This is a genomic window from Streptomyces sp. NPDC048523 (genome assembly GCF_043199815.1).
In the GTDB taxonomy this organism is placed as follows: Bacteria; Actinomycetota; Actinomycetes; order Streptomycetales; family Streptomycetaceae; genus Streptomyces.
In genome coordinates this window covers 1-107,004 of the sequence record NZ_JBICWQ010000010.1, presented here as the reverse complement: position 1 = coordinate 107,004, position 107,004 = coordinate 1, and the positions used below count along the sequence as shown (strand labels likewise).

General features: G+C 70.3%; 92 protein-coding genes and 3 pseudogenes. 35 read left to right on the top strand and 60 right to left on the bottom strand.

The features are described from left to right. Positions 1-328 precede the first annotated feature (328 nt). The 8 genes and pseudogenes from ACGFWE_RS37155 to ACGFWE_RS37120 form a co-directional block, all read right to left on the bottom strand. Positions 329-1,225 (bottom strand): carbohydrate ABC transporter permease, encoded by an 897-nt coding sequence (locus ACGFWE_RS37155; RefSeq protein ID WP_352390505.1) that lies wholly within the window; start codon positions 1,223-1,225, stop codon positions 329-331. After that, positions 1,222-2,157 carry a sugar ABC transporter permease gene (locus tag ACGFWE_RS37150; protein ID WP_352390506.1) on the bottom strand — a complete coding sequence of 312 codons (936 nt, stop codon included), beginning with the start codon at positions 2,155-2,157 and terminating at the stop codon, positions 1,222-1,224. The genes ACGFWE_RS37155 and ACGFWE_RS37150 overlap by 4 nt, the downstream gene beginning before the upstream one ends. A 129-nt stretch (positions 2,158-2,286) precedes the next feature. Further along, on the bottom strand, positions 2,287-4,023 hold the full coding sequence (araD, locus tag ACGFWE_RS37145) for an L-arabinonate dehydratase (RefSeq protein WP_393604550.1): 1,737 nt from the start codon (positions 4,021-4,023) through the stop codon (positions 2,287-2,289). Next, a complete protein-coding gene (locus tag ACGFWE_RS37140; RefSeq protein ID WP_393604548.1) occupies positions 4,020-4,931 on the bottom strand; it encodes a dihydrodipicolinate synthase family protein in 912 nt (303 codons plus the stop codon). Before ACGFWE_RS37140 ends, araD begins: the two co-directional genes overlap by 4 nt. Continuing rightward, entirely contained in the window at positions 4,928-5,584 is a 657-nt protein-coding gene (locus tag ACGFWE_RS37135; protein WP_352390509.1) for a GntR family transcriptional regulator, read from the bottom strand. The genes ACGFWE_RS37140 and ACGFWE_RS37135 overlap by 4 nt, the downstream gene beginning before the upstream one ends. A 161-nt stretch (positions 5,585-5,745) precedes the next feature. Continuing rightward, a pseudogene (locus ACGFWE_RS37130) lies at positions 5,746-6,538 on the bottom strand (MBL fold metallo-hydrolase). A 182-nt stretch (positions 6,539-6,720) separates the two neighbouring features. Further along, the gene (locus tag ACGFWE_RS37125; protein ID WP_352390510.1) at positions 6,721-7,305 is read right to left on the bottom strand and encodes a TIGR03086 family metal-binding protein; all 585 of its coding nucleotides are present in this window, start codon (positions 7,303-7,305) and stop codon (positions 6,721-6,723) included. A 138-nt stretch (positions 7,306-7,443) separates the two neighbouring features. Beyond that, a pseudogene (locus ACGFWE_RS37120) lies at positions 7,444-7,570 on the bottom strand (precorrin-8X methylmutase); the annotation flags it as partial. A 204-nt stretch (positions 7,571-7,774) separates the two neighbouring features. Between ACGFWE_RS37120 and ACGFWE_RS37115 the strand changes: the two are divergent. From ACGFWE_RS37115 to ACGFWE_RS37105, 3 genes are all read left to right on the top strand, one after another. After that, positions 7,775-9,049: a hypothetical protein gene (locus ACGFWE_RS37115; RefSeq protein ID WP_393604546.1), complete on the top strand. Its 1,275-nt coding sequence runs from the start codon at positions 7,775-7,777 to the stop codon at positions 9,047-9,049. A 161-nt stretch (positions 9,050-9,210) separates the two neighbouring features. Continuing rightward, a complete protein-coding gene (locus ACGFWE_RS37110; RefSeq protein ID WP_393604544.1) occupies positions 9,211-12,939 on the top strand; it encodes a helix-turn-helix domain-containing protein in 3,729 nt (1,242 codons plus the stop codon). Positions 12,940-13,006: 67 nt separating this feature from the next. Next, positions 13,007-14,299 carry an MFS transporter gene (locus ACGFWE_RS37105; protein WP_393604542.1) on the top strand — a complete coding sequence of 431 codons (1,293 nt, stop codon included), beginning with the start codon at positions 13,007-13,009 and terminating at the stop codon, positions 14,297-14,299. Here the strand turns inward: ACGFWE_RS37105 and ACGFWE_RS37100 are convergent. Next, entirely contained in the window at positions 14,236-15,396 is a 1,161-nt protein-coding gene (locus ACGFWE_RS37100; protein WP_393604540.1) for a hypothetical protein, read from the bottom strand. The two genes, ACGFWE_RS37105 and ACGFWE_RS37100, sit on opposite strands and share 64 nt — an antisense overlap. Then, on the bottom strand, positions 15,393-16,340 hold the full coding sequence (locus ACGFWE_RS37095; protein ID WP_352390515.1) for a 5-dehydro-4-deoxyglucarate dehydratase: 948 nt from the start codon (positions 16,338-16,340) through the stop codon (positions 15,393-15,395). The genes ACGFWE_RS37100 and ACGFWE_RS37095 overlap by 4 nt, the downstream gene beginning before the upstream one ends. A 185-nt stretch (positions 16,341-16,525) precedes the next feature. On the opposite strand from ACGFWE_RS37095, the gene ACGFWE_RS37090 reads away from it, so the two are divergent. The 7 genes from ACGFWE_RS37090 to ACGFWE_RS37060 all read left to right on the top strand — a co-directional run bounded on the left by ACGFWE_RS37090 (position 16,526) and on the right by ACGFWE_RS37060 (position 23,932). Next, positions 16,526-17,335: an NAD(P)-dependent oxidoreductase gene (locus tag ACGFWE_RS37090; RefSeq protein ID WP_352390516.1), complete on the top strand. Its 810-nt coding sequence runs from the start codon at positions 16,526-16,528 to the stop codon at positions 17,333-17,335. Positions 17,336-17,641: 306 nt separating this feature from the next. Then, positions 17,642-18,409, top strand: a complete 768-nt coding sequence (locus ACGFWE_RS37085) for a DeoR/GlpR family DNA-binding transcription regulator (RefSeq protein WP_352390517.1) — start codon at positions 17,642-17,644, stop codon at positions 18,407-18,409. Between the two features lie 77 nt (positions 18,410-18,486). Beyond that, entirely contained in the window at positions 18,487-19,860 is a 1,374-nt protein-coding gene (locus ACGFWE_RS37080) for a sugar ABC transporter substrate-binding protein (RefSeq protein WP_352390518.1), read from the top strand. Continuing rightward, complete coding sequence (locus ACGFWE_RS37075; RefSeq protein ID WP_352390519.1) at positions 19,857-20,795, top strand: sugar ABC transporter permease; 939 nt, start codon at positions 19,857-19,859, stop codon at positions 20,793-20,795. The genes ACGFWE_RS37080 and ACGFWE_RS37075 overlap by 4 nt, the downstream gene beginning before the upstream one ends. Then, a complete protein-coding gene (locus tag ACGFWE_RS37070) occupies positions 20,792-21,631 on the top strand; it encodes a carbohydrate ABC transporter permease (protein ID WP_352390520.1) in 840 nt (279 codons plus the stop codon). The genes ACGFWE_RS37075 and ACGFWE_RS37070 overlap by 4 nt, the downstream gene beginning before the upstream one ends. Then, the gene (locus ACGFWE_RS37065; RefSeq protein WP_393604536.1) at positions 21,628-22,617 is read left to right on the top strand and encodes a zinc-dependent alcohol dehydrogenase family protein; all 990 of its coding nucleotides are present in this window, start codon (positions 21,628-21,630) and stop codon (positions 22,615-22,617) included. The genes ACGFWE_RS37070 and ACGFWE_RS37065 overlap by 4 nt, the downstream gene beginning before the upstream one ends. 73 nt (positions 22,618-22,690) lie before the next feature. Continuing rightward, on the top strand, positions 22,691-23,932 hold the full coding sequence (locus ACGFWE_RS37060) for a TerD family protein (RefSeq protein WP_352390594.1): 1,242 nt from the start codon (positions 22,691-22,693) through the stop codon (positions 23,930-23,932). A 94-nt stretch (positions 23,933-24,026) separates the two neighbouring features. Here the strand turns inward: ACGFWE_RS37060 and ACGFWE_RS37055 are convergent, their stop codons facing one another. Genes ACGFWE_RS37055 through ACGFWE_RS37040 form a run of 4 tightly spaced genes read right to left on the bottom strand, consistent with a single transcriptional unit; the run spans position 24,027 to position 26,730 of the window. Continuing rightward, positions 24,027-24,593 (bottom strand): helix-turn-helix domain-containing protein, encoded by a 567-nt coding sequence (locus ACGFWE_RS37055; RefSeq protein ID WP_352390522.1) that lies wholly within the window; start codon positions 24,591-24,593, stop codon positions 24,027-24,029. 16 nt (positions 24,594-24,609) lie between these two features. After that, positions 24,610-25,017, bottom strand: a complete 408-nt coding sequence (locus tag ACGFWE_RS37050; RefSeq protein WP_352390523.1) for an NUDIX domain-containing protein — start codon at positions 25,015-25,017, stop codon at positions 24,610-24,612. 19 nt (positions 25,018-25,036) lie between these two features. After that, a complete protein-coding gene (locus ACGFWE_RS37045; RefSeq protein ID WP_352390524.1) occupies positions 25,037-26,053 on the bottom strand; it encodes a 1-aminocyclopropane-1-carboxylate deaminase in 1,017 nt (338 codons plus the stop codon). Positions 26,054-26,082: 29 nt separating this feature from the next. Next, entirely contained in the window at positions 26,083-26,730 is a 648-nt protein-coding gene (locus ACGFWE_RS37040; protein WP_393604533.1) for a GntR family transcriptional regulator, read from the bottom strand. Between the two features lie 198 nt (positions 26,731-26,928). Between ACGFWE_RS37040 and ACGFWE_RS37035 the strand changes: the two genes are divergently transcribed. Further along, positions 26,929-27,114: a hypothetical protein gene (locus tag ACGFWE_RS37035; protein WP_393604531.1), complete on the top strand. Its 186-nt coding sequence runs from the start codon at positions 26,929-26,931 to the stop codon at positions 27,112-27,114. A gap of 59 nt (positions 27,115-27,173) precedes the next feature. Here the strand turns inward: ACGFWE_RS37035 and ACGFWE_RS37030 are convergent, their stop codons facing one another. The 3 genes from ACGFWE_RS37030 to ACGFWE_RS37020 form a co-directional block, all read right to left on the bottom strand. Then, positions 27,174-27,833: an LAGLIDADG family homing endonuclease gene (locus tag ACGFWE_RS37030; RefSeq protein WP_393604529.1), complete on the bottom strand. Its 660-nt coding sequence runs from the start codon at positions 27,831-27,833 to the stop codon at positions 27,174-27,176. A gap of 686 nt (positions 27,834-28,519) precedes the next feature. Further along, entirely contained in the window at positions 28,520-29,962 is a 1,443-nt protein-coding gene (locus tag ACGFWE_RS37025) for an alkaline phosphatase PhoX (protein ID WP_393604527.1), read from the bottom strand. 208 nt (positions 29,963-30,170) lie between these two features. Next, entirely contained in the window at positions 30,171-31,595 is a 1,425-nt protein-coding gene (locus ACGFWE_RS37020) for a hypothetical protein (protein ID WP_393604525.1), read from the bottom strand. A 277-nt stretch (positions 31,596-31,872) separates the two neighbouring features. Between ACGFWE_RS37020 and ACGFWE_RS37015 the strand changes: the two genes are divergently transcribed. Next, a complete protein-coding gene (locus ACGFWE_RS37015) occupies positions 31,873-33,696 on the top strand; it encodes an endonuclease/exonuclease/phosphatase family protein (RefSeq protein ID WP_393604523.1) in 1,824 nt (607 codons plus the stop codon). A 28-nt stretch (positions 33,697-33,724) separates the two neighbouring features. On the opposite strand, the gene ACGFWE_RS37010 is transcribed toward ACGFWE_RS37015, so the two are convergent. The 3 genes from ACGFWE_RS37010 to ACGFWE_RS37000 form a co-directional block, all read right to left on the bottom strand. Continuing rightward, positions 33,725-34,459: an SRPBCC domain-containing protein gene (locus ACGFWE_RS37010; protein WP_393604521.1), complete on the bottom strand. Its 735-nt coding sequence runs from the start codon at positions 34,457-34,459 to the stop codon at positions 33,725-33,727. A 3-nt stretch (positions 34,460-34,462) separates the two neighbouring features. Next, a complete protein-coding gene (locus ACGFWE_RS37005; RefSeq protein WP_352390531.1) occupies positions 34,463-35,059 on the bottom strand; it encodes a helix-turn-helix domain-containing protein in 597 nt (198 codons plus the stop codon). A gap of 81 nt (positions 35,060-35,140) precedes the next feature. After that, complete coding sequence (locus ACGFWE_RS37000) at positions 35,141-35,842, bottom strand: antibiotic biosynthesis monooxygenase (protein ID WP_352390532.1); 702 nt, start codon at positions 35,840-35,842, stop codon at positions 35,141-35,143. Positions 35,843-35,921: 79 nt separating this feature from the next. Here ACGFWE_RS37000 and ACGFWE_RS36995 point away from each other — a divergent pair, with 79 nt between their 5' ends. Beyond that, positions 35,922-36,911, top strand: coding sequence for a YihY/virulence factor BrkB family protein (locus tag ACGFWE_RS36995; RefSeq protein WP_393604518.1), 990 nt, complete (start codon positions 35,922-35,924; stop codon positions 36,909-36,911). Between the two features lie 108 nt (positions 36,912-37,019). Here ACGFWE_RS36995 and ACGFWE_RS36990 read toward each other — a convergent pair whose 3' ends face one another. From ACGFWE_RS36990 to ACGFWE_RS36975, 4 genes are read right to left on the bottom strand one after another with little or no spacing between them, the layout of a single operon-like run. Continuing rightward, on the bottom strand, positions 37,020-37,520 hold the full coding sequence (locus ACGFWE_RS36990) for a DUF3618 domain-containing protein (RefSeq protein ID WP_352390534.1): 501 nt from the start codon (positions 37,518-37,520) through the stop codon (positions 37,020-37,022). Further along, positions 37,517-37,936: a phage holin family protein gene (locus ACGFWE_RS36985; RefSeq protein ID WP_352390535.1), complete on the bottom strand. Its 420-nt coding sequence runs from the start codon at positions 37,934-37,936 to the stop codon at positions 37,517-37,519. Before ACGFWE_RS36985 ends, ACGFWE_RS36990 begins: the two co-directional genes overlap by 4 nt. A 51-nt stretch (positions 37,937-37,987) precedes the next feature. Further along, entirely contained in the window at positions 37,988-38,683 is a 696-nt protein-coding gene (locus tag ACGFWE_RS36980) for a hypothetical protein (RefSeq protein ID WP_352390536.1), read from the bottom strand. After that, positions 38,680-38,808, bottom strand: coding sequence for a hypothetical protein (locus ACGFWE_RS36975; RefSeq protein ID WP_352390537.1), 129 nt, complete (start codon positions 38,806-38,808; stop codon positions 38,680-38,682). The genes ACGFWE_RS36980 and ACGFWE_RS36975 overlap by 4 nt, the downstream gene beginning before the upstream one ends. A gap of 152 nt (positions 38,809-38,960) precedes the next feature. Here ACGFWE_RS36975 and dapA point away from each other — a divergent pair, with 152 nt between their 5' ends. Further along, a complete protein-coding gene (gene dapA / locus ACGFWE_RS36970) occupies positions 38,961-39,851 on the top strand; it encodes a 4-hydroxy-tetrahydrodipicolinate synthase (RefSeq protein WP_393604515.1) in 891 nt (296 codons plus the stop codon). On the opposite strand, the gene ACGFWE_RS36965 is transcribed toward dapA, so the two are convergent. From ACGFWE_RS36965 to ACGFWE_RS36935, 7 genes are all read right to left on the bottom strand, one after another. Then, positions 39,852-41,078, bottom strand: coding sequence for a WD40 repeat domain-containing protein (locus ACGFWE_RS36965; protein WP_352390539.1), 1,227 nt, complete (start codon positions 41,076-41,078; stop codon positions 39,852-39,854). Then, complete coding sequence (locus ACGFWE_RS36960) at positions 41,075-41,644, bottom strand: SigE family RNA polymerase sigma factor (protein WP_352390540.1); 570 nt, start codon at positions 41,642-41,644, stop codon at positions 41,075-41,077. The genes ACGFWE_RS36965 and ACGFWE_RS36960 overlap by 4 nt, the downstream gene beginning before the upstream one ends. Positions 41,645-41,920: 276 nt before the next feature. Next, on the bottom strand, positions 41,921-42,910 hold the full coding sequence (gene dapD / locus ACGFWE_RS36955) for a 2,3,4,5-tetrahydropyridine-2,6-dicarboxylate N-succinyltransferase (RefSeq protein WP_352390541.1): 990 nt from the start codon (positions 42,908-42,910) through the stop codon (positions 41,921-41,923). Positions 42,911-43,021: 111 nt separating this feature from the next. After that, complete coding sequence (locus ACGFWE_RS36950; RefSeq protein WP_352390542.1) at positions 43,022-44,023, bottom strand: CU044_5270 family protein; 1,002 nt, start codon at positions 44,021-44,023, stop codon at positions 43,022-43,024. A 2-nt stretch (positions 44,024-44,025) separates the two neighbouring features. Then, the gene (locus ACGFWE_RS36945) at positions 44,026-44,631 is read right to left on the bottom strand and encodes a sigma-70 family RNA polymerase sigma factor (protein ID WP_352390543.1); all 606 of its coding nucleotides are present in this window, start codon (positions 44,629-44,631) and stop codon (positions 44,026-44,028) included. 85 nt (positions 44,632-44,716) lie between these two features. Beyond that, positions 44,717-45,274, bottom strand: a complete 558-nt coding sequence (locus tag ACGFWE_RS36940; protein ID WP_352390544.1) for a TetR family transcriptional regulator — start codon at positions 45,272-45,274, stop codon at positions 44,717-44,719. Then, positions 45,274-45,594, bottom strand: coding sequence for a multidrug efflux SMR transporter (locus tag ACGFWE_RS36935; protein WP_352390545.1), 321 nt, complete (start codon positions 45,592-45,594; stop codon positions 45,274-45,276). The genes ACGFWE_RS36940 and ACGFWE_RS36935 overlap by 1 nt, the downstream gene beginning before the upstream one ends. A 215-nt stretch (positions 45,595-45,809) precedes the next feature. Between ACGFWE_RS36935 and ACGFWE_RS36930 the strand changes: the two genes are divergently transcribed. Further along, entirely contained in the window at positions 45,810-46,622 is an 813-nt protein-coding gene (locus tag ACGFWE_RS36930; RefSeq protein ID WP_393604511.1) for an AbfB domain-containing protein, read from the top strand. A 67-nt stretch (positions 46,623-46,689) separates the two neighbouring features. Here the strand turns inward: ACGFWE_RS36930 and ACGFWE_RS36925 are convergent, their stop codons facing one another. From ACGFWE_RS36925 to ACGFWE_RS36890, 8 genes are all read right to left on the bottom strand, one after another. Beyond that, positions 46,690-47,022 carry a metal-sulfur cluster assembly factor gene (locus tag ACGFWE_RS36925; RefSeq protein ID WP_028809645.1) on the bottom strand — a complete coding sequence of 111 codons (333 nt, stop codon included), beginning with the start codon at positions 47,020-47,022 and terminating at the stop codon, positions 46,690-46,692. Next, positions 47,019-47,489: a Fe-S cluster assembly sulfur transfer protein SufU gene (gene sufU / locus ACGFWE_RS36920; protein WP_352390547.1), complete on the bottom strand. Its 471-nt coding sequence runs from the start codon at positions 47,487-47,489 to the stop codon at positions 47,019-47,021. Before sufU ends, ACGFWE_RS36925 begins: the two co-directional genes overlap by 4 nt. Before the next feature lie 17 nt (positions 47,490-47,506). Further along, positions 47,507-48,763: a cysteine desulfurase gene (locus ACGFWE_RS36915; RefSeq protein WP_352390548.1), complete on the bottom strand. Its 1,257-nt coding sequence runs from the start codon at positions 48,761-48,763 to the stop codon at positions 47,507-47,509. Further along, a complete protein-coding gene (gene sufC / locus ACGFWE_RS36910) occupies positions 48,760-49,524 on the bottom strand; it encodes a Fe-S cluster assembly ATPase SufC (protein WP_352390549.1) in 765 nt (254 codons plus the stop codon). Before sufC ends, ACGFWE_RS36915 begins: the two co-directional genes overlap by 4 nt. A 7-nt stretch (positions 49,525-49,531) precedes the next feature. Then, positions 49,532-49,849: a non-heme iron oxygenase ferredoxin subunit gene (locus ACGFWE_RS36905; RefSeq protein WP_352390550.1), complete on the bottom strand. Its 318-nt coding sequence runs from the start codon at positions 49,847-49,849 to the stop codon at positions 49,532-49,534. Next, the gene (gene sufD / locus ACGFWE_RS36900) at positions 49,849-51,030 is read right to left on the bottom strand and encodes a Fe-S cluster assembly protein SufD (protein WP_352390551.1); all 1,182 of its coding nucleotides are present in this window, start codon (positions 51,028-51,030) and stop codon (positions 49,849-49,851) included. The genes ACGFWE_RS36905 and sufD overlap by 1 nt, the downstream gene beginning before the upstream one ends. A gap of 62 nt (positions 51,031-51,092) precedes the next feature. Next, complete coding sequence (gene sufB, locus ACGFWE_RS36895; protein WP_352390552.1) at positions 51,093-52,514, bottom strand: Fe-S cluster assembly protein SufB; 1,422 nt, start codon at positions 52,512-52,514, stop codon at positions 51,093-51,095. Further along, positions 52,511-53,254, bottom strand: a complete 744-nt coding sequence (locus ACGFWE_RS36890; protein WP_352390553.1) for a metalloregulator ArsR/SmtB family transcription factor — start codon at positions 53,252-53,254, stop codon at positions 52,511-52,513. The genes sufB and ACGFWE_RS36890 overlap by 4 nt, the downstream gene beginning before the upstream one ends. 160 nt (positions 53,255-53,414) lie before the next feature. Between ACGFWE_RS36890 and ACGFWE_RS36885 the strand changes: the two genes are divergently transcribed. The 4 genes from ACGFWE_RS36885 to ACGFWE_RS36870 are packed head-to-tail and all read left to right on the top strand — an operon-like array spanning position 53,415 to position 57,052. Continuing rightward, positions 53,415-54,272: an aminoglycoside N(3)-acetyltransferase gene (locus tag ACGFWE_RS36885; protein ID WP_393604507.1), complete on the top strand. Its 858-nt coding sequence runs from the start codon at positions 53,415-53,417 to the stop codon at positions 54,270-54,272. 10 nt (positions 54,273-54,282) lie between these two features. Further along, positions 54,283-55,206 carry an ABC transporter ATP-binding protein gene (locus ACGFWE_RS36880; protein WP_352390555.1) on the top strand — a complete coding sequence of 308 codons (924 nt, stop codon included), beginning with the start codon at positions 54,283-54,285 and terminating at the stop codon, positions 55,204-55,206. Next, positions 55,203-55,973 (top strand): ABC transporter permease, encoded by a 771-nt coding sequence (locus tag ACGFWE_RS36875; RefSeq protein WP_352390556.1) that lies wholly within the window; start codon positions 55,203-55,205, stop codon positions 55,971-55,973. The genes ACGFWE_RS36880 and ACGFWE_RS36875 overlap by 4 nt, the downstream gene beginning before the upstream one ends. Before the next feature lie 56 nt (positions 55,974-56,029). After that, positions 56,030-57,052 (top strand): heme A synthase, encoded by a 1,023-nt coding sequence (locus ACGFWE_RS36870; RefSeq protein ID WP_393604504.1) that lies wholly within the window; start codon positions 56,030-56,032, stop codon positions 57,050-57,052. Here ACGFWE_RS36870 and ACGFWE_RS36865 read toward each other — a convergent pair. From ACGFWE_RS36865 to ACGFWE_RS36850, 4 genes are all read right to left on the bottom strand, one after another. Then, on the bottom strand, positions 57,007-57,723 hold the full coding sequence (locus ACGFWE_RS36865) for a nucleotidyltransferase domain-containing protein (protein ID WP_393604502.1): 717 nt from the start codon (positions 57,721-57,723) through the stop codon (positions 57,007-57,009). The genes ACGFWE_RS36870 and ACGFWE_RS36865 overlap by 46 nt on opposite strands. Positions 57,724-57,742: 19 nt before the next feature. Next, complete coding sequence (locus tag ACGFWE_RS36860) at positions 57,743-58,849, bottom strand: amidohydrolase family protein (protein ID WP_352390559.1); 1,107 nt, start codon at positions 58,847-58,849, stop codon at positions 57,743-57,745. Between the two features lie 337 nt (positions 58,850-59,186). Beyond that, positions 59,187-59,519, bottom strand: coding sequence for a hypothetical protein (locus ACGFWE_RS36855; protein ID WP_352390560.1), 333 nt, complete (start codon positions 59,517-59,519; stop codon positions 59,187-59,189). A gap of 44 nt (positions 59,520-59,563) precedes the next feature. After that, a complete protein-coding gene (locus tag ACGFWE_RS36850; RefSeq protein ID WP_352390561.1) occupies positions 59,564-60,517 on the bottom strand; it encodes a heme o synthase in 954 nt (317 codons plus the stop codon). Between the two features lie 355 nt (positions 60,518-60,872). Here ACGFWE_RS36850 and tkt point away from each other — a divergent pair, with 355 nt between their 5' ends. Genes tkt through pgl form a run of 5 tightly spaced genes read left to right on the top strand, consistent with a single transcriptional unit; the run spans position 60,873 to position 67,565 of the window. Beyond that, the gene (gene tkt / locus ACGFWE_RS36845) at positions 60,873-62,960 is read left to right on the top strand and encodes a transketolase (protein ID WP_352390562.1); all 2,088 of its coding nucleotides are present in this window, start codon (positions 60,873-60,875) and stop codon (positions 62,958-62,960) included. 31 nt (positions 62,961-62,991) lie between these two features. Further along, on the top strand, positions 62,992-64,110 hold the full coding sequence (tal, locus tag ACGFWE_RS36840; RefSeq protein ID WP_393604499.1) for a transaldolase: 1,119 nt from the start codon (positions 62,992-62,994) through the stop codon (positions 64,108-64,110). Between the two features lies 1 nt (position 64,111). Beyond that, the gene (zwf, locus tag ACGFWE_RS36835) at positions 64,112-65,638 is read left to right on the top strand and encodes a glucose-6-phosphate dehydrogenase (protein WP_393604687.1); all 1,527 of its coding nucleotides are present in this window, start codon (positions 64,112-64,114) and stop codon (positions 65,636-65,638) included. Beyond that, positions 65,635-66,786, top strand: coding sequence for a glucose-6-phosphate dehydrogenase assembly protein OpcA (gene opcA, locus ACGFWE_RS36830; protein WP_393604497.1), 1,152 nt, complete (start codon positions 65,635-65,637; stop codon positions 66,784-66,786). Before zwf ends, opcA begins: the two co-directional genes overlap by 4 nt. Next, positions 66,783-67,565: a 6-phosphogluconolactonase gene (pgl, locus tag ACGFWE_RS36825; RefSeq protein WP_352390566.1), complete on the top strand. Its 783-nt coding sequence runs from the start codon at positions 66,783-66,785 to the stop codon at positions 67,563-67,565. Before opcA ends, pgl begins: the two co-directional genes overlap by 4 nt. Before the next feature lie 64 nt (positions 67,566-67,629). Here pgl and pgi read toward each other — a convergent pair whose 3' ends face one another. From pgi to uvrC, 11 genes are all read right to left on the bottom strand, one after another. Further along, entirely contained in the window at positions 67,630-69,285 is a 1,656-nt protein-coding gene (gene pgi / locus ACGFWE_RS36820) for a glucose-6-phosphate isomerase (RefSeq protein ID WP_352390567.1), read from the bottom strand. Positions 69,286-69,692: 407 nt separating this feature from the next. Beyond that, positions 69,693-70,028, bottom strand: a complete 336-nt coding sequence (locus tag ACGFWE_RS36815) for an RNA polymerase-binding protein RbpA (RefSeq protein WP_003957010.1) — start codon at positions 70,026-70,028, stop codon at positions 69,693-69,695. Positions 70,029-70,242: 214 nt separating this feature from the next. Further along, positions 70,243-70,473 carry a preprotein translocase subunit SecG gene (gene secG, locus ACGFWE_RS36810; RefSeq protein WP_031057628.1) on the bottom strand — a complete coding sequence of 77 codons (231 nt, stop codon included), beginning with the start codon at positions 70,471-70,473 and terminating at the stop codon, positions 70,243-70,245. A 103-nt stretch (positions 70,474-70,576) separates the two neighbouring features. Further along, positions 70,577-71,353: a triose-phosphate isomerase gene (gene tpiA, locus ACGFWE_RS36805; protein ID WP_393604494.1), complete on the bottom strand. Its 777-nt coding sequence runs from the start codon at positions 71,351-71,353 to the stop codon at positions 70,577-70,579. Between the two features lie 6 nt (positions 71,354-71,359). Further along, a complete protein-coding gene (locus ACGFWE_RS36800) occupies positions 71,360-72,571 on the bottom strand; it encodes a phosphoglycerate kinase (RefSeq protein WP_352390569.1) in 1,212 nt (403 codons plus the stop codon). 122 nt (positions 72,572-72,693) lie between these two features. Further along, positions 72,694-73,704 (bottom strand): type I glyceraldehyde-3-phosphate dehydrogenase, encoded by a 1,011-nt coding sequence (gap, locus tag ACGFWE_RS36795; protein WP_007381239.1) that lies wholly within the window; start codon positions 73,702-73,704, stop codon positions 72,694-72,696. A gap of 214 nt (positions 73,705-73,918) precedes the next feature. After that, positions 73,919-76,870 carry a M14 family zinc carboxypeptidase gene (locus ACGFWE_RS36790; protein WP_393604491.1) on the bottom strand — a complete coding sequence of 984 codons (2,952 nt, stop codon included), beginning with the start codon at positions 76,868-76,870 and terminating at the stop codon, positions 73,919-73,921. A 167-nt stretch (positions 76,871-77,037) separates the two neighbouring features. Then, positions 77,038-78,027, bottom strand: coding sequence for a DNA-binding protein WhiA (gene whiA / locus ACGFWE_RS36785; RefSeq protein WP_352390571.1), 990 nt, complete (start codon positions 78,025-78,027; stop codon positions 77,038-77,040). After that, positions 78,018-79,085, bottom strand: a complete 1,068-nt coding sequence (gene yvcK, locus ACGFWE_RS36780; RefSeq protein ID WP_393604489.1) for a uridine diphosphate-N-acetylglucosamine-binding protein YvcK — start codon at positions 79,083-79,085, stop codon at positions 78,018-78,020. The genes whiA and yvcK overlap by 10 nt, the downstream gene beginning before the upstream one ends. Further along, positions 79,082-80,041 (bottom strand): RNase adapter RapZ, encoded by a 960-nt coding sequence (rapZ, locus tag ACGFWE_RS36775; protein ID WP_352390573.1) that lies wholly within the window; start codon positions 80,039-80,041, stop codon positions 79,082-79,084. The genes yvcK and rapZ overlap by 4 nt, the downstream gene beginning before the upstream one ends. Then, positions 80,038-82,092 (bottom strand): excinuclease ABC subunit UvrC, encoded by a 2,055-nt coding sequence (gene uvrC / locus ACGFWE_RS36770; RefSeq protein ID WP_352390574.1) that lies wholly within the window; start codon positions 82,090-82,092, stop codon positions 80,038-80,040. The genes rapZ and uvrC overlap by 4 nt, the downstream gene beginning before the upstream one ends. Between uvrC and ACGFWE_RS36765 the strand changes: the two are divergent. The 5 genes and pseudogenes from ACGFWE_RS36765 to ACGFWE_RS36745 form a co-directional block, all read left to right on the top strand. Then, a pseudogene (locus ACGFWE_RS36765) lies at positions 82,091-82,591 on the top strand (maleylpyruvate isomerase N-terminal domain-containing protein); the annotation flags it as partial. The gene uvrC and the pseudogene ACGFWE_RS36765 overlap by 2 nt on opposite strands. Before the next feature lie 86 nt (positions 82,592-82,677). After that, positions 82,678-82,809: a hypothetical protein gene (locus ACGFWE_RS36760; RefSeq protein WP_352390596.1), complete on the top strand. Its 132-nt coding sequence runs from the start codon at positions 82,678-82,680 to the stop codon at positions 82,807-82,809. Between the two features lie 330 nt (positions 82,810-83,139). After that, positions 83,140-84,120 carry a hypothetical protein gene (locus ACGFWE_RS36755; protein WP_393604486.1) on the top strand — a complete coding sequence of 327 codons (981 nt, stop codon included), beginning with the start codon at positions 83,140-83,142 and terminating at the stop codon, positions 84,118-84,120. Between the two features lie 114 nt (positions 84,121-84,234). Continuing rightward, positions 84,235-85,311, top strand: a complete 1,077-nt coding sequence (locus tag ACGFWE_RS36750) for a LacI family DNA-binding transcriptional regulator (RefSeq protein WP_393604484.1) — start codon at positions 84,235-84,237, stop codon at positions 85,309-85,311. Continuing rightward, positions 85,308-86,219: a carbohydrate kinase gene (locus tag ACGFWE_RS36745; RefSeq protein WP_352390577.1), complete on the top strand. Its 912-nt coding sequence runs from the start codon at positions 85,308-85,310 to the stop codon at positions 86,217-86,219. Before ACGFWE_RS36750 ends, ACGFWE_RS36745 begins: the two co-directional genes overlap by 4 nt. Before the next feature lie 139 nt (positions 86,220-86,358). Here the strand turns inward: ACGFWE_RS36745 and uvrA are convergent, their stop codons facing one another. Further along, a complete protein-coding gene (uvrA, locus tag ACGFWE_RS36740) occupies positions 86,359-89,397 on the bottom strand; it encodes an excinuclease ABC subunit UvrA (RefSeq protein ID WP_352390578.1) in 3,039 nt (1,012 codons plus the stop codon). Between the two features lie 224 nt (positions 89,398-89,621). Here uvrA and ACGFWE_RS36735 point away from each other — a divergent pair, with 224 nt between their 5' ends. From ACGFWE_RS36735 to ACGFWE_RS36710, 6 genes are all read left to right on the top strand, one after another. Continuing rightward, a complete protein-coding gene (locus ACGFWE_RS36735) occupies positions 89,622-90,308 on the top strand; it encodes a maleylpyruvate isomerase family mycothiol-dependent enzyme (protein WP_352390579.1) in 687 nt (228 codons plus the stop codon). A 9-nt stretch (positions 90,309-90,317) separates the two neighbouring features. Further along, on the top strand, positions 90,318-90,971 hold the full coding sequence (locus ACGFWE_RS36730) for an MBL fold metallo-hydrolase (RefSeq protein ID WP_352390580.1): 654 nt from the start codon (positions 90,318-90,320) through the stop codon (positions 90,969-90,971). A gap of 181 nt (positions 90,972-91,152) precedes the next feature. Then, a complete protein-coding gene (locus tag ACGFWE_RS36725) occupies positions 91,153-91,407 on the top strand; it encodes a hypothetical protein (RefSeq protein WP_393604481.1) in 255 nt (84 codons plus the stop codon). Between the two features lie 329 nt (positions 91,408-91,736). Then, the gene (locus ACGFWE_RS36720; RefSeq protein WP_393604479.1) at positions 91,737-92,540 is read left to right on the top strand and encodes a sulfotransferase family protein; all 804 of its coding nucleotides are present in this window, start codon (positions 91,737-91,739) and stop codon (positions 92,538-92,540) included. A 135-nt stretch (positions 92,541-92,675) separates the two neighbouring features. Beyond that, on the top strand, positions 92,676-93,839 hold the full coding sequence (locus tag ACGFWE_RS36715) for a CaiB/BaiF CoA-transferase family protein (protein WP_352390583.1): 1,164 nt from the start codon (positions 92,676-92,678) through the stop codon (positions 93,837-93,839). After that, positions 93,836-95,005, top strand: coding sequence for an acyl-CoA dehydrogenase family protein (locus ACGFWE_RS36710; RefSeq protein ID WP_393604477.1), 1,170 nt, complete (start codon positions 93,836-93,838; stop codon positions 95,003-95,005). The genes ACGFWE_RS36715 and ACGFWE_RS36710 overlap by 4 nt, the downstream gene beginning before the upstream one ends. Before the next feature lie 99 nt (positions 95,006-95,104). On the opposite strand, the gene ACGFWE_RS36705 is transcribed toward ACGFWE_RS36710, so the two are convergent. The 5 genes from ACGFWE_RS36705 to ACGFWE_RS36685 are packed head-to-tail and all read right to left on the bottom strand — an operon-like array spanning position 95,105 to position 106,974. Continuing rightward, on the bottom strand, positions 95,105-96,091 hold the full coding sequence (locus tag ACGFWE_RS36705; RefSeq protein ID WP_352390585.1) for a phytanoyl-CoA dioxygenase family protein: 987 nt from the start codon (positions 96,089-96,091) through the stop codon (positions 95,105-95,107). A 44-nt stretch (positions 96,092-96,135) separates the two neighbouring features. Beyond that, a complete protein-coding gene (locus ACGFWE_RS36700; RefSeq protein WP_352390586.1) occupies positions 96,136-97,410 on the bottom strand; it encodes a cation:proton antiporter in 1,275 nt (424 codons plus the stop codon). Between the two features lie 5 nt (positions 97,411-97,415). Continuing rightward, positions 97,416-97,625, bottom strand: a complete 210-nt coding sequence (locus ACGFWE_RS36695) for an MbtH family protein (RefSeq protein ID WP_352390587.1) — start codon at positions 97,623-97,625, stop codon at positions 97,416-97,418. 44 nt (positions 97,626-97,669) lie between these two features. Further along, positions 97,670-98,935 carry a crotonyl-CoA carboxylase/reductase gene (ccrA, locus tag ACGFWE_RS36690; protein WP_352390588.1) on the bottom strand — a complete coding sequence of 422 codons (1,266 nt, stop codon included), beginning with the start codon at positions 98,933-98,935 and terminating at the stop codon, positions 97,670-97,672. Beyond that, positions 98,932-106,974, bottom strand: a complete 8,043-nt coding sequence (locus ACGFWE_RS36685) for an amino acid adenylation domain-containing protein (RefSeq protein ID WP_393604474.1) — start codon at positions 106,972-106,974, stop codon at positions 98,932-98,934. Before ACGFWE_RS36685 ends, ccrA begins: the two co-directional genes overlap by 4 nt. Positions 106,975-107,004: the final 30 nt, after the last annotated feature.

Here is a 107,004-nt window from a genome sequence, read left to right as displayed (position 1 = left end):
ACGCGCACCGGCGACCCGGCCCACAAACACCCCGACCCGACCGCGACCGACCACCGCGTGAGCGGGCAGGCACGGCCCCACCACACCTGCAGCAAGCCCGACATGGCCCGACCTCATACCCTCACCCCCCTGCCAGAGCCGCAGACCGGCCGTTGCCGCACACCCACGGCCGGCCCGGAACCACCGGGACGGACCGCCGTTCCCGCCGTTTCGGACAGCCCGGCGGTACCCACTCCAAGGAGCCTTCGGCCGACGGCGCGGCCCTCGGAGCGGACGGCTACGCCGACCAGGCCCAGCACCACGCCACTCAGCGCGATCCGACGGAGGCTCATCCCTTCACCGCCCCCGCGCTGAAGCCGGTGATCAGCCACTTCTGGATGAAGGCGAACACGATCACCACGGGGACGGCGGCGATGATGCCGCCGGCGGCCAGCGCGCCCAGGTCGACGCTGTCCGCGCTCATCAGGGTGTTGAGGCCGACCGGGATCGTCTGCTTGTTCTGGTTGTTGAGGAACATCAGGGCGAACAGGAAGTGGTTCCAGGAGTGCACGAAGGCGAAGGAACCGACGGCGATCAGACCGGGTCGCAGAAGGGGCAGGACGACGATCCGGAACGCGGTGAACCGGTTGCAGCCGTCCACCCAGGCCGCCTCCTCCAGGGAGTACGGAACGTTCTTGATGAAGTTGCTGATCAGGATCATCGACAGCGGCAGCTGGAAGACCGTCTCGGCGATGATGACACTGGTCAGCGAGTTGATCATCTTCAGTTCGGCGAAGATCTCGAACAGCGGCACCAGGAGCAGCGCACCCGGCACGAACTGCGAGCACAGCAGCGCCAGCATGAACGCGTTCTTGACCTTGAAGTCGAACCGGGCGAGCGCGTAGCCGCCGGCCAGGGCCACGAGGGTCGTCATCACCAGCGTGGCGAGGCCGACGTACACGCTGTTCTCGAAGTACGTGCCGAACGCCCGCTCCGTCCACACCTTCTCGAAGTGGTCGAAGGTGATCGGCCAGGGCACGAGCGAGGTCGAGCCGGCCGGACGCAGGGCGAACAGCAGGATCCAGTAGAAGGGGATGATCGTGAAGACGAGGTAGATCGACAGCGGCAGATAGACGTGCCAGCGCGGGACCTCGTCCCAGGTGCGGCGGTGCTTCACCGAGCGGGGCGGCTCGGGTGCCTCGCGCACGGGAGCGGGTGCGACCTCCGTGGCCTCCTTGGTGATCACTTGGAACCGCCTCCGAACTTGCTCAGCCGCAGGTACACCATCGAGCAGAAGAGCAGGATTACGAACGCGACCGTGGTCAGGGCGGACGCGTAGCCGAAGTTGTGGGCGTCGACGCTGGTGTTGGCGATGTAGAGCGGCAAAGTGGTGGTCTCGCCCGCCGGGCCGCCGCCGGTCAACGTGTAGAGCAGGTCGACGTTGTTGAACTCCCACACCGCACGCAGCAGCGTGGACAGGATGATCGCGTCCTTCAGATGGGGCAGCGTGATGTGCCAGAACTGCTTGAAGCGGCTGGCCCCGTCGACCTCGGCGGCCTCGTACAGGTCCTTGGAGACGGACTGGAGGTCGGCGAGGATGAGGATCGCGAAGAAGGGGACACCGCGCCACAGGTCGGCGACGACCGCCGCCGAGAAGACGGTGGAGGTGTCCGACAGCCAGCTGGTGCCGTAGGAGCCGATGCCCATGTCGGCGAGGTAACGGGTGATGCCCGTCTGGGAGTTGTAGAGCAGCACCCAGATCGCGGAGGTCAGCACACCGGAGACGGCCCACGGCGAGAAGACCATCGCGCGCCCCAGCCCCCGGCCCACGAAGCTCTGGTTGACGATCAGCGCGAGCGCCAGGCCGAACAGCAGCTGGAGTCCGACCTCGACGAAGACCCACTTGGCGCTGAACGTCAGCGTGTCCCAGAACTGCGGGTCCTTGGTGAAGATCTGGACGAAGTTGTCGAAGCCCGCGTAGCCGTTCCGCCACGGCTTGGTGGGGTTGTAGTTCTGCAGGCTGTAGTAGAAGACGCTGATGACCGGGTAGGCGATGAAGCCCAGCATCAGCAGGGCCGCCGGCGCGATCAGCAGGTAGGGCAGCTTGCGCGGTGTGGCGGAGCCACGGCGTCGCCGGGGTGGCGCGGGCGGTTTCGCCACGGCTGCGGCTTGGGCCATGACTGTTCTCCGTTCTCAGTACGTCGGACGTGCGACGTGCGTTCGTCGTGCGGGAAGCGCTTTCTCTCTGCACATGGATGTGCCAGGTCGTGCTGTGCGATGGTGCCGCCCGCCCCAGCGGGTCGTGGTTCAGCTCGCGTACGGGTCGGCGACCTTGCCCGGGCGGGCGAGGAACTCGAAGTCGCAGCCGGTGTCGGCTTGGGTGATCTGTTCGTTGTAGAGCGCGCCGTAGCCGCGCTCGTCACGCACGGGCGGCGGCGTCCACTCCGCCCTCCTGCGCTCCAACTCCTCGTCGTCCACGTTGAGTTGGAGCAAGCGCGCCTCGACGTCGAGGGTGATGCTGTCCCCCGTGCGCACGAGGGCGAGCGGTCCGCCGATGTACGACTCGGGCGCCACGTGCAGCACGCAGGCGCCGTAACTCGTCCCGCTCATCCGGGCGTCGGAGATCCGGACCATGTCCCGCACGCCCTGCTTGAGCAGGTGGTCGGGGATGGGGAGCATGCCGTACTCGGGCATGCCCGGGCCGCCCTTGGGCCCGGCGTTGCGCAGCACCACCACGCTGTCGGCGGTGATGTTCAACTCCGGGTCGTTGATGGTGCGTTGCATGGACTTGTAGTCGTCGAAGACGACCGCGGGCCCGGTGTGCTTGAGCAGGTGCGGCTCGGCGGAGATGTGCTTGATGACGGCGCCGTCGGGGCAGAGGTTGCCGCGCAGGACGGCGACCCCGCCCTCGTTCGCTACCGGGTTCTCGCGGGTGCGGATGACGTCGTCGTTGTGGACGACGGCCCCCGCGATCTGCTCGCCCAGGGTGCCGTTGACGGTCGGCCGGTCCAGGTGGAGCAGGTCGGTGATCCGGGAAAGGAAGGCGGGCAGACCGCCGGCGAAGTAGAAGTCCTCCATCAGGTACGTCTGTCCGCCGGGCCGGACGTTCGCCAGCACCGGCACGGTACGCGCGATGCGGTCGAAGTCGTCGAGGGTGAGCTTGATGCCCGCCCGGCCGGCCATCGCGATCAGGTGGATGACCGCGTTGGTGGAGCCGCCGAGTCCGAGCACCGTGGTGACGGCGTCCTCGAAGGCGTCACGGGTGAGGATCTCGGACGGCCTCAGGCCGGTCCAGGCGAGCTCCACCGCGCGGCGCCCGGAGGCGGCGGCCATCCGCTCGTGCGCGGAGTCGACGGCCGGGATCGAGGAGGCACCCGGCAGGGTCATGCCGAGGGTCTCCGCCGCCGCGGTCATCGTGGACGCGGTCCCCATCGTCATGCAGTGGCCCGGGGAGCGGGCCAACCCGCCCTGCAGTTCCCGCAGTTCGCAGTCGGTCAGGTTGCCGGCGCGGTGCTCGTCCCAGTACTTCCACATGTCGGTGCCGGACCCGAGGGTCTCGCCCCGCCAGTGCCCCGGCAGCATCGGCCCGGCGGGCACGAAGAGGGAGGCGACATCGGCCGAGGCCGCGCCCATGAGCAGTGCGGGCGTCGACTTGTCGCAGCCGCCGAGCAGCACCGCCGCGTCGATCGGGTACGACCGCAGCAGCTCCTCGGTCTCCATCGCGAGCAGGTTGCGATAGAGCATCGGGGTGGGCTTCTGGTAGGTCTCCGAGAGGGTGGCGACCGGGAACTCGAGCGGGAAGCCGCCGGCCTGCCAGACCCCCCGCTTGACCGCCTCGGCGCGCTCGCGCAGATGCACGTGGCAGGGGTTGATGTCGGACCAGGTGTTGAGGACGGCGATCACCGGGCGGCCCTGGTACTCCTCCGCCTCGTAACCGAGCTGACGCATCCGGGCGTTGTGCGACCAGGTGCGCAACTGGCCCTCGGCGCCGTACCACTGGTGGCTGCGCAGTTCCTCCGGCCGTAGGCGCTCTCTGTCCGTCATATCGACCACCCGGCGGCTATCGCGGCGACCTCGGAGCGCTCGGCCTCGGGCAGCTCGCGGCTCGGCGGGCGCACGTCGCGGCGGCACAGGCCGAGGGAGGCGAGGGCCTCCTTGACGACGGTGACGTTGTTGGCGGAGCCGTTCGCCGCGCGGAGTTCCTCGAAGCGGCGGATCTGCTCCCAGACCTTCATGGCGGCCGGGAAGTCACCGGCCCGCAGCGCTTCGATCATGTTCAGCGAGACGGCGGGGGCGACGTTCACCAGCCCGGAGGTGAAACCGGTGGCGCCCGCCGAGAAGTAGGAGGGCGCGTAGGGCTCGGCGAGTCCGGCGACCCACACGAAGCGTTCGAGTCCCGCGTCCCGTGCGAAGGCGGCGAACCTGGCCGCGTCCGGGACGGCGTACTTCACGCCGATCACGTTCGGGCAGGCGTCGGCGAGTTCGGCGAGACGGTCGCCGCCGAGCTGGGCGTTGCGGATGTACGGGACGACCCCGAGCTCCGGGACCGCCGAGGCGATGGCGCGGTGGTAGTCGATCCAGCCGCCCTGTGAGACGTAGGGGTGGACGGGCTGGTGGACCATGATCATGCTCGCGCCGAGTTCGCGGGCGTGGCGTGCGGAGGCGACGGCGGTGGGGACGTCGTGTCCGACCCCGACGAGGATGTCGGCCCGGTCCCCGCCCTCGTCGACGGTCCACTCGGTGACCAGGCGGCGCTCTTCGGGGCTGAGGGCGTAGAACTCGCCGGTGTTGCCGTTGGGGGTGAGGGTGGTGATCCCTCCGTCGAGCAGCCGACGCAGCAGGGCCCGGTGGGTGTCCTGATCGACGGTGCCGTCCTCGGCGAACGGGGTCACCGGGATCGCCACCACGTCGGCCAGGGCCGCCCGCTGGGTCTCGAACGTCTCGCTGCTCATTCCTGACCTTCCTCGTCCAGCACTCCGGGGAACGCTCGTTCCACGAAGGACGCGATGTGGGCGTGCAGGGCGCGGGCCGCGCCGTCCGCGTCGCCGTCCAGGGCGAGCCGCAGGATCTCCCGGTGCTCGCCGGCCTCCCGGTCCCAGGACGGCGAGGCGGCCCAGGCGACGGCGGAGACCAGGGCGGCCTGGTCGCGGACCTCGTCGAGCATCCGGCCGAGCAGCGGGTTGCCGCACGGCAGGTAGAGGGCGCGGTGGAACTCCCGGTTGGCGAGGGAGCGTTCGGCGGTGTCGGTGGCGTCGTCGGCCCGGGTCAGCGCGTCTCGTGCGGCGTCGAGGGAGGCCCCGCGCCGCACGGCCCGCTTGAGTGCCTCGGGTTCGAGGAGCAGCCGGACGTCGTAGACCTCGCGCGCCATGTCCGCGTCCACCATGCGCACCGTGACGCCCTTGTACTGGCTCATCACGACGAGCCCGGTCCCGGCCAGGGTCTTGAGCGCCTCGCGCACCGGGGTCTTGGACACCCCGAACTGTGCGGCGAGTTCGGTCTCGACCAGGGCCTGACCAGGCGTCAGGCGCCCGGTGAGGATGCGGCGTTTGATCTCCTCCAGCACGTACTGCGTGCGGGAGGGGATCGGCGTGGGCACAGAGGTCATGCGCGCCTCTCGGATCTCGCGTATCGGATCTTGCGTATCTGATCTCGCATATCGCGTCTCATATATGACGTACGAAGTACGACGCGTTGAAGGTAGGGAGGACCGCGATGTTTCGTCAATGCTTCTGGCAAAAGAAGCTGAAGTTGCGATGAGGGCGAGGGTCAGACGAGCCGGGTGGCGCCCTCGAAGGCCGTGCTGGTGCGCCCGGCGAGGGCGACGGCAGCGCGCGTGGTCGCCTCCTCCCTGGTCAGCGTGGGTCCGACGGGGGTGACGATCAGCTCGCGCGCCCCGGCCTCGCGGGCGATGTCACCGGCGTCCTCGGGGGACAGATGGACCTGTTCGCCTTCGCGATGACGGTCGATGTCCGCCTCGCACAGGAACAGGTCCGATTCCGCGGCGAGCTCGACGAGGGCGGCGCAGGGCCCGCTGTCCCCCGAGTACGCGAGGACCCGTCCGGCACACTCGGCGCGCAGACCGTACGCCTCGGTGTCGTGGACGACGGCCCGGGAGGCGAGCCGGAGGTTCCAGTGCCGGACCTCATGGCCGTCGTACGGGGGGTGGAAGGTGAGAATGCCGTCGAGGAAGCGCACGTCGGACCGTCCGAAGAACCCGGCGAGGCGGTGGGCCCAGCCGGGTGGCGCGTACACCGGGATCGGGGCGGGCGGGGTGAGTCCGCCGTACGCGAAGGCGTAGACGGCGGACAGCAGGTCCGCGGTGGGGGCACCGCCCGGTCGAGCGAAGCCGAGACTGGGGGAGGTCGGCGTGGAGGTGGGAGATCCAGATCGCCGTCAGCCGGGAGGGGTCCGTGTGCCGCTGCAACTCCGCGAAGGTGCCGGGCCCGGCGTCCACCCACACCTCGGCGCCCCCGCCGCGCAGCAGATAGCCGGAGCAGGGGCGTCCGGGCCCCGGGTGCGGGGAGGCGGTACCGAGGACGGTGAGGCTCAGCGGCGGCATGGTGGGGACGTACGGTCCGGGCCTGCCGCCCGCCGCCCGTTTCCGTTCCTCTACGGCAGGGTCGTACCGGTGTCTACGTCAGCCGGGCGCGGCGCGTCGGAGAAGGCCCGTGTCGAAGGCAGCGAGAAGGGACGCCGACCGGGGGCGCCTCCCGCGACGGCGTCCACGAGACCTGGTTCCCGTTACGGCGTCCAGCCCGGGTCCCGCCCGCTGAGGCCGATCGCCCGGTCCAGCAGCGACGCGTCCTGTGCCACGGGGACGATCGGGCCGAAGATGGTGTCCCGGCTCGGATCCTCCGCAGAGGCGAGGAGGAAGTCGTAGCAGGCCCGGAGCGCTGCGGGGTCCGGCTCGTAGGCCTGGCCGGTGGCGCGGGCCAGGTCCCAGCCGTGGACGACCAGTTCGTCGATCGCGACGGCGGCGGCGACCTCGGCGGGCAGGTCCACGCCGCCCGCACGGGTCATACCGGTCCAGGCGGCCGGGTCGCGCCAGGCCTCGGCGAGTTCGTCGAGGACCTTGGGGAGCTCCTGGCGCCAGCCGGGGCCGATGTCCGGGACGGAGTCGGTCGGCGGGGTGTCGGTCGTGGGGCCGAGGTCCTTGCGGGCGGCGTCACGGAAGGCCGCGGCGAGGCCGAGCAGGTGGCCCAGCAGATGGCGCACCGCGAGGTCGGGACACGGGGTCGGGTCCGCGAGCCGCTCGTCGGTCACGGCGTCCGCCAGCCGGGCGATGATCCGGGTCTGGGGCTCGAAGTCGATGATCGTGCCGGTCATGCGTCACTCCTCACGGTGCCCGGGGCGCTGTTCCCGGGCACGACTCCCGGGCGCGGTGCGCGGGGCCGTGCAGGGTGGACCGCCGGCGTTCCGGAAAGTCATCGGTGCCACCGGCGCATGGTGTGGCTTCCGGCGGCGTGTTCGGGCTCGCGCAGTCACCCGGCTCGCCCCCGGGCCGACCTGCTCGTGGGCGGGACGGATCGCGTGGACCGAACGGGTCGGCCCCGGCCCCCGGCTTTGCGTCCCTCAACCGGCAGACGGTCTCCCCGCCCAGGTCAGGGAGTTGTTTCCGGCCCGGCGAGGGGCTTGGGCAACAACCTCGGCGACATGAGGATCGAGCTTGTTCCGGGCCCCTGCCGGGGTCCAGGCGTGCCGGCGACACCCGCACCGCCACGGCCGCTGATCCGACTCATCCCGACCAAGGAGCTCATCAGTGCTGACCTGGTTCAGTGGGCGCCCATTCACACGGGTGCCGATACGGACACTGCTCATCGCCGTACTGGTCGCCGCCGTGGCCGCCACGGTCCTCGACGCGCGGGCACCGGCCCTCAGGGCCGCGGCCCCCAAGATCTCGGTCTCGCGGATCTGTGACGACTCGGTCGACGCCATCGAGGCGGCGTACGGAAGACCGGACCGTTCCGTGATCACCGGTCCGGTCCTCGCGCGGGCCGCCTCCTACCCGCTGACGGCCCCACCGGCGAGACCGCTCGGGGCCCCGCAGGCGAAGATCGTCGCCACCAAGGAGAAGCAGGCCACCGCCGACTGCGCGAGCAGGCTGCACAAGGCGCAGACGGCGGGCTGGTCCTATCTGTCCGCGCGGGCGGTCGAGATCGCCGTGGACGCGGTGGTCACCATCCTCGCCTCCACCCTGATCTGCTCGCTGACCGGCCCGGCCGGCTGCAAGTGGGGCGTGCGGATCGCGTCGTTCACCGGCGGTTTCGTCGGCGCCCTGGCCTTCCAGTACCTGACCGACGGCTTCCTCAACTGGAAGAGCGTCGGCGGCGCCTTCTTCGACGCCACGGTCTCCATGATCGCCTTCTCCGGCCTCGACAAGCTGGACGAGAAATACGTCGGCCAGGGCGTCCGGGCCACGTTCAAGGAGCTCGGCAACGTCCTCAAGACGGTGGGCAACCGCATCGGCAGCGCCGGACCCGCCATGGTCGGCAGCATCCAGAACGCCGCGGACTACATCCTGACCCACGCCACCACCTGGGCCTTCCCCGCCGCGTACGCCGGCGGCGGGTCCGTCGAGCCGGTCATCGCCGAGAGGCGGGGCCAGCCGATCGCCGACGGCCTGCAGTTCCGCATCCCCGGCCACGCCTCCGGCTCCGACGTGCACGACGACCTGTGGTCGGGCAGCTGGAACTCGCCGTACTACAACTGGGACGTCGCCGAGACGCCGCACACCAACCGGGACGGCGCGGTCGGCTACCTGATCGGCCAGGGCAACTCCTGCCTCGGCTACGACTCCTCCGGCAAGGTGGTGCTGAAGTCCTGCAACTACAGCGACTCCACCCAGTGGTGGTTCGTGGACGGCGACGAGCTGATGTCCAACAGCGGCAAGTGCATCGACGAGGTCGAGAACGCCTCCGAGCGCCTGCTGGTGAGCTGTGACGGACTGAACTACCGGGCCGACCCGAACACCAAGGACGACCAGTTCATCGTGACCCCGCCCGGCGGCACCTTCATCCCGGACACCGTCGGCAACTGGAAGCGCCACCTGTCCTCCTACGAGCACGCGTGACCGGATCCCGGCGCCGAGCGCGCTGAGAGACGGGGCCCGGGCCGGTGACCGACGTCACCGGTCCGGGCATTGTTCGGGTACCGGTCACTCCGCCATAGTTCGGGGCAACACAGGGTTTGTTGCTTTCTGGGGAGTTTCGATTGGGCCGTCCCGAGCGCCCGGTGGACCCTGACGCCGGTCCGGTCCAGAGGCTCGCGCACGACCTGCGTCGGCTGCGCCAGGAGGCCGGCAACCCCGCGTACCGGGAGATGTCCCGGCGCACCGGCGTCTCGGTGACCACGCTGTCGAGGGCCGCGGCCGGCGAGCGACTCCCCTCGACGGCGGTCGTACGGGCCTACGCGCAGGCCTGCGACGCCGACCCGGACGTGTGGGAACTGCGCTGGAAGACCGCCGCCGAGGAGGCCGCCGACGAGGACACGGCGGCCCGTTCCCGCGAGGACGACACGACGTCGCCGTACCGGGGGCTGGTGCGTTTCGAGCCGGGCGACCGTGAGCTGTTCTTCGGCCGCGACCGCCCGGTGGCCGACCTGCTGGGCCTGGTGCGGGAGCATCGTTTCGCCGCGGTGTTGGGGGCCTCCGGCAGCGGCAAGTCCTCGCTGCTGCGGGCCGGGCTGATCCCGGCCGCCCAGGAGGCCGCGCAGGGCCTGGGACGCCCGGCGGCCCTGCGGATCGTCACCCCCGGCGAGCGGCCGGCGGCCACGTACGGCCGGCTGCTGGCCCCCCGGGACGGTGAGCCGGACAGCTGGCTGATCGTCGACCAGTTCGAGGAGGTCTTCACCCTCTGCCGGGACCGGGCCGAACGCACCCGCTTCATCGAGCTGCTGCTCACCGCCAGGGACCCGGACTCCCGGCTGCGCACGATGATCGCGATGCGCGCCGACTTCTACGGGCAGTGCGCCGAGCACCCGGAACTCGCCGACGCGCTGCGCCACTGCGGCCTGCTGCTGGGGCCGATGAGCCCGGCGGAGCTGCGTGCGGCCGTCACCGGTCCGGCCGGCGCGGCCGGCCTCGTGGTCGAACGCGAGCTGACCTCGCGTCTCGTCGAGGAGGTCGTCGACCAGCCCGGCGCGCTGCCCATGCTCTCGCACGCCCTGCTGGAGACCTGGCGCCGGCGGCGCGGGCGCATCCTCACCCTCGCCGCGTACGAGGCGGCGGGCGGTGTCCACGGCGCGATCGCGGCCACCGCGGAACAGGCGTACGGCACGCTGACGCCCGCCCAGGAGGTCACCGCGCGCCGGCTGCTGCTGCGGCTGATCGCCCCGGGCGAGGGCACGGCGGACACCCGCCGCTCGGCCGGCCGCGCGGAACTGGACGAGTGGTCCGACCCCGAACTCCCGCTGGTCGTGGAGCGGCTGGCCGCCGCCCGGCTGCTGACCCTCGACGGCGACACCGTGGAACTGGCCCACGAGGCGCTCATCAGCTGCTGGCCGCGGCTGAGCGGCTGGATCGACGAGGACCGCGTCCGGCTGTCGGAGCACCGCAGGCTGAGGGAGGCAGCGCTCGCCTGGACGGAGCTGGGCCACGACCAGGGAGCCCTGTACCGGGGCGTGCGACTGGAGCGGGCCGCCGAACTGTTCGGCACACCGGATGAACGGGAACTGACCGCGACCGAGCGGGCCTTCCTCACCGCCGCCCTCGACACCCGCGAGGCCGAGCGGCACGCCGCCGCGCAGGCCCGCCGCCGGACCCGACGCTTTGTCAGCACGCTCTCCGCGTTGCTCGCCGTCGCGCTGGTCATCGGTCTGGTCGCCTGGCAGCAGCACCGCACCGAGGTGCGCGACAGCCAGGTCGCCGCGGCCCGCCGGGTCGCCGAGGTGGCCGCCACCATGGCGACCACGGATCCGCGGACCGCCAAGCTGCTGAGCCTGGCCGCCTGGCGGATCGCGGCCCTGCCGGAGACCCGCGCGGCGCTGCTGGGCTCCCTGGCCCAGTCCGAACAGGACGCCTTCACCGATCCCAAGGAGGGCAGCACGGCCGCCCGCTTCCTCGTCGGCTCCGGCCGGGTCCTGCTGAGCGTCAGCGGCCGTACCTGGCGCACCTGGAACACCGTCACCCACCGTGCGATCGCGTCCGGGCGGCTCCCGGCGGGCACCACGTGGGCCGAGGCGGCCGGCCGGGACGGCACGCTCCTCGCGCTGGACGGTGACTGGGGCGTGCGGCTGTGGGATCTCTCCGCGGGCCGCTGGGCCACGACCGCCGATGCCGTGCCGGACGCGGACATCGTCACCTTCGAGGCCGACCCGCGAAGCTACCTGGTGAGCAACCCCGATCGGCCGCGGTCCGAGCTGCGCGCCGTCCCGGACGGCCGGCTGCTGGTCCAGGCGCCGGTGGACTCCGAGACCGACGTGGCCACCACCGGGGACGGCCGTCTGGTCGCGGTGTGCCCCGTCGGCGGGAGGGTCCGGGTCCGTGACACGGTCGGACACCGTGACCTCGCGGGCGGCTGGACGAGCAGCGGCGGCTGCGCCGACGACAACTCACGGCTGGAGTTCGACCGCGACGGCCACCGGCTCGCGGAGGTCTTCCGCACCGGCGTGCGGGTGTGGGACATCGCCTCGGGGCGGCGGATCGCCGACATCGCCTTCCCGGGCGCCGACTCCACCGTCTTCAGCGAGGACGGAGGCTTCCTGGCCACCGTCGGTCCCGCCGAGCTCACGGTCTGGCGGCTGTCCGCGCCGGGTTCGCCCGTCTTCCGCCATGCGCTGGGCGGGCAGCGGCCGACCGACCGGATCGCCTGGGATCGCGAGGGGCCCGTGCTGCGGTACCTCGAAGGGGGCACGGTGCACTCCCTCGACCTGGGCGCGGCCGTCACCTCCCGGTGGCGGGCCGGCCCGCTGTACGACGCGGTGCTGAGCCCGAACGGCCGTACCCTCGCCACCGCCGAAGTGTCCGGCGGGGGCTATGAGTTCCGGCTGCTGGACCCGGGCAGCGGCCGCCTGCTGCGCACGCTGCCCACCGCGCGCCTTCCCGTGGCCGCCGACGGCGGCGGTCCGGTGGTGGCGGCGGACACCGTGCCGGTCATGGCCTTCGGCCCGGAGGGCACGTCCTTCGCGTACGGCGTCTCGGCTCCGGGCCGGGCCGCCTCGGCGCAGTCGCTGACCCTCTGGGACACCGCCTTGGGCCGGGTGCGGTCCACGCCGGACCTGGCACCCTCGGGACCCGAGGCGGCGGTGGAGAGCCTCGCCCTCGGCCCCGGCGGGCGGACGCTGGTGGCCGTCCGTGACACGGCCGAGGGGCAGATCGGCGAGGTGTGGGACACCGCGACCCGTCGCCGGACCGCGGTACTGGGCGAGGTGAACCCCACCGCGCTGGGCCTGCGCCCGGACGGCCGCCTGCTGGTCGGCGGGGACCGGCTCGCCCGGCTGCCCTCCGGTCCGACCGGGGCGAGGACGCTGGGTCTGGGTCAGGAGACCGAGGCGATCGCCTTCAGCGCGGACGGCTCGCGCGTGGCCGTGGGTGACGCGTCGGGGCGGGTCGCCCTGTGGGACGGCGACCTCGGCCACCGGCTCGGAGTCCTGCCCAGCACCTTCCCGGCGCCCCTCCCGGACGGCGCCCCCGAAGCCGTCAGCGCCCTGGCCTTCAGCCCCGACGGCGGCACCCTCGCCGTCGCCGGTGACTCCGGCACCCTCCAACTCTGGGACACCGCCGGCCAGGAGCCCCTCGGGGACGGCCTGACCACCCCCGGCGAGGGCATCGTCTCCCTCGCCTTCACCCCCGGGGGCGGCACCCTCTACGCCACCAGCCCGCACGCCCCCCTCCAGCGCTATCCCGTCACCTCCTCCCACGCGGCCGCCGCGATCTGCGCGGGCACGGCCACGACGCTGTCCCCGGCCCAGTGGCACACCTACATCCAGGACGCCCCTTACCGGGACGTGTGCCCGGGGGGCTGATCCGCGAGGACATCCAGGGCATCTGCCCGATGCCCGCACCGGGGCCTCAGATCCACGATGTCCAGGCATGACGAGAGCACGCAGGACAGCCAGAACACCCAAGACGCACAAGAAGCCCAGGACATGGCCCGCGCCGCGCGTCGTGCGCGACCGCGACGCGGGGTTCTTCCTAGCCGCGGTCGTGGTCTCCGGCTTCGGCACCTCGGCGTTGTGGCTGGTGTCGGGCGTGTGGGTCAAGGACCTCACCGGCTCGGACGGACTGGCCGCGCTGTGCTTGGTCGCGATGTGGGCGCCGACCGTGGCGGGCCCGCTGCTGGGCGCGCTCGCCGACCGTGTCCCCCGCAAACCCCTGCTCATCGGCGCGAACCTGCTCCCGGCGGCCCTCCTGCCGCTGCTGTTCACCGTCGACTCACCGGACCGCGTCCCGCTCCTCCTCGCGGTCCTCTTCCTGTACGGCGCGGCAGGCGTCGTCCATGACGCGGCGGAGTCGGCCCTGGTCGCGGGCGCCGTCGCCCCGTCGCTGCTCGGCGACTTCAACGGTCTGCGCACGGCGGTCACGGAGGGCATGAAGCTGGTGGCCCCCCTAGCGGGCGCGGGCCTCTACGCCCTCTACGGCGGCCCGGGCGTGGCCCTCCTCGACGCGATCACCTTCGTACTCGCCGCGGTGCTGTACGCCGGGCTGCGCGTCCGCGAGAGCGAGTTGCGGTCGGCCATCGACGGCCGACGGAAGTCACCCGAGCGCACCCCCGCCTCCGAGGGCGTCCGCCACATATGGGCCCACCCCACACTGCGCCCCCTGATCCTGGCCGGCGGCACCACCATGCTCTTCGCCGGGCTCAACGGCGCGCTGACGTACGCCGTGATCGACGGCCTCGGCCACTCCCCCGCGTACGCCGGTGCGCTGTACGCCGTCCAGGGCGCCGGTTCCGTGGCGGTGGGGCTGCTGTCCGGGCCCGCCCTGCGCCGCCTGGGCGAGCGCCGGTTCGCCGCGTACGGCATCGCGTTGACGGCCGTCGCCGCCGGGTTGCGGGCGGTCCCCTTTGACCCGCTCGCCCTCGCGTGCAGCGCGGCGAGCGGGGTGGGCCTCCCGTGCGTGCTGATCGCCGCGCTCACCGCCGTGCAGCGACAGACGCCGGACGAACTGCTGGGCCGGGCGGTCGCGACGGCCAACACCGTGGTGTTCACGCCGAACGTGCTCGGCCTCGCCACGGGCGCCGCGCTGGTCGAACTGGTCGACCAGCGGCCCCTGTCGGCCGTCCTGGGCGTGGTGTGGCTCGCCACGGCCGTACCGCTGTTTCAGAGGCCGGCCAGCGCCTCGCGGATCGCGTCCAGGTCGCCGTCGGACGCCAACCCGGCGTGATAGAGCCGGATTTCGGTGGCTCCGAGTTCCCGCGCCCGGGCCGCGTCCGCGGCGAGCGTGCCCGGGCTGCCGCCCATCTGGGAGACGACGGGGAAGTTGGCGGCGATCACCGCGTCCTCGCGGGCCCGCGCGAAGGGCGTGAGCAGGTCCGGTCCGCCCGCGCAGGGCACGACGACGCCGTCCGCGACGGACAGGATGTGCCCGGGGTCGACGCCCGGGTTGGCGCCGACGTGGTAGGTCACGGGGTCGGCGTGCAGCAGGATCTGGAAGCCGTCGGGTGCGGCCGCGCGGACCGCCCGGACCGCCGACTCCTGGAGGGTGCGGGCGGTTTCGTCGCGCCACGCGCGGGTGGCCGCCGCCGTCCCGGAGCCGAGCAGCTTCTCGACGCCGGCCCAGCCCTCGTCGTCCGGCGCGCCCTTCCACAGCGGCTCCAGGGCGGTGCGTACGGCGGCCGCCAACTCGTCGGCGTCGACGCCCTGTTCGCCGTACCCCTCGCGGCAGGTACCGCAGAAGCAGAGCGCCATGAGGTACATGCCGGCGTCGCCGAGGGGCACCCCGCCGGTCTTGTCGTGGGCGTGCAGGTGCTGGAGTCCGTACCAGCCGAGGGACTCCAGTTCGGTGCCGGCCGCGCCCGGGCGCAGTGCCGCCTCGACGGCGAGATCGACGAGGTACGCGCGCGTGGCGGGCTGCGCGATGCACGGGGCCCAGGGATAGCGGTCGCCGTAGGCGTTGACGACGGAGGTGTCCGGATGTTCCGCGCCCAGGCGGGAGTTGTGCGCGAGGACGACCCAGGTGTGCACCTCGAGCCCCGCGTCCGTCAGGGCCCGCGCCGCCTCGCCGAAGGCGTCGCCGGGGGCCCAGTCGCCGGCCGCGTAGGGGCGCAGTTCGCGGCCCGTCCAACGGTCGTCCACGGGGTAGAGCACGGCCGCGTGCTCGGCGGTGACGATGCGGTGGCGGGGGTGGCGGGGGGTCAACGCGCGCGTGGAGTGGTAGGCGGAGGCGAGGGTCGCCTGCTGTACACCGAGCGCGGCGATGCGCTCCGCGGCCTGCGGATCCCCGTTGACGTCCCAGGGGTAGACGAACGTAGCGGCCTTCACTGCTCCTTCTCCTCCTCCAGCAGCGCGTACCCGCGCTCGGTGATCTGCGCGAGCTGCTTCACATGGTCCTCGCCCGGCTCGTGCAGCGGCGGGCGGACCTCCCCCACGTCGAGTCCGCGCATCCGGACTCCGGCCTTCACCAGGGAGACCGCGTACCCGCGGCCTCGCGCGCGCAGTTCTACGAAGGGACGGTAGAAGCCGTCGAGCAGACGGTCCGCCGTGGCCCGGTCGCCGTCGATGAGCGCGCGGTGGAAGGCGAGGGCGATCTCGGGGGCGAAGCAGAACACGGCGGACGAGTACAGGGGGACGCCGATGGCCTGATAGGCGAGCTGGGTCTGCTCGGCGGTCGGCAGTCCGTTGAAGTAGAGGAAGTCGCCGGGGACCTCGGTGCGTACGGCGCTGACGATCCGCTGCATGAGGTCCAGGTCGCCGAGGCCGTCCTTGAGGCCGATGATCCCCTTGCTGCGGGCCAGTTCGACCACGGTCTCCGGTGTGAAGACGGCGTTGTCGCGCTGGTAGACGATCACCGGGAGCGCGGTCGCGGCGGCCACCTCGCGGTAGTGCCGCAGCAGCCCCTCCTGCCCGGCCACGACGAGGTAGGGCGGCAGGGCGAGCAGTCCGTCGGCGCCGGCCGCCTCGGCGAGCCGCGCGTACCGTACGGCGAGCGCGGTGCCGTATCCGGCGCCCGCGACCACCGGCACCCGGCCCGCCGTCTCCTCGACGGCCGCCCGGACGCACGCCTGGAACTCCTCGGGCGTGAGCGCGTGGAACTCCCCGGTGCCGCAGCAGGCGAACACGGCCGCGGCCCCCGCCGTCACGCCCTCGCGCACATGCGCGCGATAGGTGTCGAGGTCGACCGAGCCGTCGGCGCCGTACGCCGTGACCGGGAAGAACAGCGGCCCGCTGGGGATGCCGAGTCGATGGACGAGGTCGGCAGACGTCACAGGCTCTCCCTAGAACAAGTGGAACGGGCGGACAGAACGGAAGGGGCGTGCGGGATTCTGATCGGAGTTTATATTTATGAACATGGGTCGCGCCACCCTTGACGAGGTGGGGCAATGATCCTTAACTTGTCCACGAATGTGAATACCGTGCACTCATACGGCCGTCGCCCCAAGGAGACCCGAGGATGCCCGCTCCCCGTACCGTTCTGCTCACCGGTGCCGCCGGCGGGCTCGGCACCCTGATGCGGGATCTGCTCCCGGCCTACGGCTACGACCTGCGCCTGCTCGATCTGCGGCCCGTGGAGGGCGAGCCGGACGCGATCGTCGCCGACCTCGCCGACAAGGACGCCGTCCGCGAGGCCGTACGCGGTGTCGACGCGATCATCCACCTCGCGGGCATCTCCCTGGAAGCCCCCTTCGAGAAGATCCTCAAGGCGAACATCGAGGGCACCTACAACCTGTACGAGGCCGCGCACGCGGAGGGCGTGGGACGGATCGTCTTCGCCTCCTCCAACCACGCCGTCGGCTACACCCCGCGCCCGCGGGGCGACGACCCGCTGATCCCGATCGACACCCCGCGCCGCCCGGACACCTTCTACGGCCTGTCCAAGTCCTTCGGCGAGGACCTCGCGCAGTTCTACTGGGACAAGCACGGTGTGGAGACCGTCTCCGTGCGCATCGGCTCCTGCTTCGCCGAGCCCACCAGCGTGCGCATGCTCTCGGTGTGGATGAGCCCGGCCGACGGCGCCCGTCTCCTCCACGCGGCCCTGACCGCCGAGGACGTCGGCCACACCGTGGTCTACGGCTCCTCCGCCAACACCCGCCTGTGGTGGGACCTGACCACCGCGCGGTCCCTCGGCTACGACCCGCAGGACGACTCCGAGCCCTACGCGGAGAAGCTCATCGCCGAACAGGGCGAACTCCAGGACGGCAACGAGGGCCACGCCTACCTGGGCGGCCAGTTCGTGACGGACCCGCCGATCTGGCCGTACTGACACCCACGAGAGGAGCGGGCGGGCACCGAACGGGCCCGCCCGCAGCCATATCCGGGCACGGGGAACAGCCGCTGATTGTCGCGCGAAGCGCACAATCAGGGGCGCGGGGAACTGCGCGACCAGCCACAACGAACCCCAAGCCGCCACACAACCGCACCGCCCGAGCCCGTAGGCCCGCCCCGCCCGAACGGGCACACGCGGTCACTATCACCCCCGCAACAGACCTGGTCACCGCCACCCACCCGCTGTAGAACTTCCCCCAGAGCCCGAACGGGCAGACAGCACAGCAGCAAGGCGGGTGAGCCCATGACCAACAGCGCGGAAGACCGCCAGCGGCACATCGTACGGACCGCCCGCACCACCGGCTCCGTAGACGTGAACACCCTCGCCACCCAACTCGGCGTAGCCAAGGAAACCGTGCGCCGAGACCTCCGCGCCCTGGAGGACCACGGCCTGGTCCGCCGTACGCACGGCGGCGCCTACCCCGTGGAGAGCGCCGGGTTCGAGACCACGCTCGCCTTCCGGGCCACCAGCCATGTGCCCGAGAAGCGCCGGGTCGCGGCCGCCGCGGCCGAGCTGCTCGGGGACGCCGAGACGGTCTTCGTCGACGAGGGCTTCACCCCGCAGCTCATCGCCGAGGCCCTGCCCCGGGACCGGCCACTGACCGTGGTCACCGCGTCCCTTCCGGTCGCCGGCGCCCTCGCCGAGGCCGAGAACACCTCCGTCCTGCTGCTCGGCGGCCGGGTCCGCCCCGGCACCCTGGCGACCGTCGACCACTGGACGACCAGGATGCTGGCCGGCTTCGTCCTCGACCTGGCCTTCATCGGCGCCAACGGCATCTCCCGCGAACACGGCCTCACCACCCCCGACCCCGCGGTCAGCGAAGTCAAGGCGCAGGCGATCCGGGCCGCGCGCCGCACGGTGTTCGCCGGCGTGCACACCAAGTTCGGCGCGGTCAGCTTCTGCCGGTTCGCGGAGATCGGCGCGCTGGAAACGATCGTGACGAGCACGCTGCTGCCCTCTTCCGAGGCCCACCGCTACTCACTGCTGGGACCACAGGTCATCCGGGTCTGACTCTCGAATCGGCTTGGTCAGCAGGTTCTTTGTGCCACAAAACACCCTTTATGTCCCTCTATGTCCAGGAGCGATCCATGCGAACCCAGAGCCGACGACGGCCACCGCGAGCCACGCTCGCCATGGCCGCCGCAGGGACGCTGCTCGCCCCGCTGCTCTCCGGCTGCTGGGTCGGAGCGGGCGGGGCCGGGTCGGGCGGTGACGCCATCAACGTCCTGATGGTCAACAACCCCCAGATGACCGAGTTGCAGAAGCTGACCCGGGCCCACTTCACCAAGGAGACCGGGATCAAGGTCAACTTCACCGTTCTGCCCGAGAACGACGTCCGCGACAAGATCAGCCAGGACTTCGCCAACCAGGCGGGCCAGTACGACGTGGCGACCCTGTCCAACTACGAGATCCCGATCTACGCCCGCAACGGCTGGCTCCACGAGATGAACTCGTACCTGGCCAAGGACCCCTCGTACGACGAGAAGGACGTCCTGGCCCCGATGCGCCAGTCGCTGACCGGCGACGACGGCAAGCTCTACGGCCAGCCCTTCTACGGCGAGTCGTCCTTCCTGATGTACCGCAAGGACGTCTTCGAGAAGGAGGGTCTGACGATGCCGGCCCACCCCACCTGGACCCAGGTGGCCGACCTGGCCGCGAAGGCGGACGGCGCCGAGTCCGGCATGAAGGGCATCTGTCTGCGCGGCCTGCCCGGCTGGGGCGAGGTCATGGCCCCGCTCACCACGGTCGTGAACACCTTCGGCGGCACCTGGTTCGACAAGGGCTGGAAGGCCCGCCTGGACTCCCCCGAGTTCGAGAAGGCGGTGAAGTTCTACGTCGGCCTGGTCCGCGACCACGGGGAGTCCGGCGCCGCCCAGTCCGGCTTCGCCGAGTGCCTCAACAACATGACCCAGGGCAAGGTCGCCATGTGGTACGACGCCACCTCCGCGGCCGGTTCCCTGGAGGCCAAGGGCTCCCCGGTCAAGGGCAGGATGGGCTACGCCCCCGCCCCCGTCGAGGAGACGAAGTCCTCCGGCTGGCTCTACACCTGGGCCTGGGGCATCCAGGACGCCTCACGCAACCCCGACAACGCCTGGAAGTTCGTCTCCTGGGCCTCCGGCAAGCAGTACGAGCAGCTGGTCGGCGACGAGATCGGCTGGTCCAACGTGCCGGCCGGCAAACGCGCCTCGACGTACACCAACCCCGCCTACGTCAAAGAGGCCGCCGCCTTCCAGGAGATGACCAAGGAGGCCATCGAGCAGGCCCGGCCGAACGATCCGGGGGTGCAGCCGCGCCCCGCACCCGGCATCCAGTTCGTCGGCATCCCCGAGTTCACCGATCTCGGCACCAGGGTCTCCCAGGAGATCAGCGCGGCCATCGCCGGACGCCAGTCCGTCGAGTCGGCCCTGAAGAAGTCCCAGCAGCTCGCCGAGAAGATCTCCGAGGAGTACGAGGGACGATGACCGCGACAACCATGGCCCCGCCGGCCACCGAGACCGTACGCACCGCGGACCCGTCCAAGGCCCGCCTCCGCGCCTGGGCCACCCGCGGCCCGCTGCTCCCCGCCCTGATCTTCATGATCGTGGTCACCCAGCTGCCGTTCGTGGCCACGGTGGTGATCTCGTTCTTCGACTGGAACTCCCTCTATCCCAAGGCCCGTCACTTCACCGGCGTCGACAACTACCAGGAGGTCCTCACCGACGCGGACCTGCGCCACTCGGTGTGGACGACGGTCCTGCTGACGGTGACCGTGGTCCTGGTCAGCCTGATCCTCGGACTGCTCCTGGCCCTGCTCCTCGACCGTCGCTTCAAGGGCCGGGGCGTGGTCCGCACCCTGCTGATCGCTCCCTTCCTGGTGGTCCCGGTGGCGGCAGCGCTGCTCTGGAAACATGTCCTCTACAACCCTGAATACGGCCTGCTCAATGGGTTGTTGCACTATGTGGGCGGCCCACAGCCGGACTGGATCTCCAGCACCCCTCTGCTCGCCGTCGAGGCCTCCCTGGTCTGGCAGTGGACCCCGTTCATGATGCTCATCCTGCTGGCCGGCCTCCAGAGCCGCGACCAGCAGCAGATGGAGGCCGCGCGGGTGGACGGCGCGAGCGACTGGCAGATCTTCCGCTATCTGACGCTCCCGCACCTGCGCCGGTACTTGGAGCTGGGCGCGCTGCTGGGCTCGATCTACATCGTCCAGAACTTCGACGCGGTCTTCACGATCACGTCCGGCGGCCTGGGCACCGCCAACCTCCCCTACACCGTCTACCAGAGCTTCTACCAGGCCCACGAGAACGGCCTCGCCTCGGCGGCCGGCGTCCTGGTCGTCATCGGCTCCATCATCATCGCGACCTTCGCCCTGCGCGTGGTGTCGTCCCTGTTCCGTGAGGAGGTAGGCCGGGCATGAGCAGCACAATCGCCGTGAAACGCAAGGGACTTGGGCTGGGTCTGGTGGCCTGGTTGCTGGGGATCGTCTTCTTCCTGCCGATCGCCTGGATGGCCCTGACGTCCTTCCACTCGGAGACGGACGCGGCCACCAACCCGCCCTCCTTCGGCGCCGCCCTCACCCTGGACGGCTACCGCGAGTTCTTCGGCACCGGCGGCGGCGCGAGCCCCTGGCCCGCCCTGATCAACTCGACGGTCGCCTCGTTGGCCTCGACCCTCTTCGTCCTGCTCCTGGCCCTCCCGGCGGCGTACGCGCTGTCGATCCGCCCGGTGAAGAAGTGGACGGACGTCCTGTTCTTCTTCCTGTCGACGAAGATGCTCCCGGTGGTGGCGGGCCTGTTGCCCATCTACCTGTTCGCGAAGAACACCGGCATGCTCGACAACATCTGGCTGCTGGTCATCCTCTACACGTCGATGAACCTGCCGATCGCCGTCTGGATGATGCAGTCCTTCCTCGCCGAGGTCCCCGTGGCGGTGATCGAGGCCGCGCGCGTGGACGGCGCCCGCCTTCCCACGATCCTCGCGCGCGTGGTCGCCCCGATCGCCCTGCCCGGCATCGCGGCGACGGCCCTGATCTGCTTCATCTTCAGCTGGAACGAACTGCTGTTCGCGAGGGTGCTGACCGGCGTGGTGGCCGAGACCGCCCCCGTCTTCCTGACCGGCTTCATCACCAGCCAGGGCCTGTTCCTGGCCAAGGTGTGCGCCGCGTCGCTCGTCATCTCCCTGCCGGTGCTCGCCGCGGGGTTCGCCGCCCAGGACAAACTGGTCCAGGGCCTGTCGCTGGGAGCCGTGAAATGAAGGCCGCCGTCATCGAGTCCGTGGGCCGTGCCGTCGTCGCCGAGGTCCCGGATCCGACGCCGGGCCCGCGCGAGGTCGTCGTCGAGGTCGCCGCGTGCGGCCTGTGCGGCACCGACCTGCACATCCTCCAGGGCGAGTTCGCGCCCAAGCTGCCGATCGTGCCGGGCCACGAGTTCGCGGGCGAGGTGGTCGGCGTCGGCACCCAGGTCACCGAGCTCGCGGTCGGCGACCGGGTGGCGGTGGACCCGTCCCTGTACTGCCACGAGTGCCGGCACTGCCGTACGGGCCACAACAACCTCTGCGAGCGCTGGGCCGCGATCGGCGTGACCACGGCGGGTGGCGCGGCACAGTTCGCCGTCGCGCCGGTGGCCAACTGCGTACGGCTGCCGGAGCACGTCCGCACGCAGGACGCGGCCCTCGTCGAGCCCTTGTCCTGCGCGGTCCGGGGCTATGACGTGCTCCAGTCCCGCCTGGGCGCCCATGTCCTGATCTACGGCTCGGGGACGATGGGCCTGATGATGCTGGAGCTGGCCAAGCGGACCGGCGCGGCGAGCGTGGACATGGTGGACGTGAACCCGACCCGCCTGGAGACGGCCCGCCGGCTCGGCGTCTCGGCGTCCGCCGCGAACCCGGACGAGCTGGACCGCCCCCAGGGCTGGGACCTGGTCATCGACGCGACGGGCAACGCGGCGGCGATCCAGGACGGCCTGGACCGGGTGGCCAAGGCGGGCACCTTCCTCCAGTTCGGCGTGGCCGACTACGCGACGCGGGTGACGATCGACCCGTACCGCATCTACAACCAGGAGATCACCATCACCGGCTCGATGGCGGTGCTGCACAGCTTCGAGCGGGCGGCGGAGCTGTTCGCGAACGGCGTCCTGGACCCGGAGATCTTCATCAGCGACCGGGTCCCCCTGGACCGGTATCCGCAGGCGTTGGAGCAGTTCGCGGCGGGGGTGGGCAGGAAGATCGTGGTGGTGCCGTAGCCCCGCTCGGCCATTTGGCCGTCGGGTAAGGGAACGGCAAAGTGGGCCCGATCGTTCACGGGGCATGACAGCTATGACCCCCGGCTCGAACATCCCCCTGTCCGCCGCCCGCGTGACGGTGGACGTCGCCGCGCCCGTGCGCCTCGACGTATCGGGCCTGCTGCTCACCGCCGACGGCAAGGTGCGCTCCGACGACGACTTCATCTTCTACAACCAGCCCTCCGGCCCGGGGGTGACGTACCGCTCGGGCGGCGGTACGTCCCCCGACGCGATCACCGTCGACACGTCTTCCGTACCGCCCGGCATCGAGAAGATCGTCGTCACCGCCAGCCCGGACGCCGCGGGCCAGACCTTCCAGGGCATCGAACCGACGGCCACGATCCGCAACGCGGACGACAACAGCGTGCTGGCCACGTTCACGCCGCCGCAGCTCGGCACCGAGACAGCGCTGGTGATCGTGGAGGTCTACCTGCGCAACGGCGCCTGGAAGGCCCGGGCGGTGGGGCAGGGGTACGCCAACGGGCTGGCGGGCATCGCGACGGACTTCGGCGTGACGGTGGAGGAGCCGGCCCCCACGGCCGCCGCTACGCCCGCTCCGACGCCTGTGGCTCCGCCGGTCGCGCCCACCGTGCAGACCCCGGTGGCTCCGCCTGCCCCGGCCGTGGACCCCAGGATCGCCCCGCCGCCGGCCCCCGCCGCGCCCCCGGCTCCGCCCGCCCCGCCCGCTCCCGGTGCCGGGAAGATCAACCTCGACAAGGGCCGGGTCAGCCTCCAGAAGAACCAGACGGTGTCCCTGGTCAAGGGCGGGCAACCGCTGCTCTCCCAGGTCAAGATGGGTCTCGGCTGGGAGCCTGCCTACCGCGGCAAGGACATCGACCTCGACGCGTCGGTCATCGCCTACGGGCCGCAGCGCAATCACATCGACAGCTGCTACTTCGGCAAGCTGTCCATCGTCGGCGGCGCGATCAAGCACTCCGGCGACAACCTCACGGGTGAGGGCGGCGGTGACGACGAGGTGATCGTCGTGGACCTCGGTCGGCTCCCCCAGGAGGTCACCGGTCTCGTCTTCACGGTCAACTCCTTCTCGGGGCAGAAGTTCACGGAGGTCGCCAAGGCGTACTGCCGCCTCATCGACGCCGCGAGCGGAGAGGAGCTGGTCCGCTTCGACCTCACGAACGCCGAGGCGCAGACGGGCGTGATGATGGCCAAGCTGATCAAGCAGTTCTCCGGCGAGTGGGAGATGACGGCGATCGGCGACTTCGTGAAGTCCCGCACGGTGCGGGGAATGGTGAAGCCGGCGGCGCAGGCGCTCTGAGGGGCGCCGGGGTGGTTGTTCGGCTGCGGGCCGGTGGGGGCCGGTCGCGCAGCCGCACCCCGAGATCACACAGCGAGCCACCTCCCTGGGCGCCCTACGCCCGCAGCCCCTCCATGAGCAGGGACAGGTACCGCCGGACGGACTCGCCCCCGCCGTCCGCCAACTCCGCCGCACCGGCGACGCCGTGCGCCAGCCGAAGCAACTCGATCGGCTCGACGTCCGGCCGCAGCGTCCCCTCCGCCCGCGCCGCCGACACCAGCCGCGCAGCTGCCCCGCGAACATGCGTCCCGCACACCGTGAGCACCGCTTCGCTCCCGTCCGCCATCGCGGACCCCAGCAGCGTCCTCAGCCCCCGCACCTGGATCGTCCCGACGCACAGCTCGTAGAGCCACTCCGCCAGCGCCCGGCCCGGCGGCAACTCCTTCGCGAGCTCGTCTGCACGCCGGGCCAACCCCTCGACGCGGTCCAGGTACGCCGCCTCCAGCAGGGCCCGCCGCGTCGGGAAGTGCCGGTACAGCGTCCCGGACCCCACACCGGCCCGCTTGGCGATGTCGTCGAGGGATGCGCCCTCGCCACGCTCGGCGAACGCCTCCGCGGCCACCTTCAGCAGCCGCTCGTAGTTGCGCCGAGCGTCCGCGCGCATGGGCCTGACCTGCGTCATCCGGGTGCTCCTCCCCTCAGGGCAGTTGGCCGGAGGCGTGCAGCGCGTCGAACACCATTTGATCCACTGCCGAGACGCGCGCACGATCGCCGTAGCCGAACCAGTCCGACTCCTCGATCTCGCTCGAGGCGACCAGCGGGCCGGTGTACTCGGCGGTGTAGCAGATCATCCGGAACTCGGTGCTTCCGTCGCCATCCCTTTGCGTCTCGAAGGTACCGACGTGCACCATCGTCGCCGTATCGACCCGGGACCGGAGTTCCTCGGCGATCTCGCGGGCCAAGGTCTCGGCGTCGGACTCACCCGGCTCCCGTTTCCCGCCCGGGAAGTAGAAGACATCCAGACCGCGGCAGCGTGTCACCAGCACCCGCCCGTCACGCACCAGAACCCAGGCCACCTTCTCCGGAACGCCCTCGCTCTTCCCCATCCCGGGACCATACCCACAGCTAGAACAACGCGCTGTACCCGTTGAGCGCCGGCTGCCCGCCCAGGTGGGCGTAGAGCACCGTGGAGTCCGCGCCGATCTCCCCGCGCCCGACGAGGTCGATCATCCCGGCCATGGACTTGCCCTCGTACACGGGGTCGGTGACCATCCCCTCGGTGCGGGCGGCGAGGCGCATCGCCTCCAGCGTGGTCTCGTCGGGGATGCCGTAGACGCCCGCGTGGTACCGCTCGTCCAGCTCTACGTCCTCTTCGGTCAACTCCTTGTGCACGCCGATGAGTTGCCCGGTGCGGTGGGCGATCCGTGCGATCTGTTCCCGGGTGGTGACGGGCTTGGCGGAGGCGTCGATGCCGAGGACGCGTCGGGGCCGGCCGCCCGCCTCCTCCAGCGCCCGGAACCCGGCGACCATGCCGGCCTGGGTGGACCCGGTCACCGAGCAGACCACGACCGTGTCGAAGAAGACGCCCAACTCACGCTCCTGGTCGGCCACTTCGTACGCCCACGCGGCGAATCCGAGACCCCCTAGCGGGTGGTCGGAGGCGCCGGCGGGAATGGCGTACGGCTTGCCACCCCCCTCCTCGACGTCCCTGAGCGCCTGCTCCCAGCTCTCCTTGAACCCGATCCCGAACCCGGCCTTCACCAGCCGCACGTCGGCCCCGGCGAGCCGGCTGATCAGGATGTTGCCGACCTTGTCGTAGACGGCGTCCGGCCAGTCCACCCAACTCTCCTGCACCAGGACGCACTTGAGCCCGGCCCGGGCGGCGCACGCGGCGACCTGACGGGTGTGGTTGGACTGGACACCGCCGATCGAGACCAGGGTGTCGCAGCCCTTGGCGAGGGCGTCCGCGACCAGGTACTCCAGCTTGCGCGTCTTGTTGCCGCCGTACGCGATCCCGGAGTTGCAGTCCTCACGCTTGGCCCACAGGGCGGCACCACCGAGGTGCGCGGTCAGGCGCTCCAAGCGGTGGACGGGGGACGGCCCGAAGAGGAGGGGGTAACGGTCGTAGGACGAAAGGGGCATGAGGACCTCCCGGGTCGGTCGCTGTGGGCTCAGTCGCTGTCGGCCAACTCGGCCAGGCCCCGCCAGATCTCCGCCGTGACCCGGACCGCCTCGTCCACGTCACCGGCCGCGCAGGCCTCGATCAGCCGGTCGTGCAGGCCCGCCGACCGGCAGTTGCCGCCCTCGCCGAAGCGCCTGCGCTCCAGTCGGCGGATGAGCGGGGTGTAGCGGGCGGTGGTGGCGGCGGCCGCGCGGTTGCCGCTGACTCGGACGAGGACGTCGTGCAGGGCGTCGTCGGCGCGCAGGGCCTCGTCCACGTCGCCGGCGCTGACGGCGGCCGCGAAGCGTTCGTTGGCCGCGCGCATCGTCTCGATGTCGGCGGCGAACAGGCGTGGCACGGCGACCCGGGTGACCAGTTCGTGCATGGCCCCGACCACGGCGGCGGCGTCCCGCACGTCGGCGGCGACGACCTGGGTCACGCGGGTGTAGCTCTGCGGCTTGCTCTCCAGCAGCCCCTCGTCGACCAGCCGCGCGAAGGCCTCCCGCACCGGCGCCCGCGACAGTCCGAGCCGCTCGGCGAGATCGGCGTCCCGCACGACCTCCCCGGGCTCGATCTCGCCGGCCACGATGGCGTCCCGGATGGACGCGTAGGCACGGTCGCGGAGAAGGGTGCGGCCGAGGGGTCGTAGGGCTTCCATGAACTGAAATGTTAGATGTCAGTTCCGCTCGCACACAAGGGACAATGCGCCCTCCTGTCTGATGACCGGTCAGTACGCGGCGACAGCTGCGGGACGACACCTGCTACCGTGGGCTCCAACGCTTACTTCGGGTCAAAGTTCAGCCTTTAACCCCGTGCCTGGTACGCAGAGCTTCGCGAGCTCCCCTTAATCTCAGGCATGAGGCCTTCCTTCGACATGTCGGTACAGGCACTCATGCTGGAAATTCATATCGTGGCATCCGGAGATGTGGCGTACCCCGCTCTGATGGTGATCGCAGCCATCCTCTACCGCCACAAGAAAATCATCAAAGCGATCAAGAAGCTCATCAAGGCGATCCGAAAGCGGATCGGCGGTCGGAAGTAACCGACCAGCCTGAGCGCCCTTTCCGTTAACCATAAGGAAAGGGCGCTCAGTGCCGTTCTTCACGGGGCCACAGGACCTGGCTCAAGCATCGCCCCTACCACAAGACCATTGACCACGAACAAACTCGAGGGATTCACCGTCACCCCGAACACCCGTCGGACCGCTGACGCCGAAACGCCTTTCACCCGATCCAATGCCACAGATTCGTCGTACCCATGCATCTCACTCTTTGCGGGAGCCACATGACCGACCGTACGCGCCAGCCCTTTTAATTTGAGCGCCTTATATCCAATACGAAGGTTGAGAATCCCAGCCAGGCGGACCAACGCTGTTGCTCGTGAAATCTCCACGATATTAATCGGCCGTCTACTCGTAATTACATAACCGTTCACCAAGTGCCCATCGTTCCTCTTCCTCTCGACCACCCGTACCCTGTTGGCGACCCCGAGGCGAAGGAGTGTGTCGGACACCTGCATCGCCAGCACAGGTGACACCGTGGCGAATTCGACAGAACCATGCGCTGTGCCGCGCGGGTTGACCCGCTCGCGAACACAGCCATCGGTGTCAATAAGCCCTGAAAGGCACCCGATCCAGAATTCGCGACTCAACCGCAGGTCGGGGAGCTGCTTCTCGTCGCACCGCTGACCCCACACACCGAAAACGCCTGAGACAATCGGTGATGGGATTGCGATGACCCGCCCGGAAAGGGAACCGTACACGGACGATGCTCCCCTGCGGGATCTCACGCACACCGCACCCATGTTCTGCAGCAAACACGCGCATGAACTGCACGGCACCATCCAGAGGGTCACCATGAAATTCGGGTGTGCAAGATGTCATCCCGCCATCACCGAGCATGGCACCGACAAAATATCCGTCGCGAGCTTCCCCCTCTGATCCAAAGCGCCCAGTCGTCAGCGGAAACGGGATTCGATCTCCTGCAACCAGATCACTGGTTCGTTTCCACTCCCAAGCTTGTCGCCCTGTCCGTCGCTGTGTAATCCAACGCTGGTCCAGCGAAGCTTCAATAATGCGACCGGAAACGAAACTGACGCTGCGCACCTCTCTCAGGTCGCCCCCCTGCCAGGCATCGGGGGAACTTGAGACGAGCTCGCCAACCGAATGGTCGCGTGGTCCTTGATTCGCTCCATACCGAACCGGCCTGGAGTCCCATTCCTTACTGAAGGAAAGCACAGGGAGGCGTTGCGCCACTACCTCTTCGATCGCGCGCACCGAGCCATCGGGAAGCCATACCCGAGACCCCACGGCGATTCCTCCCTGTGCTTGCACTCTCACAACCCCCGCCCACCTCGGCCAACAAGCAGTTCGATGAGGGAACGATATTTCGATGGAGTGATGAGTTCAGTGCCTTCGGGTGAAGGTCACTAGATCGAGGGACGGAGCGTCAGCGACGCTGCCGCTTCCACGGCCCCGTGATCGCCAGCATGATCCCCGGGGTCTGGATGTTGGCGTACAGCGTCCGGCCGTCAGGGGAGAAGGTGACGCCGGTGAACTCGCTGTACTCGGGCTCGTCTTCGGTGCCGATGTTCAGTTCGTTGCGGGCGATGGGGTAGGTGCGGCCGCTCTCCGTGGCCCCGAACAGGTGCTGGACGCCCTCGCCGTCCTCGGCGATGACGAGTCCGCCGTAGGGGGAGACGGTGATGTTGTCGGGGCCGTCGAAGGCGCCGTCCTTGGACGGGTCGGGGTTGACGCCGAGGAGGACCTTCAGGGTGAGGGTGCGGCGCTTGGGGTCGTAGAACCAGACCTGTCCGTCGTGCTGGACGGGGCTCTCCTCACGGGCGTACGAGGAGACGACGTACGCGCCGCCGTCGCCCCACCACATGCCCTCGAGCTTGCGGGCGCGGGTGACCTGGCCGTCGGTGAACTGCTTGCGGACGGAGACCGTCCTGGCGTCGCGGTCGGGGACGTCGACCCAGTCGACGCCGTAGACCGTACCGATCTTCGTGGCGCGGGAGAGGTCGTCGACGAACTTGCCGCCGGAGTCGAAGCACTTGAAGGCCTGCAGGACCCCCGCGTTGTCGGCGAGGGTGCGCAGCTTGCCGCGGCCGTGGTGGAAGCCCGCCGGCGGGGTCCAGCGGAAGAGCAGGCCGTTGGGGCCGGAAGCGTCCTCGGTCAGGTAGGCGTGGCCGCGCTTGGGGTCGATGACGACCGCCTCGTGGGCGTACCGGCCGAACGCCTTGACGGGCTTGGGGTCGCGGTTGGCGCGGCGGTCCTCGGGGTCGACCTCGAAGATGTAGCCGTGGTCCTTGGTCATGCCGTTCTGGCCGGCCTTGTCCTCGGTCTCCTCGCCGGTGAGCCAGGTGCCCCAAGGGGTGCTGCCGCCCGCGCAGTTGGTGGAGGTGCCGGCGATGCCGACCCACTCGGCGACATGCCCGTGGCGGACCTCGACGACCGTGCAGCCACCGGAGGCGGCGGGGTCGTAGACGAGGCCCTCGGTGAGCGGCACGGGGTGGGGCCAGTTGGCACGCGGGCCCTTGAGCTCGTGGTTGTTGACCAGGAGGGTCGCGCCGCGGGGGCCGCAGAAGGTGGCCGTGCCGTCGTGGTTGGAGGGGGTGAACTCGCCGGACTCCAGCCTGGTTTTGCCGCTGTAGGTGATGACGCGGTACGTGAACCCGGCGGGCAGCGCGAGCAGGCCGTCGGGGTCGGCGATCAGCGGGCCGTAGCCGACGCCGCCGTGGGCGCCCGCGGACTGCGCGTCCACGCTCTCGACGTCGGTGGCCGCGAGCGCGTTGGGGGCGGTGGCGAGAGCGCCGACCGCGCCCGCCAGTGCGACACCGGCCCCGGTGATCGCGGATTTCGCGGCAAAGTCCCTGCGGGTGAGCGACATGGTGTCTCCTGAGACGGTGGGTATGCCGTGGAGGGTGGGGGACCTCGGGTCGGCGCTACGCTCCCGCCCACATCTGAACACCGGTTGAACGCCAGGAGACTTCAGTGCACCCGGTTCCATGAATCAACAAAGGGAACGGAAAGCGCCCCTCTAGGGGCGCGGGGAACGGCGCGACCAGCCCCCACTCACCCGCACCCGCGACACAACCTCAACCCCCTTGCTGCGACCGTGCCTTGAACGCCGCCTTGCGGGCTTCCTTCGCCACCTTCTTGTCCGGATGCAACCGCCCCATCGCCTCCAGCACATCCGCCGTGGCCGGGTGATCCACCCGCCAGGCCGCCGCGAAGAACCCGCCGTGCTGCTGGGCCAGTCCTTCCACCAGCCCCTGGAGCTCCTCGGAGTTCCCCTCCGCGGCGAGCTGCGCGGCGATCGTGTCGACGGTCAGCCAGAACACCATGTCCTGGGACGGCGCGGGCACGTCCCCGAACCCGCGCTCGGTCAGCCAGACCCGGGCCAGCCCGCCCAGCTCGGCGTCGTCGAGGACCTCCCGCAACGCGGGCTCGGCCACCGCGCCGACCAGCGACAGCGCCTGCTGACACCGCAGCCTGCGCAGCGGCGCCCCGGCGTCGCTGCCCCGGGCTGCCGCCAGCAACTCCCGTGCGGCGGCGAGAGGTTCGCGCCGGTCCAGCCACTGCTCGGTCTCGGCCTGGGCGGCCGAAGGAGGAAACCCGGCGGTCCCGTCCAGGAGCGCGTCCGCCCCCTTGTCGGCGAGGTCGCCGACGGCCGGGGCCGCGATTCCGGCCTCCAGCAGCCGCGAGCGCAGCCCGTACAGCCCGAGCGGGGTGAGGCGGACCATGCCGTACCGGGAGACGTCGGTGTCGTCGACGACCGCGGCGGGCTCCTCGTCGGTGTCGGCCATCAGCGCCTCGTCGACGGGCTGGTACTCGACGATCCCGACCGGCTCCAGGACCCGGAACTGGTCGTCCAGCCGCATCATCGCGTCGGACACCTGCTCCAGGACGTCGTTGGTGGGCTCGCCCATGTCGCTCGGCACGATCATCGACGCGGCGAGGGCGGGCAGGGGGACCGGCCCGTCGCCCGGGCCGTCGGCGCCGACCGTGAGCAGGTAGAGGTTGCCGAGCACGCCGTCGAGGAACTCCTGCTCGGCCCGCGGGTCCCAGTCCAGGGAGGCGAAGTCGACCTCGCCGTCCTCGTCCAGGGCGTCGACCAGATCGTCCAGATCCGGCACGCTCGCGTCGGCCAGCGCCGTCTCCAGGACCGTCAGCCATACGCCGAGCACGTCCTGGGGGGCTCCGGACAGCAGGGCCAGGTCCGCGCCCGCGGTGACCGTGCCCTCTTCCTCGTCGACGATCTCGACGAGCCCGGTGTCGACGGCGATCCGCCAGGCCTCGCTCGCGTGGGCGGCCGCGTCGTCCCCGGTCAGCTGGAGGTGCGCGGCCGCCGCGGGCAGCTGCTCCTCGACGAGTCCGCCCCCGGCGTCGACCCGCGTGTCCTCGCCGGCCCAGCGGGCGAGCCGGGCGGCCCGGGCGAGCAACGGCGTGGACAGGGCGTCCCGCGCCAGCTCCGCTTCGGGGTGCAGCCGCACCGGCGGCAGGGGGGAGCTGTCTGACATCGGCTGGTTCTCCTCGGACGCGTCGTGCCACTCAGCCGCTCAGCGTAGACGGATATCCACCTATGCCGCCCGGTTCATCTCCCCGACGGGGTCCGTACCTGGCTGAAACCTTGACAACTGGACTGACCAGGCAGGAGATTGACGCGCGTAGAAATCCGGCGGACATCTGTTCACTGTATTTTTCTACGCGCGTCGCCACCGCCCCACAGGTCGCGGCTCCCCCGTTTCACGTTCACCCTCGTCCCAGGCGCCTACGTCCGTCCCCGGAGGGATCCCGTTGCCGAGCAAGAAGTCCGCGCGTCTCGCCGCGCTCACCGTCGCCGCCCTGTCGGCGGCCTCCACCGTCGTCCTCGTCTCGCCCGCCCACGCGGCCGCGGTGAGCATCCATGACATCCAGGGCGCGACCCGGATATCCCCGTACGCCGGTCAGAAGGTCACGGATGTGGCCGGAATCGTCACCGGTGTGCGTACCTACGGCTCCTCCAAGGGTTTCTGGATCCAGGATCCGAACCCCGACGCCGACCCGGCCACCAGTGAGGGCGTCTTCGTCTTCACCAGCTCCGCCCCGAAGGTCGCCGTGGGTGACGCCGTGACGGTCACCGCCACGGTCTCGGAGTACGTCCCGGGCGGCACGTCGACCGGGAACCAGTCGGTGACCGAGATGACCAAGCCGACCGTCACGGTCGTCTCCAGCGGCAACGCCGTCCCGGCGGCCACGGTGATCGACGCGAGGTCGGTGCCGGCCGCGTACGCCCCGGAGGGCGATGCCGCCGCGGGCAACTCGATCAACGGCCTGACGCTGCAGCCGAAGAAGTACGCCCTGGACTTCTACGAGTCCCTGGAGGGCATGAACGTCAAGGTCGCCGACACCCGCGTGGTCGGCGCGAGCGACCCGTACACCGAGCTGTGGGTGACGGTGAAGCCGCGCGAGAACGCCACCGCGCGGGGTGGCACGCTCTACGGCTCCTACAGCTCGCAGAACACCGGCCGGCTGCAGATCCAGTCGCTGGGCGCGACCTCGGCCTTCCCCGTCGCGAACGTCGGTGACGTCCTCACCGGCTCCACCGCGGGCCCGCTGGACTACAACCAGTTCGGCGGCTACACCCTCGTGGCGAACGAGATCGGCACGCTGAAGAGCGCCGGCCTCGCGCGGGAGACCACGCAGAAGCAGAAGAACGGCGAGCTCGCGGTCGCGACGTACAACGTCGAGAACCTCGACCCGACCGACGCCACCTTCGAGGAGCACGCCTCCGCGATCGTGAACAACCTGAAGTCGCCCGACATCGTGTCCCTGGAGGAGATCCAGGACAACAACGGCGCGAAGGACGACGGCACGACCGCCGCCGACGTGACGGTGAACAAGCTGATCGACGCGATCGTCGCGGCGGGCGGCCCGAGGTACGAGTCGCGCTCGATCGACCCGGCCAACGACACGGACGGCGGCGAGCCGGGCGGCAACATCCGCCAGGTGTTCCTGTTCAACCCGGAGCGGGTCTCCTTCACGGACCGCGCGGGCGGCGACGCCACCACGGCGGTGGGCGTCACCAAGGTCCACGGCAAGGCGCAGCTGACGGCCTCCCCGGGCCGTATCGCGCCGACGGACGCGGCCTGGAAGTCCAGCCGCAAGCCGCTGGCCGGTGAGTTCGTCTTCCGTGGCCGCACGGTCTTCGTGATCGCCAACCACCTCAACTCCAAGGGCGGCGACCTCGGTCTGACCTCGGCGACCCAGCCGGTGCCGCGCAGTTCGGAGATCCAGCGCCACCAGCAGGCGGCCCTGGTCAACGCCTTCGTCAAGGACATCCTCGACACCCAGAAGAACGCGGACGTCATCGCCCTGGGCGACATCAACGACTTCGAGTTCTCCGACACGGCGAAGATCCTGGAGGGCGACGGCGAGCTGTGGTCGGCGATCAAGTCGCTGCCCAGGAGCGAGCGTTACAGCTACGACTACCAGGGCAACCAGCAGGTCCTGGACCAGATCCTGGTCAGCCCGTCGATCCGGCGCGGCTGCGACTTCGAGTACGACAGCGTGCACATCAACTCGGAGTTCCACGACCAGATCAGCGACCACGACCCGCAGGTGCTGCGCTTCAAGCCGTAACTCCCCGAGGGCCGTAACTCCCCGATGGTCAGGCCTGGTTGAACACCCCGTTCAGCCAGGCCTGCCACTCGTTCTCGCACTCCTTGATGTCGGCGTCCGCCGAGAAGTCGTGCAGGGAGATCCCGATCGGGTGGCCCCAGTGGTTGCGCCCGAAGACACGGGTGAGTGACCGGTCGGTGCGCAGCCCGATGAAGTAGGGGTTGCGGAAGTCGACCACGGCGTCGAAGGTGTCCGGGCCGTGGACCGTCACGCGCGTACCGGCGGCCACGTCCTCGCCGACGCCGAGGGCCCGTCCCACGACGGCGAGGGCGTCGGAGGCCTTGGACGCCTCGGGTCCGTCGAAGGTCGCGAAGGCGGCCGGGCGGGGCGCGAAGTGGGTCAGGTACTCGCGCAGGGTGTGCAGATAGAAGTCGGTGTGCTTGGCGGCACCGTCGTACTGGTTGTCCCAGTCGTCGACGAAGATCCCGCTGTGCACGTACCGCACCCAGGCCCGCCGGCCCTCGTCGCGGGGTTCGACGGTGTAGTCGAGCTGGTTGAGGCTCTGCTCGGAGATGCCCTCGACGTCCTCGACCCGGTTGGTGTAGCGGTGTGGCGGGTCCCAGGCGGTGACCGTGGACCCGAAGGGGCCCTTGCCGCCGACGCGGGGCTCGGGCGGCTCCATCGGCCACAGATAGCCGCCGGTGCCGGTGGTGATCGCCTCCCACACCTGCTCGGGCGTGGCGTCGACCTCGAACTCGCGGGCGATCTCGAACTCTCTGGACATGATCTACTCCAACTCGCTCTGTTTCAGCGTGGGATGGACGGCCACCACGATCCGGTGATCACGTCCCCCCTCGGCGTCCGGGGCGTCGTACTTGCGGATCAGGCCGGTGACTCCGACCGTCAACTCCTCGATGAACGCGGCCCGTTCGGCGGCCGAGGCGAAGCGCACCTCGCCGTCCAGCGCGTACGTCGCCAGCCGCTTGCGGGCCTTCGTCGCGCCGGTGATCAGCGAGCCGACGTCCCGCACCAGGCGGGCGCCGAGCGCGAGGAGCCAGCGCGCGGAGAGCTGGTCGCGGAAGCGGTCCGGGTCGGGCTGCACGGCGGCGAGGGCGAGCGGTGAGATCACGTACGACGCCGCGGTCGCCCGCATCAGCCGCTCGGTGACGTTGCCCTTGCGGCGCTCCCCCGCGAGCTCGACCAGGCCGTGCCGCTCCAGCGCCTTCAGGTGGTAGTTCACCTTCTGCCGGGGCAGTCCGACCTTGCCGGCCAGCATGGCGGCCGACGCGGGGCCGGCCGCCAGCTCGGCGAGCAGCCTCGCCCGTATGGGGTCCAGGGAGACGGCTGCGGCCTCGGGGTCCTCGATCACGGTGACGTCCAGCATGGGTCCACCGTCTCACCGAACACTTTTTTTGTCCAGACGGTTCGAGTTTTCGGTGAGACGCCTGGGACGCCCTGGGACGCCCTAGCCGGGAATCAGCCCGAGGGCGTGGTCGTACCGGCTGACCACGCTGCTCTTCAGCCCCGGCCAGGTCTGCACGCGCTCCCAGCGGTCCGAGGCCGAGCCGATACCGTCCCCCGGCGCGGCGAGCGCGTCGAGGTGGGCCTGGGCGCTCTCCCACTCGGCGTAGTTGAGGACGCGGGTGCCGTCGGTGCTGAGGTGGAAGTGGCCGCTGATACCGCCGGGGTGCGGATCGGGCTCGCTCTCCAGTGCGTCGAGGACGGCGTCCACCCAGGCGCGCTGCCGGTCGGGGTCGGGTCCGTCGAACTCGATGTCGACGATCACGATGCAGCCGGGGACGCGCGGGTCACCGTCCCGGGCGGCGCTGCGGTAGTGCCGGTAGCGGCCGAGGCTGAGGCGCTCGATGCCCGGAACGACGGTGTCGATCTCGTCCACCCGCTCCTGCCGGTGCGTCTTGACGAAGGCCTCGTAGGCCTGCTCGCTCACCCACTGCGAGTAGTGCATCAGGGTGGCGGCGTCGTGCCCGCTGTAGAGGTGATAGCCGAGCAGGCCGTCGGTGGGCCAGGGCCGTCGCTCCCAGACGGCGGCGATGGCCTCGACGGTCTGCCGCTGGCGCAGGGGGGTGCCCACACGCCAGTGGCTGAAGAAGGGAGCACCGACGCGAGGGTCGGTCAGGTCGGGGTGGGTGTCGGTACGACGTGTCATGCCGACCACCCTCCGACCTCAACCACGATTCAGGTCAAGTCGGCGATTCGGAAGGGGGTTTCGGGAGACCCGCCACGACATGGACGAGCAGGCCGACGACCAGCCCAGCAGCCCTTCCAAGTTGCCCGCGAGCTCCTGGCGCGCGGTGCTGCAGCGCACGGGGAAGGAGTTGCTGGACGACGAACTCGCCGACCGCGCGGCGGCGTTGACGTACTACGGCGTCCTGTCGCTGTTTCCCGCCCTGCTGGTGATGGTCTCCCTGCTGGGCGTGGTGGGACAGCGCGCCACGGACAAGATGCTGGACAACATCGGGGACCTCGCACCGGGCCCGGCCCGGGACATCCTGCGGGACGCGGTGGTCCAGCTCGGCGACAGCGGCGGCACGGGCAGCGTCCTTGCGATCCTCGGACTGCTCGCCGCGCTGTGGTCCGCCTCCGGGTACGTCGCCGCGTTCATCCGTACGTCCAACGCGGTGTACGACCTTCCCGAGGGCCGCCCGGTGTGGAAGCTGACACCGCTGCGGCTGGCCCTGACCGTGACGCTGATGCTGATGCTGGCGGCGAGCGCGCTGATCGTGGTGTTCACGGGCCCGCTGGCCGAACGGGCGGGCAGGGCGGTGGGGTTCGGTGACGCGGCGATCGCGATCTGGGGTGTGGCCAAGTGGCCGGTGCTGCTGCTCCTGGTCGTCATGATGATCGGACTGCTGTACTGGGCCGCCCCCAACGTCCGCGGCCGCGGCTTCAGTTGGATCTCCCCGGGCAGCGTCATCGCCACCCTGGTCTGGCTTGCCGCCTCCGCGGGTTTCGCTCTCTACGCCGCCAACTTCGGTTCGTACAACAAGACGTACGGCACCCTCGCCGGTGCCATCGTCTTCCTGGTGTGGCTCTGGCTGACGAACCTGGCGATCCTGCTGGGTCTGGAGTTCGACGCGGAGCTGGCGCGGGAGCGGGCGATCGCCTCCGGCGCGGCCGGGCCGACTCAGGAGCCGTATGTGGAGCCCCGGGACACGCGGAAGTGGCCGCCGAGGTTGCGGGCGGCCCGGGCGGCGCGGGCCGCCCGGAGCAAGTGAGCCGACCGCGACCATCCGGCACGCGCACGCGCGGACGTGGGCGGCACCCTGGCTCCGGGTGCCGCCCACGTCGGGCCTTCGGCGTACCGAGGCCTACTTCTTCGGGACCTACTTCTTCGGGTACCGCCACGACACGACGACGATCGCGGCCAGGGCCGCGCCGACGATCAGCGCCGGCCGCGGATTCCGTACCACCGCCATGACCAGCGGCCGGGCCGGCCCGGGCACGTGCTCCGCCCTGCGCTCCAGCGCGGCACTCGTCTCCGATGCCTTGCCCTGGGTGATCCGGCCCGCCCGCTGCGTCCGGTCCTGGACCTGGTGACCGGTCCTGGCCGCCCGGTCCTGGACCTTGTGGCCGGCCTGCGTGGCCTTGTCGTGCACGGTGTGACCTGCCTGCGCCGCGCTGCTGCGCAGCTGCACGGTCATCGCGCCCGCCTTGTCCCTGAGGTCTGCCGCACGGGCCCGCGCGCGCCCCTTCACGTCCATCTTCCCTGCCAGCTCCTCCACCGTGTCGCCGAGTTCACTGCGGGTCCGCTCGATCTGGCGCCGCAGCTCGTCGGGTCCCTTGGCCCCCGTCGCGGGGGGCTCGCCGCTCGTCCTGTCCGTCATCGGTGCGCCCTTTCCCTGATCTCCTCGACGTCCGCCTTGACGCTGCCGAGGGCCTCCTCGGGCGTCGGGGGTGTGGCACGGCGCAGCTGGGCGCGGCCGAGGGCGGCGAGCACCCCCGCGATCACGAACAGCACAGCCGTCACGATCAGCGCCGAGGCCCACACCGACAGCACCAGTGAGAGCGCGGCGGTGGCCGTTCCGGCCAGGGCGAGCAGACCCGCGTAGGCGAAGGCACCGGCGGCACCGAGCAGCCCGCCGCCCTTCCCGGCCCGCCGACCCTTCTCGGCCAGCTCCTCCTTCGCGAGGGCGACTTCCTGCCGTACCAGCCGGGAGACCTGTTCGCTGGCCTGTCCGACGAGTTCGCCCACCGAATGATGTTCGTCGTGCGCCGGCCTGGGGGCCGTGGTTCCGGTCACGTGTTCCGCCTCCTCTCGGTCGGACCACCCGGGTACCCGGCCCGGCCCCCGCTACCCCACCTGCGGGCCGCCGTCCGGGCCGCGCTGTCCGAGCCGGGCCAGCTGGCTCTGGAACCAGTCGAGCCGGGCCTGCAACAGGGCTGCCTCCGCGGCGAGTTCGGGCACTCCGAGCTCCTGGGGCAGACCGGGATCGCCGGGCTCGAGGACGGTGGCCGGCCGTGCCACCACCCGCAGCCCCTCTCCGGCCAGCCGGGCGAACCCGGCGAGCGAGACGGCCGTACGTCCGCGCAGGCAGCCCGCGCAGGAGGGGACCAGGGCCCGCCAGCCGGGTCTGCCCCAGCCGGCGTCGGCCAGGGCCGCCGCGACGGTGCCGCAGGCGCAGGGTCCGACGGTGGCGGTGCGCACCCGCTGGCGGGCGTAGCGGAAGCCGAGCTCGAAGCGGAGGTAGCGGCCGAGGACCAGGACGTCGAGGAGGACGGCCGTGCGGTGCTCGGCCGTACACAGCAGGGCCTCCGCCGCCGCGCGGTCGTGCACGCAGTGGAAGCCGCAGTCGCAGCGGCGGTTCGGCGCCCGGTGCCGCAGGCCGTAGACGCAGGACGCGTCGGCCAGGACTCCGTACGGCCGCGCGCCGCCGAGCGACACACCGGTGAACCCGGCCCGGGTGCCGTCCTGGGACAGCACCGGGTGGGCGATCTTGTATCCGGTCGGCGGCTCCGTCGGTCGTTCCTCCGGAAGCCGCAGCCTCATCGGGCCGCCGGAACCTCTTCGGGGGCCTTCAGTTCCTTGATCTCCTCCGGAAGTTCGAGCTCCTCGTCCTGGATCTGCGGCCGCTCCTCGGCGACTCCGGTGGCCAGTGCCTTGCCGAGCTTCATGACGCCTCCCACACAAAGGGGTCCTTCTCGCCATGGTGACCCATGAGGGCCGCAATGCCCATAGGGCCGCCCCGGACGCCGTAGCAACCCTTCGCATTGTCTCGTAGAAGAATTAAGTGGAGCTTCACCGTCGGCGGGCCGAGACTGCTGCCATGACGACTTCGCCCCCTTTCGGCCGCGCGCTCTGCGCCATGATCACCCCCTTCACCGAGGCGGGCTCGCTCGATCTCGACGGCGCTCAGCGGCTGGCCGCGCGGCTGGTGGCCGAGGGCTGCGACGGCCTCGTGCTGTCCGGCACGACGGGTGAGTCGCCGACCACGACGGACGCGGAGAAGGCGGCGCTGGTGACGGCGGTACGGGAAGCGGTGGGCGCGGGGGCGTCGGTGGTGGCGGGGGTGGGCACCTTCGACACCCGGCACACCGTGGAGCTGGCCCTCGCCGCCGAGAAGGCGGGCGCGGACGGGGTGCTGGTGGTCAGCCCCTACTACAGCCGGCCGCCGCAGGACGCGCTGGAGGCGCACTTCCGCGAGATCGCGGACGCCTGCGCACTGCCCGTCATGCTCTACGACATCCCGGGCCGCACCGGCACCCGCATCGAACCCGAGACGATGATCCGGCTCGCCGAACATCCCCGGATCGTCGCGGTCAAGGACTGTTCCTACGACTTCCTGGGCGCCCAGAAGGTCCTGGACCGCACGGAGTTGGCGTACTACGCGGGCTGCGACGAGCACATCCTCGCCCTGTACGCGGTGGGCGGCACGGGATACGTCAGCACGGTGGCCAACGTGGTCCCGGCCGAACTCCGCGCGGTCCTGGACACGTTCGAGGCGGGCGACACCCCCGTGTCCGCCCGCCTCCAACAACGGGCCACGCCGCTGATCGAGGCGATGATGTCGGCGGGCCTGCCCGGCACGGTCACTGCCAAGGCCCTCCTCAACGCGCTCGGTCTGCCGGCGGGCCCGGTCCGCGCCCCGCTGCGGCCCGCCGACCGGGAGACGGCCGACGGGCTGCTGGCGGAGTACGAACGCCTCGTGGCCGCCTGATCAGGGCTGGGCGAACAGCGGCTCCCAGCGCCGGGCGTCCCCGTCGTTGCCCGCCCGGAAGCCGCTGAGCGGGACCTCCTTGTCGCTGCCGACGGTGACGAGCACGAGCCGGTTGTGGAACTCGTTCTTGTCGTTCTCGCCGATGTCCCAGGCGATGAGCTGCTTGTTGCCCACCCAGGCCAGCAACTGCTGCCCACGCACCTCGGTCTTGGCGCCGGTCCTGGCGTCGAGGACCCAGGACGAGGTCTTCCACTTCGCGCCCGCGAAGTCACCGGCGACGAGCATGCCGCTGGGCGACTTGCCCGCGTCGACGAACCACTCCAGGTACCTGTCCTGCGCGGGCGTGGGGACCTTGACTCCCTTGAGGTCCCAGAACTCCTTGCCGATGTCCCCCATCGGGTTCCCGGCCCAGACGTGCCGCCCGTCGTCGGTGAGAGCGAAGTCCTGGCGGGAGTTGAGGAAGCCACTCCCGAACTCACCGTTGTCGGAGGCGAGTTTCACCTCGTTCCAGGCGCCCTTCCCGGAGGCCACGTCGAGGACGTAGAAGCCGGTGCGGCTCGATGTCCGCTCCTGATCCCAGTCGTCGGAGCCCTGCGTCTTGATCAGCAGATCGGGGTTCTTGCTGTATGTCGTGGCGACGAGCTTGCGGCCGTCGCGGGAGAAGGCGAGTCCGCCGACGCCGTGGTCGACCGGGATCCACCGCGCCACCTTGCCGGTGGCCAGGTCGAGCAGGCCGATCCGGGAGGCGGGCAGGTCCTGTTCGAGGACGGCGGCGGTCTTCGCGCCGGGGGCGACGGCGACCCAGGACCAGTCCGCGGCCCTGGCGTACTCGCCGGTCCTCGGGTTCAGCAGGTGGTAGGTGCGCCGGTGGACGGCGGTCTCCGCGGTCTTCTTGACCGTCCCCGGGACGGAGTACCCGGCCAGGGTCGTGCCCCCGACGGAGATCTCCTCGCGCGGCGGGGACTGGTCGGGGTGGGCCTTGGTCTTCTTCTCCACCACGACCCCGCCGCCGCCCGAGGGCCGCACGTCCTCCTTGCCGGAGTCCAGCAGCGGCACCGCCACCCCGACGGCGACCACGGCGAGGGCGGTCACGGCGGCGGCCGCGATCCTGCGGTTGCGGCGGCGGCGCCGGACGGCGAACACCCGGTCGGCGAATCCCACAGCCGCCGGGGACTCTTCGGCGGCCTGTTCACGCAGTGCGTCGCGCACGATGTCGTCGACGTTCACGGACGCACCTCCACGGGCGAATAGTCACGGGCGTCGAACCGCTCGGCCTCCGCGGGCCCGAGGGCCGCCAGTTCGGGGGCGAGCTGACGCAGCCGGGCCAGCGAACGGTGGGTGGTGGACCGCACGGTGCCGACCGAGCAGCCGAGCAGGCGGGCCACGTCGGCCTCGGGCAGGTCCTCGAAGTAGCGCAGCACCAGCACGGTGCGCTGGCGTGCGGTGAGCCGGGAGAGGGCCTCGCGTATCACCAGGCGCAGTTCGGCCGCGGCGGCGGTGTCGGGGCCGGGCTCGCCGGTGCCCGGCGGTTCGGGCGGCTCGGCGACACTGACCTCCCGGCGGGGCCACTTCAGCCGCCAGCGGCTGACCTGCTGGCGGTAGAGGACCTGCCGTACGTAGGCCTCCGGTTCGTCGATCTTCTGCCACCGCCCGGCCGCCTTCACCAGGGCGTTCTGCAGCAGGTCCTCACCGGCGTGCCGGTCTCCGCCGCACAGCAGCACGGCGGTCTTCAGCAGAGCGGACGACCTGCTGTCCACGAAGTCCCGGAAACTCTCCAGCCCTTCGGCATTCATCGTCACCTTCTCTTCCCCGGCGACACCTGTGCGCCGCCCCTCCGATCCTTGTGACGCGTGCGGGTCGCCGCCGCTATGCCACCCCCACGAAAAAAAGTCGCCGCGGAGGAACTCTGTCCTCTGCGGCGACTTTCGGTGGCGCGGGATCAGTTACAGGAGTACCCGTGACCCACCCGGGGGCTGTTGTGGGAGGCGGTGCCGGTCTCGGCGGCGTGTGCGCTGCCGACGGGCAGCAGACACGACACGGCCAGGACCGCCAGACCGCCCGTCGCGGGGTCAGTTGTGGCTGTGCAGGACGTCGTTGAGGCCGCCCCAGACCGCGTTGTTCGGGCGGGCCTCGACCGTGCCGGTGACGGAGTTGCGGCGGAAGAGGATGTTCGAGGCGCCGCTGAGCTCGCGGGCCTTGACGATCTGGCCGTCGGGCATGGTGACCCGGGTGCCCGCGGTGACGTAGAGACCGGCCTCGACGACGCACTCGTCGCCGAGCGCGATGCCGACGCCCGCCTCGGCGCCGATCAGGCAGCGCTCGCCGATGGTGATGCGGACGTTGCCGCCGCCGGAGAGCGTGCCCATGGTGGAGGCGCCGCCGCCGATGTCCGAGCCGTCGCCGACCACGACACCGGCGGAGATGCGGCCCTCGACCATCGACGTGCCGAGCGTGCCCGCGTTGAAGTTGACGAAGCCCTCGTGCATGACGGTGGTGCCCGCGGCGAGGTGCGCGCCGAGGCGGACCCGGTCGGCGTCGGCGATGCGGACGCCCTTGGGGGCCACGTAGTCCGTCATGCGCGGGAACTTGTCGACGCTCGTCACCGCGAGGTGCAGGCCCTCGGCGCGGGCGTTGAGGCGCACCTTCTCGATCTCGTCGACGGCGACCGGGCCGAGCGAGGTCCAGGCGACGTTGGGCAGGAGGCCGAAGATGCCGTCCAGGCTCTGGCCGTGCGGCTGGACCAGACGGTGCGAGAGCAGGTGCAGACGCAGGTACGCGTCGTGCGTGTCGAGCGGCTTGTCGTCGAGGGAGGCGATGACCGTGCGGACCGCGATCACCTCGACGCCACGGCGGGCGTCCGGTCCGATCGCCTTGGCGGCGCCTTCGCCGAGCAGTTCCACGGCCCGGTCGGCCGAGAGCCGCTCGGTGCCGGCCGGGCCGGGCTCGGCAGAGAGCTCGGGAGCGGGGAACCAGGTGTCGAGGACGGTGCCGTCGGCGGCGACGGTGGCGAGGCCTGCGGCGATGGCGCCGGTGGTGCGCGGAGCAGTCGTGTCGGTCATGAGGGAAACCTAACCGGCGCGGGGCACGGTACGCGAACCCGTACACGGGGCGTCTCGGGTGATGGGCGGCCCGCACTCCCCCGTGGTGCGGGCCGCCCGGTCCGGGGCGGGTCAGCCGCGTTCCCCCGCCTTGTCGACCACCGCCCTCGCGAGGAGCGAGTTGCCGCCGACCACCTTCTCGCCGAGGACCAGGCGCATGCCGACGATCCGGTAGGTCTGCGGATCGATCAGCCACTGGTCCCGCATCGTCGCCCCGCTCTCGGCGTCGGCGGACCGCGCGTGGTGTTCCAGGGCGATCACCCGGCGTCCGGAAGCGGTCTCGACCAGGTGGTCGACGACTGTGCCGCCCGGCAGGGTCGCGAGCGCCCGGTAGAGCGAGGCCAGCCCCTTGGACGGCAGCACATCGGCGCCGAGGAGGACACTGATCTCGGTGTAGTCGTTCTCCGCCTGGGACGCCTCCTTGGGATCGGCGATGGCGTTCTTCTCGCGCAGTGCCCGCAGGGTCTGCTCACCGTCGGCGGGCAGCGCGGCCAGGACCCGGTACATCTCGCGCGCCGACCGGTCGTCCCCCTCCCCGCCGTTCTCCAGATGCATCGCCCTGGTGGTGAGGTGGAGCTCGGAGCCCGTGCGGTCGAGCTCCATCGTGGCCATCGCGGTGCCGTCGTAGCGGATCCAGTTCTCCTGCGGACCCGCCAGCAGCTTCACCGCGCCCTCCGCGTGCTGTGCCTGCTCGTCGAGCGGTTCCTGCGCCGCCTTGGTGTAGATCCACTGCCCGGCGGCCGGCACCGGGCCGTCCGGCTCCGCGGCGACCACGTCGGCGGCCCGCCGCAGGAGCTCGGCCGCGCTCACGCCCTTCAGGGACACCGTGGGGGTGACAGCGGGCTGTACCTTCCGTCCGCCGCCCCCGCCCGCCAGCAGGGCCGCGGTCACGGCGACGGCGGTCACCGCGGCCACGACGGCGACGATCACGAACTCCCGGCGCCGCCACAGCGTCCACCGCCGTTCTCCGGTCCGCGCCGCCTCCAGCAGCCGTGCCCGTCCCGGCGCGAGCCGCGCGCGGTCGGGCACCGGCGCCTGGGCGCGCAGTTCACGCACCTTCGTCATCTCGTCCATCGCTACGCCACCTCCGCCGCGTCGCTCACGAATGCGGGATCGGCGCCCAGCGTCGTACGCACCTTGCGGCGCGCCCGGTTGAGCCGGGAGCGCACGGTGCCGACCGGGATGTCCAGGGCCTCGGCGACCTCCTGGTAGGTGAGGTCGGCCCAGGCGACGAGCAGCAGGACATGCCGGTCCGCGGCCGACAGGGCGGCGAGGGCGCCGGCGAGCGGTCCCTGGGCGGCGATCCTGCTGTCCGTGTCCTCGACCCAGGACTCGCTCCAGGACGCGGCGAGGGGGTCCTGCCCGGTGCGGGCCAGCGCCTTCAGTGCCCGGACCTCGGAGCGGCGCTGCTTGCCGATGAGGTTGCCCGCTATGCCGTACAGCCAGGGACGGGCGTTGGGGCGGGCCAGGTCGTAGCGGGAACGGATCCGGAACGCGACGAGGAAGGTGTCCGACGTGATGTCGTCGGCCGCGCCGTCACCGAGGCGGCGGGCCGCGTACCGGTGGATGTCCGGCGCGTAGCGGTCGTAGAGCCGCGCGAACAGCTCCGGCTGCGCCAGCGACCGGGCGACGACCTCCGCGTCGTCCTCCGTCCGTGCCGTGGACGACGGTGGCCCACTCACAAGGCTCCCCCTGGTTCGTCGGTGTGTGCGTGACACCTCCTGTTGCCCGATGGGCCGCGAAGAGTTCACGGCGGGCGCGGGAATCTCAGCGCGTCACCGGGGTCCCGTCCGGGATCACCCGCGCCAGCACCTCCCGCGCATACTCCTCGTCGTACGGCACCCCGGTCAGCAGCACCTGGAGACAGATCCCGTCCATCAGCGCGACCAGCGCCCGTGCCGTGACCCGGTCCGTGCGGCGGGCGAGGCGTTCGGCGAGGTCGTCGGCCCACTCGGCGGCGACGGGGCGCAGGGCGGGGCGGCGCAGGGCGGCGAGGTAGAGCTCGTACTCCAGCTCGACGCCGGTGCGGTCGCCGCCGAGCCAGTCGCCGAGGATCCGGGCGAGCCCGGCGGCCAGGTCACCGCCGGGGTCGTCCAGGGCGCCGTGCGCGGCGACCGCCTTGGCGAAGCCCTCGCTGGCCTGGCGCAGCGCGGCGACCATCAGCTCGTCGAGGCTCTTGAAGTGGTACGTCGTCGATCCGAGCGGCACATCGGCCGCGGCGGCGGCGCTGCGGTGGCTCAGTCCCGCGAGCCCCTTCTCCCCCACGACCCGGATGGCGGCGTCGATGATCCGCTGCCGGCGCTCGGGGTCGTACCGCCGGGCCATCAGTGCGCCCCGCCCAGGTTCAGGACCACGACGCCGACGATGATCAGCGCGATCCCGGCGGCCTTGGTGACCGTCATCCCCTCCCCGAGGAAGACCATCCCGATCGCGGCGATGGCCGCGGTGCCCGTTCCGGCCCAGATCGCGTAGGCGGTGCCGACCGACACCGTCTTCAGCGTCTGGGCGAGCAGCGCGAAGGAGAGGACGTACCCGAGCACGGTCAGCAGCGAGGGCCCGAGCCGGCTGAAGCCCTCGGTGTACTTCATGGCCGTGGTCGCTCCGACCTCGGCGGCGATGGCTCCGGCGAGCAGCAGGTATCCCATGTGTACGAGCGTACATAACGGCGGGTCGCCGTCGCCGCATGTGAGCGGGCTGAGAGTCCGCTGAGCGGGGAATGTGGAAACCGGCCGGTTCAAAGGGCTGCTCGGGACCGCCGGTAACCACTAGTGTTCCTCCGAACCACTTGTGTTTCACCATTCACATACCGCGCCACCACAGCAGCGGCACGTCGCCTCGCGTCGCGCCGGAGGAACAGCGCATGCCCGAAGAGAAGTCCCGGCCGCCCCAGAACCGCCCCTGGGAGAACGGCTGGACGTTGGACACCTCCCGCACGCCCGGCACCCGACGGCTCTATCTCGCCGGGGCGCTGGCGGTGGCCACGATCATCGCCTGTGTGGCGGCGATAGCCGCCACCGACAACAGAGGTGACGATCCGTCAAAAACCGCACGGGACGAGGGAGGCCTGATCTCCTTCTCCTCGCAGCCCGCGGCGACCACGGCGCCGCAGGGCGACAGCGGCCTCTCCTCGGTGTCCCCCACTCCCCGGGGCCCGAGGCAGCAGGGCACCGGCCCCACCGTCGCGGTCACGGCCACCCCGAAGCCGCCCAAGCCCACGGCTTCCAAGGGCAGTTCGGCCAAGCCGAAGCCCTCGGTGACCTACCGCTCGATCCACTCGGTCAACTACCCCGACCGCTACTGGCACGTGGACGACGGCTATGTGGGCCTGGACCCGGTCCGCGGTTCGGAATCCCGCGAGGATTCCACCTTCAAGCAGGTCAAGGGCCTGGCGAACGCCTCGTGTTACTCGTTCACCACCCATGACGGCAAGTACCTGCGCCACCGCAACTTCGTCCTGCGGGCCGACCGCAATGACGGCTCGTCACTCTTCCGGCAGGACGCCACGTTCTGCCCCAGGGACGCCGCCTACACCAGCGCGACGATGCTGGAGTCGGTGAACTACCCCGGCTACTTCCTGCGCCACAGCAACTTCGTGATCCGTCTGGAACGCTTCGAGTACAGCTCGCAGTATCTGTCGGACTCGTCGTTCCAGCTGGTGGGCGGCCTGGCCTGAGCCGCGTCCGAGCACGGGAAAGCGGCGGCACCCGGAAGGTGCCGCCGCTTTCCCACGTGCACGTCTGTCAGACGTTGAACCCGAGCGCCCGAAGCTGCTCGCGTCCGTCGTCCGTGATCTTGTCCGGGCCCCACGGCGGCATCCACACCCAGTTGATGCGGAGTTCGCTGACGAGGCCGTCCGTGGCGGACTTGGCCTGGTCCTCGATGACGTCCGTCAGCGGACAGGCCGCCGAGGTCAGGGTCATGTCGAGGGTCGCGATGTTCGCGTCGTCGATGTGGATGCCGTAGATCAGGCCGAGGTTGACGACGTCGATGCCCAGCTCGGGGTCGACGACGTCGTACAGCGCCTCGCGGACCTCTTCCTCCGAGGCCGGCTTCATCTCAACGGTCTCGCTCATGCCGTCTTCCTTTCGGCGTCGGCTCCGGCGTCCAGCGCCTGGGCCGTCGCGTCCTTCCATGCCATCCAGCTGAGGAGGGCGCACTTGACCCGGGCCGGGTACTTGGAGACACCGGCGAACGCGACCGCGTCCTCCAGTACCTCCTCCATCGCGTCGTCGGGCTCGATCCTGCCCTTGGACTGCATCAGCTCGAGGAAGGTCTCCTGGATCCGCTGCGCGTCCGCCAGGTCCTTGCCGACCAGCAGATCGTTCAGTACAGAGGCGCTGGCCTGGCTGATCGAGCAGCCCTGGCCCTCGTAGGAGACGTCCTCGATCGTCGTGCCGTCGTACTTCACTCGGAGGGTGATCTCGTCGCCGCACGTCGGGTTCACGTGGTGCACCTCGGCGTCGCCATCCCTGAGACCACGCCCGTGCGGGTGCTTGTAGTGGTCCAGGATGACTTCCTGGTACATCGAGTCCAGCTTCATGCGATAGCCCGTTCCCGTCAGCCGAAGAAGTTCCGTACGTGCTCCAGCCCCTCGACCAGTGCGTCGATCTCGGCCGGAGTGGAGTACAGATAGAACGACGCTCGCGTGGTCGCGGGAATTCCGTACCTCAGGCAGACCGGCCGCGCGCAGTGGTGGCCGACCCGGACCGCGACGCCCTGCTCGTCCAGGACCTGGCCCACGTCGTGCGGGTGGATGTCACCGAGCGTGAAGGAGATCGCCGCGCCCCGGTCCTCGGCCGTGGTGGGGCCGATGATCCTGAGGCCGGGGACCTCCGCCAGGCGCTGGACCGCGTACTCGGTCAGCGCGTGCTCGTGGGCGAGGATCTTGTCCATGCCGATGGCCTGGAGATAGTCGATCGCCGCGCCCAGACCGACCGCCTGCGCGATCGGGGGGGTGCCCGCCTCGAACTTGTGGGGCGCCGGAGCGTACGTCGACGAGTGCATCGACACGGTCTCGATCATCTCGCCGCCGCCGAGGAACGGGGGCAGGTCCTCGAGGAGTTCCTGCCGGCCCCACAGCACGCCGATGCCCGTCGGTCCGCACATCTTGTGACCGGTGAAGGCCACGAAGTCGGCCTGGAGAGCCTGTACGTCCAGCGGCATGTGCGGCGCGGCCTGCGAGGCGTCGATGCAGACCAGGGCACCGACCTGCTGTGCCCGGCGCACTATCGCCTCGACCGGGTTGACCGTGCCCAGGATGTTGGAGACCAGCACGAAGGAGACGATCTTCGTCTTCTCGGTGATGATCTCGTCGATGTTGGACAGGTCGAGGCGGCCGTCGTCGGTCAGCCCGAACCACTTCAGCTTCGCGCCCGTGCGCTGCGCCAGCAGCTGCCACGGCACGATGTTGGAGTGGTGCTCCATCTCCGTGATGACGATCTCGGTCTCGGAGTCCACGCGGTAGGGCTCGTCCGCCCAGCCCAGCATGTTCGCCACGAGGTTGAGCGACTCGGAGGCGTTCTTGGTGAAGATCACCTCGTTGCGCGAGGGCGCGTTGATGAACTCGGCGACCTTGTCGCGCGCGCCCTCGTACAGCGCCGTGGCCTCCTCGGCGAGCACATGCACACCGCGGTGGACGTTGGCGTTGTACCGCTCGTAGTACTCGCTCAGGGCGTCCAGCACCTGGCGCGGCTTCTGCGAGGTCGCCGCGTTGTCCAGGTACACGAGCTTCCGGTCGTCGTGGACCAGGCGGTCCAGGATCGGGAAGTCCTTGCGGATCGCCTCGGTGTCGAGGAGGCCCGGCAGCTGCGTCACGCGGATACGCCACCCTTCGTGTATGCCTCGTAGCCCTCGTTCTCCAGCTTGTCGGCGAGCTCGGCGCCGCCGGACTCGACGATGCGACCGCCGGAGAAGACGTGGACGAAGTCGGGCTTGATGTAGCGCAGGATGCGCGTGTAGTGCGTGATCAGCAGGGTGCCGACCTCGCCGGTCTCGCGGACGCGGTTGACGCCCTCGGAGACGACCCGCAGGGCGTCGACGTCGAGGCCGGAGTCCGTCTCGTCGAGGACCGCGATCTTCGGCTTGAGCAGTTCGAGCTGGAGGATCTCGTGGCGCTTCTTCTCACCGCCGGAGAAGCCCTCGTTGACGTTGCGCTCGGCGAAGGCCGGGTCCATGTGGAGGCGCTCCATGGTCTCCCTGACCTCCTTCACCCACGTCCGCAGCTTGGGAGCCTCGCCGCGGATGGCGGTGGCGGACGTACGGAGGAAGTTGGAGACCGAGACGCCGGGGATCTCGACCGGGTACTGCATCGCCAGGAACAGGCCCGCGCGGGCGCGCTCGTCGACGGACATCTCCAGGACGTCCTCGCCGTCGAGGGTGACGGTGCCGCCGGTGATGGTGTACTTCGGGTGACCCGCGAGCGAGTAGGCGAGCGTCGACTTGCCGGAGCCGTTGGGGCCCATGATGGCGTGCGTCTCGCCCTGCTTCACGGTGAGGTCGACGCCCTTGAGGATCTCCTTCGTGGCGTTGTCGGCCTCGACGGTGACGTGCAGGTCGTGGATTTCAAGCGTTGCCATGGGTGCCTCAGGACTCCTGGTTGAGGGAGACGAGCACGTCGTCCCCTTCGATCTTTACGGGGTATACGGGGACGGGGCGCGTCGCGGGAAGGCCGGACGGTTTGCCGGTGCGCAGGTCGAAGCTGGAGCCGTGCAGCCAGCACTCGATCTGGCAGTCCTCCACCTCGCCCTCGGAGAGCGAGACGTTCGCGTGGGAGCAGATGTCGTGGATGGCGAACACCTCCCCCTCGGTACGGACGACCGAGACCGGCGTGCCGTCGAGTTCCACTCGCTTCGGGGTGTCCTCCTCCAGCTCGCTCAGCCCGCAAGCGCGTACGTAGGCCATCAGACGGTGGCCTCCAGCTCCTCGTCGATCTTCACGAGAAGGCGCTCCTCGATGTCGTCGACACCGATCTGCTGGACCAGCTCCGCGAAGAAGCCGCGGACGACCAGGCGCCGGGCCTCGTCGGCCGGGATGCCACGGGCCATCAGGTAGAAGAGCTGCTCGTCGTCGAAGCGACCGGTCGCCGAGGCGTGTCCCGCCCCGACGATCTCGCCGGTCTCGATCTCCAGGTTCGGCACGGAGTCGACCCGGGCGCCGTCGGTGAGGACGAGGTTGCGGTTCATCTCGTAGGTGTCGGTGCCCTCGGCCTTGGCCTCGATGAGCACGTCACCGATCCACACCGCGTGGGCGCCCTCGCCCTGGAGCGCGCCCTTGTAGGCGACGTTCGACTTGCAGTGCGGGGTGTTGTGGTCGACCAGGAGACGGTGCTCCTGGTGCTGGCCGGCGTCCGTGAAGTACAGGCCGAACAGCTCGGCCTCGCCGCCGGGGCCGGCGTAGGCGACGCGCGGGTGCAGCCGGACGAGGTCGCCGCCGAAGGTGACCACGAACGACTTGAAGGTGGCGTCCCGGCCGATGAGCGCGTTGTGCTGGGCCACGTGCACGGCCTTGTCGTCCCAGTCCTGGACGGAGACGACGGTCAGCTTGGCGCCGTCGCCCAGGATGTAGTCGACGTTGGAGGCGAGTACGGCGTCACCGGTGTGGTCGATGACGACGACGGCCTCGGCGAAGGCTCCCAGCTCGACGACCTGGTGGCCGTAGCGGACCCCGCCCTCGCCGTGCACGGCGATGCGGATCGGCTCGGTGAGCACCGTCTCCTTGGGGACGGTGACCACGCCGGCCTTCTCGAACGCCGAGTACGCCTGGGCGGCGATGCGGTCCACCGGCGTGCCGGCCCTGCCGAGCCGGGCGTCGTCGCGGCCGACGGTCTCGATCACCACGCCCTCGGGCGCCGTGATGTCGACCTTCACGCCGCCGCCGGTGGCGACCGCGGTGCCGTCGTGCAGCCCGCGCAGGCGCTCCAGCGGGGTGAACCGCCACTCCTCCTCGCGGCCGTGGGGGACCGGGAAGTCCGCCACGTCGAAGGACGGGGGCGCGCTCATGCGCGTGGCGACGGTCGACTCGGCGGCCACCGCGATCTGGCCGGCGGTCGTGCTGCCCACCGGGATGTTCTGAGCCTCAGCCATGGCTGTCGGTCTGCTCTCTTCCTACGTCAGTTTCGCTAGCTGTGTCCGAAAGGGGGCGGGCGTCAGCCGACCGCGCCTTCCATCTGCAGCTCGATCAGCCGGTTGAGCTCCAGCGCGTACTCCATCGGCAGCTCCTTCGCGATGGGCTCGACGAAGCCGCGCACGATCATCGCCATCGCCTCGAACTCGCTCAGACCACGGCTCATCAGGTAGAAGAGCTGGTCCTCGGAGACCTTGGAGACGGTCGCCTCGTGGCCCATGGACACGTCGTCCTCGCGGACGTCCACGTAGGGGTACGTGTCGGAGCGGGAGATGGTGTCGACGAGCAGCGCGTCGCACAGCACGTTGGACTTGGAGCCGTGGGCGCCCTCGCCGATCTCCACCAGACCGCGGTAGGAGGTACGGCCACCACCGCGCGCCACCGACTTGGAGACGATGTTGGAGGAGGTGTTCGGCGCCATGTGGACCATCTTGGAGCCGGCGTCCTGGTGCTGGCCCTCGCCCGCGAAGGCGATGGACAGGGTCTCGCCCTTGGCGTGCTCGCCCATCAGGTAGACGGCCGGGTACTTCATCGTCACCTTGGAGCCGATGTTGCCGTCGATCCACTCCATGGTCGCGCCCTCGTACGCCACGGCGCGCTTGGTGACCAGGTTGTAGACGTTGTTCGACCAGTTCTGGATGGTCGTGTAACGGCAGCGGGCGTTCTTCTTGACGATGATCTCGACGACCGCGGAGTGCAGCGAGTCCGACTTGTAGATCGGGGCCGTACAACCCTCGACGTAGTGCACGTAGGCACCCTCGTCGACGATGATCAGGGTCCGCTCGAACTGGCCCATGTTCTCCGTGTTGATACGGAAGTAGGCCTGGAGCGGGATCTCCACGTGCACGCCCTTCGGCACGTAGATGAAGGAGCCGCCGGACCACACCGCGGTGTTCAGCGACGCGAACTTGTTGTCGCCGACCGGGATGACGGTGCCGAAGTACTCCTTGAAGAGCTCCGGGTGCTCCTTGAGAGCGGTGTCGGTGTCCAGGAAGATGACGCCCTGCTCCTCCAGGTCCTCGCGGATCTGGTGGTAGACGACCTCGGACTCGTACTGGGCCGCGACACCGGCGACGAGGCGCTGCTTCTCCGCCTCGGGGATGCCGAGCTTGTCGTACGTGTTCTTGATGTCCTCGGGCAGGTCCTCCCAGGACTCCGCCTGCTTCTCCGTGGACCGCACGAAGTACTTGATGTTGTCGAAGTCGATGCCGGAGAGGTCCGAGCCCCAGTTGGGCATGGGCTTCTTGCCGAACAGGCGCAGACCCTTGAGGCGGAGCTTGGTCATCCACTCCGGCTCGTTCTTCTTCGCGGAGATGTCGCGGACGACGTCGTCGTTGATACCGCGCCGCGCGGAAGCGCCGGCCGTGTCGGAGTCGGCCCAGCCGTATTCGTACTTGCCCAGGCCCTCGAGCTCGGGGTGGGCAGTCTCCGTGGGGAGAGTCATGCGGGGTTCCTCCCGGCCGTGCTTGCAGATGCGTGATCAGACATGTGGGAAATCTTGGGGATGAACGTCGTGCAGACGCCGTCGCCGTGCGCGATGGTGGCCAGTCGCTGGACGTGCGTTCCGAGCAGCTGGGAGAAGATCTCGGTCTCCGCCTCACAGAGCTGGGGGAACTTCTCCGCGACATGGGCCACCGGGCAGTGGTGCTGGCAGAGCTGCTCGCCGACCGGTGCGCTGCGCGCCGTAGCAGCGTACCCGTCCGCGCTCAGGGCCTTGGCCAGGGCTTCGGTGCGCTCCTCGGGGGCGGCGGCCTCGACGACCTTGCGGTACTCCTCGGCCTGCGCGGCGATTCTCGCGCGTGCGAAGGCGACGACCGCCTCGTCCCCGCCGAAGCGCTCCTGGATCCAGCTCAGGGCGTCCGCGGCGAGCTTGTCGTACGACTGGTCGAAGGCATCCCGGCCGCAGTCGGTGAGCGCGAAGACCTTGGCGGGTCGGCCGCGCGTGCGCGCGCCGTAGACCCGCTGCTCCCGCGCCTCGACGACGACGTCGGCCACCAGCGCGTCCAGATGACGTCGTACGGCTGCCTGGGTGAGCCCCAGCCGTCCGGCCAGCTCGGCGACGGTCGACGGGCCGTGGTCCAGGATGGATCGCGCGACGCGGTTGCGGGTGGACCGCTCACCGGTCGCGAGCTCCTCCTGAGGGGCCCCCGTGGGGGTCTCCCGAGCCTCGCCGACGTTTTTCACAACGCCATTGTTGCGTAATTCCTCAGGACCGGGCAACCCGCGTCCGCCACGACGGACGGTGCCCTACATCACTTAGGTACTCCTAACCTGACCTGGGGAAACGATCTTTGATCGATCAAACGGGTGGCTTTCGGCGGTCCTGTCGGGAACACTCGCGAGGATGCCGATACCACCTCCCACCGGCCCACTTGTCACTCGCGAGACCCTCGCCGGACACCTGCGCGAGCTAGGTGTGAAAAGCGGCGAGATCCTGCTCGTGCACTCCTCCCTGAGCTCCCTGGGCTGGGTCTGCGGCGGCCCGGTCGCGGTGGTCCAGGCCCTCCTGGACGTCCTCGGCCCGGACGGCACCCTGGTGGTCCCCACCCAGACCGGCGACCTCTCGGACCCGGCGGTGTGGAGCAACCCCCCGGTGCCCGAGGAGTGGTGGGACACCGTCCGGGCGACCATGCCCGCCTACGACCCCCTCGTCACGCCCTCGCGCGGAGTCGGCGTGATCCCGGAGACCGTACGCACCTGGCCCGGCGCCCTGCGCAGCGCGCACCCGCAGACCTCCTTCGCGGCGCTGGGACCACACGCGCGTGCGGTCCTGGACGGCCATGCCCCCGACTGCCGTCTCGGCGAGCAGAGCCCCCTGGCCCGCCTCGAGGCGCTCCACGCGCGTGTGCTGCTCCTCGGCGCGGGCTACGACACCTGCACCAGCTTCCATCTCGCCGAGTACCGCGTCCCGGCCCCCCGGGTGCGGGTCGGCCGTCCTGGACCGGACGGCTGGGAGGTGGTCACCGAGGTCTCGATCACCTCGGACCGCTTCGACGAACTCGGGTACGACTTCGAGCGGGACAGCGGCGTCGTCGTACGGGGAAGGGCGGGCGCGGCCGACGTACGGCTGTTCCCGGTGGCGGACGCGGTGTGGTACGCACAGCGGTGGCTGACGCTGCACCGCTCACGGGAGGACGTTCCCGGACATGCCCCGGGTGGAGATCCTGCACCCGCCCGACTGCGGCGCGGGCCGCGAACCTAGACTCGGGCGCATGCGAAGTGAGCCCGTGGTCCAGGTCCACGCCCTGGTGAAGCGGTACGGCACGAAGACCGCCGTGGACGGCCTCGACCTGGTGACCCGGGCGGGCGTGACCGCCGTCCTCGGGCCCAACGGGGCCGGCAAGACGACGACGGTCGAGACCTGCGAGGGATACCGCAGGCCGGACTCCGGCACGGTACGCGTCCTGGGCCTCGACCCGGTGCGGCAGGCCCGTGAGCTGCACCCGAGGATCGGCGTGATGCTCCAGTCCGGGGGCGTGTACTCGGGCGCCCGGGCCGACGAGATGCTGCGGCACATGGCGAGACTGCACGCGCACCCGCTCGACGTGGACGCGCTGATCGAGCGCCTCGGCCTGGACGGCTGCGGCAGGACGACATACCGCAGACTGTCGGGCGGCCAGCAGCAGCGCCTGGCTCTCGCCATGGCCGTCGTGGGCCGGCCGGAACTGGTGTTCCTGGACGAGCCGACCGCGGGGCTCGACCCGCAGGCCCGCCGCGCGACCTGGGACCTGATCCGCGACCTGCGCGCGGACGGTGTCTCGGTGGTCCTGACCACGCACTACATGGACGAGGCCGAGCAGCTCGCCGACGACGTGGCGATCATCGACGGCGGCCGGGTCATCGCCCAGGGCACCCCGGAGGAGCTGTGCCGGGGCGGCGCGGAGAACACCCTGCGCTTCACGGGCCGCCCCGGGCTCGACGTGGGCTCCCTGCTCAAGGCCCTCCCGGCGGACTGCTCGGCGGCCGAACTGACCCCCGGCTCCTACCGGGTCGTGGGCAAGGTCAACCCCCAGCTGCTGGCGACGGTGACGTCCTGGTGCGCCCAGCACGGCGTGATGCCGGAGAAGATCTCGGTGGAACGGCACACCCTGGAAGACGTCTTTCTCGAACTGACCGGCAAGGAGCTGCGCGCGTGACGGCCACCGGTACGTACACCCCGAAGCCGGGCGCGGCACCCCTGGGACGCATGATCGCGACCCAGGCGGTCCTGGAGACGAAGATGCTCCTGCGCAACGGCGAGCAGCTCCTGCTGACGGTGGTGATCCCGGCCCTGGTGCTGGTCCTGTTCAGCTCGGTGGACATCATCGACACGGGCCGGGGCAAGGCCGTGGACTTCCTCACCCCCGGTGTCCTCGCCCTCGCGGTCATGTCCACGGCGTTCACCGGACAGGCGATCGCGACCGGCTTCGAGCGCCGCTACGGCGTCCTGAAGCGCCTGGCCTCCTCCCCGCTCCCCCGCTGGGGCCTGATGACGGCGAAGACGGCGTCGGTCCTGGTGACGGAGATCCTCCAGGTGATCCTCCTGACGGTGATCGCCTTCGCGCTGGGCTGGTCCCCGCACGGCAACCCCTTCGCCGTTCTGCTGCTCCTGATCCTCGGCACGGCGGCCTTCTCGGGCCTCGGCCTCCTGATGGCCGGCACCCTGAAGGCGGAGGCGACCCTGGCGGCCGCGAACCTGGTCTTCCTCCTGCTGCTGGTGGGCGGCGGCGTGATGGTCCCCCTGTCCAAGTTCCCTTCAGGCACCCAGGACGTACTGAGCCTGCTCCCCATCACGGCCTTGTCCGACGGCCTGCGGGACGTGCTCCAGCACGGGACCGGGATGCCGTGGGGCGATCTGGGGATCCTGGCGGTGTGGGCGGTGGCGGGCCTGGCCTTGGCGGGACGCTTCTTCCGCTGGGAGTAGAGGGCCGCTGGGAGTGGGGGGCCCTCGTGAAAGCGTGCACAAGCTGGCCCCCTACGATGGAAAGCGTGCCGAACCTGACCCGTGCCGACGCCGTAGCGGCCGTCCGCAACCCGCTCGCCTTCATCGCCGCACGCTGGACCCCGGCCCCCCGGACGGTTCAGCGGGCGGCTCTCTCCGCGCTCGTCATGGCGGTGGTCATCGTGGTCACCGGCGGGGCGGTGCGGCTGACCGGGTCGGGGCTCGGGTGCCCGACCTGGCCCAAGTGCACGGACGATTCGCTGACCGCGACCAGCGCGATGGGCTTCCACGGCGCCATCGAGTTCGGCAACCGGATGCTGACGTATGTGCTGTGTGCCGCCGTCGGCTGGGCGATCATCGCCGCGCGCTCCGAGAAGCCGTACCGGCGCAGCCTGACCCGGCTGGGCTGGGCGCAGTTCTGGATCGTGATGAGCAACGCGATCCTCGGCGGCATCGTCGTCCTGGTGGGTCTCAACCCGTACACCGTCGCGGCGCACTTCGTGGCGACGACGGCCCTGATCACGGTCGCCGCGGTGATGTGGCAGCGCACCCGTGAGGGCGACACGGCACCCCGCCCGCTGGTCGGCAGGCCCGTGCAGCAGCTGGTGTGGTTCATGGTCGCGGCCGCCGCCCTGCTGATCCTGGTCGGCACGGTCGTGACCGGCGCCGGACCGCACGCCGGTGACTCCAGCGAGGTCGACCGGATGCCGCTGGACTGGGAGACGGTGGCCAAGGTGCACGCGGTCCTGGCCTGGATCGTGGTGTCGCTGACCTTCGCCCTGTGGTTCATCCTCAAGGCGGTCGACGCCCCCAAGGGCCCCCTGCACCGCACCCGCGACCTCTTCCTGGTCCTCCTCTCCCAGGGCGTCATCGGCTACGTCCAGTACTTCACCGACCTGCCCGAGTTCCTGGTCGGTCTGCACATGCTCGGCTCGGCCCTGGTGTGGATCGGCGTCCTGCGCGTCCTGCTGGCCCTGCGGGAGCGGTCCGAGGGGGAGCCGTCCGAGGTGCCCGCTCAGTCGTACGCCGCCACCAGTTCGTCGATCGCCGGGCCCAGGTAGCCGCGGGTCAGCGCCGCCCTGTTCTCGACGGCGGGTCCGGGCTCGCCGTAACGGCGCCTCCGGATGTCCTCGACGAGCTCCACGGGCGCCCCGAGCCCCGGCAGCAGTTCCAGCGCCTCGCGCTTGCTCATCAGTCGCCCTTCCCTCAGGGTGACGCTCGCGCGGGCGAAGGTCAGCAGCCCCCCGTCGATCCACACGTCCCGGGTCCACAGCGGGGCGTTGTCGAGCGCCGGGCGCCAGAAGTCGCGCTGGTCACGGACGACGAAGTCGGCGAGCTCGCGGTCCGACACCGGCGGCAGCAGTTCCGCGGGCGGTTTCCCCAGCAGCACCCGCCCGAAGCTGTGCAGTTCGCGCTGGGTCACCGCGGTGACCGGCCGCTTGAACAACTCCTCGTACGCCCAGGTGAGGTGGCGGCGGCCCGGATCGGCCAACGGTGTCAGGTAGGTGCAGTGCAGCTGCCCGGACAGCGGCTCGGCCCGCAATCGCGCGTGCAGCTTCGCCAGCCGCCAGACCGTCCGCGGCCCCAGCCGGTCGAGTACGGCGATCAGGTCCAGGTCGCTGCGGCCCTCCTGGTAGTCGCCGCCGGCCAGCGAGCCGTGGGCCCAGACGGCGACGGGCTCGAGCGGGGCGAGCTCGGTCAGGAAGCGGTCGAGTAACACCTCGGTCTGCATGCATCCCATCCTGTACAGCTCACTCCAGCCCGTAAACCCTGCGCGCGTTCCCCGCCGCGATGAGCCCCGCCACCCGCTGCGCGTCGGCCAGCGACCAGGCCCCCTCCGTGACCCAGCCGCCCAGCACCCGGGCCAGCGCCTCACGGAACAGGCGGGCGCCCACCACATGCAGTTCGGGCAGGCTGTGGGCCCCGCTGGAGAAGACGATCTTGCCGAAGGGGGCCAGTTCCAGGATCTCCGCGAGGACGGTCGCCGCACGGGCGCCGGTGCGCGCGAGGGCGGCGCCGGAGTCGGCGTAGACGTGCGGGAAGACACCGGCGAGGTGGGCGGCGTGCCGGTGGTAGGGGTAGCTGTGCAGCAGGACGAGGTCGGTGCCGAGGCCCGCGGTGGCCCGGACGAAGTCGGTGAGCAGGACGGGGTCCGTGCGGTCGATGCGCAGGCCCGGTTCGCCGAGCCCGGCGTGGAGTTGGAGGGGCAGGCCGGAGGCGGCCGCGATCCACAGCAGGTGCCGTAGCAGGACGGGGTCGGACAGCTCGCCGCCCACCCGGCGGCCCGCCAGCCACCGGCCGGCCGCGCCCCGCACCTCTCCGGGACCCGGCGGCTCGGGCGCGAGCGCCAGTCCGTGGCGTACGCCCGCCACCGAGGTGAAGGCGACCGCGCTCGCGGCGGCTCCGTGCACCGACTCGGCGAGGTTGGCGAGGAAGGACTCGACGGTGCCGGAGGTGTCGGCGACCTGCTCGGCGAGGAGTTCCAGGCGCACGATCTCGCGGGCCTCGGCGGCCGCGGCGGAGGCCAGTTCGGTGGGTCCCGTGAGGTCGCCGGGCAGTCCGGTGTCGACCAGATAGGTCGTGATGCCGCTGCCGCGGAGCAGCCTGCGGCCCGCTTCCAGGACACCCAGTTCACGGCGCCGGGCCAGATAGCGGGCGGGCGGACAGTGCGGTTCCAGGCCGAGCAGGGGCGGGCACCATCGCCGTACGGCGAAACCCGTCTGGGTGTCGAACAGGGTGGTCCCCGGGGCCGGCGGGCCCTCGGTGCGGGCCAGCTGGGCCTCGAAGGTGCCGAGACCCAGCTCCGTCCTCAGTACGCCGTGGCAGTACTGGTCCACGAGGGACGGCGTTTCGATCATCCGGGCTCCCCGTGGCAGGACTGTGCGCTTGCTACAGGTCCTAACGGGTGAACCGGGCGTCAGGTGTTGCTGTCACACACCCCGTGCGAAGCGCGCCGCGGGTTGAGCCGTTTCGCCCACGCGGAGGGACCCCGCCGGCCTTCGCACGACCGCGGGTCCGTCGTGGCCGGTCAGGCCCGCGCGACGAAGCCGCACGCCGAGCGCGGCGGCGACACCGTCACCGTCACCGGCAGCCGTACCGCATCTGGGTCGCCGACGTGCGCTCGGGAGCGCTGACCGGGCTCACCCCGGCACCCCGAACAGCGCTACAACCCCGCGCCCTTTCGGGGCGCGTTGATCAGTCGTTCGAGGGGCCGCCGACCTGGATGCCCGCCATCCGGCTCCACTCGTACGGCCCGGTCTTCACCTTCGCGGCGAACTCGCCGTCGAACTCCTCGTGAACGGTGATGCCGGACTTCTCGACGGCCTTCTCGGCGATCTCGTACGAGGGGGCCACCAGGTCGCCCCAGCCGCCGTCCTCGCCGACGAGGACGATCCGGGTGCCGCGCTCGCCGATGTAGGCCAGCTGGCCCTCGGCGCCGCCGTGCTCCTTGGAGAAGGCGCTGATCTGCTTGGCGAGCCGGGCGACCTTGCGCTCGGCCTTCGCGTCAACCTGCTGCGTGTCTGCCATGACCAGGATGCTACCGACGGGTAGAGGGGACGGCGACGTGACCCTCACCTCAGGAAGGGGTCGACCGCCACGGCGACGAAGAGGATCGACACATAGGTGATCGACCAGTGGAACAGCCGCATCTCCTTGAGCTTCGCGCCCGTCACCTCGGCCCTGGCCCGGTTCTGCAGGCCGTGCGCCTCCCACAGCCAGAAGCCGCCCGCGAGCAGCGCGACCGCCGTGTAGAACCAGCCGGTGTAGCCGAGCGGCTGCAGCAGCAGCGACACCCCGACCATCACCCAGCTGTAGAGGACGATCTGCTTGGCGACCACCTTGTTGGAGGCGACCACCGGCAGCATCGGCACGCCCACGCGCGCGTAGTCCTCGCGCACCTTCATGGACAGCGGCCAGTAGTGCGGCGGCGTCCAGAAGAACATGACCAGGAAGAGGATGATCGGCGCCCACGCCATGGAGTTCGTGACGGACGACCAGCCGATGAGGACCGGCAGGCAGCCGGCGATGCCGCCCCACACGATGTTCTGCGAGGTACGACGCTTGAGGATCATCGTGTAGACGACGACGTAGAAGAGCAGCGCTCCGAGCGACAGCCAGGCGGACAGCCAGTTGACGGTGAGGCCGAACAGCAGCGTCGAGACGACCGCCAGCGTGATGCCGAAGGCCAGGCACTCGCGCGGCGACACCATTCCGGTCACCAGTGGACGCTGCGAGGTGCGGTCCATGAGCGCGTCGATGTCGCGGTCGATGTACATGTTGAGCGCGTTGGCGCCGCCGGCCGAGAGATAGCCGCCGACACAGGTCAGCAGGACCAGCTTCAGATCCGGCACACCCTGCTGCGCCAGGAACATCACCGGAACGGTGGTGATCAGCAGCAACTCGATGATCCGGGGCTTGGTCAGCGCCACGAATGCCTTGACACGGGCCCCGAACGGCCGGTGACTCGAGCTCTTGCTCTCCCCCAGCACTCCGGCTGGACGGGATTCGACGGCCGTCACGCACACCCCTACAGAGACATCCCAGCGAGCCTCACCCGTGTGAAGTACCGGTAAAGGCTCGCGCGTACCACGCCACTGTAGACGTTGCCCATACCCGGGCATTCGCGGGGGTCGGGTCGTGTCCGGGGACGGCCCCGGAAGAGCTCGGCGCCACTCGGTTGAGCACTCGTACGAGCGGCTGCGTATTCACTTGCCGAATGCCGGTACGGGCCAGTGGGGAGGCGGATCCCTGCCCGGCCCGGCAGTCTGGAATGACTCGAAAAGACGCACGTACTTGCGGGGGTAGGCTCGACAACGGCCGGGCGTCCCGTGCACCGGCATTTCGACATGCGTGACATGTGGAGAGGAGCCCTGACCCAGGGTGAGCACCAAGCCGACCACCACAGACCTCGAGTGGACCGAGCTGGACCAGCGGGCCGTCGACACCGCCCGCGTCCTGGCCGCCGACGCCGTACAGAAGGTCGGTAACGGCCATCCCGGTACGGCGATGAGCCTGGCTCCCGCCGCCTACACCCTCTTCCAGAAGGTGATGCGGCACGACCCGGCCGACCCCGACTGGGTCGGGCGCGACCGCTTTGTGCTGTCCGCCGGCCATTCGTCCCTGACCCTCTACACCCAGCTGTACCTGGCCGGCTTCGGCCTGGAGCTGGACGACCTCAAGGCCTTCCGCACCTGGGGCTCGAAGACCCCGGGCCACCCGGAGTACGGCCACACCAAGGGCGTGGAGACCACCACAGGTCCCCTCGGCCAGGGTGTCGCCAACGCGGTCGGCATGGCGATGGCCGCCCGCTACGAGCGCGGTCTGTTCGACCCGGAGGCGCCCGAGGGCACCTCCCCCTTCGACCACTTCGTCTTCGCCGTCGCCGGTGACGGCTGCCTCCAGGAGGGCATCTCCGCCGAGGCGTCCTCGATGGCCGGCCACCAGAAGCTCGGCAACCTGATCCTGCTGTGGGACGACAACCACATCTCGATCGAGGGCGACACCGAGACGGCCGTCTCCGAGGACACGGTCAAGCGCTACGAGGCGTACGGCTGGCACGTCCAGCGTGTCGAGCCGCAGGCCAACGGCGACCTGGACCCGGTCGCGATCTTCGAGGCGATCGAGAAGGCCAAGGCGGTCACCGACCGGCCGTCCTTCATCGCGATGCGCTCGATCATCGCCTGGCCCGCCCCGAACGCCCAGAACACCGAGGCCGCCCACGGCTCGGCGCTCGGCGACGACGAGGTCGCGGCGACCAAGCGGGTGCTGGGCTTCGACCCGGAGCAGTCCTTCGAGGTGTCCGACGAGGTCATCAACCACACCCGGCAGGCGCTGGAGCGCGGCCGTCAGGCGAAGGCCGAGTGGGAGAAGTCCTTCCAGGAGTGGCGGAACAACAACCCCGAGCGCGCGGCCGAGTTCGAGCGCGTCGCCGCGGGTGAGCTGCCCAAGGGCTGGGAGTCGGCGATCCCGGTCTTCGAGCCCGGCAAGGGCGTCGCGACCCGTGCCGCGTCCGGCAAGGTCCTGCAGGCCCTCGGCGCCGTGATCCCCGAGCTGTGGGGCGGCTCCGCCGACCTCGCGGGCTCCAACAACACGACGATCGACAAGAACAGTTCGTTCCTCCCGGCGGACAACCCGCTGCCGGAGGCGGACCCGTACGGCCGCACGATCCACTTCGGCATCCGCGAGCACTCCATGGCCGCGGAGATGAACGGCATCGCGCTGCACGGCAACACCCGTATCTACGGCGGTACGTTCCTCGTCTTCTCCGACTACATGCGCAACTCCGTCCGGCTCTCGGCGTTGATGCACCTGCCGGTGACGTACGTGTGGACGCACGACTCCATCGGTCTCGGCGAGGACGGCCCGACGCACCAGCCGGTCGAGCACCTGGCCTCGCTGCGCGCGATCCCCGGTCTGAACGTGGTCCGCCCCGCGGACGCCAACGAGACCGCGATCGTCTGGCGCGAGATCCTGGGCCGCTGGACCAAGGAGTTCGGCAAGGGTGCCCCGCACGGCCTGGCGCTGACCCGTCAGGGCGTGCCGACGTACGAGCCCAACGAGGACGCCGTCAAGGGCGGTTACGTCCTGTTCGAGGCCGAAGGCGGTGACCCGCAGGTCATCCTGATCGCCACCGGTTCCGAGGTGCACGTGGCCGTCGAGGCGCGTGAGCAGCTCCAGGCCGACGGTGTGCCGACGCGTGTCGTCTCCATGCCGTGCGTGGAGTGGTTCGAGGAGCAGGACCAGGGGTACCGGGACAGCGTCCTGCTTCCGTCCGTGAGGGCCCGTGTCGCGGTCGAGGCGGGCATCGGTCTGACCTGGCACAAGTACGTCGGGGACGCCGGCCGCATCGTTTCCCTGGAGCACTTCGGTGCTTCCGCGGACGCCAAGGTCCTCTTCCGGGAGTTCGGCTTCACCGGCGAGAACGTGGCCGCCAAGGCGCGGGAATCTCTCGCCGCCGCCCAGCGCTGACGCTCACATACGACTTAGGAGATGTAATTCCATGACAGACGCACTCAAGCGCCTCTCCGAGGAAGGCGTGGCGATCTGGCTGGACGACCTGTCGCGCAAGCGGATCACGTCCGGCAACCTCGCCGAGCTGATCGACCAGCAGCACGTCGTGGGCGTCACCACCAACCCGTCGATCTTCCAGAAGGCGATCTCCGAGGGCGACGGTTACGACCAGCAGCTCTCCGACCTGGCCTTCCGCAAGGTGTCCGTCGAAGAGGCCATCCGCATGATCACGACGGCGGACGTCCGCGACGCCGCCGACATCCTGCGCCCGGTCTTCGACGCGACGGGCGGCCAGGACGGCCGGGTGTCCATCGAGGTCGACCCGCGCCTGGCGCACAACCTCAAGGCGACCGTCGCCGAGGCCAAGCAGCTCGCCTGGCTCGTCGACCGCCCCAACACCCTCATCAAGATCCCGGCCACCCAGGCCGGCATCCCCGCGATCACCGAGGTCATCGGCCTCGGGATCAGCGTCAACGTCACGCTGATCTTCTCGCTGGAGCGCTACCGCCTGGTCATGGACGCGTTCCTGGCCGGTCTGGAGAAGGCCAAGGAGCGGGGTCTGGACCTGTCGAAGATCCACTCGGTGGCGTCCTTCTTCGTGTCCCGCGTGGACACCGAGATCGACAAGCGCATCGACGCGCTCGGCACCGACGAGGCCAAGGCCGCCCGCGGCAAGGCCGGTCTGGCCAACGCGCGCCTGGCGTACCAGGCGTACGAGGAGGTCTTCTCGGGCGAGCGCTGGGCGAAGCTGGAGAACGCCGGCGCGAACAAGCAGCGTCCGCTGTGGGCCTCGACCGGCGTCAAGGACCCGGCGTACAAGAAGACCATGTACGTCGAGGAACTGGTCGCGCCGAACACGGTGAACACCATGCCGGAGGCGACGCTGTTCGCCACCGAGGAGCAGGGTGAGATCCGCGGCGACGCCGTCTCGGGCACCTACGAGCAGGCGCGCGCCGACCTCGACGCGCTCGAGAAGCTCGGCATCTCCTACGACGAGGTGGTCCAGCTTCTGGAGGACGAGGGCGTCGAGAAGTTCGAGTCCGCCTGGAACGACCTGCTCAAGTCGACCGAGGCGGAGCTTCAGCGCCTCGCCCCCTCGGAGGGCTGAGATCTTGTCGAGCAGCAACCCGCTGCGTGACCCCGCCGACCGACGGCTCCCGCGTATCGCGGGGCCGTCGGGCCTGGTCATCTTCGGCGTCACGGGCGATTTGTCACGAAAGAAGCTCATGCCCGCCGTGTACGACCTCGCGAACCGGGGTCTGCTGCCGCCGGGCTTCTCACTGGTCGGCTTCGCCCGGCGGGACTGGGAGAACGAGGACTTCGCGGAAGTCGTCCACGACGCCGTCAAGGAACACGCCCGGACGCCGTTCCGCGAGGAGGTCTGGCAGCAGCTCATCCAGGGGATGCGCTTCGTCCAGGGCACCTTCGACGACGACGACTCGTTCGAGCGGCTGCGCGACACCATCGACGAACTCGACAAGGCACAGGGCACCGGCGGCAACTTCGCCTTCTACCTGTCCGTGCCGCCGTCGGCCTTCCCCGTGGTCATCCAGCAGCTGAAGAAGCACCGGCTGGCCGACCAGTCGAGCGGCTCCTGGCGGCGCGCGGTCATCGAGAAGCCCTTCGGCCACAACCTGAAGTCGGCCGAGGAGCTCAACGCGACCGTCGAGGAGGTCTTCGCCCCGGACCAGGTCTTCCGCATCGACCACTACCTGGGCAAGGAGACCGTCCAGAACATCCTGGCGCTGCGCTTCGCCAACACGATGTTCGAGCCGATCTGGAACCGGTCCTTCGTGGACCACGTGCAGATCACGATGGCCGAGGACATCGGCATCGGCGGCCGGGCCGGGTACTACGACGGCATCGGCGCCGCCCGTGACGTCATCCAGAACCACCTGCTCCAGCTGATGGCCCTCACCGCGATGGAGGAGCCCGCCTCCTTCGACGCGGACGCGCTGGCCGCGGAGAAGACCAAGGTGCTCGGCGCGGTGAAGCTGCCGAAGGACCTGGGCCTCAACACCGTGCGCGGACAGTACGCGGCGGGCTGGCAGGGCGGTGCGAAGGCGGTCGGCTACCTCGAAGAGGACGGCATCGACCCGCAGTCCAAGACCGACACCTACGCGGCCATCAAGGTGGAGATCGACAACCGCCGCTGGGCGGGCGTCCCCTTCTACCTGCGCACCGGCAAGCGGCTCGGCCGCCGGGTCACCGAGATCGCGGTGGTCTTCCAGCGGGCACCGCACTCCCCCTTCGACACGACGGCCACCGAGGAGCTCGGCTCCAACGCGATCGTCATCCGCGTCCAGCCCGACGAGGGCGTCACCGTCCGCTTCGGCTCCAAGGTGCCGGGCACCTCGATGGAAATCCGGGACGTGTCCATGGACTTCGCCTACGGCGAGTCGTTCACGGAGTCCTCTCCCGAGGCGTACGAGCGTCTGATCCTCGACGTCCTGCTCGGCGACTCGAACCTCTTCCCCCGTACGGAGGAGGTCGAGCTGTCCTGGAAGATCCTCGACCCGATCGAGGAGTACTGGGACACGCACGGCAAGCCCGCCCAGTACCCCTCCGGTACCTGGGGCCCGGTCGAGGCGGACGAAATGCTCGCACGAGAGGGACGGAGCTGGCGCCGGCCATGAAGACAGACCTCACGGACACCACGGCCAGCAAGATCAACAAGGCCCTGGTCAAGGCCCGCCGCGCCATCGGCACACCGGCCGTCGGCATGGTGCTCACCCTCGTCATCGTCACGGACGAGGAGAACGCCTACGACGCCCTCAAGGCCGCCAACGACGCGTCCCGCGAGCACCCTTCGCGGACGCTGGTGGTCATCAAGCGGGTGTCGCGGAGTTCTCGTGACCGCACCCAGTCCCGACTCGACGCCGAGGTGCGGGTGGGCGCGGACGCGGGCACCGGCGAGACGGTGGTACTACGGCTGTACGGCGAGGTCGTCGACCACGCCCAGTCGGTCGTCCTTCCGCTGCTGCTGCCGGACGCGCCGGTCGTCGTCTGGTGGCCGTCGGACGCACCGCTCGACCCGGCCGGGGACCCGCTCGGGGCGCTCGCCCAGCGGCGGGTCACCGACACGTACGCCTCGGAGCAGCCGGTGCGTGAGCTGACGGCACGCGCCGACGCCTACACGCCGGGCGACACCGACCTCTCCTGGACCCGGATCACGCCGTGGCGCTCGATGCTGGCCGCCGCGCTCGACCAGGTCACCTGCAAGGTGGAGGCCGTCGAGGTGGAGGGCGAGGAGTTCAACCCGAGCTGCGAGCTGCTGGCGATGTGGCTGGCGGACCGGCTGGACGTGCCGGTGAAGCGGTCGCTGTCGAACGGCCCCGGCCTCACGGCGGTCCGCATGCACACGGACAGCGGCCCGATCGTCCTGGACCGTGCCGACGGCTCGCTGGCCACGCTCTCCATTCAGGGGCAGCCGAACCGTGCGGTGGCGCTCAAGCGCCGGGACACGGCCGAGCTGATCGCGGAGGAGCTGCGCAGGCTGGACCCGGACGACACATACGCCTCCGCGCTGCGGTTCGGGGTGGAACGGCTGAACCCGTCGGTGCCCTTTCCGGAACCTGCTGCCAAAGGAGAACCCGGCTCCGATGCCGGCGGATCCGGCTCCGGAGATTCCGTCTCCGCGGAGCCGGCCGCAGCCGGAGCCTCCGCGGAAGTCGCCGTCAAAGCCCCTGTCGAGGGCCCTGCGAAAGCTTCCGGGCGGGAAGCGGCGCCGTCGGCATCGCTGAAGCCGGTCCCTTCCGGCCTGTCCGGGAAGGCGGCGAAGTGAGCACTCCGCAGCTGGTCGTGCACCACGACAAGGAGCTGATGGCGCAGGCCGCCGCGGCCCGTCTGATCACGAAGATCGTCGACGCGCAGGCCTCCCGGGGCTCGGCGTCGGTGGTCCTCACGGGCGGCCGCAACGGCAACGGGCTGCTCGCCGCCCTCGCCACGGCCCCCGCCCGGGACGCCGTCGACTGGGGCCGCCTGGACCTGTGGTGGGGCGACGAGCGCTTCCTGCCCGAGGGCGACCCGGAACGCAATGACACACAGGCCAGAGAGGCCCTGCTCGACGCCGTACCGCTGGACCCGAAGCGCGTGCACGCCATGCCCACGTCGGACGGTCCGCACGGGGACGACGTCGAGGCCGCCGCGGCGGCCTACGCCGAGGAGCTGGCCCGTGCGGCCGGCCCCGAGAACCACGGCGCCGTGCCGACCTTCGACGTCCTGATGCTGGGCGTCGGCCCGGACACCCACGTGGCGTCCCTGTTCCCCGAGCTCCCGGCGGTCCGGGAGACGGAACGTACGGTCGTCGGTGTCCACGGGGCCCCCAAGCCCCCGCCGACCCGGATCTCCCTGACCCTGCCCGCGATCCGCTCCGCCCGCGAGGTGTGGCTGCTCGCGGCCGGCGAGGACAAGGCACAGGCCGCGGCGATCGCCCTGTCCGGCGCGGGCGAGATCCAGGCCCCGGCGGCGGGCGCACGCGGCCGGGCCCGCACCCTGTGGCTGCTGGACTCGGCGGCGGCCTCCCAGCTGCCGAGGTCGCTGTATCCGCCGGCTTCGGCGTAACTCCCGCCTCGCGTACGGCAGTCGACGCCGGGTCCCTCTCGGAAGGGGCCCGGCGTCCGCGTTCTCACTGCCGCCCGCGCAGCTCCCGGTACGTCGCCACCAGGGCCTTCGTGGACGCGTCCAGGCCCGGTACCTCGGCGCCCCCGGTGAGTGCCGGTTCGACGCGCTTGGCGAGGACCTTGCCGAGTTCGACGCCCCACTGGTCGAAGGAGTCGATGTTCCAGACCGCGCCCTGGACGAACACCTTGTGTTCGTAGAGGGCGATGAGCTGGCCGAGGACGGACGGGGTGAGTTCCTTCGCGAGGATCGTGGTCGTCGGGTGGTTGCCCCGGAACGTCTTGTGCGGAACCAGCTCCTCGGCCACCCCCTCCGCCCGCACCTCGTCCGGCGTCTTGCCGAAGGCCAGCGCCTGGGTCTGGGCGAAGAAGTTCGCCATGAGCAGGTCGTGCTGGGCCTTGAGCCCGTCGGAGAGCTCGGCGACCGGCTCGGCGAAGCCGATGAAGTCCGCCGGGATCAGCTTGGTGCCCTGGTGGATGAGCTGGTAGTAGGCGTGCTGCCCGTTGGTGCCGGGAGTGCCCCACACCACCGGTCCGGTCTGCCACTGGACCGGGTTGCCGTCCCGGTCCACCGACTTGCCGTTGGACTCCATGTCCAGCTGCTGCAAGTAGGCGGTGAACTTGGACAGGTAGTGCGAGTAGGGCAGAACGGCGTGCGACTGCGCGTCGTGGAAGTTGCCGTACCAGATACCCAACAGGCCGAGCAGCAAAGGTACGTTGGCCTCCGCCGGGGCGGTGCGGAAGTGCTCGTCGACGAGGTGGAAGCCGTCGAGCATCTCGCGGAAGCGGTCCGGGCCGATGGCGATCATCAGTGACAGGCCGATCGCCGAGTCGTAGGAGTAGCGGCCGCCGACCCAGTCCCAGAACTCGAACATGTTGGCTGTGTCGATGCCGAAGTCCGACACCTTCTCGGCGTTGGTCGACAGCGCCACGAAGTGCCGGGCGACGGCTTCCTGACCGGCCTTCAGCTCACCGAGCAGCCACTCGCGGGCCGAGGTGGCGTTGGTGATCGTCTCGATCGTGGTGAAGGTCTTGGAGGCGATGACGAACAGCGTCTCCGCGGCGTCCAGGTCGCGGGTGGCCTCGTGCAGGTCGGCACCGTCGACGTTCGACACGAAGCGGACGGTGAGGTCGCGGTCGGTGAAGCCGCGCAGCACCTCGTACGCCATCGCGGGGCCCAGGTCGGAGCCGCCGATCCCGATGTTGACGACGTTCTTGATCCGCTTGCCGGTGTGGCCGGTCCACTCGCCGGAGCGGACCCGGTTCGCGAAGTCGCTCATCCTGTCGAGCACGGCGTGCACGCCCGGGACGACGTTCTCCCCGTCGACCTCGATCACCGCGTCGCGCGGGGCGCGCAGAGCGGTGTGCAGCACGGCCCGGTCCTCGGTCGTGTTGATCTTCTCGCCGCGGAACATGGCGTCCCGCAGGCCGAAGACGTCGGTCGCGGCGGCGAGTTCACGCAGCAGCCGCAGCGTCTCGTCGGTGACCAGGTGCTTGGAGTAGTCGACGTACAGGTCACCGACCCGCAGTGTGTAGCCGGTGCCGCGCCCGGGGTCGGCGGCGAACAGCTCCCTCAGCCGCACCTCGCCGAGCTCCTCGCGGTGCTCGGCCAGCGCGGTCCATTCGGGTGTCCGGTTGAGCCTGGTACGGCCGTCTGCGTTCATGTCCGACTTCAGCCTTCTTTCGTGCCTGTCCCAGCTGTTCCAACCTAGTTGATCATCGCGAGGCGCGAGCCGTGCCGGCGTCGGCGCCCGGCGCAACCACAGGTACGTGCGCGCGGCGCACGGGTATCAGCGAGGGGACGGAGAAGGCCACTGCGGACCGGGCGGTGAGGCGATGTCGAAGAGCTGGCCGGAACACGCCAGGGCAGGCAGCCGCGGGCGATGACGCGTCCCGGTGCCGCACGGGCGCGCACCCGCCCGCCATCTCGACCGCCACCACGGCTCCCCTCCCGACCCGCGCATCACGAACCCATGCACACACCGTAGAGGTCACCACTGACAACGGCCGGGCGGCGGCCGTGAAACCGCTCCGGCCAGGCACCCCTCGGTGCCCGGCCGGTTCTCGACTCCTAGATCTCGCCCCGCAGTTTGGCGAGCGCCTCGGCGAGGATCGCCTCGCCGTCCGCGTCGCTGCGCCGCTCCCGTACATACGCGAGGTGCGTCTTGTACGGCTCGGTGCGCGGCGGGTCCGGCGGGTTGTCCCGGTCCTGTCCGGCGGGAAAGCCGCAGCGCGGGCAGTCCCAGGTATCGGGGACCTGCGCGTCGCTGGCGAAGCTGGGCTGCGTCTCGTGCCCGTTGGAGCACCAGAAGGAGATGCGCAGACGGGGCGCGGACTCGCCCCGCTCGGCTTCGCCCATCGGCCCCGCCCCGACCCGGCTACCTCGGATCGCGTTGCCACTTGCCACGGTCGTAACTCCCTGCGTGATGGTGCCGCGAAGCGAGTCGACGTGTCGCTTCGTTGCGAGCGCCTCAGTCTACGTAAGGCCCAACGCGCGTCCAGTGATTGGAGTTACAGCTCCCACACCTAGACGCAAGCCCCATGATAGGCCGCGCTCAGGTGCGCGTACCGAACATGGGGCCTTACGTGCGGAATGGACGTGCTGTGTGTGGTGTGACCGCTCAGCTGTTCGTCTTCATGAGGAGACCGAGCACGATGATGCACGCGAACCAGAGCAGACCGACCACGATGGTGATCCGGTCGAGGTTGCGCTCGGCGACCGAGGAACCACCGACGGACGACTGCATGCCGCCACCGAACATGTCGGAGAGGCCGCCGCCCTTGCCCTTGTGCATGAGCACCAGCAGCATCATCAGGCCGCTGAAGATGATCAGGGCGATCGAGAACCCCATAACCACGGCTGGACCAACTCTCTCGGATTCGGGTGAACGACGGGGGCACGGCCTTCAGGGCCATGCCCCCGCAAGGGTACGACGGATCGCCGCTAGGGCCTACTCACTGGTCCCGGAAGCGCACGATCTTGACGAACTCTTCGGCGTCCAGCGAGGCACCGCCGACCAGGGCGCCGTCGATGTCGGCCTGCGCCATGATCTCGGCGACGTTGCCGGACTTGACGGAGCCGCCGTACTGGATGCGGACCTGGTCGGCCAGCTCCTGCGAGTACAGCTCGGCGATCTTGCCGCGGATGGCGGCGCAGACCTCCTGGGCGTCCTCGGCGCCGCAGACCTTGCCGGTGCCGATGGCCCAGACGGGCTCGTAGGCGATGACGACGGACTCGGCCTGCTCGGCCGGGAGGTCCTTGAGGCCACCCTCGACCTGGGCGAGGGTGTGGGAGACGTGGTTGCCCGCCTCGCGGACGTCCAGCTCCTCGCCGACGCACAGGATCGGGGTGAGGCCGTGCTTGTAGGCGGCCTTGACCTTGGCGTTGACGATCTCGTCGGTCTCGGCGTGGTACTGGCGGCGCTCGGAGTGGCCGACCGCCACGTACGTGCACTTCAGCTTGGCCAGCATCGAACCGGAGATCTCGCCGGTGTAGGCGCCCGAGTCGTGCGCCGAGAGGTCCTGGGCACCGTACTTGATCTTGAGCTTGTCGCCGTCGACCAGGGTCTGCACGGAGCGCAGGTCGGTGAAGGGCGGCAGGACGGCGACCTCGACGGCCTCGTAGTCCTTGTCCGCGAGGGCGAAAGCGAGCTTCTGGACGTGCGCGATGGCCTCGAGGTGGTTGAGGTTCATCTTCCAGTTGCCCGCCATGATCGGCGTGCGAGTGGTCATGCGGGGTCAGTCCTCCAGTGCGGCGAGGCCGGGGAGCGTCTTGCCCTCGAGGTATTCGAGGGAGGCGCCGCCACCGGTCGAGATGTGGCCGAATGCGTTCTCGTCGAAGCCCAGGATGCGGACGGCCGCGGCGGAGTCGCCACCGCCGACGACCGTGAAGGCCGAGGAGTCGAGGAGAGACTGGGCGACCGCCTTGGTGCCCTCGGCGAATTCGGGGTGCTCGAAGACGCCCATCGGGCCGTTCCAGAAGACGGTGGCGGCGTCGGTGATCTTCGAGGCGTACAGCTTGCCGGACGCCGGGCCGATGTCCAGGCCCATCCGGTCGGCCGGGATGGCGTCCGCGGCGACGGTGGTGGCGTCGGCCGGGGCCTTGGTCTTCAGGTCCGGGAACGCGGGGGCGACCACGGCGTCGACCGGCAGGACCAGCTCGACACCGGTCTTCTCGGCGCGCTCGATGTACTCCAGGACCGCCGGGATCTGGTCCTCCTGGAGGAGGGAGGCGCCGACCTCGTGGCCCTTGGCCTTGAGGAAGGTGAAGGCCATGCCGCCGCCGATGAGGATGCGGTCGGCCTTGCCGAGCAGCTGGTCGATGACGGCGAGCTTGTCGGAGACCTTGGCGCCGCCGAGCACGACCACGTAGGGCCGCTGGACCTCGTCGGTGAGCTTCTTCAGGACGCCGACCTCGGTGGCGATCAGGTAGCCGGCGTAGTGCGGCAGCCGGGCCGGGAGGTCGAAGACGGAGGCGTGCTTGCGGTGCACGGCACCGAAGCCGTCACCGACGTAGACGTCGGCGAGGGCGGCGAGCTGGTCCGCGAAGGCGCCGCGCTCGGCGTCGTCCTTGGCGGTCTCGCCGGCGTTGAAGCGGAGGTTCTCGACGACCGCGACCTGGCCGTCGGAGAGGTCCGCGACCGTGGCGCCGGCCGATTCGCCCACCGTGTCGGTCGCGAAGGCCACGGAGGCGCCCAGGAGTTCACCGAGACGGGCGGCGGCCGGGGCGAGGGAGAAGGCCGGGTCCGGGGCGCCCTTGGGGCGGCCCAGGTGGGAGGCGACGACCACGCGGGCGCCCGCCTCGGCGAGGGCCTTCACGGTCGGCAGGACGGCGCGGATACGGCCGTCGTCGGTGATGGTGGTGCCGTCCAGCGGCACGTTGAGGTCGGCGCGGACGAAGACCCGCTTGCCGGCCACGCCTTCGGCGAGCAGTTCGTCGATCGTCTTCATGAAGGGGACTCCTGAGGAGGGCTCTGGATCGAAGGAAAGCTGATCACGTGAGTCAGGGCTCGGGCAACGCGTCCTCGCGCTGCCCGAGCCCTGCTCACACACCTAGGTGCCTGATCGGTCGATCAGAGCTGGTTGCCGACGAAGACCGTGAGGTCGACGAGGCGGTTGGAGTAGCCCCACTCGTTGTCGTACCAGCCGAGGATCTTCACCGTGTTGCCCTCCTGGACCATGGTCAGGGAGGAGTCGAAGGTGCAGGACGACGGGTCGCCGACGATGTCCGAGGAGACGATCGGGTCCTCGGTGTAGGTCAGGAAGCCCTTGAGGTCGCCGTCGTCGGAGGCCTTCTTGAACGCGGCGTTGACCTCGTCCTTGGTGACCTCGCGCTGCAGCGTCACGACCAGGTCGGTGGCCGAGCCGGTCGGGACCGGGACGCGCATCGCGATGCCGTCCAGCTTGCCCTTGAGCTGCGGGAGCACCAGCGCGGTGGCCTTCGCGGCACCCGTCGTGGTCGGGATGATGTTCTCGGCGGCGGCGCGGGCGCGGCGCAGGTCCGAGTGCGGGAAGTCCAGGATCCGCTGGTCGTTCGTGTACGCGTGCACCGTCGTCATCAGGCCCTTGACGATGCCGAAGTTCTCGTCCAGAACCTTGGCCATCGGCGCCACACAGTTGGTGGTGCAGGAGGCGTTGGAGATGACGTGGTGGTTGGCCGCGTCGTACTTGTCCTGGTTGACGCCCATCACGATGGTGATGTCCTCGTCCTTGGCCGGAGCCGAGATGAGGACCTTCTTGGCGCCGCCGGCGATGTGCTTCTCGGCGTCGGCCTTCTTCGTGAAGATGCCGGTCGACTCGATGACGATGTCGACACCGAGGTCGCCCCACGGGATGTCGGCGGGGTTGCGCTCGGAGAGCACCTTGATGGTGTGACCGTCGACGGTGATCGTGTCGGCGGTGTGCGACACCTCGGCCTTCAGGCGGCCCAGGATGGTGTCGTACTTGAGCAGGTGAGCGGTGGTCGCGGTGTCACCCAGGTCGTTGACAGCCACGATCTCGATGTCAGCACCCTGCTCCAGCAGCGCGCGGAAGTAGTTACGACCGATGCGGCCAAAGCCGTTGATGCCTACGCGGATCGTCACGAAACCGATCTCCTCGTTGGTACGCCGGGTTCGAATCCGGCGAGCTGTATGGGATGTCCCCGACCACCCCCGACCCTACCTCCCTGAGCCCGGCGCAGTGACATCGAGATGCCCCATACACGGCAGGGCGGTCCGTACCCGCCAGTAGGGGTACGGACCGCCCCGGACCGAAAGCTCCGGTCACCCGGAACGACCGCGTCGGGTCATCCCGGGTTCACCCGCCGATGGCCGCGAGCGCCTTGGTGAGAAGTGCCGTGCGGTCGGCCGCCGCGGTGACGTGCTCCAGGCCGAAGCCCAGCAGCACGGTGTCGTCCGTGGTGACCGCGCCGTACGTCTTGAACAGCTCTCCGGCGCGTCCCCAGTCCTTCACGACCGCGGGGCTGCCCGCGGGTGGTCCGGGCACGCTCCACGCGCCGAGCGAGGTCTCGAAGCCCTCGGTCTCCACGGCCTGGCCGCCGATGACCACGGACGCGTTGTCGGCGAGGACACCGCGGCCGCCGGAGCCCGGGTCGGTGATGTAGCTGAGGGAGACCTCGACCTTCTTGCCCGCGTACGCGGATAGGTCGAAGGAGACCTCCTGCCAGCCGGCCGACGCCCCGGTCAGGCTGTTCCACCGGCCGCTGGTGCCGGAGGCCGTGCAACCGTCGGCGCCCTGCGTCAGATACCGCTTGAGCGCGGGGTGGGCGGCGATGAAGAACCCGGCCTCGCACTCGGCGGGTACGGCGTTGCTGGTGGCGCCGTTCTTCTCCGGGAGCGTGGTCCAGTCGTCGGCCCCGGCGGTGTGCGCCTCCAGGACCGCGTGGTCGTAGCCCTCCTCGGTGTCCCACAGGAGCCGGGTGCGCAGGGTGGGTGCCTGCGCGGCGGTGACCTGGGTGAGGTCGACGGTGCGGGCGAGGCGGTTCCAGGCGTAGTCGCTGTGCGTGACGGCGGCCATGGAGGCACCCTCGTACGGTCCGTACGGGTTGGGCGTGCCGGGGTAGGTGCCGGCTCCCGCGCTGGTGAACTGCGGGAAGGTCGCCGCGGGCAGGTTGTCCGAGGTGACGCTGAAGGATCCGGCGGCGTCCAGCGGGTTGCCGGGGGCGGCCCCGAGGCCGGCGCCGGCTCCGGCGAGCTTGCCGGTGCCCTGGAAGGCGGTGGCTCCCGGCAGGGTCGTACGGGTGTAGGCGCCCAGGTAGTACTGGCTGAAGTCGTTCGACAGGGTGCCGCCGCCCAGGTCGACGCTGCCGCCGGCCCGCTCGCCCGCCTCGATCAGCTTGCCGCCCTCGTTCAGGAAGGCGCGCAGCTGGAGCTGGGTGGGGTTGCCCGGGACGGTCGCGCCCGTGTAGTGGACGACGGTTTTGAAGTGGTCGAGCACACCGAGCGCGTCGGGCGCGCCCTGCGTGGCGACGTTCCAGACGATCGCCTTGCGTCCGGCCGCCTTCAGCGCGTCCACGTACGTCTGCGCCTGCGTGGCGGTCGCGCCCTCCTCGGCGACCACGAGCACGTCCGCGCGGGGCCGCTCGGCCACGGTGTAGGTGAAGTGCGCGCTGGAGGTGGGCTTTTTGCCCTTCGTCCGGCCGGTGAACCAGACCTCGACCTTGTCGCCGGGATCGCCGTCGGGGACCTTGGCCCGGTACTCGTCGAAGTACAGGTTGTCCTCACCGCCGTACGTCTCGCCGCCCTTCCAGGCCCTGAGCGTCCTGTCCTTGGTACGGCCGCCGTTGACGCGGTACTTGAGCTCCTTGTCGCCCACCGACTTGCGGACGACGACGGAGACCTCCTGGTCGGCGCCGCGCGAGTAGGACGTGGTGAACGTCTTCGGGGTGAAGTCGGCGGCCTTCAGGCCGAGCGAGGACTTCGGCTGGTCGGGCCTGGCCGCGGACTCGGCGACGGAGAGCGCGAAGGGGATGTTCTTCTCGAACTCCTGCTGGATCAGCTTCTCGTCGTCCGGGAAGTTGAAGACCGACTGGCAGTCCGCCGCGTTCCACTGGTCGTTCGGGTCGAGGTTTGAGGCGGTCTGGCAGGTCGACATCTCGGGGGTGAACATCGCCAGGCCGTTGACGTTCGACGCGTGGCCGTCCGCCTCGCCGTTGGTGGTGTACAGCTCCGAGGAGACCTGCGGACGGTAGCCGGGGATCGCGGAGTTGTCCGGGGTGCCGGCGAGCGCCTTGTACATGACGTCGTCGGGCGTGTCGGTGGCCACCTGCCAGCCGACGCCGTAGAGGAGGAGTTCGGCGGCGGAGTGGTAGTTGATGCCGTACGTGAAGCCGATCCGCTTCTCGAAGGCGTCCAGCGCCTTGGTCTCGGGCTCGGAGGACGGGGCCGTGCCGCGGTAGGTCTCGCTGGTGGGGTTGGGGGACGAACCCTCGTTGTCGTAGCCCCACTTGTAGGAGAAGTTGCGGTTGAGGTCGACGCCGTCGCCGACGGCGATGGTGCCGTCGCCGTTGTTGTCGTGCAGGTTCTTGCGCCACAGGCGGTTGTCGTCGTGCCGGAAGGTGTAGTCGTAGCCGTCGGGGTTGGCCGACAGGACGAACCACAGCTCGGTGGAGTCGACGATTTTCTTGAGGCGCTTGTCGGTCCGGTAACCGTCCACGTAGTGGTGGAGCAGCCGCCTGGTCATCTCCGGCGTGATCCACTCGCGCGCGTGCTGGTTGGACATGTAGAGGACGGCGGGTTTGGCGCCGTCCTTGGACTTCTTCGCGTTCTTGGTCAGTTTGAGCGCGAGGATGTCCTGGCCGTTGACGGTCTTGCCGATGGAGACGACCTTGGTGAGGCCGGGGTTGGCGCGGGCGGTCGCGAGGATCTCCTCCCGGAGCCCGCCGCTTCCGCTGTACGGCCGGAACACGCCCTCGGCGGCATTGTCCACGCGCGCCTCGGCCTTGGCGGTCAGGGTGTGTTCGGTGAGCTCGACGCCCTGCCCTTCGAGCTTGTGGGCCTCCTGGTCGGTCAGGTAGACCTCGACGGTCGCGGTGCCCTTCGCGGGCACCTGTTCGCTCAGTTCGTGGCCGTCCTGCCCGGCCGCCAGCAGCAGGGGTACCTGCCCGCTGGTGACCTCGGCGCGGAAGACCTTGACTTCGTTCGGATCAGGAGAACTGGCGCTCTGCGCGGCCTGGGCGACGGGCGCGAGGCCCGCGCCGCCGAGCAGGAGCACGCCAACGGCGAGGATCGGTCTCGCTCTTCGTCTCATGAGCCCCCCTTGCGGTGGTCCGCCACAGCAGCGAACAGATGCCAGGCTCATGACAGTTCATGATCCAGTCAAGGGTGCCTCACGGATGCGTAAACGTCGGCGCGGGACACACGAACGCCGGTGCCGACCACCCAAGTGGGCGTCGGCACCGGCGAGGTGACGAAGGGTCAGCCGACCAGGTTGTCGGCCATCTCCTCGGTGATGCTGGATTCCGTACCCGGGATGCCGAGGTCGGAGGCGCGCTTGTCGGCCATGGCCAGCAGCCGGCGGATCCGGCCGGCGACGGCGTCCTTGGTCAGCGGCGGGTCGGCGAGCGCGCCCAGCTCCTCGAGGGATGCCTGCTTGTGGTCCATGCGCAGTCGGCCCGCGGCCGCGAGATGCTCGGGCACGTCGTCGCCGAGGATCTCCAGGGCGCGCTGGACCCGGGCACCGGCGGCGACGGCCGCCCGCGCGGAGCGGCGCAGGTTGGCGTCGTCGAAGTTGGCGAGACGGTTCGCCGTGGCCCGCACCTCGCGGCGCATCCGGCGTTCCTCCCAGGCGAGCACCGACTCGTGGGCGCCCAGCCGGGTGAGCAGGGCACCGATCGCGTCACCGTCCCGGACGACCACGCGGTCCACGCCGCGCACCTCGCGGGCCTTCGCGGGAATCTGGAGGCGGCGGGCGGCGCCGACCAGGGCGAGCGCGGCCTCGGGGCCGGGGCAGGTCACCTCCAGGGACGAGGAGCGGCCGGGCTCGGTGAGCGAGCCGTGCGCCAGGAAGGCTCCGCGCCAGGCGGCCTCGGCGTCACAGGTGGCACCGGAGACGACCTGCGGGGGCAGCCCCCGGATCGGGCGGCCCCGGCCGTCGACCAGGCCGGTCTGGCGGGCCAGCTGGTCACCGCCGGCCACGACCCGGACGACGTAACGCGAACCGCGGCGCAGTCCGCCCGGTGCCATCACGATCAGCTCGGAACTGTGGCCGAAGATCTCCAGGATGTCCCGCTTGAGTCTGCGGGCCGCCATCGCGGTGTCCAGCTCCGCCTCGATCACAATGCGCCCGCTCACCAGGTGGAGGCCGCCGGCGAACCGCAGGATGGCGGAGACCTCCGCCTTTCTGCAGCAGGTCCGGGTGACGGGGAGCCGGGAGATCTCGTCCTTCACCGCTGCCGTCATCGCCATGGGCCGATCCTTCCATGCATCCGAAAAATACGGTCGTACGCGGCGGCCAACAGCTCCGGGTCGTGCCTCGGGGTCCCGTCGGGCCGGGCCACCGGCGCCAGCTCGACCGCGGCGCCGAACCGCTTGGCGGCATCGGTCAGGGAATCGCGGTCGGGCACGGCGGCCTGGTCGGCCAGCACCACGTCCAGGGCGAGTTTAGGGGCGTGTCGTCCCAAAACCTCCAAATGACGCTGCGGGGAGAAGCCATCGGTTTCTCCCGGCTGCGGTGCAAGGTTCAGGGAGAGTACCCGGCGCGCCTTCGTCTGGGTGAGGGCGTCCAGGAGTTCGGGCACCAGCAGGTGCGGGATGACCGAGGAGAACCAGGAGCCGGGGCCGAGGACGACCCAGTCGGCGTCCCGGACCGCCTCCAGCACCTCGGGGACGGCCGGCGGGTCGTGCGGCACCACGTGCACCGACTGCACCTCGCCCGGGGTCAGGGCCACCGTGGCCTGTCCCCTCACGGTCTCCACGTCCTCGGGCCGGTCCGGGTCGTGTCCCTTGACCAGGGCCTGGAGCTCCAGGGGTACGGCGGACATGGGCAGCACGCGCCCGTGCGCGCCGAGGAGTCTGCCGACCAGGTCGAGGGCCTGGACGTGGTCGCCGAGCTGCTCCCACAGGGCGACGATCAGCAGATTGCCGACCGCGTGTTCGTGCAGGTCGCCCTTGGACTGGAAGCGGTGCTGGATGACCCGGGCCCAGGTCTGGCCCCATTCGTCGTCACCGCACAGCGCGGCCAGCGCCTTGCGCAGGTCGCCGGGCGGCAGCACGCCCAGTTCGTCGCGCAGGCGCCCGCTGGAGCCGCCGTCGTCGGCCACGGTGACGACGGCGGTGAGGTCGCCGGTGATCCGGCGCAGGGCGGCGAGTGAGGCGGACAGGCCCATGCCGCCGCCGAGCGCCACCACCTTGGGCTGGGCACCGCGCCGGCGGGGCCGGGCACCGCGGATCTCGACGGTCCGGGTCGCCCGCCCTTCGGGGACGACCCGGCGCAGCCTGCTCAGCCGCGGACTACGTGCGGTCATTCCCGTCCCATGTCCCGGTGTACGACCACCGTCTCCACACCCTCGGCCGCGAGGCGCGCGGCGAGCTTCTCCGACGTGGCGACCGAGCGGTGCTTGCCGCCGGTGCAGCCGATGGCGATGGTCACGTACCGCTTGCCCTCGCGGCGGTAGCCGGCCGCGATGAGGCGCAGCAGCTCCGCGTACCGGTCGAGGAACTCCTTGGCGCCGGGCTGGTTGAAGACGTACGCCGACACCTCCTCGTTGAGGCCGGTGAAGGGGCGCAGCTCCGGGACCCAGTGCGGGTTGGGCAGGAACCGCATGTCCGCGACCAGGTCGGCGTCGACCGGGAGGCCGTACTTGAAGCCGAAGGACATGACGGTGGCACGGAGCTCGGGCTCCTCCTCGCCGGCGAACTGGGCGTCCATCTTGGCGCGCAGCTGGTGCACGTTGAGGCTGGAGGTGTCGATGACCAGGTCGGCGTCGCCGCGCAGCTCGCGCAGGAGCTCGCGCTCGGCGTCGATGCCGTCGACGATGCGGCCGTCGCCCTGCAGGGGGTGCGGGCGGCGCACGGACTCGAAGCGGCGCACCAGGGCCTCGTCGGAGGACTCCAGGAAGACGATCCGCCGGGTGACGTGCTTGGCCTCCAGGTCGGCGAGGGACTCGCGGAGGTTGTCGAAGAAGCGCCGGCCGCGGACGTCGACGACCACCGCGATCCGGGCGACATTGCCCTGGGACCGGGCGCCGAGCTCCACCATGGTGGGGATCAGCGCGGGCGGGAGGTTGTCGACGACGAACCAGCCGAGGTCCTCGAGACACTTCGCGGCGGTGGAGCGGCCGGCACCGGACATGCCCGAGATGATCACCAGCTCGGGGATGGCCGCCTCCGGGACTCCGGCCGCATCGGCGGGCGCGCCCGTACTCACCTGTGCGTCGTCTCCGCTCTGGCCCTGTTGTTCTTCGTGCTCGTTCACATTCATGTCTCCTGCCCCCGTCGTTCGTCCGGGGCGCCCGCCGTCACGGGGTCCCCGCCGGAACCCGTGGTGCCGGGTTCCTCCTCATCCATGATCTCTCCAGTCGCCGTGTTCACGGCGGGCGCGGCCGGGGCCGCCTGGGCGAGGGCCACGGCGATCGTCTCGGCCGTCTTGCGGCCTATGCCGGGGACCTCGCAGATCTGGTCGATGGTGGCGGATCGTAGTTTCTTCAAGGACCCGAAATGTTTCAGCAGGGCCTGCTTGCGTGTGTCCCCGAGACCGGGGACGTCGTCGAGCGGGCTCGACCGGAAGCGCTGGGCCCGCTTGGTGCGCTGGTAGGTGATCGCGAAGCGGTGGGCCTCGTCACGGACCCGCTGGAGAAGGTACAGGCCTTCGCTGGTGCGGGGCAGCACGACCGGGTCGTCGTCGCCCGGCAGCCAGACCTCCTCCAGGCGCTTGGCGAGGCCGCAGACGGCGATGTCGTCGATGCCGAGCTCGTCCAGGGCCTTCTTCGCGGCGGCGACCTGGGGCTGTCCGCCGTCGACGACGACGAGCTGGGGCGGGTAGGCGAACTTCTTGGGGCGGCCGTCGTCGTCCTTGAGGCCGTTCTCGGTGGTGCCTTCCTCGGGGAGGTCGTCCACCCACTCGCCCGTCTTCTCCTTCTCGGCGAGATAGCGCCGGAAGCGACGGGAGATCACCTCGTGCATGGACCGGACGTCGTCCTGTCCGGCGAAGCCCTTGATCTGGAAGCGGCGGTACTCGCTCTTGCGCTGGAGTCCGTCCTCGAAGACGACCATGGACGCGACCACGTCGTCGCCCTGGAGGTGGGAGATGTCGTAGCACTCGATCCGGAGCGGTGCGCTGTCCAGGTCGAGGGCCTCGGCGATCTCCTCCAGGGCACGCGAGCGCGTGGTCAGGTCGGAGGCGCGCTTGGTCTTGTGGAGGACGAGGGCCTGCTGCGCGTTGCGCTGCACGGTCTCCATGAGGGCCTTCTTGTCGCCGCGCTGCGGGATGCGCAGGGAGACCCCCGAGCCGCGGCGCTCGGTCAGCCACTCCTGGACCGGCTCGACCGGCTCGGGCAGGGCCGGGACGAGGACCTCCTTGGGGACCGAGTCGCCCTTCTCCTCGCCGTAGAGCTGCTGGAGGGCGTGCTCGACGAGGGCGCCGGTGGTGATCTCCTCGACCTTGTCGGTGACCCAGCCGCGCTGTCCGCGCACGCGTCCGCCGCGCACGTGGAAGATCTGGACGGCGGCCTCCAGCTCGTCCTCGGCGACCGCGATCAGGTCGGCGTCGGTCGCGTCGGCGAGCACGACGGCGCTCTTCTCCATGGCCTTCTTCAGGGCCCCGATGTCGTCGCGCAGCCGGGCCGCCCGCTCGTACTCCATCTCCTCGGCGGCATCCGTCATCTGCTTCTCCAGACGGCGGATGTAGGTGCCGGTACGGCCGGCCATGAAGTCGCAGAACTCCTCGGCGAGGTCGCGGTGTTCGTCGGCGGAGACGCGGTCGACGCAGGGTGCCGAGCACTTGCCGATGTAGCCGAGGAGGCAGGGGCGGCCGGTGCGGGTGGCGTTCTTGAAGACGCCGGCGGAGCAGGTGCGGACGGGGAAGACACGCAGCAGGAGGTCGACGGTGTCGCGGATCGCCCACGCGTGCCCGTAGGGCCCGAAGTACCTCACGCCCTTGCGTTTGTGGCCGCGCATCACCTGCACGCGCGGGAACTCCTCGTTCATCGTCACCGCGAGGTACGGGTAGCTCTTGTCGTCGCGGTACTTGACGTTGAACCGGGGGTCGAACTCCTTGATCCAGGAGTACTCCAGCTGGAGGGCCTCGACCTCCGTGGACACCACCGTCCACTCCACGGAGGCGGCCGTGGTCACCATCGTGCGGGTGCGGGGGTGCAGGCTCGCCAGGTCCTGGAAGTAGTTCGCCAGGCGCTGGCGCAGGCTCTTCGCCTTTCCGACGTAGATCACCCGGCGGTGCTCGTCGCGGAACCTGTACACCCCGGGAGTGTCCGGGATCTCCCCGGGTTTGGGGCGGTAGCTGGAGGGGTCGGCCATGTCTCACACCCTACTGGCGAGGGCTGACAGTCCGGTGAGCCTGTGGACAACGGCCGGTGGCCACGCATCGGGCCGGCCGCCGGCCTCCCGGGGTGATCTCCGCCTTTCTCGACACCGCCGAGGTCACGTCCGGGCTGCTGCGTTCGCCGGCACTGGCCGAACGCTGGGAGCGGCCGAGTGCACCGGACCGTTTCCGGTCAGCGGCCTGGCCGGCCATCTGGCCCGAGCCGTTCTCAACGTCGAGCGCCGGCTCGCCTCGCCACCCCCCGCAGATCGGACTCCCGTTGACGCGGTCACGTACTTCCTGGCCGGTGTCGGCCCGGCGCCGGATCCGGACGACGCGGTGCCGCTGCGGATCCGCGAGCTGGGCGAGCAGGAGGCGGCCGGTGGACCCGACGCCCTGGCCGAGGCGTTCGACACCGCTCGTGCCCGGCTCGCGGCGCAGTTGCCGGCCATGCCGCCCGACCGGCCCGTCGGTGTGTTCGTCCACGTCCTGCCGCTCGACCAGTGCCTGCTCACCCGTCTCGTGGAACTCGTGGTCCACCTCGACGACCTGGCCGTCAGTCTGGAGGTCCCACTCCGTCGGTGCCCGCCGGGGCCTCCGCCGCGGTCACCGACTGCCTCACCCGTATCGCCGTGGCCCGTCACGGCTTCCTTCCGGTGCTGCCCGCCCTCGCCCGCCGGGAACGCGCCACCGCTCCGATCGCGGCGTTCTGACGCCCGCCTCCGCCGGACGGCCCCTGACGCCACAGGCGGCGGCCGATGCCGGCGTTGGAGCGGCCCTCGGCCATCAGGGCGTCCTCGACCTGGACGGCGAGAGCGGCTTCGACGTGGCGGTGGAACCGGCCCGCAGGCGGCCGGGAGTGCACCACCGTTCGGCGACAGGTGTTGTCGGGACTTGGTCAACACGCTTCAATGCGGGGGAACTCGGGGCCGGGAACGACGGCGTACGGATGTGAAGCCTCCCCGGCACTGCCACGGACGGCCCCGGCACACCCTCGCGAACGGCCTGACCAGCCGCCCGGACCTGCACAGAAAGGCCCCTGCATGCCGCACGCCACACAGCACGCGGACGACGTGAGCGTCGCCGACGCGGAACTGGACTCGGCCCTGCGCGGCGGCCCCTTCCATGTCGCGCTGCGCGCGGCGATCGCCGCGCGGGGGCTGCCGCTCCAGCGCGTCCAGCACCATCTGTCGCGCTACGGGGTCAAGGTCGGTGTCACCAGCCTCAGTTACTGGCAGCAGGGCGCCCGGCGCCCGCAGCGTCCCGAGTCGCTACGGGCCGTACGGGCGCTGGAGGAGATCCTTCAGCTGCCGGAGGAGTCGCTGATCCGGCTGCTCGCCGAGGACGAGGAGCGGTCGGCCGCCGAGCGGCCCGCGACCCGCTCCTACCGCTCCCTCCTCGCGGCCTCGGACATTCTCGGACAACTGCTGGGCGAACTGGACGCGCCGCCCGACGGCGGGCTGCACACCCTCGGCCATCACGAACGCATAGGCATCGGGGCGCGCCGTGAGCTGCGCAGCCGCGAGTCGCACCACATCGTGCGCGCCCACCGCGAGGGCGTCGACCGTTTCATCGCCGTCCACCACGGCGACCCGGGGTGCGTGCCGGAGCGCATGACCGTGCACGCCCTGGAGAACTGCCGTACGGGACGCGTGCGTTCGCACCACGACACCGGGGTGCTCGTGGCCGAGCTGCTCCTCGACGCCCGGCTGCGGGCCGGGGACACCTTCCTGTTCCGCTACGGCGTCGAGGACGGCACGGCCGGGGTGTCCCGCGAGTACACGCGCGGCTTCGGCTCGCCCGGCGGGCAGTACGCGCTCCAGGTCCGGTTCGACGAGAACGCCCTGCCGGTGCGCTGCCACCGCTTCGCCCAGCACTCCCCCGCCGCGCCCCGCAGCGGCCGCCAGGAACTGTCCCTCACCGGCCGCCACCACTCGGTCCACCTGGTCGAGCCACGGGTGCGGTCGGGGGCCGTGGGGATCGGGTGGGACTGGGAGCAGGAGGCGGTGCCGTCGGACCGGTGACATGACGTAAACGTTTGCGCAAGCGTTTACGTGCACCGCTGAATGGGATACCTTCCCGGCCGTGGGCCACTGTTCCGGTGCCCCGCAAGTGCGCCGTTCCGGGAGGGGAACCCGATGCCGACCATGGCCGACGTGGCACGCAGCGCCGGAGTCTCCGTGGCGACCGTCTCGCACGTCCTCAACGGCACCCGGCCGGTCCTGCCCCACACCCGCCAGGCCGTGCTGGACGCCGTCGACGAGCTCGGCTACACCCCCAACACCCTCGCCCGCTCCCTGGTGACCTCCCGGACCCGCTCCATCGGGCTCGCGGTGTCGGCGATCAGCAATCCGTACTTCACGGAGATCCTCCAGGGCGTCGAGGCGGGCGCGCTGGAACACGGGTACAGCCTGCTCATCGCCGATCCGCACGACGACCCCGTGCACGAGCGCAAGGTCGCCCAGCTGCTCCACGAGCGGCGCGTGGACGGCATGATCGTCGCGCCCTCCGCCGACCCGCGCGAGCTCGTGTCCTACCTCGGGCGCCACGAGGTCCCGACGGTGTTCCTGGACCGGGTGATCGACGATGTGGGCGGGAGCGGCCCGCAGCGCTTCGACCAGGTCTGCGCCGAGAACACCGAGCCGACGGCCGGGCTGGTCACCCACCTCGCCGGACTCGGGCACCGGCGCATCGGCCTGGTGGCCGGCCTGCCCGGCCTGAGCACCACCGCCGAGCGGATCGCCGGATACCGGCAGGGCCTGACCGCCGCCCGTCTCCCCCACGACGACCAGCTGGTCGTCCACGGCGACTCCGAGGCCGCCGGAGCCGAACGGGCCACCGGCGCCCTGCTGGCCCTCGCCGCGCCGCCCACCGCCCTCGTCACCGCCAACAACGCGATGACCATCGGCACCCTGCGCGCCCTGCGCGAACACGGCCTCTCGGTACCGGAGGACCTCGCCCTGTGCTGCTTCGACGACTTCGCCTGGGCGGATCTGTTCTCGCCCCGCCTCACCGCCATCGCCCAGCCCAGCAGGGAGATCGGCGCGCAGGCGGTCCGTGTGCTGCTGGAACGGCTCGAAAGGCCGGACCGGCCCGCCCGGACCGTGCGCCTCGACTGCACGTTCGTGCATCGCACGTCGTGCGGCTGCTCCGACTCCGGACAGCGGGCGCGGCCCTCGCAGCCCTCGCATTCTCAGAAAGGAACGGTTTCGTGATCGTCGTCGCTGGTGAGGCCCTCATCGATCTGGTCCCGCAGGGCACGGGTGCCCTGGCAGGTCTCAAGCCGGCGCTCGGCGGCGGCCCCTACAACACCGCCGTGGCCCTCGGCCGGCTCGGCTCCCCCACCGCCTTCTGTTCGCGTATCTCGTACGACGCCTTCGGCGAGGCCCTGCTCGACGGGCTCCGGGAGGCGGGGGTGGACGTGTCCGCCGTGCAGCGCGGTACGGAGCCGACCACGCTCGCCGTCGCCACGGTCGACACCAACGGCTCGGCCGCCTACTCCTTCTACGTCGACGGCACCGCCGACCGGCTGTTCGCCGCCCCCGCCGAACTTCCCGCCGGTACGCGCGCGGTGTCCTTCGGCACCTGCTCGCTCGTCCTGGAGCCGGGGGCGAGCGCCTACGAGGAGCTGCTGGGGACGGCGGCCGCGCAGGGTGTGTTCACCGCGCTGGACCCGAACATCCGGACCGGGTTGATCCCCGACGCGGACGCCTATCGGGCCCGGTTCAAGAGCTGGCTGCCGTCGGTGTCGCTGCTCAAGCTCTCCGAGGAGGACGCGCGGTGGCTGGGCGGCACCCCGCGTGAGTGGCTGGCCGCGGGGCCCTCGGCCGTCGTCGTCACCCAGGGCGGGGACGGGCTGACCGTGTTCACCCGGGACGGGGCGGTGCTGCCGGTGCCGGGCGAGAAGGTCGACGTCGTGGACACGATCGGCGCGGGCGACACGGTGAACGCCGCCCTGCTGCACGGCCTGGCCGGCCTCGACGCACTGTCCCCGGAGGCGGTTGCCTGCCTGGGGGTCGAGGACTGGGCCCGGCTGCTGCGGTTCGCGGCACGCGCGGCCGCGATCACCTGCTCACGAGCCGGTGCGCAGCCGCCGTACGCGTCCGAGCTGGGCGAGCTGTAGGCCGGAGAGGGGTGCCGGTGGACGGGGCCGGTGCGTCGATCCGGGGCTGATGACAGAGCGAGCGGTGCCCCGCGGGAGTTCCCGCGGGGCACCGCTCCTGTCTGTTCCAGATGTGCTCGGGCTCGCCGCCCCGGGCGACTCAGGCCTTGCGGGCCCGGGTCGCCTTCTTGGCCGGCGTGGCCTTCTTGGTGGCTTCGGCGGCCTTCTTGGTCGCCGTCGTCCTGGCCGTCGCCGTCTTCTTCGCCGTGGACTTGGCGGCGACCGTCTTCTTCGCCGCGGCCGTCTTCCTGGCCGGTGCCTTGCGCGGGGCCTTCACCGAGGTCCCGTCGCTGATCCGGTCGGCGCCGAGGATCTCCCTCAGGAACTTGCCGGTGTGGCTGGCCGGGACTCCGGCGACTTCCTCAGGCGTGCCCTCGGCGACGACGAGACCGCCGCCCGCGCCGCCCTCGGGCCCCATGTCGACGACCCAGTCGGCCGTCTTGATCACATCGAGGTTGTGCTCGATGACGATGACGGTGTTGCCCTTGTCGACCAGGCCCGACAGGACCTTCAGCAGCTTGCTGATGTCCTCGAAGTGCAGACCGGTGGTCGGCTCGTCCAGGACGTAGACGGTACGGCCGGTGGACCGCTTCTGGAGCTCGCTGGCGAGCTTCACGCGCTGGGCCTCACCGCCGGACAGGGTGGTCGCGGCCTGGCCGAGACGGACGTAGCCGAGGCCGACGTCCTTGAGGGTGTTGAGGTGGCGGGCGATCGCGGGGACGGCCTCGAAGAACTCCGTGGCCTCCTCGATCGGCATGTTCAGGACGTCGGCGATGGACTTGCCCTTGTAGTGGACCTCCAGGGTCTCCCGGTTGTACCGGGCACCGTGGCAGACCTCGCACGGGACGTAGACGTCCGGGAGGAAGTTCATCTCGATCTTGATGGTGCCGTCGCCCGCGCAGTTCTCGCAGCGGCCGCCCTTGACGTTGAAGGAGAAGCGACCGGGCATGTAGCCGCGGACCTTCGCCTCGGTGGTCTCGGCGAACAGCTTGCGGACGTGGTCGAAGACGCCGGTGTACGTCGCCGGGTTCGATCGCGGGGTGCGGCCGATGGGCGACTGGTCCACGTGCACGACCTTGTCGACGAGGTCGTCGCCGTCCACGCGCGTGTGCCGGCCCGGGACGCTCCTCGCGCCGTTGAGCTCGCGCGCCAGGTGGGTGTACAGGATGTCGTTGACCAGGGTCGACTTTCCGGAGCCCGAGACGCCGGTGACCGCGGTGAACACGCCCAGCGGGAAGGACACGTCGATGTCCTGGAGGTTGTTCTCGCGGGCCCCGTGCACGGTGAGCTGCCGGGACGGGTCCAGGGGGCGGCGGATGTCGGGCAGCGGGATGGCCTTCTTGCCCGACAGGTACTGGCCCGTCTCCGACTCGGCGTTGGCGAGCAGCTCCTTCAGGGAGCCGCTGTGCACGACCTTGCCGCCGTGCTCGCCCGCGCCGGGGCCGATGTCGACGATCCAGTCGGCGATCTTGATGGTGTCCTCGTCGTGCTCGACGACGATGAGCGTGTTGCCCATGTCGCGCAGCCGGACCAGGGTCTCGATGAGGCGGTGGTTGTCGCGCTGGTGCAGACCGATGGACGGCTCGTCGAGGACGTACAGGACGCCGACGAGTCCTGAGCCGATCTGGGTGGCCAGGCGGATGCGCTGGGCCTCGCCGCCGGAGAGGGTGCCGGCCGCGCGGTTCAGCGAGAGGTAGTCCAGGCCGACGTCGACCAGGAACTTCAGCCGCTCGTTGACCTCCTTGAGCACCCGCTCGGCGATCTTCTTGTCACGGGCGCTGAGCTTCAGCTCACCAAGGAAGTCCGCGCAGTCGCTGATGGACATGCCGGAGACCTCGGCGATCGACTTGCCCATGACGGTGACCGCGAGGACGAGCGGCTTCAGACGTGTGCCCTCACAGGTGGGACAGGGAACCTCGCGCATGTAGCCCTCGAAGCGCTCGCGGCTGGCGTCGCTCTCGGACTCGCTGTGCCGGCGCTTGACGAAGGGGACGGCCCCTTCGAAGGGGGTCGTGTAGACCCGCTCGCGGCCGTACCGGTTGCGGTAGCGGACCTCGATCTGCGTCTTGTGGCCGTAGAGAAGTGCCTTCTTGGCGCGCTGGGGCAGCCCGGCGAAGGGGATGTCCGTCCGGAAGCCCAGCGCGTCCGCGAGGGCGCCGATCAGACGGCCGAAGTAGTCCTTGGTGTGCCCGTGCGACCAGGGGTGGATGGCGCCCTCGTCGAGGGACTTGTCCTCGTCGGGGACGATCAGCTCCGGGTCGACCTCCATGCGCGTGCCGATGCCGGAGCAGTCGGGGCAGGCGCCGAAGGGCGAGTTGAAGGAGAAGGAACGGGGCTCCAGCTCCTCGAAGGACAGGTCGTCGTACGTGCAGTACAGGTGCTCCGAGAACATGCGCTCGCGCTCGGGGTCGTCCTCGGGGAGGTCGACGAAGTCGAGCACGACCATGCCGCCGGCGAGGCCGAGGGCGGTCTCCACCGAGTCGGTGAGACGGCGCTTGGCGGACTCCTTCACCGTGAGGCGGTCGATGACCACCTCGATGGTGTGCTTCTCCTGCTTCTTCAGCGTGGGCGGGTTGGAGAGCTGGACGGTCTCGCCGTCCACCCGCGCGCGGCTGTAACCCTTGGTCTGGAGATCGGCGAAGAGGTCGACGAACTCTCCCTTGCGCTCCCGCACCAGCGGCGAGAGCACCTGGAAGCGGCTGCCCTCCGGCAGCTCCAGGACCCGGTCCACGATGGCCTGCGGCGACTGGCGCGAGATCGGGCGGCCGCACTCGGGGCAGTGCGGCTTGCCGATGCGCGCGAAGAGCAGACGCAGGTAGTCGTAGACCTCGGTGATGGTGCCGACCGTCGAGCGCGGGTTGCGCGAGGTCGACTTCTGGTCGATGGAGACCGCGGGCGACAGGCCCTCGATGAAGTCGACGTCGGGCTTGTCCATCTGACCGAGGAACTGGCGGGCGTACGAGGAGAGCGACTCCACGTAGCGACGCTGGCCCTCGGCGAAGATGGTGTCGAAGGCCAGGGAGGACTTGCCCGACCCGGACAGGCCCGTGAAGACGATGAGCGAGTCGCGAGGCAGATCGAGCGAGACGTTCTTCAGGTTGTGCTCGCGCGCGCCACGGACGATGAGACGGTCGGCCACGCCGGTCCGCACCTTTCTTTGAGAGAAGTGACAGGGGCGGGGCCCCCGTGCTTCTTCAGACTAGGGGGAGCCACTGACAACGCCGGTCGGATTCCCGGATGCATAACAATCCCCGGCCTTCCAGCATGCCCGACGCCGCATCCGACCATATAGCACGTGCATTCGATTTACGGCACAGCTTCACCACCTTCACCCAAAGGTGTGGCGGAGCTAGGGTCAGCAGCATGATTGATCACGCTCATGACCTGGAGTCTGTACGGGGTGCGACCGAGCGGCTGCTGACCGCAGCCGCCACGATGGACAACGCGGCCGTGACGCAGTCGTCACGGCTGCCGGGCTGGAGCCGCGGCCATGTCCTCGCGCACCTCTCCCGCAATGCCGACGCCCTGGTGAACGTTCTGCGCGGGCAGCCCATGTACCCCTCGGCGGAAGCGCGCGACGCCGACATCGAGCGCGACGCCCCGCGCCTCCTCGACGTCCAGCTGGCCGACCTTCGCGCGAGCGCCGCCCGCTTCGACAAGGTCGCGGCCGCCCCGGCGGACTGGTCGCGCACGGTGGAGCTGCGCAACGGGGTCACCGATTCGGCGTCGCGGGTGCCGTTCCGGCGGTGGGTCGAGGTGGAACTGCATCACGTGGACCTCGGGATCGGGTACGAGCTGGAGGACCTCTCGGAGGAGTTCACGCAGCGCGAGATCAACTTCCTGACGGAGCGGTTCCGGGGTCATCCCGAGGTACCCGCGCTCTTCCTCCAGGAGGACGACGGCCGCAGGATCCCGACGGGCGGCTCCGGTGATCCCGCGCTCGTCGTCACCGGCCGCCAGGCCGACCTGCTCGGCTGGCTCGCCGGCCGCCGCGACGGCTCGGCACTGACCGTTCACGGCGGCACCCTCCCCTCGCTGCCGCCGCTATAGGCTGCCGCCATGACGTACAGCGGACAGGTGACGGTCGGCGGGCCCGCCGACGTGCACGAGCTCAAGGACCTGATGATCACCAAGATCGCGGTCGGCCCGATGAACAACAACGCCTATCTGCTGCGCTGCCGGGCCACCGACGAGCAACTGCTGATCGACGCCGCCAACGACGCGGACACCCTGCTGGGCACGATCGGTGACGACGGCATCGCGTCCGTCGTCACCACCCACCAGCACGGCGACCACTGGCAGGCCCTCGCGGCGGTCGTCGCGGCCACCCACGCGCGTACGTACGCGGGCCGGGACGACGCCGACGGCATCCCCGTCCCCACCGACGTGCCGGTCGACGACGGCGACGTCATCCGCGTGGGGCACGTCGAGCTGACCGCGCGTCACCTGGTCGGCCACACGCCCGGCTCGATCGCCCTCGTCTACGACGACCCGCACGGGCATCCCCATGTGTTCACCGGGGACTGCCTGTTCCCGGGCGGCCCTGGTCGGACAACACGTCCGGAAGAGTTCAACTCCCTGATGGACGGCCTGGAGACCAGGCTGTTCGATGTCCTGCCCGACGAGACGTGGATCTACCCCGGCCACGGCAACGACACCAGCATCGGCACGGAGCGGCCCCACCTCGCGGAGTGGCGCAAGCGAGGCTGGTAGTTCCGCCCCAGGGGTTGGCAACCTAGCCGCTCACCCTGCCGGTTTCCCTTGGTGAAGTTGACTCCGGATCCACGGGGGTCCTCCACGGATGCTCTGCGGATACGAGCTGCCCACTCTCAACGAAATCCACAGCAGCGAGATCGGCGCTAAGCAAGTTAGTTGCCGCATCGATCAGGTTGTCATGAGCTTCGATGAAGTCATTGGCAGGGTCGAGGGCTTGGCCGAGGGCGTGGGCATGGGCGTGGTCGAGTCCGAGGTCGAGGTCGCGGGCACGAGCGAGGGCGTGGTCGCGGGCGCGGACGAGATTGCGGTCGAGGTCGCGGGCAAGATTGAGGGTCTGGTCGAAAGCGAGGCCATGTTCGAGATCGAGGTTGCGGACGAACTCGCTGGCGCGCTCGAGGTCGCGGGCGAGGTCAAGGGCGTGGTCGAGGTCTAGGTCGAAAGCGCGATCGAACTCACGGGCGCGGCCGCTGGCGCGGGCAAGGTCGTGGGCGAAAACGAAGACCCGGGCAGCAGCCTCCACGGAAGCTGCGGCTGCCAGAAGGTCGCTTCGACGCTGGAGCCGCTTCTGCGGCGACATCGATTTCCACAAATCCGTTGCGTCAGCCAGGCCCAATCCCGTCGTGCCCTTTCGCCCGTACCATGCACTCCCGGAAGAGGCAGTTTCGAATACAGGGCGGGTCCAGCCCTGATCCGCCCCTCCCCGGTAGCGTCCCGTGACCCAGGCGGATCCCTGCTCTCGGATCGTTTACCAAGGAGCTCATTGTGAACACCCCCGCGGACGCATCCCGCGAGTCCGCTGCCAGGCTCGTAGAATCTCCGGTATTCATCATTTCCACCGTACGGTCGGGGTCCACGCTGCTCCGATGTGTACTCAATACACATTCCCAGGTTCACGCCGGACACGAGCTGCACCTGGGTGGGATCGAGGTCAAGCTCGCCACGGAACCCGCGAACGCGGCGGCAGCCGAACTGGGTCTCTCGACCACCGACTTGGAGCACTTGCTCTGGGACCGCCTTCTCGATCACCAGCTCAAGCAGAGCGGGAAGGACGTCCTGGTGGAGAAGACACCGGGGAACGTCGCCATGTGGAGGCGGATCGCCGAATGCTGGCCCCGGGCCCGGTACATATTCCTGCTCCGCCACCCGGTACACGTCATGGACTCCCTGTCCAATATCTTCCGCGACAGGGCGGTCGATATGGCGCTCCCCCACAGTCCCGAGGAAATCGAGGCGAGGATCCGAAGCAGCGCCTTCGGACAGATCTCTCCGATGATCGAAGAGTTGACAGAGGCTCGTGCACACCTGGACGGCATCACCGTCCGGTACGAGGATCTGACGAAGTCTCCCGATGTCGTCACCAAGGATATTTGCGAGTACCTGGGAATACCGTGGGAGGCCGGCATGCTGAACTACGGAAGTCAGGATCACGGATCGTTCCGGATGTTCCTCGGGGACTGGCACGAGAAGATCTCCTCCGGCGTGATCCAGCCCCACCGCGGACTGCCGGACATCAACGGGCTTCCCGACGATCTGGCCGGTCTCTGCCGCGGCCTGGGTTACGTGTAGGAACGGCGGCGCGCTCCGGCCGCACCGGCAGCCACTCGTGCAGGGACCGTCCAGTGCCCCGGACCGCCGCGCCACTACGGTGCGGTCAGCGTAGGCCGCCATCACACGGAGGGCGGCGGTTGGCAGGAGGTGCTCATGCCGGTCGAACCGACGGCTGGTTGGCCGGGGCTGCGCGGGGTGCGCGTCCTGGATCTTTCACGGTTGCTGCCGGGCGGCTTCGCCACCCTCACGATGGCGGACCTCGGTGCCGACGTCATCAAGATCGAGAGCCCGAACGGGGGCGACTACGGCAGGACTGTGGACCCCGACGTCTTCGCCGCCCTGAACCGCAACAAGCGGTCGGTCATACTCGACCTGCGCGAGCCGGCCGGCCGGGAGACCCTGCTGCGTCTCGTCGAGCGCAGTGACGCGGTCGTGGAGAGCCACCGCCCCGGTGTCCTCGAGGGCATGGGCCTCGGGTACCGGCAGCTGCGCGCCGCGAATCGCGGCATCGTGCTCTGCTCGATCACCGGCTACGGCCAGACCGGCCCCTACGCGGAGCGGCCCGGCCACGACCTGAACTTTCTGGCTCTGTCCGGCTTCTTCGCGGTTCCGCACCGCGCGGACGCGATCGTGGACCGGGTCGGCGTACGGGTGGCCGACATGGCAGGCGCGATGTACGCCGCGCTCGCCGTCACGGTGGCGGTCTCCTCGGCCCGGCTCACGGGCGAGGGCCAGCACCTGGACGTATCGCTGCACGAAGCGGCCGCGGCCTGGTCCGGTGCGCTCGCCCCGCCGTCGGCGCAGAGCCGGCCCCCCGCCGACAGTCCGCTCCTCACCGGCGACAACGACGTGTTCCGGCTGGCCGACGGGCGCCGGATCGCCTTCGCCACCTTCGAGGACAAGTTCTGGCTCACCTTCCGGCACTCCCTCGCCGTGGAGTTCCCGGTGCTCGACGACGCCAGGTACGACCGCCGAGCGGACCGAACGCGCGCCAAGCGGGAGGTGCGAGCCCTGCTCGCGGAGGTCTTCGCGCAGCGCGACCTCGCCTGGTGGTCCGCGGCGCTGTCCGAACTGGACCTGCCGTGGGCGCCCCTCTACGAGAGCACCGCCGAGTTCCTCGGGGACGAACACGTGGCGGCCCGCGACTTGGTGGGTACCCTGCCCGGCTCCGCCGGCGAACATCCCCGGCTGCAGGTCCGTTTCCCGGTCGTCTTCGGCTCCGGCCTGGACTCCTTGCGTGGCGCCGCACCCGGACACGGTGAGCAGACGGCCGAGGTGCTCTCCGAGGTCCTCGGCGAAGGGACCCGTACCGCATGAACACCTCATCGACGTCCGGGTTCAGCGGCCCGTTCCTGGAGAGCGCCGAGCAACGGGTCCTGCGCGAAGCCGTGGCCGGCCTCGCCGGCCGCCGCGACCGGCCGGCCGACGGCACGTGGGCCGAGGAACTGTGGGCCGAGGCCGGGAAGCTCGGATACTTGGGTGTCAACCTCCCCGAGGAGTTCGGGGGCGGCGGCGCCGGGATCACCGAACTGTCCATCGTCCTGGAGGAACTGAGTGCGGCGGGTTACCCGTTGCTGATGCTCGCCGTGTCCCCGGCCATCTGCGGCACGATCATCAGCCGGTTCGGTACCGCTGAACAGAAACGGCGGTGGCTGCCCGGCCTGGCCGACGGCACGGTCCGGATGGCGTTCGGGATCACCGAACCCGATGCCGGGTCCAACAGCCACCGGCTCACCACGACCGCGCGCCGGGACGGTACGGAATGGGTCCTGACCGGCCGCAAGGTGTTCGTGTCCGGCGTGGACACCGCGGATGCCACTCTCGTCGTGGCCCGCGCGGCGGGGGGCAGCGACCGCAGGCTGAAGCCCTGTCTCTTCATCGTGCCGCGCGGGACGCCCGGGTTCGAGATGCGCGAGGTACCGATGGAGCTCTCGGCCCTGGAGCGGCAGTTCCAGCTCTTCCTGGACGACGTACGGCTCCCGGCCGAGGCCCTGGTCGGCAACGAGGGGGCGGGCCTGCCGCAGTTGTTCGCCGGCCTGAACCCCGAGCGGATCATGATGGCGGCGTTCGCCGTCGGAATGGGCCGGCGCGCCCTCGACACGGCGGTGCGGTACGCGCGTACCCGCCAGGTCTGGTCGGGCCCGATCGGGGCGCACCAGGCCATCGCCCATCCGCTCGCCCAGATCCACATCGAACTGGAACTCGCCGCGCTGATGATGCGCAAGGCCGCCCATCTTTATGACCGTCAGCACGACCGGGCCGCCGCCGAAGCCGCCAACATGGCCAAGTACGCCGCCGCCGAGGCCGTTGTCAGAGCCGTGGACCAGGCGGTGCAGACCCTGGGCGGAAACGGGCTCACGGCCGAGTACGGCATGGCCGCTCTGCTGCCCCTCTCCCGGGTGACGCGGATCGCGCCGGTCAGCCGCGAGATGATCCTCAACTTCGTCGCGCAGCACACCCTCGGCCTGCCGAAATCCTACTGAGGTCCGGCCCCGGGCTGCCCGGGAACCACTGAGGACGAACCCCGAGCGGGGTGCCCCGGTCCGGGGCACCCCGCTCGGGGTTCTGTCATCGGGGTTCTGTCAGAGGTACAGGTTGGCCGGGTTGAAGCCGTCCCCCAGCACCGGAACACACCTGTGCTGCTTGATGTCGAGGTTCGAGCCGTCGAAGGTGTCGCCGGTGACTCGCTGCGGGTAGACCCACGTGTCGCCGAGCGTGTAGCGCGCGTTCACGGCGAGGCGCATCCGCGCGTCCGGCTTGGACGCACGGGAGCGGTGCATGCAGCGCTCGCTGAAGATGACGTACTCACCAGCCTTCAGCGGCATGGTCTCGGTGGCCCCGGGCTCCAGCTCGAAGGGCTCCGTGACCACGGCCAGCAGGCCGGCGCAGCGTTCGGTGAGCAGGTCGAAGAGGTCGTCGAGCGAGTGTTGGTCGGGGTCCACGCCGTCGAACACCCGGCGGGTGTCGATGTCGAGGATCAGACTGTTGTTCTTCGCCCGGGTCAGGAGCTCTTCCTTGGTCTTGATCCGGTTCCGCGGGTCGACGTAGGCCCCGGACTCGGTGAGCGTGACCATCCGCTTGGGGTACGCCGTCCGCTGCGACCCCTTGACGAACTCCATCACCCCGTCGTCCTCGGAGACGTCCGTGAGCGGCAGCCACAGGGTCCAGTCCCACTCGCTGGAGGGGTTCATCGGGAAGAGTGCCGGCCGGTGGCCGCCGACCTCCTCGCCGTCGAAGTATCCGTACTCCTGGTGCCAGTCGATGGCGCCGTCGCCGGGGAACTTCTCGAAGAGCTTGCTGCGCCACAGCACCAGCGAATCCGCGCCGGTCGCCTGCTCCAACGACTTGATGAGCTCCGGTGCGGTCAGGAGCTCGCGCACCGTCTCGTTGACCAGGTGCCAGTCACGGACCGAGTACCGGTTGTACAGCGGGTGCACGGGCGGGTGATCGAGCATGTCCTGGAAGAACTCGCGGAGTTCCCCGATGGTGTCCTCCGAGGCGAAGCGCGGGAACGGTCCCGTGAAGCCGTTCTTCTGCAGGGACTCGCGGGGAGATATGTCGGTCGTCATCCTCATGCCTTTCACGAACGAGTGGGAATCGAGGGGGAAGCCGGTCAGGAGATCCGCGCGAGCTCCGGGGCCGGCGGCGCTTTGGCCCGCCGTTTGCGCTGCCAGTTCTCGAGCAGGCTCAGGCCCGGGCTCGTCATGACTGTGGTGATCACGGCGACGACGACCAGTTGTGCGAACACGGTGTGGGTGATCAGGCCCGCTTCCAGGCCGATGTTCAGGGCGACGAGCTGGATCAGCCCGCGGGTGTTCATCAGCACCCCGACCTGGGCGGCCTGCACCCAGTCACGGTCGTGCCACAGCTGCACGGCCGTGCAGGCGCCGAGCTTGCCCAACACGGACGCGGCGAGGAAGAGGAGCACCCCGGTCACCATGGCGGCGGACCCCAGCAGTTGGATGTCGGTCCGCAAACCGGTGTAGACGAAGTAGAAGGGCAGCAGGACTCCCACGGCGAAGGGCCGCACGCTCGCCGACCACCGGGACAGCGCCTCGCTCTTGGGGAAGGCCAGACCGAGGGCGAAGGCGCCGATCACCACGTGCAGTCCGAGGAACTCGGTCGCCGCGCACGACGCGAACAGCAGGGCGCAGACCAGCGTAAGGAAGCCGGTGTCCTGCTGGTCGCCCTTCCGCTCCAGGAACCATCGCAGGCCGGGGCGCACCACACCGAACAGGACCGCCATGAAGACTGCGAAGCCGAGGGCGGTGACCACGGGGCTGACCTCGCCGGTGGCCGTGAGGGTGAGAATCAGGCCGATGCCCAGCCAGGCGATGACATCGTCGAGGGCTCCCGCGCCGAGTGCGATCGTACCCACACGGGAGCCGAGCAGTCCGCGCTCCTCGATGATGCGGGCCAGCATGGGCAGCGCCGTGATGGAGACGACGATGCCGATGTAGAGGGCGCCGGAGGTGGCACCGACCTCGGGGACCATGGACGGCCGGCCGCTGAAGAGCCAGGCGGTGACACCCATTCCGAGGACGAACGGCACGGAAATGCCCGCCACGGAGACGGTGATGCAGCGCCGGAGCAGTCCGCTGCCCTTGGTCAGTGAGCTGCTGAACTCCAGGCCCACGAGGAACATGTAGAAGGCGATGCCCAACTGACCCAAGGCGTACAGGACCGGTCGCGACTGATCCGGGAACATCCACTTCTGGACGTCCGGCAGTAGCAGACCGAACAGGGACGGACCGAGCGCTATGCCGGTGAGCATCTCCGCCACCACGGGCGGCTGGTTCAACCGGACCATGACGGCCGTGAGCAGCTTGCACACGACGATCATCGTCACCGCGCACAGCAGGAACTTGGTCAGTACGTCGTCGGGCACGAGCGTCAGCCGCCCATCGCCGCGATGAGGCTCTTGGGCCGCATGTCCGTCCAGTTCTGCTCGATGTGGTCGAGGCATGCCTGGCGCGTGTCGGCGGCCTTGACCACCTCCCATCCGTCGGGGATCTCGGCGAAGTCCGGCCACAGGGAGTGCTGGCCTTCGTCGTTGACCAGAACCAGGTAGGTGGCTTCGGGGTCCTCGAACGGGTTGCTCATGATGTCGATTCCTTTTCTGGAGGGGATGACGGACGTGCCTCGCGTCAGAACGGCAGGCCGGTCAGGCCGGCGGCGGGCGCGTTGACGAGGACGGCCATGTTTCCGGCCGGGTGCCGGTTCTCATGGACGAGTTGGTGTGCGTGGGCGATGTCCCGGAACGGGAGGGTGCTGCTCAGGCAGGGATCGACCCGGCCCGCACCGACGAGGTCGATGATCGCCTTGGTCTCCTGGACGCTCGCAGCGTGCGAACCCTGGAGCCTCTTCTGGAACATCCACAGGTAACGGAGGTCCAGGTCACCGTTGTAGCCGCTGGTGCCCGCGCAAGTCACGACCATTCCGGCGTGGTCGCACAGGTAGACGGACGTGGGCAGGGTGTCCGCGCCCGGGTGTTCCAGCACGATGCGGGGCGAACGGCGTTCCCCGAGGGCGTGCCAGAAGGCGCGGCCGAAGGCACGGGCTCCCTGGAGCCAGGCGCCGTACGCCTCAGTGTCGTCGGAGTCCGGCAGCCGGCCCCAGTGGGTGAACTCGCGGCGGTTGATGACCCCCTTGGCACCGAGCTTCAGACAGTACTCGGCCTTGGCGTCGTCGGAGACGACGGCGATGGGTATGCCGGCGAAGTGCCTGACGATCTGGATCGCCATGGAGCCCAGACTGCCCGAGCCGCCCCAGATGAGGACCGGGTCGCCGGGGCGCACCACGTTCGGCGCCCAGCCCGACAGCTGGCGGTACGAGGTCGAGCCCCCGGCGAGGAAGCAGCCGGCCTCCTCCCAGGTCAGGTGGGCCGGTTTGAGGTGGCACTGGTATTCGTCGGCGACCGTGAACTGGGCGAAGGAGCCGTAATTCAGCTCGTACCCCCAGGCCCGCTGCGAGCGCGAGGCGACGGGGTCGGTCCCGAGCCGGATGTCGGGCGCCGACTCGTCCCAGCAGACGCCGCCGACGATGACGTGGTCGCCGACCTTGAACTGCCGGACTCCCTCGCCGATGGCCCAGATCACCCCGGACCCCTCGGAGCCCGCGATGTGGAAGTCGTCCGGGTCGCCCTGCTTGCGTCGGGCCGCGATGACGTCGGCAGGGGTGCCCAAGCCCGCCCACACCCCGTTGTAGTTCACCCCGGCGGCCATCATCATGATCACGACCTGGCCGCGGCCCGCCTTGGGGACCGGTACGGTCTCCACCTTCATGGACTGCGAGGGCGGTCCGTACCGCTCGGGACGGATGACGGCGGCGTACATGTGACTGGGGACATGCCCCAGGGGAGGGATCTCCCCGGGTTCGTACAGCTCCTTCACCGTGTTCTCCTCGGTGGTCATGCGCGAGCCCGCCGCGGCGACCGCAGCTCGGCGTTGAGTGGGCCGGCGATCTGCTGGAAGACATCGCGCTGCAGCATGTCGCGGTGCTCGCAGGGGACGGAGTGGACCGTGAGGGTCCCGCCGACGTACGGCTTCCAGTCCTCCGCGTTCCCGGGGTGCTCTTCACCGGCCGCGACGAAGAGGAGCATGTCCCCGTCGAAGAAGGCCGGTGTGTGCGCCCGCTGGAGCACCACGTTGTTCCGGTAGGTGTCGACGAGTGTGGTCAGGTTGCGTCCCACCAGCCGGGCCGTGGGCAGTTCGCTCCGGCGCAGCAGGGCAGAGGCCGTCTCGGGGGTGAGGGGAACATCGGCCGACGGACCGTCGGCCGTCAGGGCCGGTCCCGCCTCCAGAGCTTCGAGCAGGGCGTGCAACACGTCGTGTTCCGCGGGAGGCTCCGCCACTGCCGCTTCCCCGGCCGGGTAGGAGTCGAGCACTGCGAGTAGTGCCACCTCCTGACCTTCGGCTTTCAGCAGGCCGGCCACCGTGTGGGCCAGGAGCCCGCCGAAGGACCAGCCGAGCAGGTAGTAGGGGCCTTGTGGCTGCACCGTCCGGATGTGGTCCACGTACCGGGCCGCGAGTTCGGTGACCGAGGAGGCATGCTCCCCCGGCCGGCTGAACGCCGGTGCCTGCAGCGTGTACAGCGGCCGCCCGTGCGGGATGTGGTGCAGGAGCTCCGTGTAGCGCCAGCCGAGGCCGCCTCCGGCGTGGAAGCAGAACAGCGGCGGTTCGTCACCGCCGGTGCGCAGCGGGAGGAGGACCCCGAGCCCGTCGTCGCCGTCCGGGGCCAGGGCCCGGTCCAGGAAGCGGGCGACGGTTGGAGCCTCGAAGAGCATCGCGATGGTGAACCGGGAATCGATCTGTGTGCGCAGGCGGGCCAGCAGGGCCGCGGCGAGAAGCGAGTCCCCACCCAGCTCGAAGAAGTTGTCGTCGATGCCCACAAGGGGCACCCCGAGCGTCTCGGCGAACATCCGGCACATGAGGGCCTCGTGGTCGGACCGGGGCTCACGGCCTCCCCCGCTGGTCCGTTGTCCGGACCGGGGAGCGGGCAGGGCCGCCGTGTCCACCTTCCCCGCGGCCGTCAGCGGGATCGTGTCCAGCGTCACGAAGGCCGATGGCAGCATGTGCGGCGGCAGGGACCGCGCCAGCGCCGCCGACAGCTCTTCACGTGTCAGGGACTCGGCTCCCGGCCGCCACGTAACGTAGGCCACCAGCTTCCGGTCGCCGGGCCGGACCTCCCGGACGGTGACCAGGGCCGTGCCGACCTCGGGCAGTGCGGCCAGTGCCGTCTCGATCTCGGCGGGTTCGATGCGGAAGCCCCGCAGCTTGAACTGGGAGTCCCCGCGGCCGACGAACTCCAGTGCGCCGTCGGGCAGCCACCGCACGAGGTCGCCGCTACGGTACATCCGCGTTCCGACCGGTCCGTGCGGGTCCGCCACGAACCGTACGGCCGTCTGCGCAGCGTCGTCGTGATACCCGCGGGCCACGCCGTCTCCGGCGATGTACAGCTCGCCCACGACCCCGGCCGGAGCCGGCCGGAGGTGGCCGTCGAGGACGTACAGCCGGGAGCCGCCCCACGGCCGTCCGATCGGCACCGAGTCGGGAACCGGGTCCCCGCTCCGCATCGGGTACCGGGCCGCGAGCACGGTAGCCTCCGTCGGCCCGTAGCCGTTGATGACAAGCGTCCGGGGACAGGCATCCAGCACCTTGCGGACCGCGGCCGCGGACACCACGTCACCGCCCGTACGGATCTCGTGAACGCCGGCCAGACGTCCCGGGGCCTCCTCGGCCAGCAGCCTGAAGAGCCCCGCGGACAGCCACATGCTGGTGATCCGCTCGCGCACGATCAGCTCACCGAGCTCCACCGGGTCCAGTCGGCCGGGGGGCGCTATGACCACGGTCCCGCCGCGCAGGAGCGGCACCCACCATTCCATGGTGACGGCGTCCCAGGCGTGCAGCGAGTGGAACAGCACCCTCTGCGTTGCGGGTTCGCCCCATCCCCCGTCGGCCACGAAGTTCACGACGTTGCGGTGGGTCACCACGACGCCCTTCGGGGTTCCCGTGGAACCCGAGGTGAACATCATGTAGGCGGTCTGGTCCGGTGCCACGGGCACGGCGGGGGCCGTAGCGGACACCGCGTCGGTGCCGAGCCCGGTGTCGACGACCAGCACCCGGACGGCACCGTCCGGCAGCCCCCGTACGCACTCGGCCCGGTCGGGGGCGGTGAGCAGCACGGCGGCGCCGCTGCGGCCGGTCATCGACGTCCACCGGACCGCGGGAGCCTCCGGGTCCAGCGGCACGTAGGCGGCGCCCGCCTTGAGGGTTCCGAGGACCGCGGCCATCAGGTCGACGGAGCGGTCGAACAGCACCGCGACCTTGCTCTCCGGGACGACCCCGGCGGCGATCAGGTCGTGGGCCACCCGGTTCGCGAGGGCGTCGAGTTCCGCGTAGGTGACCTGCCGCGTTCCGGCGCGCACGGCCACCGCCTCCGGCTGCCGTTCCACCACGTAGGCGAAGCTCTCGACGAGCGTGCTGTCGTGCAGACTGTGGTGATCGGCGCCGGTTCCCCACCCGGTGAGCAGCTGCCGCCGCTCGGCGGGACCGGTCAGGTCTCCCTGGCCGACGGGCCGGAGGGGGTCGTCGGCAAGCGTGCGCAGCACCTGCTGGAACCAGCCGAGGAGCCGCTGCGCGAAGGCGGGTTCGATGGCGTCCGGCCGATGGTTGAGGCGCAGTCGCAGTCCGTCGCCGGTCAGGGCGGCGACCAGGGTGAGCGGGTAGTGGGCGGCGTCCTTGCCCAGGGAGCCCACGGTGTGGGCGCCGCCTGCGCTGTCCGTACGGGTGACGTCGACCGGATAGTTCTCGAACACCACGATGGAGTCGAACAGCTCTCCCATGCCTACCAGTTTGTGGATCTCCGGCAAGCCGACGTGGTGGTGCCCGGTCATCGCCGCCTGTTCGTCCTGGACCCGGGTCACGGCACGGGCCCAGCTCTCGGCGGGGTCGAGGCGGACCCGTACCGGGATGGTGTTGATGAACAGTCCGATCATCGACTCGATGCCGGGGATCTCCGGCGGCCGGCCGCTGACGGTGGTTCCGAACACGACGTCCCGACGGCCGGTGAGCTTGCCGAGCAGGACCGCCCAGGCCAGCTGCACCATGCTGTTCAGCGTCACGCCGTGTTCGGCGGTCCGCCTGCGCAGGGTCTCGCACAGGTCGGCGGGGAGGTCCGCCGTGAGCCACTGCGGCATCACCGGTACGCGGCGGAGTTCGGCGGCGCTCAGCCGAGTCGGCTCGTCGAGCCCGGCGAGTTCCTCGCGCCAGGCCTGGAGACTCTCTTCCTTCCCCTGCCCCGACAGCCATTCCAGGTAGTAGCGGTACGGAGTCACGGACGGGAGAGCCGAGTCGTCGCCCGCCGAGCCGTACAGTTCGCGCAGCTCGGCCAGGAACAGCGGCATGGACCAGCCGTCGAGGAGGATGTGGTGATGGGTGATCACCACGCGGTGGCGACCCTCGCCCAACCGGATGACCATGAACCGCAGCAGGGGCGGCGCCGCGAGGTCGAACCTGCGGGTCTGCTCCTCCTCCAGCAGCTCCTCCAGCCTCGTGCTCAGTTCCTCACCGCGGAAGCGGCTCAGGTCCCGTTCGCGCCAGTCCGGTTCGGCATGGCGCGGTACGACCTGGACGGCGTGGCCGGAGGGCTGGTGCCGGAAGCCGGCCCGGAGGTTCGGGTGCCGGCGCAGCAGCGTGCGGGCGGCGGCCCGCAGTGCCGCGCTGTCGAAGGTGCCTTCCACATCGGCGGCCAGCTGGACCGCGTAGACATCGTCCTCGTCCCCGGCCAGCAGGGAGTGGAACAGCAGTCCCTCCTGGAGCGGGGTCAGCGGCAGGACGTCCTCGATGCCCGGCCCGCCGGCCTCGAGCGCGTCGATCTCCACCTGACCGAGGTCGACGAGCGGGAGGTCGGACGGGGTGAGGCCGCCGGCGGCCGGGGTGGCGGCGTGCGCGGCCAGGGCCTTGAGCGCCGTCAGCCACAGGTCGGCGAGGCCGGTGATCTCCTCCGTGGTGAAGAGCGCCCGGGGCCAGGAGATCGCGGCGCCCAGCCTCACCCCTTCGGCGGTCGCCCGGGTGGCGGCGTTGATCTCCAGGCTGTGGGCGAAGGGTGCCTTCGCGTCCCTGGCCGGCACCTCCACCCGGACGTCCGCGGCCCGGGACCAAAGGGATTCTCCGCCGGGACCTGCGCCGAGGGCACCGAGGTAGTTGAACCCGATGGCGGGCCGGGCGAATCCGGCCAGTACCGGTCCGGTCTCCTGGTTCAGGTACCTGAGCAGGCCGAAGCCGATGCCGTGGTCGGGCATGGCCCGCAGCTGCTCCTTGACCTGCTTCAGCGCACTTCCTGCCGCGGGGCCTCCCGACCACGCGTCGGCCGTGTCGACGGCCGGGTCGAGCCGGACGGGGTACAGGCTGGTGAACCACCCGACGGTCCGGGAGACGTCCGCGCCCGGTACGACGTCCTCGCGGCCGTGGCCTTCGACGTCCACGAGGACGGCGGTGCCCCGGCCGTGGCCGCGGCGGTCTCGCCATTCGGCGACGGCCAGTGCGAGGGTGGCCAACAGGGCCTCGTCGATGCCGGCGCGGAAGGCCACCGGCACGGCCGACAGCAGCCGGGCGGTCTCCTCCTCCGGGAGCTCCAGGGTGAAGGTCACGGCGGTGTCGTAGGTGTCGCGCGCGGGGTCGGGTGCGGTGCCGAGCGGCAGCTCGCCGGGCGCCAGCAGCGCCGTCCACCGGTCGAGTTCCGCGGTGCGGGTGGCATGGTGGGCCTCCTCCCGCAGCTCCTGCGACCAGCGCCGGAACGAGGTGCCGACAGGAGCCGGCCGCGCCGGTTCGCCGGCGGACGCCGCCTCGAACGCGGCCCGCAGGTCCGGTACCAGGATCCGCCAGGACACCACGTCCACGGCCAGGTGGTGCACGATCCAGAGCAGCCGGCCCAGCGCCTCGGCACCGGCGTCGAACCACACCACCTGCGTCATGATCCCGGCGTCGGGGTCCAGCCGGCCGACTGCGGTGACGGCCGCGTCGCGTACGACGCGGTCCAGGTCCGCCGGGGGCACGGAGGCGATGTCCACCCGGCTGAGCCAGGACCGGACGTCCACGGCGTCGGCAGGAGCGATGTCCAGGCGCCAGTCCCCGACGGAGCGGTGCAGCCGGGCACGCAGCACTTCGTGCCGGTCGGCGACCGCCCGCAGGGCGGTCAGCCAGACGTCCTCGCCGGGTGCCGCGGGGACCGTCAGCAGGGTCGACTGGTTGAAACCCGCCACCGGTCCCCCGGTCTCCCGCAGCCACTCCGTGATCGGGGTGGGGAACGCCTGCCCGCCTGTCTCGGTGGGGTCTTCCGTGTCCCGCACCCGGTCGTGTTCGTGCTCGTCGGTGGCGAACAGGGCGAGCTGGGCGACGTTCTGGTGCCGGAAGACGTCTCTCGGGGATATGACCACGCCGGCGCTGCGGGCCCGGCTCACCAGCTGGATGGCGAGGATGCTGTCGCCGCCGAGGGCGAAGAAGCCTTCGTCGACGCCGACCCGGGGCAGGCCCAGAACCTCGGCGAACAAGGCGCACAGCACCTCTTCCCGGCGGCCGGCCGGTGCGCGGGACGCCGAGGTCTGCCGCTGCGGGGCGGGAAGCGCCTTGCGGTCCAGCTTCCCGCTGGCGGAGAGGGGCAGTTCGGGCAGGGGCACGACGACGGCAGGCGTCATGTATTCGGGCAGCACCTCCGCGACGGCCGTCCGCAGGCCCTCGCCGTCGAGTGCGGAGCCCGTGCCGGTGACGTAGGCGACGATCTGCTGGTCTCCGGGCCGGTCCTCACGCACCACCACGACAGCCTGGGCGACACCCGGGCAGGACAGCAGCGCCGATTCGATCTCGCCCGGCTCGATCCGGTAACCACGCACCTTCACCTGATCATCCGCACGACCCAGGAACTCCAGATTCCCGTCCGCACGCCACCGCACCACATCACCCGTCCGGTACATCCGGACACCACCACCACCGAACGGATCAGCCACAAACCGCTCCGCCGTCAACCCCGGCCGACCCACATACCCACGAGCCAGCTGGGTGCCGGCTATGTACAGCTCCCCCGCGGCGCCTACGGGAACCGGGCCGAGGCCCTCGTCGAGGACGTAGGCGCGGGTGTTGAGGACGGGTGCGCCTATGGGTACCCGTGTGGCCCCCGGCTCGGCCCGGTGCTCCCAGCGTGTGACGTCGACTGCCGTCTCCGTAGGGCCGTACAGGTTGTGCAGCCTGGCCCCGAGCCGGGAACGGAACGCCTCGGCCGTCTCCGGGGCGAGCGCCTCGCCGCTACTGAAGACGGTGCGCAGGGTGTCGCACCGCGCCGCGGCCTCGTGCGCGAGGAAGGCGTTCAGCATGGACGGCACGAAGTGCGCCGTGGTGATCCGCCGAGTCTGGATGAGATCGGCGAGATAAGCGGGGTCCCTGTGCCCGTCCGGCTCGGCGACCACGAGGGTCGCGCCGACCTGGAGCGGCCAGAAGAACTCCCAGACGGAGACGTCGAAACCCGCCGGCGTCTTCTGCAGGACACGGTCGTGCGGGCCCTGCGGATACGCGTTCTGCATCCAGCGGAGCCGGTTGACGATGGCTTCGTGCGAGATCACGACGCCCTTGGGCCGACCGGTGGAGCCGGAGGTGTAGATCACGTAGGCCGGGTGCTGGGCCAGCAGTGGCGCGGTGCGCTCCTCGTCGGTCAGGTCCGTCGCTGCCTGTGCGGCCAACTCCTGCCGTACGTCCTGGGCTTCGAGAACCAGCCACGGGGTCGGTCCCCCGCCGGACAGGGTGTCTGCCAGGCTCCGGTCGGCGATCGCCAGCACGGCCCCCGTCTCCTCGAGCAGAGCCAAGGTGCGGCCGACGGGCTGCTGCGGATCGACGGGCAGGTAGGCGGCTCCCGTCTTCGTCACGGCGTACATCGCGATCACGAGCTCCGCGGAGCGCGGCAGCGCGAGGGCGACGATCTGCTCGGGACCGGCTCCGCGGGCGACCAGGAGCCGGGCGAGACGGTTCACGGCGGTGTTGAAGTCTGCGTACGACAGGGTGGTGTCGCCGAACACGACCGCAGGGTGGTCCGGGGTTCGGGCCGCCTGTGCCTCGAAGAGAACGGGGAGCGTATCGGCGGACACCTCCCGGGCGGTGTCGTTCCAGGTGGTGAGGAGCTGGTGGCGTTCGGCCGGGTCGAGGATGTCCAGACCCGTCAACGGCCGGTCGGCATCGGCGACCACCGCCTCGAGCAACCGCACCAGACGACCGACCAACGACTCCACCGTGGACCGGTCGAACAGGTCCTCGGAATACTCCACGACCCCCTCAAGACCCGCCGCCCCACCATCGGCACCAAAACGCTCCGCGACATGGAACGACAGATCGAACTTCGCCGTCACCTGGCCCGCATCACCACCACGCACCCGCAGACCCGCGAACTCCGCGACCGGCCGCTCCAAGTTCTGCAGCGCCACCATCACCTGGAACAACGGATTACGCGCCAACGAACGCGCCGGATTGAGAACCTCCACCAACCGCTCGAACGGCAGGTCCTGATTCTCATAAGCAGCCAGATCCGCCGCCCGCACCCGCCCCAGCAACTCACGGAACGTCGGATCACCACTCGTATCCGTCCGCAGGACCAGCGTGTTCACGAAGAACCCGACCAGATCCTCCAACGCATCATCAGTACGCCCCGCGACCGGAGCACCAATGGGAACATCACTCCCCGCCCCAAGCCGGCTCAACAGAGCCGCCACCGCCGACTGCACCACCATGAACATGCTCGCCCCACCCTCACGGGCCAGACCACGCAAACCACGGTGAACACCAGCACCCACCACCAACGACACCGCACCACCGCGATGACTCGGCTCCAACGGCCGAACCCGGTCCACAGGCAGGGAGATCTCTTCCGGAAGACCGTCGAGCGTGTCCTTCCAGAAAGCAAGCTGCCGGGACACAGCACTCTCCGGGTCGTCCTCACTGCCCAG

Coding starts and splice junctions, on each gene's coding strand:
- ACGFWE_RS37150 (WP_352390506.1), bottom strand. CDS start 2,157: ATGGCCCAAGCCGCAGCCGTGGCGAAACCGCCCGCGCCACCCCGGCGA.
- araD (WP_393604550.1), bottom strand. CDS start 4,023: ATGACGGACAGAGAGCGCCTACGGCCGGAGGAACTGCGCAGCCACCAG.
- ACGFWE_RS37140 (WP_393604548.1), bottom strand. CDS start 4,931: ATGAGCAGCGAGACGTTCGAGACCCAGCGGGCGGCCCTGGCCGACGTG.
- ACGFWE_RS37135 (WP_352390509.1), bottom strand. CDS start 5,584: ATGACCTCTGTGCCCACGCCGATCCCCTCCCGCACGCAGTACGTGCTG.
- ACGFWE_RS37125 (WP_352390510.1), bottom strand. CDS start 7,305: ATGACCGGCACGATCATCGACTTCGAGCCCCAGACCCGGATCATCGCC.
- ACGFWE_RS37105 (WP_393604542.1), top strand. CDS start 13,007: ATGACGAGAGCACGCAGGACAGCCAGAACACCCAAGACGCACAAGAAG.
- ACGFWE_RS37090 (WP_352390516.1), top strand. CDS start 16,526: ATGCCCGCTCCCCGTACCGTTCTGCTCACCGGTGCCGCCGGCGGGCTC.
- ACGFWE_RS37085 (WP_352390517.1), top strand. CDS start 17,642: ATGACCAACAGCGCGGAAGACCGCCAGCGGCACATCGTACGGACCGCC.
- ACGFWE_RS37080 (WP_352390518.1), top strand. CDS start 18,487: ATGCGAACCCAGAGCCGACGACGGCCACCGCGAGCCACGCTCGCCATG.
- ACGFWE_RS37075 (WP_352390519.1), top strand. CDS start 19,857: ATGACCGCGACAACCATGGCCCCGCCGGCCACCGAGACCGTACGCACC.
- ACGFWE_RS37070 (WP_352390520.1), top strand. CDS start 20,792: ATGAGCAGCACAATCGCCGTGAAACGCAAGGGACTTGGGCTGGGTCTG.
- ACGFWE_RS37065 (WP_393604536.1), top strand. CDS start 21,628: ATGAAGGCCGCCGTCATCGAGTCCGTGGGCCGTGCCGTCGTCGCCGAG.
- ACGFWE_RS37060 (WP_352390594.1), top strand. CDS start 22,691: ATGACCCCCGGCTCGAACATCCCCCTGTCCGCCGCCCGCGTGACGGTG.
- ACGFWE_RS37055 (WP_352390522.1), bottom strand. CDS start 24,593: ATGACGCAGGTCAGGCCCATGCGCGCGGACGCTCGGCGCAACTACGAG.
- ACGFWE_RS37050 (WP_352390523.1), bottom strand. CDS start 25,017: ATGGGGAAGAGCGAGGGCGTTCCGGAGAAGGTGGCCTGGGTTCTGGTG.
- ACGFWE_RS37045 (WP_352390524.1), bottom strand. CDS start 26,053: ATGCCCCTTTCGTCCTACGACCGTTACCCCCTCCTCTTCGGGCCGTCC.
- ACGFWE_RS37040 (WP_393604533.1), bottom strand. CDS start 26,730: ATGGAAGCCCTACGACCCCTCGGCCGCACCCTTCTCCGCGACCGTGCC.
- ACGFWE_RS37035 (WP_393604531.1), top strand. CDS start 26,929: ATGAGGCCTTCCTTCGACATGTCGGTACAGGCACTCATGCTGGAAATT.
- ACGFWE_RS37025 (WP_393604527.1), bottom strand. CDS start 29,962: ATGTCGCTCACCCGCAGGGACTTTGCCGCGAAATCCGCGATCACCGGG.
- ACGFWE_RS37020 (WP_393604525.1), bottom strand. CDS start 31,595: ATGTCAGACAGCTCCCCCCTGCCGCCGGTGCGGCTGCACCCCGAAGCG.
- ACGFWE_RS37010 (WP_393604521.1), bottom strand. CDS start 34,459: ATGTCCAGAGAGTTCGAGATCGCCCGCGAGTTCGAGGTCGACGCCACG.
- ACGFWE_RS37005 (WP_352390531.1), bottom strand. CDS start 35,059: ATGCTGGACGTCACCGTGATCGAGGACCCCGAGGCCGCAGCCGTCTCC.
- ACGFWE_RS37000 (WP_352390532.1), bottom strand. CDS start 35,842: ATGACACGTCGTACCGACACCCACCCCGACCTGACCGACCCTCGCGTC.
- ACGFWE_RS36995 (WP_393604518.1), top strand. CDS start 35,922: ATGGACGAGCAGGCCGACGACCAGCCCAGCAGCCCTTCCAAGTTGCCC.
- ACGFWE_RS36990 (WP_352390534.1), bottom strand. CDS start 37,520: ATGACGGACAGGACGAGCGGCGAGCCCCCCGCGACGGGGGCCAAGGGA.
- ACGFWE_RS36980 (WP_352390536.1), bottom strand. CDS start 38,683: ATGAGGCTGCGGCTTCCGGAGGAACGACCGACGGAGCCGCCGACCGGA.
- ACGFWE_RS36975 (WP_352390537.1), bottom strand. CDS start 38,808: ATGAAGCTCGGCAAGGCACTGGCCACCGGAGTCGCCGAGGAGCGGCCG.
- dapA (WP_393604515.1), top strand. CDS start 38,961: ATGACGACTTCGCCCCCTTTCGGCCGCGCGCTCTGCGCCATGATCACC.
- ACGFWE_RS36960 (WP_352390540.1), bottom strand. CDS start 41,644: ATGAATGCCGAAGGGCTGGAGAGTTTCCGGGACTTCGTGGACAGCAGG.
- dapD (WP_352390541.1), bottom strand. CDS start 42,910: ATGACCGACACGACTGCTCCGCGCACCACCGGCGCCATCGCCGCAGGC.
- ACGFWE_RS36950 (WP_352390542.1), bottom strand. CDS start 44,023: ATGGACGAGATGACGAAGGTGCGTGAACTGCGCGCCCAGGCGCCGGTG.
- ACGFWE_RS36940 (WP_352390544.1), bottom strand. CDS start 45,274: ATGGCCCGGCGGTACGACCCCGAGCGCCGGCAGCGGATCATCGACGCC.
- ACGFWE_RS36935 (WP_352390545.1), bottom strand. CDS start 45,594: ATGGGATACCTGCTGCTCGCCGGAGCCATCGCCGCCGAGGTCGGAGCG.
- ACGFWE_RS36930 (WP_393604511.1), top strand. CDS start 45,810: ATGCCCGAAGAGAAGTCCCGGCCGCCCCAGAACCGCCCCTGGGAGAAC.
- ACGFWE_RS36925 (WP_028809645.1), bottom strand. CDS start 47,022: ATGAGCGAGACCGTTGAGATGAAGCCGGCCTCGGAGGAAGAGGTCCGC.
- sufU (WP_352390547.1), bottom strand. CDS start 47,489: ATGAAGCTGGACTCGATGTACCAGGAAGTCATCCTGGACCACTACAAG.
- sufC (WP_352390549.1), bottom strand. CDS start 49,524: ATGGCAACGCTTGAAATCCACGACCTGCACGTCACCGTCGAGGCCGAC.
- ACGFWE_RS36905 (WP_352390550.1), bottom strand. CDS start 49,849: ATGGCCTACGTACGCGCTTGCGGGCTGAGCGAGCTGGAGGAGGACACC.
- sufD (WP_352390551.1), bottom strand. CDS start 51,030: ATGGCTGAGGCTCAGAACATCCCGGTGGGCAGCACGACCGCCGGCCAG.
- sufB (WP_352390552.1), bottom strand. CDS start 52,514: ATGACTCTCCCCACGGAGACTGCCCACCCCGAGCTCGAGGGCCTGGGC.
- ACGFWE_RS36885 (WP_393604507.1), top strand. CDS start 53,415: ATGCCGATACCACCTCCCACCGGCCCACTTGTCACTCGCGAGACCCTC.
- ACGFWE_RS36880 (WP_352390555.1), top strand. CDS start 54,283: ATGCGAAGTGAGCCCGTGGTCCAGGTCCACGCCCTGGTGAAGCGGTAC.
- ACGFWE_RS36870 (WP_393604504.1), top strand. CDS start 56,030: ATGGAAAGCGTGCCGAACCTGACCCGTGCCGACGCCGTAGCGGCCGTC.
- ACGFWE_RS36865 (WP_393604502.1), bottom strand. CDS start 57,723: ATGCAGACCGAGGTGTTACTCGACCGCTTCCTGACCGAGCTCGCCCCG.
- ACGFWE_RS36860 (WP_352390559.1), bottom strand. CDS start 58,849: ATGATCGAAACGCCGTCCCTCGTGGACCAGTACTGCCACGGCGTACTG.
- ACGFWE_RS36855 (WP_352390560.1), bottom strand. CDS start 59,519: ATGGCAGACACGCAGCAGGTTGACGCGAAGGCCGAGCGCAAGGTCGCC.
- tal (WP_393604499.1), top strand. CDS start 62,992: ATGACAGACGCACTCAAGCGCCTCTCCGAGGAAGGCGTGGCGATCTGG.
- opcA (WP_393604497.1), top strand. CDS start 65,635: ATGAAGACAGACCTCACGGACACCACGGCCAGCAAGATCAACAAGGCC.
- pgi (WP_352390567.1), bottom strand. CDS start 69,285: ATGAACGCAGACGGCCGTACCAGGCTCAACCGGACACCCGAATGGACC.
- secG (WP_031057628.1), bottom strand. CDS start 70,473: ATGGGGTTCTCGATCGCCCTGATCATCTTCAGCGGCCTGATGATGCTG.
- tpiA (WP_393604494.1), bottom strand. CDS start 71,353: ATGACCACTCGCACGCCGATCATGGCGGGCAACTGGAAGATGAACCTC.
- ACGFWE_RS36800 (WP_352390569.1), bottom strand. CDS start 72,571: ATGAAGACGATCGACGAACTGCTCGCCGAAGGCGTGGCCGGCAAGCGG.
- ACGFWE_RS36790 (WP_393604491.1), bottom strand. CDS start 76,870: ATGAGACGAAGAGCGAGACCGATCCTCGCCGTTGGCGTGCTCCTGCTC.
- whiA (WP_352390571.1), bottom strand. CDS start 78,027: ATGGCGATGACGGCAGCGGTGAAGGACGAGATCTCCCGGCTCCCCGTC.
- yvcK (WP_393604489.1), bottom strand. CDS start 79,085: ATGACCGCACGTAGTCCGCGGCTGAGCAGGCTGCGCCGGGTCGTCCCC.
- rapZ (WP_352390573.1), bottom strand. CDS start 80,041: ATGAATGTGAACGAGCACGAAGAACAACAGGGCCAGAGCGGAGACGAC.
- uvrC (WP_352390574.1), bottom strand. CDS start 82,092: ATGGCCGACCCCTCCAGCTACCGCCCCAAACCCGGGGAGATCCCGGAC.
- ACGFWE_RS36755 (WP_393604486.1), top strand. CDS start 83,140: ATGCCGCACGCCACACAGCACGCGGACGACGTGAGCGTCGCCGACGCG.
- ACGFWE_RS36750 (WP_393604484.1), top strand. CDS start 84,235: ATGCCGACCATGGCCGACGTGGCACGCAGCGCCGGAGTCTCCGTGGCG.
- ACGFWE_RS36735 (WP_352390579.1), top strand. CDS start 89,622: ATGATTGATCACGCTCATGACCTGGAGTCTGTACGGGGTGCGACCGAG.
- ACGFWE_RS36730 (WP_352390580.1), top strand. CDS start 90,318: ATGACGTACAGCGGACAGGTGACGGTCGGCGGGCCCGCCGACGTGCAC.
- ACGFWE_RS36725 (WP_393604481.1), top strand. CDS start 91,153: ATGAGCTTCGATGAAGTCATTGGCAGGGTCGAGGGCTTGGCCGAGGGC.
- ACGFWE_RS36715 (WP_352390583.1), top strand. CDS start 92,676: ATGCCGGTCGAACCGACGGCTGGTTGGCCGGGGCTGCGCGGGGTGCGC.
- ACGFWE_RS36710 (WP_393604477.1), top strand. CDS start 93,836: ATGAACACCTCATCGACGTCCGGGTTCAGCGGCCCGTTCCTGGAGAGC.
- ACGFWE_RS36705 (WP_352390585.1), bottom strand. CDS start 96,091: ATGACGACCGACATATCTCCCCGCGAGTCCCTGCAGAAGAACGGCTTC.
- ACGFWE_RS36695 (WP_352390587.1), bottom strand. CDS start 97,625: ATGAGCAACCCGTTCGAGGACCCCGAAGCCACCTACCTGGTTCTGGTC.
- ccrA (WP_352390588.1), bottom strand. CDS start 98,935: ATGACCACCGAGGAGAACACGGTGAAGGAGCTGTACGAACCCGGGGAG.